Here is a 115,343-nt window from a genome sequence, read left to right as displayed (position 1 = left end):
CCCATCGCCTCGAACATATTTGCACCTGGCAAGGCATCGACTTTATCAATGACAGCAAAGCCACCAACTACGACGCAGCCCAAGTTGGGCTTGCGTCCGTCAAAAGCCCTGCGATCCTGATTGCAGGTGGTGAGGCAAAAGCCGGAGACGATCAGGCTTGGCTTGCTACAATCCAATCTAAAGCTGCTGCCGTATTGCTGATTGGCAGTGCCGCCCCCGCCTTTGCTCAACGCCTCAACCGAATTGGTTACTCATCGTATGAAACGGTTGAAACAATGGATCGTGCTGTAAAACGCAGTGCAGAACTCGCCAAACAGTACAGCGCTGAAGTCGTTCTCCTCTCTCCTGCTTGCGCCAGCTTTGACCAATACGAAAATTTTGAGCAGCGTGGCGATCACTTCCGTCAGCTCTGTCACGCGATGTGCAACTAAAAGTCGTTGCAACCTTTCTCCGAAACAAGTCCCAAAAATGCTGAATTGGCACGATGGGTTAATAGGGGCGACAGTCAATCGCATCTGTACAAACCCTAAAATTGCCTGGAAGGATTAATTTTCAAACGGTGCGACAGGAGAAAAACGGTGAAAATTTTGACTGTTTTTGGGACGTGTTTTATCATGCTCTTAGCTTTGTTGTGGGCCCGCACGGAGAGCTATTTCCCACTCTATCCATTTATTGATACAACACTGCCAGAAGGCTTTTCACAACAAAAATTCGAGCAGATCACGCAGGGCATGACCAGAACAGAGGTTGCAGCCATTTTGCCCGGTTCACCCGAAGCAGGAAGCTCCTACTGGCAAAACTCGTACTGGAATTACGGGTGCGATGGTAGATGTAATGGCTGGTGTGATCTGGCGTGGATTGGCTTTGGAATTTACTTCAATGAAGCAGGAGAAGTTATCAAAACTGAGCGTGTAGTGTACATGGATTAGCTCTGCTAAAGCTTACTCCCTTTCTAATTGAAGATTAGGTTCTAGAAGATCAGGGACGTATCTCCGCTTCGCAGGGGTACTCCCTGATCTTTCAGTGGAAAAGGAGTAACTTAGCGTCAAAAACTTCTCCAGCAGCTCAACTAGGGCAAGCAACCAGCAAAGGGTTATGGGCAACAACCTAATCCAGATTCTTATAACGTGAATCTAATCCAACAGCCGCAACGAATTGCCTTCAGCCTCGCCCTGCTGACCGTTGCTCTAGAACGCCGTTTTCGGTTTCACCAAGCTTTTCTGCAAAACCAATTGCAACAACTAATTCCAAAAAATTGCTGAATTAGCGCGACTACTTAATAGGGCGATCGCTGATTCAAGAAGTAATTGGTTTTTAAGTGGTGTGAAAAGGAGGAAGTTGTGAAAGTCCTAACCGTTTTTGGAACGTGTTTTTTGCTGCTGTTGGCTTTATTGTGGTCCCGTACAGAGAGCTATTTTCCGCTCTATCCCTTGATTGATACTCGACTACCGCAAGGCTTTTCAGAGCAGAAGTTTAAGCAAATTACACCCGGAATGAGCAAAGCAGAAGTTGCAGCCGTTTTGCCTGGCTCACCCGAATCTAGCAGTACCCAGTGGCAAGAATCATATTGGTTCTATGGAAACGATGGCGGATGCCACGGCATGTGTGATTTAGCCTGGGTCGGCTTCGAGGTTCAGTTTGATGAGGCAGGAAACGTCATCACAACTAAACGCTCGGTATTCGGGGATTAATTCCTGTTTAGACTTAGCTCAATGTCAAAAATTTCTCTAGTGCATCTACCAAGGCGGGCGACCAGCGGCGCGTATGAGCTACCCAGTCAAGGTTTTTGTAGCGCGAGTCCAAGCCAATGGTCGCGACCCAGTTGCTTTCGGCTTCGCCCTGCTGCCCGTTGACCCAGAGGGCCGCCGTGAGAGCCGCCCGCATGTCGGCAAAGCGGGGATATTTGCGAACCAGGTTTCGCATGGTGCGGATTGCTTCTTCGGTTTCGCCAACCTGGTAGAGGGCGATCGCATAATTCGCCCGCGCAAATGCATATTGAGGAGCCATGTCAGCCGCCGTTCTGTAGTCGGCGATCGCCTCTTCCCATTGCCCTAATCCGGCTTTGGCGTTGCCGCGATTGTTGTAAGCGGCTGGGTCTTGGGGTTCTAGTTCCAGAACGCGATTGTAGTCGGCGATCGCTTCTTCCCAGCGACCCAATCCTTCCAGGGCAGTACCGCGATTCAGATACGGGTCGGGTGCATTCGGTGCCAGTTCAATCGCTTTGTTGTAGTCGGCGATCGCTTCCTCTAGCTTGTTTTGGCTGACCCTGGAATTTCCTCGATTGCTCCAAAGAGCAGGGTTATCGGGTAGCTGTTTAATCAGCTTCGTCCAAGACTCTTCTGCGATCGCAAACTTTCCTTCATTAGTTGCGGTAAACGCCTGATCGCGGAGCGTTTCAACCGTTTCTATCTCAGCAGCAGACGGGGTTTCCATCGCCTGAGCTTGAGCAGGAAGAAGGCTTCCTGTCCAGGTCATAATCAGCAGCAGCAGTGCAAGCAAAAATTTCAGCATAATTCCTGATCATGGCAGGTCTTTCAAATCAGGACAACTGAGTTGGGCAGTGTTTTCTGATCCGGGTACATAGCGCTATGGCAGATGGTACTGATTCACCTGGCTTTCCCTCGCGTTGAAAGCCATTATTCTTGCACTGGCATCAATGTGATAAACCCAACGCTGTCCGCCGTCCGTGACAACGACGCGCCAGCCTGTAATTCCAATCAAAGCACATCCACCAGTCTCTTCTAGTTCATCAATGCCCATACAGCCATCCCATTCCTGTTCTTCGATTTGGGTAGCGCGCAGTTGCCCAACTGGAATGTTAGATTGTCGTGCAGTAGCGTGAAGGACTCGATCAAGAGCGGTTTGCAAAAAACGGCTAAACTCTGTTGTGGAGTATTCAAACTTCACTTGCGAGGCATCAGCGTTTGCGCGATATTCCCAAGTTTGATCGTTGGCTGATGCAGTAATGCGCCAGCCCTGAGTTAGCTCCTGAGTGCAAGATTCTCCTGAGACGGGTAGGCCAAGACAATCATCTGCCCACGTAGTTGGCTCAATTCTGACAATTCGCACCTCGCTGCGATCGATATTGAGCTGTTGTGATAATTCTTGCTGTACTCTTTGCAAAATTGATTGAGGTGCTGCATTAGGTTGTGGCAGTAGAATGGGCTGCGGTGTAGAATGCTGCACTACTGGTGAGGTGAATTCCGTTAGCAATAAAGCGCTTCTATTCAGTTCTTGAAGCAGGAGAGTGCCTACAATCAGAAGAACTGTACTGATGGGCTGGAGCAAACGAGGCGAGTTGTTGTTGTCTTTCATAGGGCACTCGTTCAATAGAAAAAACGGGTGAATGAACTACAGACGAGCTAACATTTCTCTGTTGCACTCACCTAAGAACACTCTATTTAGCTAACTCAGGTTCGGCAGCCTGAAAAAGTTAGCTTTGGTACTTTGAGAAAGTCAGAAGATATGTAGATTTGAGGCAATTAACGCTCAATCCACAACTGCTGCTCACCGCAGTTCAATTGCTCTCCACCTCAAAATTCTTGAGGAGCGCTGCGGAATTATTGAGAAGCGCTACAGAATCACGGAGGAGCAGTGCGGAATGGCAGAGAAGCAGTGCGGAACTATTCAGGAGCATTGCGCAATGACTGAGAAGCAGTGCGGAACTATCCAGGAGCATTGCGCAATGACTGAGGAGCACTATAGAATTACCGCGAATCGCTGCAAATCACTGCAAAGTTATGACTGATACGGAATTCATTTCGTAAAGAAGCACTCTTTGGTGTGCGGGCGAAGCATTCAGTCACAATTCCTGCCACTGAAGCACAGTTCTTTTGCCGAATGCTACGCCCATACCGATACCGCTACTCCACAGACGGATTTGGTATGAGTACTTTAGGGGCTGTTATTCAGCTATTGCAATTTGGCGATCGCTCCCTTATTGACCAACACCTTACCCGTCAGCAAATCTTCCACTGTTGCGACCAATACCCGCTGTTCATTCACTTCAAATTGAACTGATACGCGATCGATGCCCACTTGTCCGGGTGGGTTAAGGTGAGCAACGCAAACCTGGTCGTGCTGAGTGTCGAGCGAGCGATAGGTTTCCTGTTTACGGAGAGGAGCACTAGTCATTCTGCCTTGAGCATCGTAGGCAACTTCTGCTTGGGCGACTTCTGCCACTTCGCCAATATCCAGACGAATTTCTCGCTGTCCATCAATAGCCACCTGAAGCGTGAGAGGTTCTGGGCGCTGACAGGGATATTTTGCCCCCTGAGCAAACAGCGAAAAGTAGGAATAGGTTTTGCTGTAAGGTTCCCAGAGGCGAATGGCATAGCTGTGACGCAGATAGTCCTCTATGCTGGACAGTTGGCTGAGCGCCAAAGCGCCATGGGCAACGGCTTCAAAGGGTTTGTCCATTTTGACCCGCTGCCGCCCAAAGTAGGAAACGATCAGTTGCTGCACTGCCGGAATCAGGCAACTGCCGCCGACCAGCAGCACTTGCTCGATGTCTGATTTGGCAATACCTTTGCTAAGGGCGATCGCCAGCGTTTCGTCGAGTGCCTGCCGCAACTGTTCTAGAAACTGACGGACTTCTAAAATTTCCTCAAGCTGGCTGCGGCTAAGCTGTAGCTCGTAGGACGTAAAACTTTCCTCGTCGAGCCAGCTTTCTTTAGCGACTTCGGTTCCAGATAGGCGAATTTTTAGGCGTTCGGCGATCGCCAGCAAATTCTGCCAGCCAACTTCCCCGATTAATTGTCGCGACGAGCCAACTTGACGCAGGTAATCTTCCACAATCCACTGGTCAATGTCCTCACCACCCACATAAGCATCCGATTTTGCCAGCACCTCCGCCCGAATAGCTGCCTGTTCTTTGCCTGCGATCGCATCTCCCTGGGTTGCTGCCGTGCGAACTAAACTCAGGTCAAGCGTACCGCCCCCAAAGTCAATGACCAGCACCAGCGAACCGGGGCGCTGCACCGCATAACCTAGCGCCGCAGCGGTCGATTCATCTACTAGATGCACTTCAGCTGCACCCAAGCGTGACCCGACTTCACGAAACCAGCCCAGATAGCGCTCAAAGGCTCCAACCGGAACGGTAAAAATGACCTGATCAGGCTGAATTTGGTGCAGAATCTGCTGCCAGATCTGCTGTAAGAACTGCTCGGATACTGCGGTAGCTGAATAGCTTACCCCATCAATCTGGCGGGGTGGCGGCTGAAAGTCAGCGGCAAGATCGCGCTTAAAGGCTTTGAACAGGCGACCGGGTTGGGTCAGTCCCAAGCGTTGCGATCGCACCTGTTCGCCAACCACCCACTGTTCCTGAGATTTGACGAATACCAGCGTCGGCACAACCGGAATTTCTTGATCCCCTTTGGACGTTCTTAAGCGAAACAATCGGGAAATGCCGCTGAATCTAAGGGATTTAGGCGTTTGCGTATCTGGCTCTAGGATACTGACGACCGTATTGCTGGTACCAAAATCAACCGCGATCGCAATCACTGTGCCCCTCCTGGCAATGTACGGCTGACTTTTGCGGGACAGAGAATGCGATCGCCCTGCCGATAGCCCACAAATCGAACGTAAACCTGTTCCCCGACCGTAACGTCATCCTCATCGGGCTGGTGAATCTGGGGATCATAAGCAACCTGCTCCCAAGCAGAACCAATCAACTCAACACCCCAACCTTGCAGCAAATTTTCTAATGGTATGAACAGTGCAATCAAGTTTTTGGCAGGCAGATCGGGCTTTGCTTGAGCCATTTTTTGAGCGCTGGGGTAGTTCGTTAGCAGCGTTTGAATTTGCTCAAACGTCGCCTCCTGAAAGTCTGCTGTGAGTTGAGTTTTCTGCTGCTGAAGTTGTTCTCTCAGTCGCAAACATTGCTGCTGCAATGCAGCCATTTCATCTGCCATTTCCTGAGTGTGAGCAGGAGGAGCAGGGGTAGCAATTTCCTGTCTCTGAGCATTGTTCTTTGCAAGTTGTTTCCTCGACCCAACAAAGCCCAGAACCAACGCAATAGTACTTAACGTTAGGACATAGCCAAATCCTACAAGGCTAGAATCATCTCCCATAATGTGCTTCAAGCTCAATCGTGAAGTACTCAAACAAACTCTAAGGCTCAAAAGCTAACTAGTAGGTTGGGTGAAGCGCAGCGAAACCCAACACTTGCAATTGCCAAAGGCCTTTCGTTGGGTTGCACTTTGCTTCGCCCAACCTACATTTGAGTTAGAGATTGAGTTTCATCTGTTTCAAGATCGACTTCAGTCTCGTAGTACTGCGGCAAAAGTTCTTGAGATTCCACTTCGCCTAATGCTTGCTCTATCGCTGAAGTCGTCTCAGTGCAGCCTGCACCAGAGGCATTGAGTACAGTTTCAACAATCTTGCCGTCCTTGCCAATGCGGTACTCAATTTTGCGGTATTCAGCCATAGCAGTTTTGTTTAATTCGATTGGTTCAATTATGGCTGATGGGATGGAGAGGTTAGGGACTGGGGGCTAAGGGAAGTATCTCCTCATCCTGCATTCCCTTATCCCTCAACCTTCCCTCTCACTTCTGTCCAAAGGCGATGGTATTGAGCGATCGCCCCCTCTGACAGCGGTTCAAGAAACTCGCTGCGCTCCAGCACCTCGGTAGAGGGTAACAACACACTATTCTGCTGAATCGGAGCAGGCAGATCGGTGCGATTTAGTGCGGTCAACACTGGGGAAGCGGCTGTACCTAGCAGCGAGAGATTGACTGCATTTTGGCGCTGCCAGCAAAAGTTAATCCATTGCTCGACCAGCGTAAGTTCATCCCCTGTGCGGGTAACAGGTTTTGCTGCTGCGGGACGCACCCAGGCATCAGCAGTGAGAATGGTGCCCGATTCTGGCACGATGGCAGCAATACGGCGATCGCGCTCCAGCACAGGCAACACATCCGTAGACCAGCCCAGCGCTATCCAGGTGTCTCCTAGCAACAGCGGTTGTAGATAGTTGTCAGAACTGTAAAACTTGGTCTGCTGGTGGAGCGCTTGCAGTTCAGCTTGCAGTTCTTCACCCAAATCCGTTGGGTTGAAGGACTGTCCTAACTTCTTAGAGGTCACTCCGATCACGGCTGTAGGGCTATCCAGCAGTGACACATGTCCTTTTAGCTCTGGTCGCCACAGGTCTTGCCAGTCGGTAGGTGTCCAGCCCAGTTCCTCAAATTCCTCAATCCGATAGGCAATTACAGCACTGCCCCAGCGATAGGGAGCAGCCCAAAGTTCTCCTTCAGGGTTAAGCTGTCCCTGGCGATCGCGTCGAACGAGTGCCTGCCAGCGATCCGGCAGCTTTTCCCATTCCGGCAAAGTCTCCAACTCAAGCGGCTGAATTAGCTCCTGTCGAATTGCCGAAGCTAACCAGTAATCTCCCAAAGTCACTAGATCCGCCACGTTTTCAGGTTGGCGGTTTGAGTTGAGGAAAGGGATTCTTTCCCTCCAGCCTGAGCGAACGGGTTCGGCTTCAGCTTGCTTCCAGGTTTGCAGCAGATCGTATAAGTCAGAAAGTTGGGGCTGAGGCAAAAAATCTAGAGCAAGCTGTTGCTCCAGGTCACGCTGAAAGGCTCGCAACAGTTGCACCGGAACGGAGCCATCGAGCAACCGCACCCGCAGGGCCGCATTGCTGCGACTATTGCATCCTGCCAGGAGTTGAGCGAGTGCCAGTGCCCCTGCGCCTGCCAAAAGCGATCGCCGCTTGATCATGCCTTCCTGTTCCTACTGTTTTTTCTACTGTTTGCGTTCTACGCCAAAGCCAATCGGGTCAATCACCGTTAGCGTTGTTCAAAACGTCTGGCGATCGCCCCTGTTTCAGGATAGCCCTTGTCTCGCCAGTAATAGCCCTGAACCAGTTCACTGTCAGGCGCAACCTCGATCTAGGCGGCAAAAGGAACGGCAGTGGCACGGACTGCAAGTAGGTATTGGGCAAAAACAGTGCCTTCAGACTCACCGATACTTCTTCCTCTAGAAAGGATGACTCTGTTGGAATAATTTTGAGCGGCAATAAATTGTTGATGTAGATTGCTTTACGCGCGATTAACAACTTCATAGCAGATCGAAATAACTCGACTAAACGGTCAAAAATAGCAGTTTTACAGATATTTTCGACGGCTATTTTTAGAATCCAAGTATTTCAATTTAAAACTTTTATTTTCTATACTTAGCGATGACCTGAAACCAATATCTGGACGGCACTTCAGTATTTATGTTCTTTCGTAAAGAAGACGGATTTTAGCAATCATGCAGGTAAGATAGATGAGTAATCTGATGAAGATGAAATTTAGGGTTTTCAAGTTACTTCCTAGTTAGGAATACTTAGATTCTTTGCAACAGCTTTCTGAAAAACCCAAATGGTACTCCGACGGCTGACTTCTAATTTCTTCATCCCAAGCGTGGGCTAAACGTTAAATGATTCAGGAATAAACCTGGATATGCCCAATGCTTTTTTAGTATGGACTGTAAGCAATTCAAAAAATGGGGCATTGCATGGATTCCCTTCAGGAACAAGTTACGGGCTTAAGTTTGAAAGTTGACGCACTGCACCAGACTATTGAGCAGCTCGGCAACAAAATTTCAACAGCTCTGTCTGACACAAAAACGACATCAGATAGCAGCTTCCTGGCTGCATCTGGAATTAGCATAGGGCGCAGCTATTACCAACGTAGTCGGACGGTGGATAGCTCAATGGAACACAAAGATGTGCTGGTCGACTCTAATTACCCCGAATCTGACAGCCAAACAGGCGATCGCGCCCTCGCTCCAGAGATTCAAATTCAGCGTCTAACGGCTCAATTGACCGCAGCCTACAACCGGATTGCGGCATTAGAAGAGCAATTGCTGTCTCAGCGTATTCACTAACTCTGAATACTCAATCTGAATACTCACTCACTTTGAACGCATTCGAGACGTTCTGCTAAAGCCTCGATCGCTTGCATCAGCCTAACTTGATTCCATTGCTGGTAGAGGTGAGCGGCGATTGCACATCCGCCTGCGCCAACGCCTTCTTTGACATACCCCTGCTCATAGGCCCGCAGTTGAGCATACCGAGAATTCGCAAAATTAAGCTGTGTCGCCATCAGGGGTGCATTTAGAAGTTTTGCCAATTCCACGGTGTCGCCAGTTGGGTCTTCAGCCACCCAGCGTGTTGTACCCACTACAACTTGTTGAGGGTTCCAGGGATGAGTACGCGTTTGGCTAATGGCTTCTGCTAACGTGTAAACTGCCAGCATTTGAGTGCCGCCTGCCAGTAAAACGCCACAGGTGCGGCTGGCTGCAATTGCCATGCCTGCCACCACCACCTGCATCGGATCGCCCACTGCCGCTACGACAGCCAGGGGATCAGGAGAGTTATCTAACCGATGCGCCTCTCGAAGAAAACCTGATTGAGCTAGCCCAGCCGTGACAACTGCTAGCTTTTGGTCATGATTGCAGGTTGGGTGACTGCTGTTGACTTTACCCGCAGCATCCCAACCCAGAGCTGTCAGCACAGATAGAGCCGTGGTTGTTCCTCCAACCACACATTCTCCCAAGATTAGATATCCTTGGGGGTTTTGCGCTGCCAACTTTTCACCCCAAATTAGTCCTTGCTGCAGCAAGTGCTGCACGGTTGCGTGATCTAACGCTTTCCCTTGGGTTAAACAGCGAGCTGGAGTTCCTCCTAGATCAATACAGGGAACTGAAGGCAGGTGCGGCAACCCAGCATTAAACAGGTATAGGGGTACGTTTTGGGCTGCGACAACAGCACGAGAGATCAGAACGGGAGAAGCACCTGCATGTAGCGGTGGCAGTGGGTGTTGAGGAGCAGGTTGAGGACCGTTGTAGAGAAACTCAGCGTCTGCGATCGCCGTATATTCCCGATCTGCCGGAGTCGCCCCCGCTGCTGAAATCCCAGGGATCAATCCCGTTTCTGTAAAGCCCAGCACGCAAGCAAAGAGAGGCGATCGCCCCTCAAACTGTTGCAGCCACTCCCGCCCCCACTCAAGCTGGGAGTAAACCCGAATCATTCTTCATCCCTCATCCTTTATCCTTCCTCTTCCAGCAACACCTGCACCCAGCTTGGAGGCTCTGGAATTGGGTTGCCTAACCGCTCCAAGAGGAGCCATGCCGCCAAATGAACCGTGAACAGGTAAACCAGATCACTACAGATGATTGCCCCAATCGTCACAAGCTGAATCACCGTCAGATCTGGTTGCCCCAAGGCGCTAATTCCAAGCAGCCCCCAATCGACTAGCTTGGTTAAGATCCATTCAGTAAAATCTGTAATGCGGTTGGTTAAGTAGATCCAGAGGTCTTCACCCAAAAAGGTCGACAATAGCCAAATTCGGAAGAAAAAGCCAAAGGTAGAAATTAGCGTTCCAGTGCCGATTGACATCGTCCAGCCAGCCTGTCGTTTCCACAATGCCCCAAGTTGTACGCCCAACAGCCCATAAGGGACGAAAAATAACAGGCTCAGGTAGGGACCCATCAGCACGGATAACAGCAAACCTGTTACTAGCGCTGACATCCAAGCAGCTCGGTGACCCCAGCGCAGGTAGACTAAGGCAATTGGAGCGGGAAATAAAATCCGCATCCAGGCACCAATACTAAGGTAATAGCTGACGAGCCAGAGCAAGCTAGCCGTGCTAGCAAGAAACGCTGTCTCTACCATCGCAAGAGGCGGTAAAGCAGCCTTGACTTCGGGAACGACCAATTCAGGCTGTCCTGTCTGCTGATCTTTTGCTGAATCAGCCACCACTGCGAAGGGATCGTCTAAAAATTTTTCTTCAGCTTTAGCTTGAGCAGATTTGTCTGATTCAAAGGCGGGATCGCTTTTCGGATCAGAGGAAGATTCAGGTGAAGATCCCTGTTTCCGAATTGGGTCAGATCGATCGCCTTCAAATGAACCACTCATGCAAAATCCGAGAAGATAGCAGATCTACTCTATCGCTATATCTGCTCAATCAGCAGGGGTCAGATTTGAAACACTGTTATACGGTAGGTTGAAGGAATGAAGCATTGCTTGTCTTGTAACCTTCTATGACCCTCAACTGGTTTGCCCAAGCGTTCCGCTTGAAAGGCTCAGTAGCACTGACGGTGCTGCCGCGTTCGCTGCTATTTGGGATGTTTGGCTTACTTGTTTCACTTCTGCACTACTTCTACCCCCTGCTTTCACTGAAAGTACTGGGAGACTTGACCACCAATGTCGTTTTTAATCTAGTACTGGGTTTGCTGCTGGTCTTTCGCACCAATTCAGCCTACGACCGTTACTGGGAAGGACGCAAAGCTTGGGGACAGTTGGTTTTTAACATTCGGAACTTAGCTAGAGAAATTAAATTGGGGATCGCCGCCCCAGAGCCAGCCGACGAAACAGAAAAACAAATGGCACTGCGTCTATTAGCGACGTTTGCCCTGACGACGAAACATCATCTTCGGCAAGAGTCGGTCGGTCATGAAGTCTCCGACCTCATTGCTGAAATACAAAATCTAGTGCTAGAGGGCTCTAGCAATTCTCCATTAGAAATTACTCTGTGGCTGGGTGATTATCTTCAGAAGCAGTTTCAGCATAATCATCTGGATTCGATGCGGCTGGTGGCACTTAACGGAATGCTCAGCAATATGGTTGAAGGGCTGACCAGTTGCGAACGGATTCTACGAACCCCCATTCCGATCGCCTATGCAATTTATTTAAAGCGCTTAATTTTAATCTACTGTGTGGGTTTGCCGTTTCACTTGGTTGACGATATCGGCTGGCTAACTGGCATCAGTCTAGTGATTGTCAGCTTCATTCTATTTGGGGTAGATCAGATTGGCGATGACATTGAAAACCCGTTTGGGTGTGATGCAAATGATCTGCCGCTAGACTCGATTTGCGATACGGTCAAAACTAGCGTTGATCAGGTGATTGAATTTATGCCGGTTGGCGATCGCTCCCTTCCACTCGCATTTCAGTCAGAGAAGCTTGAGCAGTTGGAGCTTGAATGATCAGCACCGCACAGGGAGCATGGTGCAGCACGTAGTTACTGACGCTGCCTAAAATTGCCTCTGTCAGCCCTTTTCGTCCTCGTCGTCCAACTACTATCAGGTCAGCATTCCAGTTTTTTGCGATTTCGCACAGCCCCTGCCCCGGATCGGCGACTCGGTAGTTGATTTCAGTCGCAATGCCTTGGCGAGTAGCAGTTTCACCGTAGTGACTGAGTAACGCCTTTGCTGCCTCGATCTGTTGCTCTAGATACGTGTATTGTGCCTGATGAGTTTGGCTGACAAAATGAGCCGACAAACCCAATTCACCGGCCGCAAAAGTGGGGGATGTGGTCACAACATCTGCTGTCAGGCAATGACACAGCAGTAGCTTGGACCGATTAGTTTGAGCCAACTCCAGCGCTTGCTCAAATACTGGTTGGCTCAGTGCAGCGTGATCAACAGCAACCAAAATTCTTTTGAAGCTCATAACATCTCCTTGAGACAGCCCGTGGGTTGGAAGACGGCTCAAGCGATACGTAACTCAACCAAAGCGCTTTTAACTAATGGCGATCGCCCTCACCCACCCGTCTCACGTCCGCTTCAAGCCTCACCTAAAACTTATCTCAACTTTCAGGTAAAAATACGGTTTTGCAACATGGCTTCAAACATCTTAAAAGCGCAGCATTAGCACCGTGTTTGAGCAGAAAATTACTGCTTTGCACAAGCATCAGCAGCGGGCGCTTGGGTTTCAACAGAAGAGTTGGCATAGCCTGCGGTGGTCAGCAGTTGACTAACCGCTAATTCTGCTTTGACGTTGGCTTCTTCAAGAATGCCTTGAGCGCAAGCCGCTTCTATTACCTTTTGCAGCGTTTCCTGCTGGGCAAGCTGCTGAAGATCAGGGGCAGCATCCGGACCTAAACCCAAAAAGCCTCGGTCATAGTCATAGACTTTCGAGCGGTTTACATCAATTTTGCTGTCCAGAATTTCGGGTGATGGCAACTGCAGGCGAATAGCGTCACCCGTAACCTGAATATCATTTTCGTCTAGCTCAGCCAGGTCAACTCCAGCCCGAACTTCTCCGTAAGCGATGTAAAGCAGAGTCGTCTTGCCGATTGTGTAGCCACCAAGGGTGCGATCGCGACTCGCAGGTACAACCGCCTCCATCGCAAAAATTGCCGTGGTCAACTCGCTAACTCCGCGCACTTGTTGCACGACGAGCGATCGCACGTCTACTTGGGGAGGGGGTTGCGGTGCGGTAAACATTGCCTGCACATTCTCAAAAAATCGTTCGCCACTACGCCAAACGCCCACGACCGTAAATAACGCCAGCAAAACGGTGCCACCCGTCGCCATCAAGGACAGGTTTCTGAATACGGCACCCATATTAAGCCTCTGTCGCTTTTGAGACTCGTAGCTGCCCATGCGATCGCTCCCTCTGCTGGCAAACCGAACACGGCCGTTTCCAGTCTACTGTTAAAGGCGAGAGATAGGGATGGGGGGAGAAGAATGAAGGGGATGGGGATTGAAGGTTGCGGAGCAGAGGTTGGAGACTGGGGTAGGAATGAATGAAGGATGAAGGCTTCCCACCTGTCCGCCAGTCCCTAAACCCCAACTCCTAATCCCTAAGCTTCCTGCTGTTTGAGCATGAATTTTTTTAAGCTTATAGCCACGACTAGGCAACCGACCTGAATAGCTGTGGGGGCAATGATGATTCCTGCGACAAGGAAAGTGATTGCCAGCATTCCAACAACAAGGGCTGGAATTTCTTCGGTAGTTTGCATGAATAGGCGGCCAAAACCGAAGGCGATCGCAAACAGAAGCAGGCAGCTTAAAAACATGAGGTATTAATTTTCTGTAATTTTTGACCAGGGTTAGACACAGTGCGAATGACGAAGTTTCCGCAAAGGTTGACCCGTATTTTGATATTTTAAGTAGCTTTCTTTGCTTCGAGAAGGCGGATTCTACGGAGAAATCTGTTCGGTCTGCTCAGCAAAGTTTGCAAAATTTGCTGATTTTGATTGAAGAGTTCAGAAATGGTGATGAGAGAGATTGGGTTAAAGGGCTGCGATCGCCCCGTTGACGCTTTAGAATGAATCAGAATCCTGCCGCATCCGTGTGAACACCCTAATTTCTTATGCTGCTTAAGTCCACTACCCGGCACATCCGCATCTTTACGGCTGAAGTTGACACTGCTAACGATGAGCTTCTACCCAGCGAGGATAAGCTGACATTAGATGTTGACCCAGATAACGAATTGCTCTGGAATGATGAGGCAATCCAGGAGGTTTATCGCAAGTTTGATGAGTTAGTTGCTGCTTCTGCCGGGGCAGACCTGACTGATTACAATCTGCGTCGAATTGGCTCTGATCTAGAGCATTTTGTGCGATCGCTACTGCAAGCAGGCAAGATTTCCTATAACCTCAAAAGCCGCGTCCGCAACTACAGCATGGGCTTACCAAAAGTGTCTGTTGACGAGTCTATCTAGGGATGTAATTGATTTTTGATAGCACATCCTGCTCGCAAGAATTAAGCCAAACCTGGTTATACCCGTTTGTGTAACACGTGTAAGATGGTCTGTTGGCGGAAGTCTGAGATATCCTGAGAAGACCGCTGTATTCCTGGCTTCATGCAAAACGCCACAGCAACAATCTATTGCCCCAACTATAGTTGTCAGGCTCCCAATCCGGAGGGTCATCGGTTCTGCCAGAAATGCCGTACCTTTTTGCCGAGGCATTATCTCTGGGCAGTGGGACACGATGCCGATGCCTATCAACCTGGAGAGGTGCTGGCAAATCGTTATATCTGTAAGAGTCCTCGGATCTTCCTGGATGCAAAACCGGGCATAGTTTCCCAGGCTCCGACGGAAATTCCTCAATCGATATCGGCTTATCTGCGACTTTCCCCCTATCGGCTCCACGTTCCTCAGGTCTACGGGCTGGTGCAGGCAGATCAGTCTGGAGCAGACATTCTGCTGTTGGAACAGGCAGCCCTGTTTGTGCCGCCTCTCTCTACTCAGGCTGGTACTGAAGCAACCATTCCCTCCTTGTTACCTGCCCTGACCGAAGTGTGGCAACAGGCAACGGGGTTGCGCCAAATCAATTGGCTGTGGCAGATCGCTCAACTCTGGCAACCCTTAACGCTAGAGCAGGTTGGAACCAGTTTGCTGGAGCCTGATCTGCTGCGAATGGAAGGACCCCTAATTCGCTTGCTAGAGCTACACCCCGAGCATGGAAGCAATCCGCCAACGTTGCCTCAATTGGGTCATCTCTGGGCAGGATGGGCTGAGACGGCTCAAGCAGCGATCGCCCCTTTCCTCCAGCAGCTCTGCCAAGATCTAATTCAAGGAACTATTCGCAGCGGCGAACAGCTTGTTGATCGGCTAGATAAAGGCTTGTCACTGGCAGGACAGCATCAGTCGAGGCAAATTCAAGTTGCGACTCGCACAGACCAGGGACCAAGCCGCCAGCGCAACGAGGATGCCTGCTACCCGCCCGGTGGCACCTTCAAGACCATTACCCTAACTGTTGGAACAGCGGCTCCTGATTCTTCGTTGGTGATTGTCTGTGACGGCATCGGTGGACATCAGGGGGGAGACGTCGCCTCGAACCTGGCGATCGAGGCGATTTGGGAACGAATGCAGCCGCTGCGCCCAGAATCCCTATCGCCTGCTGCTCTGTCGGTTGAAATTGAAAAAGCTGCCTGTGCTGCGAATGACCTGATCAGCCAGCGCAACGACAGTGAAAAACGGCTCGATCGCCAGCGTATGGGTACAACGTTGGTCATGAGTTTGGTTAGAAACCACGAACTTTATACTGCTCACGTAGGTGACAGTCGCGCCTATCTGATTACTCGCTGGGGCTGTCACCAAATCACCTTGGACGATGACATTGCCTCACGGGAAGTGCGCCTGGGCTACGGATTTTATCGGGAAGCTTTGCAGCAGCCGAGTTCTGGTTCGCTGGTGCAGGCCTTGGGCATGGGGTCTTCTAATAGTCTGCATCCGACAGTGCAGCGGTTTGTGTTGGATGAAGACTGCATTTTCTTGCTCTGTTCTGATGGCTTAAGTGATGGCGATCGCGTTGAGGAATGCTGGGATACAACTATTTTGCCGGTGCTAGACGGTAAGTTTGACCTGGCTGCGGTGAGTCAGCAGTTGGTTGAGATTGCCAACACCCGCAACGGACACGACAACGTAACAATTGGGCTAGTGTACTGTCGGCTGAGCGAGCAGGGGTTAAACATTGCTCCGGGTGCATTGATGTCAGCGGTGCAGCCGCCACGCCAACCCATGCCTGCTAAAACCGTTCTGCAGACAGGTTGGGGAGCGCGGATTCAGCCAACTCAATCTGATGCAACCACTTCAACCCTGAAGACTCAAGTGTTGGAACCATCTAAGCGACGGCGTCCCAGCATCTTCCCGTTGCTGTTAGGGATCTTAGTGCTGTTAGGGTTGGGGGGAACGCTACTGGCGCTACTGGTGCCGTCGATTGGCAACCGCATCGCTCCTTTGGTTGGCCTAGGCCCAAATTCCGAACCTGCTCAGCCCTCGTCTGAACCCACAATTGTTTCAGATGAGTCTCCTGAGCAAACTACAGCAGCGATCGCCTCTCTGGAGGTTGGTTCTTACATTCGAGTGGAGCGATCGCCCTCACCGGGTTCTCTAAGTGGCAACGAGCCATTGGTGCTGCTGCCTCAGCTTGCATCTTCTACTGCTGACCCTGGGAGTGCCGCTCCGGGTGGCACCGCTGATGACTTTCCTGCCCCACCATCTACTGCAACCGGGGAGATTCCTTCAGGCAGTGTCCTTCAGGTTTTGAGCCGGCAAGGTGCGTCTGGACAAGAGCGATGGGTAAGGCTGCGGGTTTGTTCTGTCCCAACGGCTGAAGGCTCGATTGGGCAGCCCTCTGAAGAGGGTACTGCTGACAGTCCGACAGCAAGCCCAATATCTAGTTCGACAGTTAGCCCCGATGCAGGCAACCGATCGCCTGTCCCGATTGAACCAACGGCACCGGAACCGGAACCGGCTACACCGCTGCTTCAACCTGGGGCAGAAGGCTGGATTCAGGAAGCGGCGATTGCCTCCCATGTCCAACCGCAAAACGGACTAACTGCTGCTCAACGAGGAGAATGCGCCCCACCAACCGCATCGACTACACGCATCCCAGCTAGCCCTCCAGCCACCCCGATTCCTAGCCCTGCTGCACCAGCAGGTAGCTGACCTAGGTAGGCAAATCCGCCACTGCTAGTTCGGTTCCGCCCACTTCATGCCTGAGGGGGGGATTGGTAGATTAGGTGTAGGTGATAAATCCGATTGAGTGAGGTTCCTAACGTGAACAACGCATCAAATCAAGTCTCAGAGTTTTTTGGTAACGAAGCTGAATCTGGTAGCCAGTTTTGGCAGTATGTCCAGTCGATGAATCCAGAAACGATTGCTCAGCTTTCTAAGCCAGGTTCTTCTGAAGTCTTTCAGGTCATGGAACGGAACATCATGGGGCTGTTGGGAAACCTCCCACCGGAGCACTTTGGTGTTGCCATTACAACCAGTCGTGAGCATTTAGGACGTTTGCTGGCTTCGGCAATGGTCAGCGGCTACTTCCTCCGCAACGCAGAGCAGCGGATGGTGTTTGAGCGGTCTCTACAAGCGAGCGAAGCAGTTTCCGACGCTGAATAGTTAGCAGGTAATTTATTTAGCGGTGCGTCATTCTGGTGGCTTCGGTAAATCAAAATTCATCTGTAGATATTAACCCAGACTCGGCAGGCTTGAGTGCAGACCTGTCGAGTTCTGCTATGGAGACTTTGCAGCAGTTGCCGTTGATGAGTTTGCGACGATCGCTCCTTACCTGGTACGCCACCTCTGGACGCAGTCTGCCCTGGCGGGAAACCCGAGACCCCTACCAAATCTGGGTTTCCGAAATCATGCTGCAACAGACTCAGGTAAAAACTGTAATTCCCTACTATCAGCGATGGATAGAGCAGTTTCCTACAGTCGAGGCGCTAGCGCAGGCAGACCAGCAGCAGGTCTTGAAAGTTTGGCAGGGGCTTGGCTACTATGCTCGTGCGCGAAATTTGCACAAAGCAGCCCAGGAAGTCGTGGAAAAGTTTGGCGGACAGTTTCCCCCAAATTTAGAAGAGGCGATCGCCCTCCCAGGAATTGGACGCACCACTGCTGGAGGTATTCTCAGCGCAGCTTTCAACCAACCCGTTCCAATTTTGGATGGTAATGTCAAACGAGTTTTAGCTCGATTGATTGCACTAGACCGATCGCCCAGTAAAGCGCTTAAGCTACTATGGCAGCTATCTACAGATCTGCTGGATTTACAGCAGCCGCGTGACTTTAACCAGGCTTTGATGGATTTGGGAGCAACAGTTTGTACACCCAAAAATCCAGCCTGTTTGCTCTGTCCCTGGAAAGAACCCTGTTTGGCTCACAATCTGAACATGCAAAACGAATTGCCTCTCTCTGAAAGTCGCGCTCCCCTGCCCCACAAAAAGATTGGCGTCGCCGTCATTTGGGATGATCAGGGCAAAATTTTGATTGATCGCCGTCGTCAAGAAGGGCTGCTCGGCGGACTCTGGGAGTTTCCTGGTGGCAAAATTGAGCCAGAAGAAACGGTAGAAGCCTGCATTAAACGAGAAATTCAGGAAGAGCTGGGAATTGAGGTGGAAGTGGGCGATCGCCTCATTACTATCGACCACACCTACACTCACTTTCGCGTCACGTTGAATGTACATCACTGCCGCCACCTGAGCGGCGAACCCCAACCGATTGAGTGTGACGAAATCCGCTGGGTAACACTAGCCGAAATCGAACAATTTCCTTTTCCCAAAGCAAACGTACAGATTATTCAGGCACTACACGAATTCACTGCTGAATCGTGACGTTTAGAGCAAGGAATCGTGTAGGTTGGGCGGAGTAGGGAAACCCAACTTCTGTATGGGTTACACTGCGCTAACCCATTCTACGGTTATACAGCTAACATCAGCTAACTAAAATTACGCTTGAAAGAGGTAGCGATCGCCATCATCACTTCGCTTGAGTTTCAGCAAAACAGACAGTCTAGAACTGAGCCTCTGGCTCCATTCAGCGCTGCGGAGATCGTCTTTGTCGGATTGAATAGGGGCATTAGAGGAAAACTCACCGGGCAGTGGGCTACCCTTTGGCACGACGAGTAGAGTGATTCCCTGCCGTCCCACAATAGTTACAACTTCTTCAGGATTTGCAGACAGGTGAGAATCTGGATAATAAAACTGAGCGGGCCAATAGCTTCCTTGAAACTTCACCCGTCCCGACTCAGTAGAGGTGATGGTTTGCTCGACCTTACCTGCTTCTGGTTTGGAGAAAAGCGTAATAGTTTGGGAATCTTGCGAAGATTTCATGAATAACCTCTAAAAGTGCTAAAAACGGTTTTTCTCGACGAAACAGGACTCCGGGTTGTTGACTCTCACTATCGAGCATTCTTCTCAACGGTCGAGTGACGCAGCTACTCGATCGCCTGTGATTGTTCAGAGAGCTTTAGGTGATGGAGAATACCCTAAATGGGTGATGTCCTTCACGCAACCCACTGATTTTGGTCACTGCTCAGTCTGAAAGGCAGACTATCAGAGGACAGCAAATTAAAAATTAGGGTCAAAGATAGAAGGGTATCCCACTCCGTGGGGTGCCCTTCTATCTGTAGCTCCTTTTCAGAAGACCATTATTACTTTTGGCGTTCGTTGCGGTTATATTTGCCGTCTTGCCAGGCGGTGCCAACCCCTTTAAGAATGCCGCGACCGATCAGCCCGATGCCTCGACCAATTACTTCGGTCAGTACATAAATTAGCCCAGTGCCGACAAAAGAAATAGCGGAACGGAAGCGAGGGGCGATCGCATCACGGGTTTCTAGCGCTAACGTCACCGTAAACTGAAGTCCTGATAGTTGCTCTAGCTCTTGGGCGCGAGGCGCATAAACCGACACTCTTTGAATGCCGCGACCATAAAAAATGAACAGTGGATGCTGACTTTCAAAGATTGCTTTAGGTTCGTCAAGATATTTTTCCAGGCGATATTTCCAGGACAAGTTATTTCTAAATCGTTCTACTTCTCGAATTGAAAGTAAGCGATATTCATAAAAGTTTTGCTTAATTGTTTCTGCATTGGCAAAGCGGTTGAGTAGCGGCTGCACCACAGCATTGGCAACCTGAATAATCAGATTTTCAAGAATAGATTCCGCTCGTCGCATTGCTTCGGGTGAGCCAGGTACATAGGGAATCCCCTCAAGAATTAGTGGCGTTTGAAAGAGCAAATGAGACAACAAGCTGTCAAAGAATGGAATTTTATCCAGAATGGCGCTTTGCACAACTTCAACATCCTGAAGTAATGTGCTAGCTACTTCTATTTCAGCGTTGCCTATCGAAATGGTGTAATATTTGCCAAAAAAATCTGTAACAACCGCTCCCCAGAGATCTTGCAAAATCAGCGATCGCTTCTCCTCTAACTGTCCAGGTTGCACCTGTGAAAAGCGCAGTTCATCCAAAATTTCCTCTAACTGCCGCAAGATTAAATAGAGCAATTCCCGCTTTTTTTCTTCTCGCAAAATATCAATTTCTAGCGGTGTTTTGGTCTGGTTTTGCAGACTGCTTTGCAACTTTACGGCGATCGCATCAAACAGGGCTGATTGCAAACTACGGGCATTAGCTAACCCATTTTCTGATGGCGTTATCACCGCGAGTTCTGCGTCCTCAAAAGGCTGAGCTGCATTGGTTTGCTCAAGTTGGCGAGCAGTGCGACCCTCGTAGTATCGGCTTTGCTGCCCGCTGGACGGTGCTGCATCTGATTGCGGCGTTGGTGCGGCTGACGGTTCTAGTACGGTCGGAGTTGCTAATAACCGTCGCACCAGCCAACGAGAAGCCCGCAGTTCACGCTGTTGCCCTGCTAAAACTGCCCGATCCAGCAGCGACAGATCTAAGTTTTGCAGTTGATTGGTTACGTCAGACAGTGCTGACTCAATCTGCTGTAGCCCTGACAGACGTAAGTTTCGCCGAAAAATGGCAAATGGAGCCGGTAACTTTACTATCGGCTGAGATCTAATCGAGCCCGAAGTAGGGGGAGTGACAACCACCGCAAGTTCTTCTGCTGTAGGCTGAACCCAGCGAGGTCCACCTCTTGCAACTTGCCGAATGATTGCTGCCAGTTCTGTTGCTTCAGTATGTTTAGGGCAATATCCTCTCGCGCCCGATCGCCGCGCTGCTGCTAGCATCACAGGTTCCGTCATGGAACTGAGCAGGAGGATGGCGATCGCCGGATACTGTGAGGAAATCTGCCGACACAAATCTAGCCCTTGAATCTGCTCGGGATCAGCACTGCCCAATCCCAAATCCAGGATGACCAAATCAATTGCGATTGAGGATGCAGAAGCCGTGCTATGAGTTGCTAGCGCTTGCAGAGCAGCAGTTCCATCTCCTGCTTCAGCAATCACTTCCAGGTCTGAGAATTGCTCTAGCCAGATCCGTAGCCCCGCCCGAAAAGCCCGGTTGTCATCAACCAACATCAGCCTGAAGGGGCTATTGCTCCTGCCGCTATCTGTCATGTGCTTTACCTGAAGGGCAATCCCTTTGCTCCATCCATTCAGCTTAATGTATAACAGACAGCCTCATTTTTAACGGAATGACCACGGACTGCACGAGTTTAGCGATGGCTCAATTGTTCCAAATGTGACAGTATTTCGTTGAAAAATTTTTCTAATTCTCTATAAATCTGATCAGTCGTACTTTCGGGTCAGGTAACTTTGCATATTTTGTTGCCATTGTTTCAATCTGGCGCAGTTGCCCGATCGCCAAACTACACGAAAAGCCGTATTTTGCTTTGACGCGATCGCTAGCGATATTCAAAGCAGTGCGCGATCGCTCAACAAAATCTGTTAACGGATACTCACTTCCTTCCTCAAAATATTGACGCACAACTAGAGAAGGCGAGTAACAAACTTCCTGAGAACCGTCGGGTAGTTCAATTTGAAAGCGAATTTCTGGCATGGTGAGATTGAGGGTTAGAGACTGGAGAAGTTGAAAACTGTTGATAGTGAGTTAAGTGGAGCTTGGCAGACTGTTTCCAGGTGTAGCGCTTAGCCACCTGAATGCCTTGCTCCTTAAAAGACTGGGCTATCTGAGGTTGAACAGTAGTTTGCATGGCTTGGGCGATTGCCCCCTCACTCTCCGGATCAACCAAAAGTGCTTCTCGCTCAGACAAAAACTCAGTAAATGGAGCAATATTTGAAGTAATTACAGGAATACCAGAAGCCATTGCTTCCAGCACCACCAGTCCCCATCCCTCCTTGAGGGAAGGAAAAACAAAAGCATCGGCAATGCGATAAAGAGCAGGCAAGTCAGCGGTGGAGATGACTCCTGGTAGGATGAGTGACTTGGCGATCGCCACTCCTAACCTTTCAGCAAGTTGGAAAAACTCATCGCGATAAGGCTGATAGTCGAACAGCGTTGCCCCTCCTGCAATCACCAGTTGAGCATTGGGATAGTGGGTTAACACTTGAGCAAAGGCTCGCAGGAGAGTGATCGAGTTTTTGCGAGGCTCAATGCCACCGACGGTGAGGTAAATTGGCTGACCGCTCAGTCCCAGATTTTTCACATCGGCTTCAGAACCATCATAATCGGGGGAAAAGTAAGTCGTCTTCACACCATTAATTACTTTGGGGGCATGAATTTGGTATTGCTCTTGTAGGGCAGTTTGCCAGCGATCGCTTACACAAAGGCACAAATCAGGTTCCCGAATTGAGCGGTCCTGGCAGGTTTGTAGGTAAGGACTATTAAACGCATCAATGTGATGCACCGTTCGCACAAAGTGAGGAATGTGATGGCGCGATCGCAGCTCCGACAAAGCATTTGCACTTAAGCAATCCTGCGCGTGATAGTAGTCATAAACTGGTTTTTCCTGGCTCAGATAGTCTACAAACTCCTGAATTCTTTGTTTGATTAACTGATCGATTCCGCCTGTCACCTCTTTTGCAGGTACCAAAACGTGATCACACTGGAGCGATCGATAAAATCCTGTGCCGTCTTTATCCAAAGCATAAACACAAACAGAGTGCCCCAATTCCTGTAAAGCCTCTGCAACTTCCAACGTATGAACCACGCTACCCCGGGGTTTTGTCGAATAGGTAAAAAAAGCAATCCGAAGTGAGTTCACCATTGACTAATAGATAAATTTAGATTGGTGCAAACCCTGTCAAGTTCTCTTGTGTAAGATCCCAAAAGATCTCTGTTTCACTTTTGTAGGTCAAGATTAATTGTTGAGAATCTGTAATTTGGGCGATCGCCTCACAGCTTAATTCTTTTTCCCGAAAACAGGTTTGAACGGCTGCAACATGTTCGGGGCGAACGCTGAGCAGAAAGCCATAGCTGGGGAAACAGAGTAACCACTTTTCTAGGGTCAAGTCTGGGGGAGGAGCGATCGCTTCCAGGTCAACTACAGCACCACACCTAGAAGTTTCCAGCAGCATTAAAAGAGTGCCAATCATACCGCCCATACTGACATCTTTAGCTGCATCACAAAGTCCTGTCTCTGCTAATTTTGGCAATAGCTCCAAGTTTTCTCTAAGACGACTGGAAGCACCAGAGGTAGCAGCATTCCAAAACGGATATTTGGGGTGTGCCTTACCCCGGAGGTCGATCGCCAGCAGCAATGTATCTCCTGGCTTAGCATTAAAGCTGCTGAGCAAGTGAGTTGCTCGTCCTAAAATTGCCACTGACAGTGCATTGTAGGGGCTGTGATAGTTACTGTGCCCACCCACAATTGGCACGCTGTAAGCTTTTGAAGCAGCCGTCATCCCTGACCAGACTGCTTCTATAACTGTTGCAGATGTGCCCCATAGGGTATCTACAACGGCGATCGGGCGACCTCCCATTGCGTAAATATCGCTGACGTTTACCATCACGGCGCACCAACCCGCAAACCAAGGTTCTGACTCCACCAGTACATCCCACATCCCTTCTGCTGCTAGGAGAAGGTAGCCGTCCTGGTCGGGGATGGCAGCACAGTCATCACCAATAAGGGAGTTCGGGGATTGGGGATTAGGGATTGGGAGTGAAGGTGAGAATTGCTTTAGGTATTTAGCGGCAAGCTGGATATCTTGCTTTTGTAGCACTCCGATGGATTGACGTAGGGTTGTTACCAGTTCAATGAGTTTCACAATTGATTGTTATGAGGCTTCTAGTTCTATCATTCCTAATCTCCAATACCCAATGGCGGGACGAGGTTCGCTGCTGGGAGGATAGTATTCCAGGTCTGCTTGCATCATATGGTGGGGGCGATCGCAAATCACTATTTCTTCAAGTGAGTGCCAATGCTGCCGCCGAAAGAATTTCACGTTTTGAAGCTGCACAGTTGCTAGAAATTGACGACAGCCCCAAGTGTTTGCAGTGGTTACAGCTTTGTAAATCAAACCACGACCAATTTGCCCAACACGACGGTAATCAGGATGAACACCAAGCCTGCCGCCATACCAGACTTCTGGCTCTGTCTCATAAATTCGCACTACACCAACCACTTGTTTTGATGCGTTGAGAGCGACAATAGGATAGGCGATCGCGTCCCATTGATCCTCATCATTCCGTTCAAACAAGCCTTGTTCTTCTGCAAAAATCATTTGCCGCAATTCGCAATACGCCTCATATTCAGAGGCTGAAGCCGCTAATTTGTAAGTGTAGGATGAGGTAGTCATGAATGATATGGCAGTGTGTGGTTACAGATGACTAGGCGGACGTTTCAAAGGTTGAAAGAGCAGAACAAGCACCACATTTGGCGCAACCTGCTTTGACTTCCGTAGAAGCCAGTCCTGAGTGTTGCAGCATTGCTCCAATTTGCTGGTAGAGCGCAAACATAAACTCACTATTAGGCGGCTTATGATTTGCTAAAGGAGTACCGCTGATCGGCACAAATGGCACTACAAAAGGATAAACACCGACATCAATTAGCTTTTGCGAGATTTCTAACAATGTGTAAAGTGAGTCGCCCAATCCTGCTAATAGGTAAGTACTCACTTGTCCCCCACCAAATACTCTCACAGCCGCCTCAAATGCCTCAAAATAATACTCAAGCGGTACTTCTGCTTTACCTGGCATAATTTTGGCTCGAACCTGTGGGTCAGCCGCCTCCAAGTGCATTCCCAGGCTGTCTACCCCTGCTGCTTGCATTCGCTCGAACCAGATAAAGTCATCGGGTGGTTCACACTGTGCCTGAATTGGGAGATTCACCCTAGATTTAATCACTTTGGCGCACTCAGTTAGATAAGCAGCACCGCGATCGCTTGTATTTGGCGTTCCTGTCGTCATCACCATGTGTTTCACCCCATCCAGGCGCACAGCGGCTTCTGCCACTTCTGCCAACTGTTGAGGTGATTTACGGGCGATCGTGCGTTCTGCTGCCAAAGATTGACCAATGGCGCAAAACTGGCAGGCTGTGGCGCGATCGCCATAGCGCATACAAGTTTGCAGTACGGTGGTTGCCAGCACATTATGAGAATGGAGCAAAGCAATCTTCCAATAAGGAATGCCGTCAGCAGTAGTGAGACTGTAAAACTTTGGTTGTGTAGGAAATGAGATGGGGGCGATCGCCTCCCCGTCTAGCTTCAGCATTGGCAGCACTTGAGCATCCCCAACTTCAATCGCATAGGGCGATTCAGCCGCTCCATCGGTGAAAATGGGTACCATCACCGTCGTGTCATCAATAGTTATTGCTTTATGGTCTGAAGGCCCTGCACCACCCTTACGCCCTGATGCACCAACGGCTGGGTCAATCCATCGCAAACCGTGAGACTGTAACTCTGTAATCAAGTTTTGTTTGTTCATGCTCGTTAGCTGCTTCTCCATTCAGCAATTGTTCAGCAGGGATTGCCTGATGGTGCATCTCTGCGCTCATAAACGGTCTTGCATCGATATTGAGACGAAGCTGAAGTAAGTCAGGACGGGCATAGTGACCGACCGAATCCATCATTCGTTTACGCTTAGTGATAAGAGAGAAGTCTAGATCGGCGATCGCCATCCCCTCCCCTTCTGTCACAGGGGGGCAAAGGTGAGTTCCTTCTGGACTAATGATCGCAGTGTGGCAGCCACCTGTTAACACCCGCTGCATCTTTTCGTCTGGCGTGATTTGGGCAATCTGCTCAGGTGTGAGCCAACCTGTTGCATTCACCACAAAACAGCCCGACTCTAAAGCATGATGGCGAATGGTGACTTCCATCTGGTCAGCAAAGATTTGTCCAACCATTGAGCCAGGAAACTGAGCACAGTGAATTTGTTCATGTTGGGCCATCAAAGCATAGCGGGCAAGCGGATTGTAATGTTCCCAGCAGGCAAGAGCTCCAACCATTCCCACCGCAGTATTCACCACTTTTAGCCCCGACCCATCTCCTTGCCCCCATACCATCCGCTCATGATAAGTTGGCGTAATTTTACGCCGCTTCAACACAAGTGTTCCATCTGCATCAAAGATGAGTTGAGCGTTGTAGATGGAACCATTCTCCCGCTCATTTACCCCTAAAACTACAACGATGTTGGCGGTCCGAGCCGCCTGACTCACTGCCTCTGTCACGGCTCCCGGCACCTCTACAGCTTCCTCATAAAGCCGCATGTGTTCCTTACCCATCAACACGGGGGGTTGAATGAATGAGAAATAGGGATAGTAGGGAACAAAAGTTTCTGGAAATACAACCAGATTTGCCCCTGCTTTAGCAGCTTGGGCGATCGCCTCTAACACTTTCTCAACCGTTCCCTCACGGCTAAACAGCACCGGACTAATCTGCACCGCAGCCGCCCTAACAGTTCGTGAGTAATCCATAGATTTTCCTTAACGGGGGAGATAGTGAGTGATGTTAAGTCGGGTCATCGGTCACTTGTCATTAGTTATTTGCAAGTGTAGAAGCCAATGAAGAATGGCAAGTCACAAATGATAAACAAGCAATGACAAGTGATGAATAACTCATGACCGATGACCAAGAACTCTTCCCTACAGCGTCCAGGTGTCTAAAATAAAAGCTCCCTCCTTGCGGTGCATCAGCACCAAGTCCAACACATCCAGGGGGCTGATCGGACGAATTCCGGCGATCAGAGAGGGTTCACCATGACCATACAGCGCTTGCAGGGCAAAGCGGCACGCATAAACCTTTCCCCCTTCAGCCATAAACTTGCTGAGCTGATTGTTGAAGTTTTGGTGTCCAGGAAATGCTTCATCTCCAATTTTTGGGAAGCCTCGCTGAACGCCCAGGGTGACTCCGGGCCCATACAGCAAAATTGAAGTCTCAAACCCTTTACGCAGCAGACGCAGCGATTGCAGTAGATTGACCAGACCAATCGATCCTTCAAATGCAACAGTGTGGAATGTTACGAGAGCTTTTTCGCCCGGTTCTGCCTGCACATCGGGAAATACTTTCTCTTCGTAATCAACAAAAAAGTCACCTGCTTGATGCGCGGGAATTTCAACTGAAGGCATAGTTGTCTCCTGAAAAGTGGGTCAAGTCCAACAGTCTCTTAACTAACCTGAGTTAAGAGTCCAAATATCTGCTGAGATTGAGACAAATGCTTGATCCGAGATCCATTTCGTTGCGCTTGTCTGCAATCTAATTCGGCTGTTGATTGCAGGTTAAGAGCTTGACTCACTTATTCTTGTATAGTTAGTAACGAAAAGCAGAGTTCTGTTGGTAAGTACAGGCAATATTGAAGGGGTGTCGGAGTGGATTAAGAGCGATCGCCTCCAACAACCTGCCTAAAAAGACAGGTAACTACTTTCTACTAATTACTACTACTAATTACTAACGGCTATTAATAACCCAATCGTTCTCGTGCTTGCTGACGTAAAGGGCCAGCTTGTGGATGATCGGGCTGAATTTGTAAAGCTTTATCGAGAGATGCGATCGCCTGGTCAAAGCGACCCAAGTTCCACAGCGCTTCCCCTCTAGTAGCCCAAGCTTCTACAGAATTGCGGTCAACGGCGATCGCTCGGTCTAGCGCCGAAATTGCCTCCACCGATCGTCCAAAGCTTTGTAACGTGATGCCCATATCAACCCACGCCCCAACTAGGTCTGGCTTTAGTTGGGTTGCCCGTTCAAATAGCCTGAGCGACTGGAGCGATCGTCCCTGCTCTCGGTAAGCTCGTCCTTTACTCCAGTACGCTTCAGCATAATTGGGGTTGATCGCCAAGGCATCGTCACAGGCGACAGCAGCTTCGGCAGGTTGCTGCAAATAGGTAAGGCTGTGACAACGTCCCCAGTACGCCTTAGCATTCGCTGGCTCAAGGGCAAGTAGTCCGTTGTATGCCTCTAGCGCTTGTTGAAACTGCCCACTCTGTAGCAAGCGATCGGCACGGCTTTGCATTTTTGCTGCCCATTCTTCTGGTGCAGGCAGGTTTGGAGCCGCAAGTGAGCGAATCATCGGCATAGCGGGAGCGCCCGCATGAGAACCAACCGTTTCAATCGGAGGGCTAACAGGCTGCAAAAAAGCATCCGTCTGCATCGCGACAAACGTTGTACCTGCGGTGGCGAGCCCAGCCAGTCCTAACCCAAAGCCAAGCTTTGCCAATCGCCGCTTATAGCCGAACGACCGTTCCTCCTTCTGTGAAGCCTGGAGTGGAGTGGATGATGGCTCAGGGTTCTCAAGCCCATTTCCATTCAGTTCATCCGATTGAATCTGGCAGGGAGCCGTCTCTGACTCTAGAGATAGCATTGAAATTTGAACGGTCGTGTCGGAAGGATTAAACACGCTCGTGGAGGCGGACATCAGCTCTGACGCGGTCGTCTCTGTACCTGAAAAGGAAGATTCCAGTGGTGTGTCGACAAATTCAGGCAGGGGCGGTAAAAACTCGGTCGCCCCAACTGGGAGATCTTGAAAGGCTTCCAGGGCTTCTACGGCAGTCGGGTAGCGATCGCGGAAGTCATAGCGCACCATGCATTCCAAAATTTCTGCAAGTTCAGAACTGACTTCGGGGACGCGATCGCGCCAGTCTATTTCTCCAGTTTCAGGATGGTCTCCCAGCCGTTTCGGGTGAATGCCAGTTAAAGCCTGAATTCCAATCACTCCAACTGCGTAAACGTCACTGCTAAAGCGCGGCTTGCCGGCCAATTGTTCATTTGGGATGTAGCCCTGAGTCCCAATCGAAACCGTCAAATCAGTGATGCCTGTGTCAAGATTGGCGCTTTGAGTGCTGACCTGCTTCACTGCACCAAAGTCGATCAGCACAATTCGGCCGTCTTTGCGCCGCCGCATCAGGTTAGAGGGCTTGATATCCCGGTGAATCACCTGCTGCTCATGCACAAACACCAAAACCTGAAGAATATCTCGCAATAAGGCAATTACCTGATCTTCGGGCCAGGTTTTTCCTTTCCTCAGCGGGTGCGTGAGAGATTCACCTTCAATAAATTCTTGAGCCAGATAAAACTCTTGATTTTCCTCAAAGTGAGCAAACAAAGTCGGAATCTGGTTGTGGCTGCCCAACTGGTAGAGCGCTCGGGCTTCGGTGTCAAACAAGCGTCTCGCCATTTGCAGGCTTTTGTCGTCACTCGTCTGTGGCAGCAAGCGCTTAACGACGCAGCGAGGATGCCCTGGTAAATGGAGGTCTTGCGCCAAAAAAGTTTGACCAAACCCACCAGCACCCAGTTGGCTGATGACTTTGTAGCGTCCCCCTAAAGTGGTAGCAGGATGGGTCTGTGGAATTTGGCTCATCGTCGATGGGTGGCTGGTCGGTTGATGGAACCACTGATGGAACCACTTAGGTCAGGTAAAACTAACTCAGAGAAATACCTGTATTTAAAACCCTCAGTACTCGAAGAAGATGCATTCCCGTCAATTCTAACGACTTCACTAATCTAAATTGTGTTGCTAGAACGAGGACAAAATCTATAAAGTCTCTATGATGCATCTTTAAATATTTAACTTTTGGCAATTCAGATTAACCTGCCCAAACCTCCATTAACCCTTTGCTAGTCAGGCGATCGCCCAAACGACACTCCCTTTAAGTAGGCTCTAAAATTAAACTTTTGGACTGAGGCTATGCTGCCTATTTTTTATTCCGATGAATTTTTGGATCATGATACTGGCGTTTATCATCCTGAGAAACCAGGTCGCTTAACTGCCATCACAAAAGCTCTCAAAGCTGCACCGTGGGCTGATCAGTTGGATTGGCGATCGCCCACTCCTATCCACACTCAAAGCGATCGGCTCATGGCTGCTTTAGAGGCAATTCATCCCCAGCAGTACATCGCTGCGGTGCAACAGCTAGCTAACCGAGGCGGTGGCTATATCGATCAAGACACGATTGTTTCCCCCCGCAGCTATGATGTTGCTCTGCTTGCGGCTAGCGCTTGGCTGGACGGCATTGATCAAACACTGGCAACCGGAGAACCTGCCTTTGTGCTGGCGCGTCCACCCGGACATCACGCGATGCCCCAGCGAGGCATGGGGTTTTGCATCTTTGCAAATGCAGCGATCGCCGCTCACTACGCCCTTCAGCAACCGGGGGTAAATCGCGTCGCAATCCTTGACTGGGATGTGCATCACGGCAATGGCACTCAGGCGATCGCCGAAAACCATGCTCAGATAGCCTACTGCTCGCTGCACCAATCTCCCTTCTACCCCGGCACTGGCGCAGCGGACGAACAGGGCGCTTTCAACAATGTGCTGAATTTGCCGATGCGACGGGGTAGCACCCTGACAGACTACCAGCCCTTGTTTGAGCAAAAAGTAATTCCGTTTCTCAGTACCTTCCAACCTGACTTGCTGATTGTCAGTGCTGGGTATGATGCGACCCAAGCCGATCCGCTAGCAGAAATTGCACTCCAGCCAGAGGATTACGGCGTATTCACAAAACTCTGTCTGCAAGTTACCCGACGCACTGTCTTTGGCTTAGAGGGCGGCTATGACTTTAATTCTCTAGCACAATCCGTCGTAGTTACCGTTAGTCAATGCCTTTAGTCGATGTCTTTAACTAGGGGCGAACGGCTGTTCGCCCCACAGGAATGACTTTCTCCGGTATCTCTCAAGGCTAATTAGGGCACTGCCCGTCCTGGCATTCTGGGCCACGAGCAATGTGAGCGTTGTAAAACTCATCAACTACAGCAGCGTCATAAGCTTCTAGCTCTTGCAGGTAGCCCCAAGCAGTCAGGGCGATCGCCTTTGGCATTTCTGAGCGCGGTGTGACAATAATTCGAGGATTAATCGCGCTTAACTCCTCTGCCTGTTGTCTAATCTGCTCCAGATCTTCCGCCTCAACCAGGGCAGGGTTATAGCTGATGATGATGCCACCGTGTTCCAGGTTGTGAACAAGCTGTTCATCTGAAGGAGCTTCGTTATAAATTCCCCAGCGGGCCCACTCTTCATGGTGTGGGCCAGAGGTTGGTGGATTTGAGTTGTATTCAACCTGCTGGTCAGCCGGGACGTGTTCTTGTCCTAAATCGGGAATTGCGGTGCCTGGCAAGGTAATTCCTTCAGGCAGAGGCGGCAAAGTTGCACCAGGCGTATCCACCACAAATTCATCAACGAGTCCAGCTGGCTCTTCCTGGCTCTGCTGCATGTTTCGCCCTTGCATCAGAGCAAAAACGGCTACTAACCCGACGACTCCTAATGGGATAGCCAGCCAGATGTACTGAAGCAGTTGCCCCTTTAAGGTGTCCTGGTGTCGTCGCGATTTACTCATGTGTTTCAATACCTGCTGAATTGATTTGCAACTAGCCCATGAATGGCTAGCCGTATCACTACTTCCATCCTAATTCTCAAAAACATGAACAAATCAAGGCTCTGTTGCAGACAAAACACGATAATGGCTGGCAACATAGCTAAAAAATTTGTAGTAATCCTCAAATTGCTGACTGGGCGAGCGCCCCTGCCAGCGATAGATCACGCCTTCGTGCTCCAGGGTCAGATTGAGTGAACTAGTTTCTGCGGCAATTTGCACTTCCAGTTCTCCGGGCAATCCTTGCTCGGTGACAAAATTTTCCTTAATGGGATCAGGCAAAATCTTGTCTGGTTCCGTCGCTTCACCCTCTGTCACTTCACCTGAAGTAGCGGGAATCTGGCTGGCCCAGCCTGCAACCTTCACACCAGGGCGGTCAGGTGCACGAAAAACTTGCCCATCCTGGTTGTCGGGTGGCGGTTCAGCAATCCAGTCTTTGGGATAGAGAAACTCAAAACCGTAACGTGAATTTCGGTATGTTTCCCAAGCACTTTCAGGGGCAAGCAGGCGATCGCACCCTAAAAGCAATGCTGTTGAAACCACCCCAACCGATAGCAAAGCAAAGCGGTAGAACTTAAGAGACGCGATCGCTCCAAATAATTGCACCAGGGATAGATGCATCAGGGTAGGACCTCGCTTGCTTGTAAAGGAATGTAACAATAATGCCGTCATAGCGTCTTGCTGTCTTGACAGGACACGACTGCGGCAATTATTCTGACAACCATACCCGGGTATTAACCATGTAGTCGTTCTATGCAAGACAAGCACAAAGTTACGCTTTACCTTCCACCAGAGCTTCATCGTCAGCTCAAAATTCGTTCCGCAGTCGATGCAGAGCCGATGTCAGCAATTGCAGAACGAGCAATTGTTTTCTATCTGACACATTCAGATGTGGTGGATGAGGTAGAAATGTCTCACGGACAGGTCTATCAAGTCTATGACTGCCCTGAGTGCTCAAGCTCGGTCGTTCTGCAGGAAGGCAAAATGATCTCCCTAAAGGAGCAGCCCAGCATTCTAGTTGAAGAAGGGCTCTCACCAGCCATTCAAGGGCAACGTTCTGGTTCTAGCCAGCAGGGTGAGGAAGAGTTGGTTCCGTGCTAGCGAGTTTTACCTGAGCTTGAATGTTTGCTGCTTTAAGTAGCTAAACTCTCAGGTCTTCAACTCTAAGCTTAAGTTGATTGTCTGCTTACTATGTCCGCGCTGTCTCTACAAGGTCGATGATCATGAAAGAAGAGCTAAATATACTCATCCAGGCTCAATATCCTCTGATCTATCTCGTGACTTCTGAAGAAGAGCGGGCTGAACAGACGATTGCAGCGATCGCCCAACAGTCCAAACCTCAACAACGAGTGTTTGTCTGGACGATGACACGAGGACTGATTGAGTACGGGGCTGGAGCTAGAAACGCATCACAGCACAATACGCTCTCTCCTCAGATTGCTATCGAACACGCGATTCGGCAGCGAGAGCCAAGTATCTTCATCTTTAAAGATCTGCATCCTTTCTCTGATAGCGCCGAGGTAACCCGCTGCTTGAGGGATGCGATCGCAGAATTTAAGGGAACTCAGAAAACCATAATTCTGATGTCTCCCGTTCAGCAAATTCCAATCGAGTTGGAAAAAGAGGTTGCAGTATTAGATTTTCCGCTGCCCGACATGGCAGAGCTAAATCAAGTTTTGTCTCAGCAGTTAGAGCAGCTTCGCGCCCGTCGCACCACTACGGAAACTCGGGAGAAATTGCTGAAGGCGGCCTTGGGTCTAACTCGCGATGAAGCTGAAAAAGTCTACCGTAAGGCTCAGGTCACAGCGGGCCGTTTAACGGAAGCTGAAGTAGATGTAGTTCTTTCTGAAAAGAAGCAGCTCATTCGGCGCAACGGCATTCTGGAGTACATCGAAGAAGACGAAACCCTCGATTCTGTCGGTGGCTTGGAGGAACTCAAGCACTGGCTCAAGCAGCGCTCTAACGCCTTCACTGAACGCGCCAGAGAATATGGTCTTCCCCAACCAAAAGGGATGCTAATTCTAGGTGTTCCAGGTTGCGGTAAATCTCTCATCGCCAAAACGACCTCCCGCCTTTGGGGTTTGCCTCTACTGCGGTTAGACATGGGACGAGTCTATGACGGTTCTATGGTGGGTCGCTCCGAAGCGAACCTCCGCAATGCCCTCAAAACGGCAGAATCAATCTCTCCCACTATCCTGTTTATCGATGAGATTGATAAAGCCTTTGCGGGTAGTACAGGATCTGCTGATTCAGATGGTGGTACTTCCAGCCGGATCTTCGGCTCCTTCCTCACCTGGATGCAGGAAAAATCGTCTCCGGTGTTTGTCATGGCAACCGCCAATCGCGTTGAGCGTCTGCCTGGTGAGTTCCTTAGAAAAGGGCGATTCGACGAAATCTTCTTTGTCGATCTACCTAATGCCGAAGAACGCAAAGAAATTTTCAGAATCCATCTCTCTAAGCGTCGTCGGGAAATTGCCCGGTTTGATCTAGACCAGCTCGTGATGACGTGCGATGGATTTTCTGGAGCAGAAATTGAGCAAGCTCTCATTGCTGCGATGTACGAAGCGTTTGCCCAAGAACGGGAATTTACCCAATTGGACATTATTGCTGCAATTCGAGCTACTCTACCGCTTTCTAAGACGATGAGTGAGCAGGTCACAGCCCTGAGAGATTGGGCTAGGCAGCGCGCGCGACCTGCTGCGTCCTCAGTTGCTGAATATCAGCGACTTGAGTTCTAACAGGCTTTCACTCCTGCTCCCAACAGGAGGAAAGGCTAGCGATAAGCTAGCAGTTTGACAAAACAGCCGTAACAGTTTGCCTTCCAAACGCTAAGCCGTGCGGCGCTTTCTATACCCAAACGTTGTCGTTTCTCTCAATTTCTCTACAGGAGGAAATCCAAATGTCTCACTTTAGCACTCTGCGCACCAAGATCACCGATGCAGAAATCCTCAAGGCTTCTCTGCGTGACCTGGGTATCTCAGTTAAGACCGAAGCTGATGTGCGTGGCTACAATGGTCAGCGCGTTCGTTCTGACATCGTAGCTGTTCTCGAAGGTGAGTATGACTTGGGCTGGTCTCGCAATGCTGATGGTTCCTTTGACCTGATCGCTGACCTCTGGGGCGTTGCTAAAAAGCACAACCAGACCGAGCTGATCAACTCAATCAACCAGAAGTACGCTGTGAACAAGACCCTGGCAGAAGTCAAGCGCCCCGGTCTGCAAAATGCCAACGTCAAATTGGTGCTGCAAAAGTAGTTTCCTTAAGCGTTCCCAAATAGGCGGGTTAATCCAAGGCGGGTTAACCCGTTTTTTCATGTGTTTTTTGTGGGACTGTTAGGCTTGAAGTTTGTAGATAAGTTTAGTTAACCGATGACTACCGCAAATCGCTCAAACCTCCTATTGAGGCGTACACTATTCGCGGTGATGGGTTTGGTTATCTTGTGCGTTTTCCTTTTCCTTTGGCGACTTGGCAGCTACAGCTTATTCAATGTTACAGAGGCCAGGCAGGCAGAAGTTGCCCGCCAAATTTGGGTCCGTCAAGATTGGGTTACGCCTGTTTACAATGGTAAGTTTTACTTTGACAAACCTATTCTGCTGCACTGGCTGATTGCACTTGGCTTCCCTATTTTTGGGGTAGGGGAATGGGCGGTTCGGCTACCTTCTGCGATTTCGGCGATCGCCCTAGTCCTCAGCACTTGGCTGTTTACAGTTCGCTTTGCTACTCAGCGAATGGCGCTTTTAGCAGCCACTATGATCGCGGCCAATCCTTTTACCTTTGCGTTGGGGCGAACTGGGCAGCACGATATGTTGCTGGTTTTTTTCATGACGGCTGCGCTCTACTGCTGGTACTGGGCCTATAGCACCCGTCAAAAGGTTGGCTATTTGCTTTTTTTTGGGCTGCTTGCCTTTGCGGTCTTAGCAAAAGGGCCGCTGGCTCTGATTTTAAGCGGTTTGATTATCGGAATTTTTCTAGTTTGGGTTAACCGTTGGCAAAAACAGCTAACTAGTGTGCCTTGGGGCTGGGGAATCTTAATTTTTGCTGGAATTACGCTGCCCTGGCACCTATTAGCATTTCAGGCAAACGGATGGTATTTCATCAACAGCTTCTTTGTGTTCAGCAATGTGACTCGGTTTGTCAGCGTCAATCAAAATCAGGCAGGTCCGTGGTACTACTACTTACTCTGTGTAGCAATTGGCTTTTTCCCCTGGCTAGTTCTTATTCCTAGTGCAATTAATTGGCAATCTTTGCGGCAGTGGCTGCGGTTAGACTACTGGCGACAACAGGACTCCAACCAACAGGTTAGTTTATTTATGGGGATCTGGTTTGTGACGGTGCTGGTGTTTATGAGTGCCGCTGCAACGAAACTGCTGTGGTACGTCTATCCTGGCATTCCAGCGCTGGCTTATCTGTGCGCTCAAGCCTGGGAACAGCAGATCTCGGAACCGAAGCGATCGCTTAAATTCTGTTTAGGATTTATCAGTCTGGTCTATGCTCTGCTAGCTGTCGGGTTCACGCTCGTTCCGCATCTGGTCGATCAGCCCTTCCTACAAACTGCTGAGATTACTCAAATCATTTGGCAATGGTTTTTGCTTTACTCATTAGCGACAGTGGCGATCGCTATTAGCCTAATCCGAGTGCAGCCCCTTTGGGCGTGGTTGGTTGGCGTTGGAACTTTTAGCCTGTTTGCACTAACGGTAGTTGATCCGCTGCTACCAACGCTAGACGGGCAGGTTTTAGGGGGACGGCTGATTCCAGTTGCTCAGGCCTTGCAGCAAGAAATCTGTGAGGAGTGCGATCGCGATTTGCCTGCGGCCCTTGGTGTCACCTGGCCCAGCCTCAATTTTTATAGCCAAATTAATCGAATTGAACGGTTTAAGAAACCCTGTGAGACACAGATGCAGCTTAAGCGTGACCAACGGTTGCTGCTGGTGACAACGGATGAGGAGATGCAACGGGCAAATCTTGATTTAAGCGACTATCAGCCTACTTACGTTTCTGATGTGTTTAAGCTCTTTATCATTCCTCCTGATGACGACTTGGCACAGCGACAGTGTCTCTTTAATCAGTCAAAGAGTTTGCTCAAACCGAAGTCAGACAACACTTTAATGCAGTCATTGGACTAGAGCCTAGATGTTTCATCGTCGGTCAAAGGTAGATCGCTCGGATTATCGGGATGTTTCTGATGACAAGTTTGGAGTGAGCGTTAGTGCCAGCGGTCGGGCGATCGCACTCAGCAGCTTAGTCTTTTTTATCGGTAGCAGCATTCAACCTGCCCTGTTTTAGTCCAACGCCTTTGACCTGGATATCTTTGACCAGGGGATTTACCTGAGCAGCCAAGGTTAAGCCGCCGATTTGTACGCTAATCGGGTTTCACATTCTAGGCGATCATGCAGCCTGGGTTTTGTACCCGTTGGCGTTGTCCTACTGGATCTATGCGGACAGCGATCGCTCAGGTGCAGCCAACTGGAGGGGTACTGACGACAGCGGCGATCGCCCCTCACCTTACCCACCGTGTCTTAATTGAGCGAATTAACATCCCTACCATTACAGCGGATCTGACAGAGTTCAAGTCCATCTTGCTAAACTTGCGCCACCCTGGAGGTAGGCGCAAGCGAGAAAATCGAGAATTTTCTGCTAGCCTGCTAAGCCAGCTCAAAAGTTTAGAATTGTTTCAGCTTAGCTACCAGCAAGATGATGTTTACCTGTTCACCAGACTGGATCAACCGTGACTATAACGATGGATGCTGAGCGACTTCTCAAAATTCACCACTTGGTGCAAGGTTGTGGACAGCAAGCAAAACAAATGGCGACTCAACCCCTGCAGGTGTTTGAGAAAAGTCGCCACGACTACGTAACCAACGTCGATCGCCTGCTAGACCAGCAGCTTTCTGAAGGAATTGCCAACTTATTTCCCCAAGATGGCATCATCACAGAGGAAAACGCTCACTCCAGACAATCCTTTCGGTCAGAATATTCTCGGTTTTGGTTTATTGATCCAATCGACGGAACCAGCGACTTCATTCACGGCAAGCCTCACTATGCCGTTATGGTAGGACTTTTAGAAGCAAACCAACCTACAGCCGGTTGGATTTACGCTCCCGCTTTAGACCAGATGTATTGGGGTGGATTGGGTTTGGGGCTGTTTCAGAGTACGGGGCGTACTCCGACTGATGCAGTTACTTCAATTGATCAAATCACTCAAAACCCTTTAATTCTCAAGGAGCCAACTCCTCCTTCTCAAACGTTTTGTCCGGTACTGATTGGCAGCACCGATCGCCGACGCTATGAGGAAGCGATGACTCACCTGATTCCAGAAGCCCAGTTTACCTCCATTGGCAGTTTTGGACTGAAGGTGATGGAAGTTGTCTGTGGCAGAGCAGGGCTTTATGTCTATCTAAGTGGGCGAGTCAAGCTTTGGGATACCGTTGGACCGATTGCTCTAGCAAGAGCCGCAGGCTTAGTTTGCTGCGACTTAGCAGGTAATCCACTGCATTTTACTCCTGATGCAATTGAGCCAGAAACACTGACGCATTGCCAGTCAATCGTCGTGGGTTGGGCTTCTTATGTAGAAGCGCTGCGATCGCGGCTACAAAAAGCCGTCTTGCTGAGCCAACCGTAAAGGTGGCGACACATCAACCCCGTGATATTCTAGTGGTGCAGGCAATCTGTAACATCTAGTTGACAGCTTACGGGTATCTATGATCCTCAAGAGCTAGAAGTTTTTAGATGTTTTTGGGTAGCATAGTCAGATAATCAATGTCCGGTCAGTTTTACCTAAGCGCCTTTCATGCAGACCGAAGCTTTTAGTGAGCTTTTCCCGCTCTTTAACGCCGCTAGCCCAGAAACTTTAGAATGGCTGCTGTCTATTGCTGTTGAGCACGACTACCCAGCAGACAGAGCCGTTCTCATGGAAGATGCCTGGGGAAATGCAGTTTATTTTGTTGAGTCGGGCTGGGTTAAGGTTCGTCGTCATGCAGGTGAAGAGGTCGTAACGCTGGCAATTTTGGGTCAGGGCGATTTTTTTGGCGAAATGGCAATTTTAGACGAGTCGCCTCGCTCAACCGATGTTGTGGCGCTTTCTCAAGTCAAGTTGCTGAGTATTTCCGCTCAACGGTTTATCCAAACTCTTTTCAAAGATTCGCAGCTCCATCATCGAATGCTGCAACTGATGGTGAAGCGGCTGCGGCAAAACAATCTTCGGTTTCAGCTACGGCATCAGCCACCCGCTATTAAGCTGGCCAATACGTTGGTTGCATTCGGCGAAGACTATGGTCATCCTTCTGAGCAGGGCACCGAGATCTTCAACGTTCCGCTTAAAGATTTGGCGGAGGTAACAGATGTCAGCGTTGAAGAAGCAACCAAAATCATGGAAAAGCTGGAAAGTAAGGGGTGGATTGCGACTGATCCGCATCGTGATGCGCTTCATCTAGTCAACATGAAGCAGCTTGCTCACCTAGCCGGAAAAGGCTAATTTTTGGGTTGATTTTAACGATACCGAAGCTGCCAACCGCGCAATCATCAACGGTACTCTAGTGAGTCTTTGATAGATTCGCGATCGCCTGATCAACTAGCCCTGACAGCACTTGGCACTCTGTTTCAGACATTCCTTCCAAAGTTTCTTCTCGAATGTCTTGGGCGATCGGCAGTAGCTCTTGCTTGAGTTGATCTCCGGCTTCAGTTAGCCAGATTCGCCAGATTCGACGGTCTTGGCGATCGCGCTCTCGTCGTACCAGACCTCGTTCTTCCATGCGGTCTAGAACGCCTGTCAGAGTTCCACCAACCTGCTGCAATTTTTCACCAATGCTAGAGGTCGCTAGACCATTCTCCTCCCATAGGCAACACAACACTACCCAGTGGAATGGAGTCAGCCCGAATGGATCTAGCCGCTCTTGAAATTTTCGTGCCATCAGTTGGGAGAGCAGCTTGATGCGGTAGCCTAAACCATAAGGAGCCATTACATGCTGCCACTGCCTCAAAGATTTTTGGCTAATCTCTGGGTTGGTTGACTGAGGAACCATAGCTGACTAGTAATAATTTTTACTAGCTTATAACAATTTGATCTGAGCTTGCACTAGGACAAAGTTTCCCTAAAAAGAGATTGAGTCCCCCTTTTTTGTAGAGCTCTGCAGAAAAAGGGGACTTAATGCTTCTCAAATCAGGAACTTCAAACCAAGTAAAATTGAAGTTGCAGCAGGTTCCCATGCTGACCTAGCAATGCTGCCCTCGTTGTAAAGTTCGATTTGTCGCAAATTTTGCTTAAATCGGCATTAAAACTTGTTGGTTAGGCTAGATCAAGAAATATTGAATTGAAACTAACTCCCTACCGCTCTTTACAAGTTACAGACAGACAAATTTTGAAATGGGCACTAGAGGAGTAGCTAGTACGATTGAATTAATACACAGCTAGCCACGCTTTACCTAAGTAACTCCTGCCTTCTCGATCTTTTGTAGAACGGGTTGAGTCGAGACGATATGACGATCTAACCCAAGTTGCTTAGGGCTGATTCCCAAAGCAAGCGCAACGAGCTGCGGCAAATGCAAAATGGGTAAACCTAACTTCTTGCCAATGACTTGCTCAACTTCGGGTTGGCGAGAGTCTAGATTGAGATGACAGAGGGGACAGGGTGTCACGATGCAGTCAGCACCCGCAGCGATCGCCTCTTGAATATGTCCTCCCGCCATTTCAAAAGCTTGAGTTGTAGCGTAGCTAGAGAGCGGCCAACCGCAGCATTGAGTCCGCCCTCGATAGTAGATTGGCGTTGCCCCAACTGCCCGAAACACATTCTCCATTGACTCCGGGCTATAGGGATCGTCGTAGGGTAAGTGCTTCTGCGTTCTCAATAAATAGCAGCCGTAAAAGGCAGCACACTTCAGACCCGATAGTTTACGGGTGACTCGCTGCTGAAGCGCCTCTAGTCCATAGTCACCGACCAATGCCCAGAGTAAATGTCTGACTTCTGTGCTGCCTTTATAAGGAGAACATCCCTCATGCTCAAGCAGTCCATTGACCTGATGGATGTAACTAGGATCATGCTGCTGGGCCGCTTTGAGCCGTTCATCGACCCGCCCAATTACGCCCTGACAGGTGCTGCAATGAGTCAAGAGCGGTAGGTCTAATTCTTCTGCCAAAGCAATGTTGCGGGCATTGACCGTATCTTCTAAAAGCTGAGAATCTTCTTTGAAGGTGCCAGAACCGCAGCAGGCGGCCTTTTTCAGCTCCACCAACTCAATTCCTAAAGCTTGAGTCAGCGCCGCAGTTGAAAGGTATAGTTCGCGGCAGGCACCTTGAGCCACGCAACCCGGAAAGTAAGCGTATTTAAGCGTCATGGATAACGGACAGGGGTTAAATTGACACACTCGATGGATTTGAGTGTCGCCCTAAATTTATCATCGCTTATTTACCTGGCACTGGGGGGCTGACTTTGTATCAAAGCTTTTCTTAAAAGCGATGGGCAGGTTTAGGCAGGTTTCAGACCTGTCTATATAAACTGCTCGCCTTGAGATAAAAGTAAGGGGGTAGAGAGCGATCGCCAACAATCATCTGTTGCATGCCGCTAACCCGGTGACGCTTTCAGATAAGATGAAGAGATGCTCAAAAATCTGGTGAATCTGTAGATCAGGTCACGATAGTTTCGTACCCGCTTCTACTAGAAACTGTTTGCTGCTAAGTAATGACCCTGTAGGCTGGCTTGGAGTGAGTAAAAGTTTGCTTGCAGCACCAGAGGATTTGGGTCAACAATCTGTGTGTGTTCGCCATACTTAACTAGGAACAAGTAGGAAATTGTTATGAGTCAAGAAGAAATCTTTCAGAAAGTTAAGAAGATCGTGTCTGAGCAGCTTGGTGTTGAAGAAACCGAAGTCAAGCCAGAAGCTAGCTTTGCAAATGACCTGGGTGCCGATTCTTTAGACACCGTTGAGTTGGTAATGGCGCTGGAAGAAGAGTTTGATATTGAAATTCCTGATGAAGCCGCAGAAGGAATTGCGACGGTTCAGGCTGCGGTAGACTACATCAACAGCAAGGCTGCAGCATAGATCTATGTTTATTAAGTAGCAGGGTGAACGCTCCAAGCCCCCTACTTCCAATCTTTATTCGTCATTTTGTGCCTGGGTACTTGAACCCTTGAAGCTGGTGTCATGAGTAGTTCTGATTCTGAGTTTAAGCGTGTTGTCGTAACGGGTTTAGGTGCAGTTACGCCAATTGGCAATACCCTAGCCGAGTACTGGGAGGGGTTGCTAAGCGGACGCAACGGCATCGGTCCGATTACCCTGTTTGACCCCTCGCGGCATGATTGCCGAATTGCAGGAGAAGTTAGGGGCTTCGATCCGCATGACTACATGGATCGTAAAGATGCAAAGCGGATGGATCGGTTTTCCCAGTTTGGTCTAGCTGCCAGCAAGCAGGCGATCGCCGATGCCAAATTTGCAATCAACGATCTCAATGCCGAGCAGGTTGGCGTCATTATCGGCACTGGAATTGGCGGTCTAAAAGTCTTGGAAGACCAGCAGGAGGTCTACCTGACTCGCGGACCTGACCGCTGTAGCCCGTTCATGATCCCGATGATGATCGCGAACATGGCAGCTGGGCTGACTGCTATTCATGTAGGTGCAAAAGGGCCAAACTCCTGCCCAGTGACAGCCTGTGCTTCTGGCTCTAATGCTGTCGGTGATGCCTTTCGTTTAGTGCAGCGAGGCTATGCTCAGGCTATGATCTGCGGCGGCACTGAGGCGGCGGTTACGCCCCTATCGTTAGCAGGGTTTGCTGCAGCTAGGGCCCTCTCGACCCGAAATGATGATCCGGCTCACGCTTGCCGTCCCTTTGATCGCGATCGCGATGGCTTTGTCATGGGTGAAGGTTCAGGCATCCTTCTGATTGAAGAACTCGAACACGCGCTTAGCCGCAATGCCCGCATCTACGCCGAGATTGTTGGCTATGGTATGACTTGCGATGCTTACCACATGACCAACATTGCCCCAGAAGGAGAAGGAGCCGCCAGAGCAATTTCCCTCTGTTTGAAAGATGCAGGCTTGACTCCTGACCAGGTGAGCTACATCAATGCTCACGGCACCAGTACACCTGTCAACGATCCGAATGAAACGTCTGCGATTAAAACTGTGCTGGGCGAACACGCATACAAAATTGCTGTTAGCTCAACCAAATCCATGACCGGACACCTACTGGGTGGCTCCGGTGGAATCGAATCTGTTGCGGCCGTTCTGGCAGTTGCCAATGACCAACTTCCTCCCACTATCAACCTGGAAAACCCTGATCCTAAGTGCGATTTGGACTATGTGCCAAACCACAGTCGGGCGCAGGCAGTGGAAGTTGCTCTTTCTAACTCTTTTGGGTTCGGTGGACACAATGTAACGCTAGCATTTAAGAAATTCAGACAGTAGCAAAAAGCTGCAAGCTTTGGAGTTAGGGCTTCGACAAATCCCTAGATCAATTGCCCAGTAAGCTATAGACTTGAGATTATGAGCAGTAAGTAGAATTGCTTATTGCTCATAACTGTTTATATTGCTTCGTATTTGCCTTGCCCTGTACATTGCTTCTATTCTGAGAGATTCTTGCCCGTCGATCCGGCTAGTGGGATGATGGACATACAGCTTTAAGGCGATCCAGAGTACCCAGTTTTAGCTCATTCTGATCCAAGTGATAACCCGTCGTTGAGTAAAAGAGATCATGGCTGTCGCAACTCAATCCCTCCAAGAACTTTGCATTAATTCAATTCGCTTTTTGGCAATTGACGCTGTAGAAAAAGCTAAATCTGGTCATCCAGGGCTACCTATGGGCGCTGCGCCAATGGCCTTTGTGCTGTGGGATCAATTCCTGCGGTTCAATCCTAAAAATCCATATTGGTTTAACCGCGATCGCTTTGTCTTGTCTGCTGGTCATGGCTGCATGTTGCAGTATGCCTTGCTCTATTTGACGGGTTATGACAGTGTCACCATTGACGACATTCAGCAATTCCGCCAGTGGGAATCTCGCACGCCAGGGCACCCCGAAAACTTCATGACTCCTGGGGTAGAAGTGACCACTGGTCCACTTGGTCAGGGAATCTCTAACGCAGTCGGTTTGGCAATGGCAGAAGCTCACTTAGCTGCCCGTTTCAACAAGCCCGATGCCACCATCGTTGACCACTACACCTACGCGATCTTAGGTGATGGCTGCAACATGGAAGGAGTTTCCGGCGAAGCTTGCTCCCTGGCAGGGCACCTTGGCTTAGGTAAACTGATTGCGCTCTACGACGACAACCATATCTCTATTGACGGTTCCACAAACCTCTCGTTTACAGAAGATGTAGCCAAGCGGTTTGAAGCATACGGTTGGCATGTGCAGCACGTCGAGGGTGGAAACACCGATTTAGATGCAGTGAAAACGGCGATCGAAGCGGCAAAAGCGGTTACAGATAAGCCTTCCTTCATCAAAGTTACGACCACCATTGGCTACGGTTCACCCAACAAAGCCAACAGCCACGATGTTCACGGTTCTGCATTAGGCAGCGCAGAAGTGCAGGCCACCCGTGAAAATTTGGGCTGGGAATACGAACCTTTCGTGATTCCAGAAGATGCCTTGAATCATTTCCGCAAAGCGGTACAGCGAGGTGCAGATCTGGAAGCCGAGTGGAATCAACTCTTCACCCACTACAAGTCCGAGTATCCAGAAGAAGCGGCTGAACTAGAGCGGATGCTTAGTGGCAAGCTACCCGAAGATTGGGCAAAGAGCTTACCCACCTACACTCCCGATGACAAAGCGGATGCGACCCGTAACCAATCGGGTAAAACCTTAAATGCGATCGCAGGCGCTTTACCTGAGCTAATTGGCGGTTCTGCTGACCTGGCTCCTTCTAACAAAACATTGTTGAAGTCATCCGGCGACTTCCAGGCAGGACAATATGCAAATCGCAACTTGCGCTTTGGGGTCCGTGAGCATGGCATGGGCGCAATCTGCAACGGCATCGCGCTGCACAATTCAGGCTTAATTCCTTACTGTGCAACCTTCCTGGTCTTCACCGACTATATGCGCGCAGCAATCCGACTTTCCGCTCTGTCGCGTGCTGGCGTGATTTACGTCATGACCCACGACTCTGTTGCGCTGGGCGAGGATGGGCCAACTCATCAACCCGTCGAACACGTTGCGGCTCTGCGGGTGATTCCTAACCTAAACGTGATGCGTCCTGCGGACGGCAACGAAACCTCTGGTGCTTACAAAGTTGCGGTAGAAAGCCGTGAAACGCCTACCCTCATTGCTTTATCTCGTCAAAATCTACCTAACTTGGCGGGTAGTTCAATAGAAAACACTGCTAAAGGGGCTTACATCCTCTCAGACAGTGAAGGTATGCCTGACCTGATCTTGATTGGTACGGGCGGCGAACTGCACCTGTGTGTTGATGCAGCAGAGCAGCTTCGTGGCGAAGGTAAGAAAGTGCGAGTTGTTTCCATGCCTTGTTGGGAACTGTTTGATGCTCAAGATGAAGCTTATCGCGAGTCTGTTCTACCCAAGGCTGTAACGAAGCGATTGGCAGTAGAAGCAGGTTCCAGTTTTGGCTGGTGCCGCTACCTGGGCAATGAGGGCCGATCGATTAGCATCGATCGCTTTGGTGCGTCGGCTCCCGGAGAAGTTTGTCTTGAGAAGTTTGGCTACACAGTTGAAAACGTAGTGGCTCAAGCTAAGTCTGTGCTGGGCTAGTTTTTCGGAATGAAAAAGCGCACCTCTATTCAGAGGTGCGCTTTTTTGTTGAAAGGTTCTCGGTCAGGTCACCTAAGATGGTTGCTTCGAAAACAGCAAGCTGATTTTAGGCGTACAGCGATTTAATCCACTGCCATTCTTGAGTCAGACCTTCCTTCAGAGAAATCTGGGGCTGGTAGCCCAGGATTCTCTTTGCTTTGGAAACGTCAGCGGCTGTATGGCGGGCATCTCCCATTGCTAAACCGATGTGGTTACGGCGAATGGGTTGACCGGCGATCGCCTCCATCGTATCAATCACTTCGGTCAGCACAACTCGGCTACCACCGCCGACATTGAATACCTCACCGATCGCCTCTGGAACTGTAGCTGCAGCAAGGTTAGCGGCGACAGCATCGCTGACAAAGGTAAAATCTCGCGTTTGCTGCCCGTCACCGTAAATTGGAATCGACTGATCTTCCAGTACAGCTTTAAAGAATTTGTGAAATGCCATATCTGGACGCTGCCGAGGACCATAAACCGTAAAGTAGCGCAGAGCCGTTACAGGCAAATCAAAATTTTGATGATAGAGCCAGCACAACCGCTCAGCCGCTAGCTTAGTAATTCCATAGGGCGAGACAGGCTGGGGACAAATCGTTTCTGCGGTAGGGAGGGTTTCAGCATTACCATAGACCGAAGAGGTAGAAGCAAATACTAATCGCTTCAAATGCTTGGCTTCTTTGGCGGCTTCCAGAAGAATTTGCGTTGCGTTAATGTTGCGTTCGGTGTAAGCGCGAAATCCACCTCCCCAACTCGCTCTCACGCCAGCCTGAGCCGCTTGGTGATAGACAAACTCAACATCTGTCAGCAGTGTTGACCAATCGATTAACTGAATGTCGTCCTCAATCAACTGGAAGTTAGGATTAGCTGCGAAAGAGTGGACATTCTTCCGCTTCAAGGCTGGGTCGTAATAATCGTTAAATTGGTCAATTCCTATCACCTTCTCCCCCCGATTTAGCAGGGCTTCTGTAAGGTGAGAACCGATAAATCCTGCAACACCTGTCACAATACTAGTTGTCATAATTTTTGCGATTTACAAGTACGACAAAAGCACAAACCTTGAAACAATCGGGTAGATGCACTAGAGAGCACGCTTAACTTGATTGACAACCTTCCGCCAGAGCGGGTTCTCAGGCTTCCTGACAAACGGTTGGGCTGGTTCAGGCCCATCCAAGTGGCGGTAATGTTCCCAAATATCCCAGTAGGGGCAGCCTGGTTCCATTCGAATGCCCGCCCAATGCAAATATTGCAACGGCTGGTTCAAATTTGGATCAACTAAAATATCTCCCTGACGGACAAAGTGATGGCTTCCTGCCCAATTGCCTGGACCTTTACCAGGTTTGCGAACGATATTAAAGCGCCGAGGCAAGCGCTTCAGAATCATGTAGTTGATGATTGGCTGATCTGACGTTTTTTGAGAAAAATCAAAGTATTCGGGATGAGCCGCACACTCTGCGAAAGTTTTATACAAATCTTCCTCAGAAATTAGATTCTTCTTCGATCCCCAAAATCCACCATTAAAAATGCCCTTTAGCTCATCTTCAGTAAAAATCTGATCTTCGATTACCCTAGACGTAAAGACATTAGTAATGCCACCAGCGTGCTGATAATCAGAGCAAATGAAGTCGTACTCAGCTAGATAGTTGGTGTTGTCAATAATCTTTTCAAAGACAACGACATCAGTATCGATATAGACAAATTCATCAAAGGGGCCAAACCAGCAAGCCTGTTTACGAAACTGATTGGGACGAGCAAAAAACTTCTCGCCAAAACACTGATGCAGTTTCTTAGACAGCCGATCTATGAATTCTAGATCTTCATAGACTTGTACCCCATAAAACTGATTTAAAGTATTAGCAACAGCATGATACTGATCGTCATAAGGGATCAGCACAACGGGTGTTTCAGGATCGTAAAATCGAATGCTGTTGAGCAGGGCGATCGCCTGTTCGGTCACTCGGTCATTAGCCGTGATATATATGCCGCGACTCATTAGGCAATCCTCAGTAAGATAGTCCAAGCTTGCGTAAAACTCGTTGCTTTAAGTTGGGAGAAGACTTTTGAGGTCTGGGGACATCAACCAACACAGGTTTTTTCTCCGGCTCGTGCAGAAAACGATAGTGAAGAAAAAGATCTTGATAAGGAAAATTGACATTTTCACCCTGACACAATCGAGCAAAATGTTTGGATTTAAGCCCAATGTAGTGAATATAAGTTAATCGATTTCCCCGATCATAAAGGAGATGATCTTGCTCACTAAAATTTTGTGAGGTTACACAGCAACCTGTTCTAGCCTCAGCAGGTAAACGGAGTGAAAAGTTGTAGCTTGAAATGCCTGAACGCATCACCATATAGTTAAGAATGGTTTGGTCAGGAGCCATATCATAGAGAATTTCTGCTTCTCCATCGCGTAATTTTGTGAGTAGCCAGCTCTGCATCTCTGGACTAAAAACGTTTCTTTTAGAAGCATAAAATCCAGAACAAAAAATTTCAGACTTGATACGCTCTTGTGGAAATATCTGCTTCAGTTTCTTTGAGGACAGATCGTAGACATGGCTTGGATCTTTGTGTTGGAAGTCGTAAACAACCCAATCAGCATTGTCTAGTTGCTCAAAAATTGGCTTGACCGGACTCATTAGCAGCGTGTCTGCATCCATGTACAAGAATCGGTCAAACGGTCCGTCAAAAGCACAAAAGCGACGATGAGTACCGACACGATGGTAGGGTTCATAACCCGCTTTTTGCCAGCGATCGCGAGCCGTAGGGTGAGCATCCCAAATCTTGCAGACGTACTGGTCCCAATGCTGGATTGAATCTTGATCATCATAAAGCTGCACATTAGGACGACGAGCAATTTCTGCCGCTATTCGTTCAGTCTTATTGTCATAAGGGTAAACACAGACGGGCATCTCTGAACCTGCAATTGCCTCAATGCTATTTAGCAAAGCGACTAACTGGTCATACACATAATCATTAGCGAGAGTACAAATTCCGTCCATGGTGTTAGGCTCTCAATTTCTTTTGAACGAGAATAATTTGAACGAGAATTAACAAGAACAACTCATTGCAGTTAGTCAAATTTTTCGACGAATTCAGATAGCCAGTTCAGCAGATTCAGCTTGTGTAGAATGATCTGCCGGGCTTCTGCGATCGCTGGTTTGGCGGCATACCAAGCATCTGGAGTAGAGGTAACTTCTTGGATATAAGCTATTCCTTTTTCGTCCAAACTCGGCAATCGTAGAAAACTTCCTTCTGGTAAAAGCCGATCAGCCGCAGGCCCACCATAGTAAATTGGCAGACACCAGGCTAGAAGAGAGTCCCACAGTTTTTCACTGACGTACCAATCGTTATCAGCATAGTTTTCGATCGCCAGGTTGTAATAGTAGGGTGCCATTCCGTACCATTTGTTCTTTAGCTCCCCCGAGCTATTACTTGTCTCTGGCAAATTACGCCCATAGAGATCAAAGTCAATCTCATTGGAGCGCAAATTCTGTAAGAAATCTAAGCGCTTTCGGTGATTAGCAGTGCGGTTGATTCCCGAAGTAATCCAACTACAAGAGCTGACCTTGACCGGAGGAGGCATTTCATTCAGGTCACGAAAGGAGTTGGAGTGGTACCAGATAGCTGGCATATAATCGGGCACAGGAGCAAAATCATCTGGTCCTGAAATATACCCACAATAGTTTTGAGCTGCTTTGTAATTTTTCTGGTTGCTCTTGACCACCTCTTCTAAGGGTGGTTCTCGCATCAAATAAATGACTCTTTCTTTTGGGACACCTCTAAGATCCGGTTCAACATTTACCGTTTTAACCTGCTTATTTTGAAATCTAGATAACCAGGATTGTTTAGCAGAAACTCTACGTTTAAAGTCAAACTGATACATCAGCAAAAAATCAGGCTGCGGCTCTTTCGCGAGCATTTGGATATTGCCCCAAATTCCAAAGGGGTTTGGAGTCTGCTGCCACAGCCAATCACTCTGAGTGACGCTTTGGTATCCAGTAATCATGCCTACGGTTCTGATGCTCATATCCTGTCTAATAGCTAGCCTTTGTGATTCTAAAAACCTTCAACGAATTCACATAACTCTGACGAAAATTTGAGCATTCTGTTGCAGAATCCAAGACTGCATTTAGAGAGAGCAAGAGAGAAGGAGCCGTGAATGCCACCTGAAATGCTATCCTCAAACAGAGTAAAAGGACAACCGCTAAACGCTCTAGAAGCTTGGATCTTAAAGCTTTCTTTTTAGAAGCACCTACGTGGCTTCACCTACTTTTTACATTGCTTACCTTCAGAGAAAAGTAAAACTCTAGTCGCCCTAGTTCCTGATCTGTGCAGCGAGAATTTTGAATATATAGTGCTGGCTACTTAGAACTGCGTTAAGAGCGATGTAAATACGATGTAAATACTCAGCTTTATATTTCCTTCGTTGCAATCCTTATAAAGCGGTGAACACTTCCTGGTTCGGCAAAAATGTAGCTTTTCCACGCTTGGGGTAAAAGGGCGAAGGAACTTTGCGCCTCTATGCTCTTCTTGCCGCAGAGGATTCAGACAGATTGGTCAATAGGATGTCTTCTAGAAGAATGGATTCCTCGGTAAGGCAGATACAATGATTAGCAAAGGTCTGACTTACGTTAATCTATGACTGCCCCTTCAGAACTAGAGACTTCATCCTCAGAAGAGTTGAACACGAACGGTTCTACCGCTAAAACGGCTCAAGCTCGTAAAGCTATGGCTGCTTCGGACGATGACGATTTCTCCGACGAAGTTCCAGACGATGTTGAGATGTCGCTATTTGACCATCTGGAAGAACTGCGGCAGCGGATTTTCTACGCTCTGGTTGCAGTAGTGTTGGGTGTCATCGGCTGCTTTACAGTGGTGAACAAAATTGTTCAACTACTGGAGGTTCCCGCGCAAGGCGCTAAATTCTTGCAGCTTTCCCCAGGCGAATATTTCTTTGTCTCGATCAAGGTAGCCGGATACAGCGGTTTGCTGGTCGCCAGTCCGTTTGTGCTTTACCAGATTGTCCAGTTTGTGCTGCCAGGGTTAACTCGACGAGAGCGACGGTTTATCGGACCGATCGTCTTCGGCTCCACAATTTTGTTTGTAGCAGGTTTGGCATTTGCCTATCTAGCCCTGATTCCAGCTGCGCTGAATTTCTTCATTAATTATGGGGAGGGGGTGGTCGAACAGCTTTGGTCAATCGATCGCTACTTTGAATTTGTGCTGCTGTTGCTATTCAGTACGGGGCTAGCCTTTCAAATTCCGGTGATTCAGCTACTGTTGGGTTTGGTTGGAGTGGTTTCGTCCAAGCAGATGCTATCGGGCTGGCGCTATGTGCTGTTGGGAGCGGTTGTTCTCGGCGCAGTGCTGACTCCATCAACCGACCCAGTTACGCAGAGTCTGCTGGCAGGCGCAGTGCTAGGGCTATATTTTGGCGGTGCTGGAATGGTGATGCTGACTGGACGTTGACCGACAGGATATTAACCCGTTTAGAATTCTTCCAGAATCCACTCGGAGGCGCGATCGCCCAAGTCAACTGGGATATTCACCGCTTTTCCCAGGCGAGGGCGATCGCGGGTTTGCTCAATAAAATCCTGCACTTGTTCAGTGCTACCCCAGGCATTTAGATAATCTGCCACCGTGTTCAGGTGCGCCAGGTAGTCGGGCTCCGTCATTGGGAAAGAAGCCTGCTCCAGGTACTTCCACATGACCTGGACAAAAATTTTGCCTTGCGTCCGCCGCAGTTGAATGTCGTAAGAGCGTCCCCATTTGCTCAGCAATAGCTGGTGTAGGTCTTGTCCGGTCATAGCTCCCTTCAGGTTAAATGCTTCACAATTCGTTGCAAAAGCGACGCTTTTAGGACCATCTATTTACCTTTCTTTACAAAGAAACGGCTCCTTTGCTTAAAGCTATGATACTGATTCTAGAGATGTAATAATACTTTTAGAAAAACGTGAACTGCCGTTGTTGCGCCACTCATAGCAATTCGTCATCGACTTGCTGGACGTGTTGCATTGACGGGCGGCGATTTGATTCGCAATCATGCTATCCTCTGCAATGCTTTAGCTTAAAAAGCAGGCTTAAAAAGTTACAATTTCACGCCTAGATCACGTATAGAACCGTTCACTTAAGCTCATTCCTGACGCATAACTTCAGATCAACTCATGGCTCAACTCTCTGGAAACCCGGACGTACCCGATATGGGTCGTCGTCAATTCATGAATTTGCTCACGTTTGGGACGATCACAGGCACCGCCTTGGGCGCTCTCTACCCAGTCGTGAAGTATTTTCTTCCTCCTTCTAGCAGCGCAGGTGGCGGTGGAGTAACTGCCAAAGACGCACTCGGCAATGATGTGATTGTCAGCGATTTCTTGAATAGTCATGCGGTGGGCGATCGCGTCTTAACCCAGGGTTTGAAGGGCGATCCGACCTATGTGGTTGTCGAAAGTGATAGCGAGATTGCAAGTTTTGGGCTAAACGCAGTTTGCACCCACTTGGGTTGCGTCGTTCCCTGGAACGCGGCTGAAAACAAGTTCATGTGCCCTTGCCACGGCTCTCAATACAACAACGAAGGCAAAGTTGTGCGTGGACCTGCGCCCCTGTCGCTGGCGCTCGTTCATGCTGACGTGAGTGAAGATGGCAAAATTGCTCTGACTCCCTGGACGGAGACTGACTTCCGTACCGGAGAAGACCCCTGGTGGGCTTAAGCCAATCCCCCTCCCGATCCTTTGACATTTACTGATGCCCTTTAACCCATGAAATCCATTTTCTGGTCGATCTTGCCGCAGAGCGGCAGAGCAATTGCTAAAAGTATGCTGGTGGCGATCGCCACGCTAGCTCTTCTAGTCACGAGTGACTTTGCTTTCCCTCAAACTGCTGCTGCTTATCCCTTCTGGGCACAGCAAAACTACGACAACCCTCGCGAAGCAACAGGGCGAATTGTCTGTGCCAACTGTCACCTGGGAGCGAAACCTACCGAGGTTGAGGTACCGCAATCTGTTCTACCCGATTCGGTTTTCAAAGCCGTCGTAAAGATCCCCTACGACACCAGCGTCCAGCAAGTTCAGGGCAATGGTGAGAAAGGTCCGTTAAACGTCGGCGCAGTTCTAATGCTGCCAGAAGGCTTCAAGATTGCTCCACCTGAAAGAATTCCTGAAGAGATGAAGGAAGAGGTTGGAGAGAGCTATCTGTTCCAGCCTTACAGTGAGACTCAAGAGAATATTGTTTTGGTAGGGCCACTTCCGGGTGAGCAATATCAGGAAATTGTTTTCCCTGTCCTTGCCCCTGATCCTGGTTCTGACAAGTCCGTTTACTTTGGTAAATATCAAATCCATGTAGGCGGCAACCGTGGTCGAGGACAAGTTTACCCAACGGGTGAAAAGAGCAACAATGCGGTCTACAACGCTTCTGTTGCTGGCACAATCGCTCAGGTCACCAAAGCTGAAGATGGTGGATACCAGGTCAAGATTCAACCAGATCAGGGCGAAGCAGTGGTGGATACGATTCCTGCTGGTCCAGAGCTAGTTGTCTCTGAGGGTGAAACCGTAGCAGCGGGCAGTGCCTTAACTTCTAATCCTAATGTGGGTGGTTTCGGACAAAAAGACGTTGAAATCGTGCTGCAAAGCCCTAACCGGATTAAAGGATTGCTAGCCTTTATGGGAGCTGTAACGCTGTCACAAATTCTGCTAGTTCTAAAGAAGAAGCAGGTTGAAAAAGTTCAGGCAGCCGAAATGAACTTCTAGTTTCTTCTGACGTTAACTCTTAATTTGTAGAGGGCATCTCCAACCGAGATACCCTCTATTTTTTTCTTTTTGGAGGAATTTTAGCTGCTTGAAATAACGATAAAACATAGCTTTTTTCGATCATCTTTCATTATTTTATGTTCAGGTTGAATTTGTCTTAAATCAATCAAAGTTGATATATTAATGGGGAACTTTTGAGTTGGCGTAATAATCATTATTCTGGATAGTTAAGTAAAACTAAGTTTAGTGCAAAAGCAGGTGACTGAATGGTGAAGTCAGAGGTAAAGGATATCTGCTTTGGTACGTTAGCTTTAGGACAGAAATATCGCTCTCTTGCATTAGATTTAGCAGCCGATATTCAGCAATATTCTCCCGGCACTACTTTTGTTGTGCTGACGGACAAACCCAGCGACTTTGCACATTGTTCTCACGTTTTGGCAATAAAACATCAGCAACAGGGAGTTTACCCTTATCACGATAAGAGGTTTGTAATTGCAGAGGCGATCGCCCGATTTGAGACCTGCATTTTTATCGATGCAGATATGCGAATCTTAGGACAAGTACCAGATGAAATTAACTGGTGTAGCGGCATCACAGCCAGATCAGGTTCTGGCATTATTAAGCATAACCAAGAGAAAAAGCGAGACTTTGAGGTTATTGCAAAAGTTGCAGAAAAGCTAAAGTTAAATCTAGAAAACGTCAAGTTTGTCCACGAGTTCTTATTCACAGTTAAAAGATCTGCTGGACGCGAAATTGAATTCCTCAAACATTGGGACGCGATCGCCGCTTTTTTTGAATTAAACGGCGTTTATTTAGGGGAAGGAAACGCAATAGGGCTTGCTGCTGCAAAAGTTGAACTCTCCGTTCAGTTTGATTCGGAGGATCGGTTTCCCTTCTTTAAAGATCGAATTGAAAAAATCAGAATCTCTAAAGGGCAAGCTGATCCAACCGAAAAGCTTGCCTATTTTAATCGGCAAAAAGCACTCGAACATCCTAAACTCTCAAAATCAGAAAAACGTGTGCTATTTGTGCGCAGAAACTTGGAGAAGGTTTATCGCCTACTGCGTCTCAGGTTAACGACGCTGGAAAATTTCAAATTTTATTACTGGTAAACCTAACCGATGAAGCTTTGCTACTACAAGTTGCCTAACGGAGCGCAAAATTTTGGTGACAACTTAAACCCCTGGCTCTGGGAAAAGTTGCTTCCTGGGGTGTTGGATGACGACTCAACCACTGCGTTTGTAGGAATTGGCACTTTATTTAATAATACTTTGCCTGACCGAACTCGTCACGCCCGCAAAAGAGCTGTATTTGGAACAGGGGTAGGCTATGCCAAAGGCGTTCCGGCGGTTGACGATTCCTACAAAATTTATTGTCTACGTGGGCCGCTTTCAACCAAAGCTTTAGGTCTGGCAGACGAGTTGGCTGTGACAGACGGAGCAGTGCTGCTCAGACGATTGGTTAAACCTGGCGATCGCAAACGCTATAAATTTGCCTTCATGCCTCACTATGAACTGGCAGGAGAAGGCTGGAAATCGGTCTGTGAGGCAATCGGGTTTGGCTATATTGACCCACGTTGGACAACCGAAGCCGTGATTACTGCAATTGGGCAAACCGAAGTTGTGCTAGCAGAGGCAATGCATGGGGCGATCGTAGCGGATGCTTTGCGGGTTCCCTGGGTGCCAGTTGTCACCAGCCCAACTATTTTGTCTTTCAAGTGGCAAGACTGGTGTGCGTCAGTCGGCGTTGAATATCAGCCCGTGCAAACCCAGCGTGTCTTTGATCCTCGTAAGAAGACAGACTTGCTAACACCTATATCCACTGTTCGACACTGGCTAAGAGTTAAATCTGCGGCATCACGGCTGAAGCAGCTAGCGCTGCGATCGCGCCCCATCCTTAGTACTGACAACCTGATTGAACAACGAACTGTCCAATTGGAAGAAAGACTGCAACAGTTTAAAGATGATGTTGCCGCAGGCTATTTTACTAGTCCTCAAACATAGCTCCATTGAAAAACCGTAGATCTCTCTAAGTTCAACTGATTGTCTGGGTCAGCAGCTTGAGAGAATCTACGGGAAGGAGTTAGAGATGTTCGCCTGATGAAGTATGAGAAACGATTCCGTAGGAATACATAAAATATCACATACTCCTTTAGGAGGATGCCAACTTTTCTTCGCGAGTTCACGGGACTTTTATAGTCTTCAAAGTTCTTCTAAAGTTCTAGCCTTACACCAATTCTCTCTAGAGCGGTCGATAAACTCGATAGTTGATTTGGGGGAAGATATTGTCGATTTTTTCGACTTTTTCTAGCCAGCCAGAGTCAATCTTTTCCTGAAGAATGTCGTCGCGCAGTTTGTTGAAGCGCATCAGGTGCGATCGCGTCCGACGTACCGCGTAAGGAACCATTGTTCCAGTACGCATGATAAAGGCCCAGTCTGACGACTGCGCCAATAGCAATTCCCTAGCTGCCTGATTGAGCGCCCGCCACTCTAGCTCATCAACAGGTTCACGCTTTGATAAGTCGATCATTCGCTCTGCTGCTTTGTGCAGGTGCGGATAAATCCAGGCGTTGGTTTCGTTCAGCCAATATTCATGGAAACCACGGAACCCCCAACTTGACTGAGAAGGGCGACACACCTGCTGCGTCGGATGCATTCGCAGATAGTCTGCCAGGTGCGTCATCTCAAACGTGCCCTGATCAAACCAGGCTTTGCGGAACAGGTAGTCGATAAACCAGGGACCTTCGTACCACCAGTGCCCAAACAGTTCTGCATCGTAGGGTGAAACAATAATTGGCGGACGCTGCATGATCCCATAAAGATGCTCAACCTGACGCTCCCGGTTAAAGACGAAGTTGCTGGCATGTTCCGCAGCTTTTTCTCGCGCCCAGTAAGGGTCATACCAGGTCTTATCACCCAGCCCTAAGCCTTTGCCCGTAATCTTATGGTATTTGATGCCCGTATTTTTACGTTGACCATTGGGCATGATGTAGGGCTTAATGTATTCGTATTCGGCATCCCAGCCCAAATCTCGGTAAAATTCTCGGTACTCGGCTGCGCCTGGGTAGCCAACTTCAGAAGACCACACTTGCTGAGAAGATTCGTGGTCCCGTCCAAAGGCTGCAACACCTGTTTCAGTAAAGATAGGTGCATAGGTGCCAAATCGAGGGCGAGGACGGGCATAGAGAATTCCATGGCCGTCAGTGAGGAAGTAGCGCAGACCCGCGTCTGCCAGCATTCGCTCTAACCCTTCAAAGTAAGCACATTCGGGCAACCAAATGCCTTTAGGCGGGCGACCAAAGTTCTGTTCGTAGTGTTCACAGGCAACCTCAATCTGCGCCCAGACCGCCTGCGGATACATTTTCATCAGGGGCAAATAGCCATGAGTTGCCCCACAGGTGATAATCTCCAGGTTATTACTATCTAGAAACTGTTTAAAGGCAGTAACTAGGTCATGGTCGTAACGCTCCCATACCTCTCGCACCTTGTTAAACTCACTGGCATAATGTTCTGCCAGATAGCGGAGATGTCCGTTATGAACATTGCGCTCAACTTCCATCTCTGCCAGCTCTTCCAGTTGAGTCAGATGCGCGTCATAACGTTCTTGCAGCAGGGGATCGCGGAGCATGGAAATCAGTGGCGGAGTCATGCTCATGGTCATTTTGAAATCGACCCCGTCTCGTTTCAGCCCTTCAAATGCCAGGAGTAAGGGAATATAGGTTTCGGTAATGGCTTCAAACAGCCATTCTTCTTCTAAAACATAGTCACTTTCAGGATGGCGAACAAAAGGCAAATGGGCGTGGAGGACGAGGGCAAGATATCCAATACTCATATGGCTGAAAGATACGGGAAAATGACAAGCTGGAGACGGAACTAGGCAAGCTGGACGGGTTGAGCCGTTGCCAAGATTGTAGAGCAAAAGATAAACAAAACGATTGATAGATTGGATCAGTTATGACACAGTCGAATCTTCTAGAACTGGCAAAGCAGGGTGATCCCCAGGCGATCGCCACCCTGATGAATCGCTCACTTCAGCCGAAAGGGATGACTGCTTCGGTGGGTTTGCAGGGCGATCGCTTAAAGGTTTTGCTGGAGTCTGCTCAAATTCCGAATCGACAAGCCATGATTGCGTTTGTCCGAAACGGGATCACCAGTCTGGGACTCCAATCTATTCAATCGATTGAAATTGCCAGTCGGCAGGTTGGTAACCTTTCCCCCGTCTGGACTGAAGAAATTTTTCTGAAGCCACCCACTACACCCGTTCCACCAGACCTGGAGTCTGCTTCTGTCCCTACGACTTCAATTCAGCCTCCTGTCTCCAGGCGGCCTGCGGCACCCCCACCTCCACCCCCACCCCGCCGCGTGCCACCAGCGGAACCTGTATCCCCACTTCCGGTTGCGGCTGACCGCATTGGCAACGGAGCAGCCCCTGTAGAACCCCGTGCAACCGTTGAGCCTGTAGTTGTAGAAGACCTTGCGGACTTAGAGGAATCTCCGCTTGTAAATGAGCCTGCAGTTATTAATGAACCTGCAGTTGTTAATGAACCTGCGGTAGTAGAGGAAGAAACTTTAGCTCCCGATCCGGTAATTTATTCAGGATCTGGGACTGGCGATCGCCTGGATGACCAACCTGCATCTGTAGTCACTCCAGCCCATGATGAGGTTAACTTCACCCCAGACGAATCGTTGGAATATGTTGCCTACGAAGAACCTAATATTCCACTTGTTGAAGCTGAACCTACCGCTCCTGCAGAACAACTGACCTGGACGGATGCAGATGGGGTGGAACACGCGGTAGACGCACCTGTACCAGAGCGTCCGACGAGGACGGGGCGATCGCCCTGGTTTTACCTAATTTTGTTGGTCGTAGCAAGCTGGATTGCTGCGATTGTCGGCTTCTCGATTTGGTATTCGCGCCAGGAAAGGTCCTTGCAGCCTTCGGCATCTGAGATTGCGCCTGATCCCGCAACCGAACTGGATGCCGACGAAGATGAAATTGAGCAACCCCTCTCAGAAAATCCGTTAGAAGATGCAGCCAGTCGCGCGGAGCAGGCAGAAACGCTGGCAGAAACAGCCCGATCTGCCGATGATTGGGGTTTGGTTGTTAGCCAGTGGGAGCAGGCGATCGCCCTCTTGCAAGCAGTACCCGCCGATAGCCCAGACTATGCCACAGCCCGAAACCGCTTGCCTGCCTATCAACAGAGTCTAGCCGCTGCTCAACAGCAAGCCGCCAATCTTCCTGCTAACACTAACGCGTCGGCACCCACATCAAGCATCACCGTCTCCAATCAGGTGACTTGCCGTGAGGTGGAGTCTACTCCTGAGTCTGACCCCGTTCAGTTGACGAATGTGCAGTTTGATCCTGAAGCGTCTGAAAACGGCGGTAATTTTGTAGTCGGATGCGTTACCAATCATAGCGACCAGACCGTTAGTGACGTGTCGGTTTCCTACCGAGGTGGCTCCGCTGAAAATCCCAACTTGTTTCAAGGTGGTTATAGTAGTCTGGGCGTTGCTGCCCTAGAGCCAGGAGAAACGGTACCCTTTAGAAGCTCGTTTACTATTAACCCAGACGTTACAACCGTCAATGTGGAAGCCGTATTTTGGACACCAGAAGGAGCTTCAGAACCTCAGCGGATCGAAGCCCCTGTCACGCTAGATCGTCCAAGCTCAGGAACTCGCCCAGCCCGCCCGCAAGCTAGCCCTACTCGCCCAGCAGCCAGTCCAACCACCAGCCCCCAAGCTAGTCCTACTCGCCCGACAGGCAGTCCAACCACTAGCCCCCAAGCTAGTCCCACTCGCCCGGCAGCCAGTCCGCCCGCTAGCCCCAACTCAGCTGGCTCTAATTAGAATGGCTTTGTGTCCCTACCAGCTCTACCAGGCATGAGATATTTTGAATTAACCCCCCTTTGACCCAGCGGACTCGTCGGTCATGACCCAATTTAGTCTTGTCGAACTTGCCCAGCAGGGTGATCCTGGGGCGATCGCCACGCTGCTCAATCAAGCCTTACAGCCCAGAGGGGTGATGGCAAAAGTCTTGTTGATGGATAGCTGTCTGCAAGTCTTGCTTTCATCAACTCGTCCGCTTGCGCAGCAAACTTTTGTCTCCTTCCTCAACCGTCAGATTAGCGACTATGGAGCCAAGTCGATTCAATTAGTCAAAGTTTATGGGCAGCAGATCGGCGAAGATGTACCTACTTGGTACGCAGAATTTGTACCCCTGTTTGATGATTCATCCGAACTTTTGTCAGAACTAGAGCTAGCAGAGCTAGAAAAACCCCGCCCCGAAACCAACGATTTTTTGGCAACGCTAAGAACGTTTCAATTTGCGGCCGTTTTTCCCTATCGAGACGTGATCAGTCTAGGGCTGTACCAAAACCACTTAGTCAAAATTTTGTTGTTTTTTGGCTTATTTCCTCTAGTTGTGGATCTGGTGACACCCGACAAAGCCAGCCTTCAGCAAACAGCCTGGATGCTAGGAATCTACTACGCCTCAATCTGGGGCGTGGTGCTCTACAACTTGATCAAGCCACCTCAATTTTCCTGGCGCGATACATTGAAGTGTGTTTTGTTTACTGCCTTTGTCGGCATTCCAATGTTGCTGTTTTTTCAGCAGGTGCCGCCGTTTAACGCCTTCTACGCCGTGATTGGGGCAGGGATGATTCCCCGGATGATTGGTTTCGTGTTAGGTGTAGGGGTTTTAGAAGAATTGTGCAAAGCCTTACCCGTATACCTGTTTTTGCTGCGTCCAGGAAAGCTGCAAGACCCGCTTACCTCTGCCTTCTATGGGGCAGCATCAGGATTAGGGTTTGCGATGGCTGAAGGAGCAACCTACTCGTTGCTCTATCGCTTTAGCTTGACCAGAGGAGATCTAGACTTTGGCTCCTACGTCATCGCAAATACGATTCGCTTTGTTTCCCTGCCGCTCTTTCATGCTATTCTCGCCGGAATTGTCGGCTATTTTATGGGACTGGCAGCAATCAACCCTTCACGGCGCAGCGCCATTATTTTCATTGGCGTGGCGATCGCTGCTGCCCTGCATGGCTTTTACAACACGTTTGCGGGCAACGTTTTGGGGCTGCTCGTCATTGGCTTCTCGATTCTGCTGTTCGTCACCTATATTCGCCGCAGCAAACAAATGGTGGAAGAAATGCAAAAAGCAGAGATGGGCTATCGAGGAGTAAAAATAAATCTATGACGGTGTCGCAACACGACTAGCTATAACGTTATCTCTCAGATGGAAGGGCACCTCGCTCCGCGAGGTGCCCTTCCATCTGTAGCCCTAATTTGTGGAATTGGTATTAGATTGCTACACCGTTATAGATTTATTGGAATAGCTTCAAGGAACCTCATGTTCCACTTGAGGCTTCGGTTTGTGACCGTGAAAGCGAATTCCCAAGAAAATGTCGTAAAGGAAGCTAAGAAAGTCTTTGCCCTGGAGCAGCCCTAACGACTGGTGACAGCCCTTTTCATCGAGCAAAGGCTGAGTTGCGCGGTAGGCAGGCTGATAGTTGTACCAGGGAATTGAGGGCCAAAGATGGTGAATCAGATGATAGTTTTGCCCCATGATCAGCAGATTGAGAATGGAACTGGGATAGACTCGGGCATTCTTCCAGCGATCGCGTTCTTGAAACGGGCGATGGGGCAAGTAGTCAAAAAATAGCCCTAACGCCAGCCCTACCACTGCTGCTGGGGAGAACCAAAAATTGAGAACGTAGCCCAGGAAATGGTGTTGAACAGAGACATAAACAATTGAAATAACAACCAAACGCGCCAAAAACCACTCCAGCAGCTCATATTTGCGCCAGAGCTTGCGTTTAAAGAAGAAAATTTCGTGGTAAAAAAACCGGGCTGCAATTAGCCATAGCGGACCGCCCGTTGAAACGAAATGATCGGGGTCATTATCGGGATCGTTTACGTTCGCATGATGCTGCATGTGAACTCGCGTAAACACCGGGAAGGAAAACCCCAACATTAAAGCGCTACCGTGTCCCAGCACAGCGTTGACGATGCGATCGCGATGCGCCACATGATGCGAGGCATCGTGAATCACCGTCCCTACCATGTGTAAGGCAATCACGTTAATCACAAAACAGCACCAGTCCACCCAATGCCAGCGCCAATATCCCAACGTTGAGATCACAACCATCACAACTGCTGCTAGAAACATCAGCAGCGTGGGGTTAAAGTCACCTGGCGCACCTAGCAATTCTTTAGGCACTGTCAGGGGCTTTTCTGCCTCCGACATCGTAACCTCACTCTCTTCAACTTCTATACTGCTTTCACGTAACGCTGTTTTCATGTAACGCTTTTTTATAACACTTTCCCCTAATGTTTCGTTTTGCGTACACGCTCTACGAAACCAAGTCCTTCCGCCTTAAAAATTTATCACCTTTACATTCTGTTAGATCCCTCTAATAAGCGAATCAAAAGCTACAAGCACCCAGCACTCCATTATCGCTGATTAGAATTTTGTACCGATATTAAATGGATTTTGCGATTTATCAACTTCTGTAAGGGCACATCGCGACGCGCCCCTACCCACATTTGCAACATCTTCAAATTAAATTGGTATCAGAAATTGATTCGGATGGTCTAGCGGAGGCGATCGCCCTTCCCTAGATACCGCAACTTCACCTACGCCCCCCATAAGCAGATCCTAGAATAAGGGTAAGCCATCAGTAAGGACTTCTTGTAGCTATGGATTTTGGAAACCTGGAGCGACGGCAAGAAGCGGCGAGAACAGAGACAGACTCTAAAGTTCACAGAGTAGCCAACAAAATAGAAAATTTGGCTGACGAGATGCATTCTCTACAGCAGAAGGTTGAGAAACTTTCTTTGAGCTGTCAGGCAATGTGGGAGTTAATTAGAGACAATACAGAGCTGACGGAAGAAGAACTATTTGTAAAGATGACCGAGATTGACCTGCGGGACGGCAAGCTAGACGGCAGACTTGGGCGACAGGTTTTGGTTTGTTCTAACTGTGGCAGGAAAGTCAGTTCAAAACGCAGTACCTGTTTCTATTGTGGGTATGCGTTAGCCAAAAACTCCGCGTTTGAATAGTCAGCAGGAGCAGCCTACAGTCTGTCCTACAACAATCTGTCTTGTAATAAGTAAACCTGCATTTTGCCTTTTCCTTTGATCTCCAAGATGCCGCGCTCTTCAAACAAGAATTTGTCTTGCAGCCGCTCATAGACGGGTTTTGTCACCTGAATGCAGCCCGGTAATCCTTGAGATTCCATACGACTGGCAATATTTACGGTATCGCCCCAAAGGTCATAGATAAATTTCTTTCTGCCAATTACGCCTGCTACAACGGGGCCAGTGTTGATTCCAATGCGAATGCGGAAAGGCTGGTCTTGCCGGGTTTTAAACTGGGCGATCGCCGCTTGCATATCTAGTGCCATGCTAGCAATCGACTCCACATGGTCGCCTCGCTCAATGGGCAACCCTCCAACCACCATGTATGCGTCCCCAATCGTCTTAATTTTTTCTAAATTGTGTTGTTCCGCCAGTTGATCAAAAGTGGAAAAAATTTGGTTGAGCAGCGTCACCAGTTCACGGGGCGGAATTCCGGCTGAAATCTGGGTAAAGCCAACGATATCAGCAAACAAAACCGTTGCTTCGGCAAAGCTTTCTGCGATCGTGCGATGGTCTTGTTTAAGCTGTTGGGCGATCGCTTCTGGCAAAATGTTGAGCAACAGCCGCTCTGACTTCTCCTGTTCAGCCTCTAACTCACGTCGCGTCTGAAACTCAGTTCTTTGCAGTCGCTCATACAAAAAAACAGCCAGATCACAGATGCCACAAAACCAGAGCAAGTAAAGCACCTGAATCGGGTCCCAAAGAGGCTGACCGTCGTTGGGGTAAAGATTCAGAATGGTGTTTACACCGAAGTAGTAGGTCAGTAAGCCAACCTGAGAGATCAGGTGTAAATACCAGCGGACAGGCACCAGAGTCGCCTGGGTCAACAACACCAAAGTCCAGGCAAAAAGCCCCGGAAAGGCAAATCCGTTAAGCGTTGCCCAAACCTGCTCCACTAGCGTGATTGACCAGGAACCCCCCAAAAAGAGTAGTCCCAATCGGTGCTTGCCTTGAGGCGATCGCACTCCCACTAAACAGGTGATCAGTCCTAGCTCCGCGACACTTGCCATAACTAGCCAGCCCGGGTCCCACACTTTGATCTGAGCGGCAGTCAGCACCAGTTCTAGCAAAATGAAACTCAGGTAAGCCGCAACAGCAAGCTGTAACCCTAGCTGTAAGCGCTGTTGCAGAAACCGTTTTCGCCATGCCTTATATGCCGGGTCAGTCGACTGTTCCCGGCTAAGTTGGTCGAGCCACGTCCTGAGTACAGCCAGTTTTGCTTTGCTGATCACCACACCTCTTGTAGCGCGAGGAGGAGAGGAAAAAGGCCGGGAAAAGGGCGATCGCCCCACCCATTTCCTTAAAATTCAAGGCTGTCTCAACTATATCTTTAGAGGGGTCAGACCCTTCACTGCAAGCAAATTTACCAGAATTTAAGCAGAATTTGTACGGCTTGAGCTAAAAGACTCTACATTCAGCCCATATTTAGCTTTCCTCTAAAGGTTTCAAATTCAGGCTTCGCTGTAACTCTGCTAGTTCGTCTCGATGGGCTGTGACCGTCACCAGGTTTTGCACGGACTCATCTCCTTGCAGCTTTGCGACCTGTAGCCGAACCTGCTCAGGACGGGCAGACTTACGCCAGTAAAAGATGCCTGCGATCGGCGAAAACACGACCAAAATCGGCAAGATGTTTGCCCAATCGGGCAATAGCAGCGCCAAAACCAACGCCAAGCAAAGCAAACCAACCGCCGCCAATAGCGTCAGGAAAACAGCTAGAAACACACTGGGGCGAACAAATCCTTCAAACGTTACCTGATTCTTAGCTGCGTCTACTGCTGCAATTCGATAAGCCCGCTGTGTAAAGTACGCCTGTAGCTGCTCTAGCAAAGACTCTTCGGGTTGCTCTGTAACTAGTTTGGCAACTTGGATTCGGTCTTTAGTCGAAGCCCGAATAAAGAAAAACAGCCCAACCGAAAGCAACAGCGTCAGCAAAACAGTAGAGGAGAGAACGGGAATATCCATTGTTAGCGAATTAGTGGCTAGTTCAGGCGCAAAGTACGATCCTATCTCTACTTTACGCAAGTTTACGAAGCAACAAGCTTGTGAACCCAAGGGGCAGCCAGTGCAGATACGCAAAAAGGGTGGGCATTGCCCACCCTATAGGTCTAGCTAGTTACCAATTAGTTGTTGCTGTTCTCTGCAACGGAGTTAGTGCTAGCTTCTAGCGTTGGGTTTGATGCACCTGACAGTTCACCCAGATTGACTTTAACGACTCGGTTACGCGCTTCTGTCACCTTGGGTAAGGTCAGCGTCAAAATGCCGTTGGTAAAGTTTGCGCTCACCTGATCGTTTTGTACGGCTACGGGTAGATTGACTACACGCTGAAACTTGCCATAGCGGAACTCAGAGTGGAGATAATTTGCCTCTTGGGGTTGTGGGCGATCGCCTGCAATGGCGACTGCATCACGAGTCACCTGAACATCTAAATCCTTGCCTTCAATACCGGGTAGCTGCACTCTGAGAATCAGATTGTCGCTATGATCCTGCATCTCGATTGCAGGTCCCCAAGCGGCAGGTGAATCGCTCTGAGAGCTAGCGAGTTCATCAAACACTTGATCAAGCTGACGACGCAGAGTTTCGATCTCACGAAAAGGTTGCCAGTAGCGAATCATCATAGTGTCACCTCTACAACAATCCTTCAACAATTCTTGGATCTTGAACAGTTTTTAGAGCAGTGCGGTTCGTAACCGCTTTTGCTTATAGATTTATATTCACCCAATTCCCTGCTCAATGCGAGTCAGGAGAACCTCACCCCGAAGTCGTAGTTTCTCGCCCATCTTGCCGCTGCTGAAACTCTTCCTGGAGAAGGATCTTGGGATTTGCGGGCAATCGCCTTACATGTCTTACCAGGCAACGTTCCTGTATCAATTGACGCGCTCAAAAAGTGTGGATTTCCCGCATATATGAGGGTAGGTATACCCATTGTCAAAAAACTTAAATCATTCATACACTTCAGACACTTCGTCACAAGTTTTAGGTTTTATTAAAACTTGCTTAACGATTTGTAATGTATAAGCTCTCAAGCAAATGGTCGCTTGAAAGCACTCCGTGGACGAAGGGCTGGTCACTTTAGCTCAAGTCTTATATTCCTTAAGGAGGTTTGTAATGCGGATTGCTCAAATTGCCCCGTTATGGGAGAGAGTTCCCCCCCCGGCTTATGGCGGCGTTGAACTAGTTGTTGGACTGCTGACCGATGAACTGGTTCGGCGGGGACATGAGGTGACGCTATTTGCATCGGGAGATTCCATTAGTCTGGCTAAGCTTGAATCTGTTTGCCCTCAAGCATTGCGTCTGGCTCCTAACGTGAAGGAGTACGGCATCTATGAAATGCTGCAACTGAGTCAGGTATACGAACGGGCGCAGGAATTTGACATCATTCACTCTCACATGGGCTGCTCTGCACTGCCCTTTGCAAATCTGGTCAAAACTCCAACGATTCACACACTTCATGGCATCTTTACGCCTGACAATGAAAAGATGTTTGGCTACGCCAAAAACCAACCCTACGTCAGCATCTCTGACGCTCAACGGGAGCCACGGTTAGACCTAAACTGCGTCGCAACAGTTTACAACGGCATTGATCCCGACAGCCACCAGTTTTATCCTCAGCCAGATGAGGAGCCTTATTTGGCATTCCTAGGGCGTATATCACCTGAGAAGGGAGCGCACTTGGCGATCGCCATTGCCAAGCAAACAGGCTGGAAGCTGAAGATGGCAGGCAAGGTCGATGTAGTGGATGTGGACTACTTTGAACAGGAAATCAAGCCGTTGGTCGACGGTGAGCAAATCCAGTATTTGGGTGAGGCAAACCATTTCCAGAAAAACGCACTTCTGGGTAATGCGGTTGGAATGCTGTTTCCCATTACCTGGCGCGAACCGTTTGGGCTAGTGATGATCGAGTCGATGGCGGCTGGCACTCCTGTGATCGCAATGGAACTAGGGTCTACCTCTGAAGTGATCGTTCACGGTAAGACGGGCTTTTTGTGCCACAACACCGAAGAATGTGTGGAGGCGATCGCCCGCCTCCCCGAAATTGATCGTCACGCCTGCCGAGAACATGTTTTGACTCACTTTAGTGTGCAGTGCATGACTGATGGTTATGAAGCGGTTTATCGTCAGGTGCTATCCGAACGCTTTATCAACAATGGGCGTGTCCTTTCAATGATGAAGTCGGGCAACAGCCAAAACTAGTTTCCTTGGGCGTACAGTATTCAGCAAATCGTCTGAGACAAAAACACAACAGGATTTTGGGTAGCAGAGATTGTTTCTCTCCAACCCAAAATCCTTATTCAAATTCCACGCTCAACTCAGCAATGCCCCCTGGGTTCGAGATAGGATAACAGGTAAACAAAAATGCTGAATCATGGTAGAACGTCCTGTTAAGAAGTCTGAGCGTCAGGCAGTCGAGTCTCAGACTGTTGAATCGAGTGAAGTGGCGATCGAAGCTGCAGTCGAGTCTCCGCCTGAGGCGGCTCCGGCAAAACGCGCTCCCGCTCCAGTGAAGCGATCGCCCGAAGAACGGAATGCCTTGCGTTCATCCGAAGGCAACGAAGGTCGGAGTAGAGACAGAGACAAAGATCGCTCCAAGGGCAAAGGGAAGGGGAAGGGCGATCGCAACAGAGACGAACGTCCTGCACCCGCAAATCTTGCTTTGATGCGTGGGCCTAGACCCACCCAACCCAAGCCACCCGTCGAAGAAGTTCCAGAAGAAACTCCAGAAGAAACCTTGGAGGTATCAGCGGAAACAACGGAAGTAGCGGCTGAAGAATCGACGGAAGCCACTTCTGTGGCTGAAGTAGCTCCTGAAACCCCAGAACCAACTGAGCCAGTGGCCGAGGCGGCAACTGAATCGGCTGAAGCAGTTACCGTAGAAACAGAACCAGTCACCGAAGCGGCATCAGAACCGACTGAAGTAGCGACTGAAGAAACCCCTGAACCTGCTTCTACATCTGAATCTTCTTCCGAAGCACCAACGCAAACTTCGGAAGAAGCCAGCGAAGAAGTCGTCGCCGAAAAGTCCAGTTCCTAAACTTAGGAAAATTCAATAGCGCTGTTTCAACCACACAACATGTAGTTGAAACAGCGCAAAGAAGTATCGCCCGCAATGCGGGCGATACTTCTTTGCATGTTCACCAAATTTTAGTTCCGCCGTACTCTATCCAACCTGAAAACAGACATTACAGAATAGATGCCTAGAATTTCACGCGAGTTATCAGCCGCTGAGGACTGCTAACCGACAGACGCAACTGGTCAGCATAGAAAACCAACCGAGGTTGATCAAGGCAGAGATGGTGAAAAGGGCTGCCACTTGGCACCTGTAAGTCAGCGCCCACCAAACTAAAGTTGGCTGATGCCTCTGCTTCAAATGAGAGTAAATCGGCATCCAGCGTACTAAAGCTTGTCGCCTTGAGAGGCTGTCGCCATGCTGGGATCTGCCAACTGTATTCAAACCGACAGAGCAACTGATTTTCCTGATAGACCGACACCCGTTTTTGGGAGCCCTGCTCCCAGGTGAATTGAGCCAGTTGCTTGGGTAGTCCCCAAATTTCTCGCCCCCCGGCAACAGAATCAGGATTGTCTACATAAATGTGCGACACCCAACTGCCAACCTGGTTCTCATAGCGAGTCAACGCACCTACCACAATTAGCTCGTTGTAGAGCAATGTTGAGCCTGTGCCATAGGAGGCAACGTAAACACCGCCCAAAGTTTTACCCGGAAAGACTGAAACAATTTCTAGCTCAGACGGAATTAGCGGACGAACTTGCTCAACATCGATAGGTTGAAGGCTTTGGATAGAATAGCCCTGAAGCGTCCAAGGTGCTTGAGGATAAGTCACTTTACAGTTCTCCTGCAGATGGTCCGCCCGTAAATGCCTGAGTTGCTAGTAGGGCTAAGGCTGCAGCGCTGGCGATCGCCCCCCACTTCACAGTCGGATTGCGGTCAAACCAATCGCTGACACTAGGAATCGTGAGATTACCAAAATCGCCCTCTACGCGGTCATAACCTGCTGCTGGATCAGCCGGAGCAAACAGGTTGTTGGGATCATTTTCAGACTTTGGTTCATCGGTTCGCTGGAGTGGGAAAGCGATCGCTAACAGCAGCGCATCCACCAACTGTGGCGACAACCGTTGCAGCACGTCCACAATCTTGCCCACATCCCCTACGATAAAGTCGCGAGTTGGATGCTCCGCGGTATGCAAAATCGCATCCGCAACCAAACTCGGTTCGTAGTAAGGCGGAATTCCAGTTGGCTTCACGCCTAACTTGGTCATCGCCTTGTTGTAATAGGGCGTATTAATTACTGCTGGCAAGATATTGGTCACGCTAATGGGAATGTTTTCGTGCTGTAGCTCTACCCGCAGCGCTTCCAGAAACCCTTCTACTCCATGCTTTGAAGCAGAATAGGGGCTTTGTAGCGGTATACCTCGCCGCGCCTCTACCGAAGAAATGTGAATCATTGCCCCTCTGCCTTCGCGCTTGAGGTGGGGCAGTGCTGCCATCGCGCCATGCACTTGTCCCATTAGGGTGACATCGACGACACGCTTAAATTCCTCTGGCGTAATTTTTTCAAACGGTGCTAAAACGCCAGTCGCCGCTGCATGAACCCAAGTATCGAGTCGCCCGTAGGTTTCAACGGTTTTGTCAGCGATCGCCTTCACCTGCTCAAATTCGGCTACATCCGCAACGATCGCCAGTGCATCTCCGCCTGCACTCTTGATTTGATCAACTAGGGTTTGTAGCCCGACCTCACTGCGGGCCGCAACCGTGACTTTTGCCCCCCGTTGGGCAAACCGTAGCGCTGTCTCACGACCGATGCCGCTTGAAGCCCCCACAACGGCAACCACCTGCTGATGAATTGGCTTTAATTGCATCTCTTATTTCCCTTCAAAAAAGTTAATTGAATCTCTTTTCTCAGTAGGCAAAATTAGACCGCTAACAACATCCTTCTTTTGGCTGAGGAAGTCCTACGAAAAACCAGAGAAATTCAAAATCTTCAAATGGGCTGAAAAGCAATTGAGAGAAAAAGCTTGTCCCCTGATCTATCCCTTTAGAATGAAGAATTTCTTTCGCTCACATTCCTAAGCTGAAGTCACCAGCAATGAGTTAGGAATTGCCTAAAAAGCACTCTAAAAAGCATCTGACGGTAGGTTAACAGCCATAAATAGCCGCAAATAGCTATTGCAAAATAGCTGTTACACATAGCTATGCTATTTCAATCATTCATTTCGCCAGGAATTGAGGCTCAAGTTTAATCTCTGAGTATTTGGGTTGGTCTATTGAAATGTGAAATGAAAATACTTTAGAGAGAGTGATTTTGATCAATTTGGGGCATTTCTAATCACTTTAATCATCAAGGAATCCAAAGCGGAAAACCTAAACAAACACTATGGAAGAAGTAACAAATCAGTCGAATCTGCAAAGCCAATCAGCATCGGACAGCAAAGGTGAGAACGAGCGCTGGGCTTCGATTATTGGTGGCAGCGCAATGGTGTTAATGGGTCTGCAACAGCGCTCTTTGCGGGGCGCACTGATGGCAGTTGCAGGCGGCAGCTTAGCATTGCACGGGGCAAAGAGTGAAAAGAGCCTACCTGCCACCATCGCAGATGCTACCGGCATCAACAAGAGCATTCGCGTTGAAAAGACCGTCACCATCAATCGCTCAGCCTCTGACCTGTACAACTTTTGGCACGACCTTGAGAATCTGCCGACCTTCATGCAGCATCTCAAGTCCGTCAAAGTGCACGACGACAAACGCTCTCACTGGATCGCAACCGCGCCTCTGGGAGCATCAGTGGAATGGGATGCAGAAATCGTCAGCGACCAGCCCGATCGCCTAATTGCTTGGGCTTCAGTAGAAGGCGCTGATGTAGACAACTCTGGCTTTGTTCGCTTTCAACCTGCTCCTCAAGGACGCGGCACTGAAGTCAAAGTCGTGCTGGAATACAACCCACCGGGTGGAGCCTTGACCGGAGCCTTAGCGAAGCTATTTGGCGAAGAACCAGAACAACAAATCGGGGCAGAACTGAGCCGCTTCAAGCAACTCATGGAAGCGGGCGAGATTGCAACGACTGAAGGGCAACCCAGCGGTCGCAGTTAAGAGGACCCTGGAAAAGGTTAATCGAAGTTTGAAATTTGAAAACAAGAAGGAACGAGAACATGAAACAGATGTTGAACGGATTGAAACAAGTTGTCTTTGTTTTTCTAACTGGAATTCTATTTCTGACCGCTAGCTTTGGTGCATTTGGTGGAAGTGAAGCGATCGCCAACCCCGTCGAAAAACCACAGGCGACCACCTACGACCGGGGCAATTACAACAACGAAATTAGCGAACCGGGTACCAGAAGACAGGCTGACTATAGTGGCAGAAACAATAGTCCGGGTGCTGCCATCGAAAATAGCCCCCAGGTGGAAACGCAAGAAGGGTTGAAGGGTGTTGCCGATAATGTCCGTGAAAAACTCAACCTTGATCAGCCAATTTATCCAGGCACAAAAGAGTTTATCAACGACGTAAAAGACAAGGTTGAAGACACAGTCGAAGGCGCAGAAAGAGCCGTAGGAAGATAAGGAGAATTGAATGAAAGCTGTTTGCTGGCATGGCGCAACAGATGTTCGAGTAGATAACGTACCCGACCCCAAAATTATCAATCCGCATGATGCCATTATCAAAATTACGCTAACTGCAATTTGTGGCTCAGATTTGCACCTCTACGATGGATTTATTCCGTCAATGCAATCAGGTGACATTCTCGGTCATGAATTTATGGGCGAGGTGGTTGAAGTTGGTAGTGACGTTAAACGGGTTAAGATTGGCGATCGCGTCGTTGTTCCGTTCACCATCTCTTGCGGCAATTGCTTCTTCTGTCAGCGAGATCTGTGGTCGCTGTGCGATAACTCGAATCCGAATGCGGCGATCGCTGAGAAACTCTACGGACATTCAGCCGCTGGGTTATTTGGCTACTCTCACATCTTTGGTGGATATGCTGGAGGGCAGGCACAGTATGCCCGCGTTCCCTTTGCAGATGTCGGTTTGTTCAAAATCCCAGATGGTCTAACTGATGAGCAAGTCCTGTTTCTCACAGACATCTTCCCCACGGGCTACATGGCTGCTGAGAACTGCAACATTCAACCTGGCGACACCGTAGCCGTTTGGGGCTGTGGTCCAGTTGGAATATTTGCGATTAAGAGTGCCTACATGTTGGGAGCGGATCGAGTCATTGGCATCGATCGGGTTCCAGAACGCTTGCAATTGGCAAAAGAGTTTGGCAAAGCTGAGGTTATAAACTACGAAGAAGTAGACGCAGGCGAAGCGGTGAAAGAAATGACGGGTGGACGCGGCCCCGATGCCTGCATTGACGCAGTCGGCATGGAAGCACACGGCACCGATGCTGTCGCCATCTATGACCGAGTGAAACAAGCGGTGCGTTTGGAAACCGATCGCCCTACAGCCCTACGCCAGGTCATCGTTGCCTGTCGCAAAGGTGGCACCGTCTCGATCCCTGGAGTTTATGGCGGACTGCTCGACAAGATTCCCTTTGGAGCCGCTTTCAACAAAGGGTTGAATTTCAAAATGGGGCAAACCCACGTTCACCGTTATCTCAGTCCTTTACTGGAACATATCCAAAACGGTGACATTGACCCCTCATACATCATCACTCACCGGATGAAGCTAGAAGACGCACCTAAGGCCTACGAAATTTTCAAGCAGAAGAAAGATAACTGCATCAAAGTTGTGCTTGATCCGCTCTAAAATTTCTCTGAAATTTGAAAGCAAACTCTTTGACCTAACATCATTAATTTCATCCTCAGGCAAAACCTGAGGATGTTTTTTTAAGCGAAACCTTGCTTAGCTGATCCTATTCTCAGAACAATTTGCAACAGCTTAAACAGCCAAAGAAAAAGCATTTGACAAATCAAATAACTCTACCTTTGGCTATAGTTAACCCCCAAAAGGAGTAGAGTCCATACTTATAACCGCAGGGAGAAGAATGTATTCTCTATTAAAACTACCTTGGGGAAATCAGCCGTTTGACAACCCGACCATAACAACGAGGTAATTATGGATAGAAAGAACCACGATCCAATGGATAAAAGAAACCACGATCCAGCGAACGCAGATGCAAACCGTGACCCGATTACGGGTGAGCCAGGGGCACATCCGGTTGGAACTGGAATTGGAGCAGCAAGTGCAGGTGCAGTTGGAGCTGCGGTCGGTGCAGTCGGCGGACCAGTCGGATCAGTTATTGGAGCTGCGATCGGCAGTGTGGTCGGTGGCTTGGTGGGTAAGAGTGCTGCTGAAGCAGTCAATCCAACGGTCGAAGATGACTATTGGCGTGAGAACTACACTTCCCGGCCTTATGCCAAGTCTGACCACACCTACAATGACTATCATCCTGCCTACCGGACGGGTTATGAAGGATACACTCGCTATCGCGATCGCAACACTACCTTTGATCAGGTCGAGCCAGATCTGCGACGCGACTACGAAACCAACTACAGCAACTCACGTTTGCGTTGGGATGATGCTCGTCATGCAACCCGCGATGCCTGGGATCGGGCAGACCGCAACACACGGTACGTAGGTGAAGACGATTACTGGCGGAGCAACTACACCTCCCGCCCTTACTACAGCCAGGGAACAACCTACGAAACCTATCAGCCTGCTTACCAGATGGGCTATGACAGCTACGGTCGCTATTCCACGAGTGGTAGAACGTTTGACCAGGTTGAACCCGAATTGCGACGCGACTATGAGCAGCGGCACGGCGGTGCTGGCTTAGCCTGGGACAAAGCAAAATATGCCGTTCAGGATGCCTGGAATCGCGCATCTAATACAGTAAGAAGAGATCGATAGAGCCAAACGGTTCTAATCTGCGCTTTATCTCACGGAAATAATTGAACTGGCGGTGTGGCTTTGCTGCGCCGCCATTCTCATGTGGTGAACTTATTTCAAGCCGAAAAGCTCAAATCACCATTTCCTTCGATCACCTCACCGATCGCCCATGCAGGCAAATTCTCAGCTTCAAACCATTGAATCGTTTGCTCAACCTGAGCCGGGGGAACCAGCAGCACGAAGCCAATCCCCATATTAAAGGTGTTAAACATCTCAGCCCGATCAACGGAACCTGTAGCAGCTAGCCATTCAAAAATGGGGGGAATTGTCCAACTTTGCGAATTAATTTGGATCGCCTGATTTTCTCCTAAACAGCGAGGCAAGTTTTCGGGTAAACCACCCCCCGTAATATGTGCCATTCCATGAATCGCGAGTTCAGACTGACGGGCGGTCAAAATCGGTTTGACGTAGATACGGGTTGGGGTCAGCAATTCTTCAAGCAGAGTCTTATCAAGCAGGGAGGGGCGATCGCCCACGTCTACACCTGCCGTCTCAATAATCTTCCGCACCAAACTAAACCCATTGCTGTGAACGCCCTGACTCGCTAGCCCGATCGCCACATCCCCAACTTCAACCTGAGAACCATCCAAAATCTGGCTCTTCTCCACAATACCCACACAAAAGCCTGCTAAATCATATTCTCCTGGCTGGTAGAATCCTGGCATTTCAGCCGTTTCTCCGCCCAGCAAGGCACAACCTGACTGCCGACATCCTTCAGTAATTCCGGCAACGACTTGAGTCAGTTGGTCAGGCTCTAGCTTGCCTGTCGCCAGATAATCGAGAAAAAACAGCGGCTCTGCCCCACAGGTGAGAACGTCGTTGACGCACATTGCAACCAGGTCAATTCCGACGGTGTCATGGCGATCGCCATTCTGCGCCAGTTTCAGCTTAGTCCCCACCCCATCGGTGCCCGACACCAACACAGGTTCTCGATACCCCGTCGGAAGCTGAAACAGCCCACTAAAGCCACCTAACCCACCCAAAACCTCCGGGCGACGGGTGCTATTTACCAGGCTGCGAATCTGCTGCACAAATGCCCGACCCGCCTCAACGTCTACCCCTGCCGCTCGATAATCCATACCATCCCTAACCCCATGTCGTGCAGGATGTATTTTATAGCAATCTTGGAGTTTGTTTTGGGAAAGTATGGGAGGAGCGATCGCTACCCTCTTAGCTTTACAACCAGTCGCTAATAGTGCTCAACTTCCCATGCTGCCTGAAAAAAGTCGCGTTCACACTGCATGGCGTAGCGATAAGTTGACCGTACTATTTCAGTCATCGCAGCATATCGGTTAGCGAGTTGAGCAAGCTGATCTGCTAAAGGCTCAAATTCAGAACTGCTGTAAGTGCGAATCCAGTCTGAATAGGCATGATCTGGAATTTGTGGCTGGGCTAGCTTTTGACCGATAAAAGCATACAGCCGCATACAGGGCAGCATTGCCGCTGTAGTCACACCCGCTTCCTGGCTCCAGGCGGTAGCTAGCAGAAAATCGGTATAGCGACGAGTTGCCGCCCCAGGCTCAACAGCTTGAAGGTTGACTCCCCACTGAGCCGCATAGCTTTGATGGAGCTGGAGTTCTTGTAAGACCCCGGCTGCCAGATTGTGAAAAGTACCGAACCCTTCCCAATCAGGAGCTTTAGCGGCAGCAATGCTGTAGGCACGGGCAAAGGCTTCCAGAAAAAAGGCATCTTGACCGACGTAGTAGGCAAATTTAGACTTAGCTAGCGTCCCATTACTAATGCCTTGGACGAAAGGATTGGTGAGAGAAGCGATCGCCAAATCTTGATTTGCCTGCCACAGGTCTTCTGCAAGAGTCATAACAATCTCTAAAGCAACAAATATCAATAAAATTAGGAGCCAGAATTCAGCAGAAGCATCATATCACTGCTAAATTCTGACTCCTGAATTTTGAATCTAACCTGAGTGCGACTAGTTTGCAGCCGCTTTCGCTGCCACAGGTGCCTCAGTAGCGGAAATCAGACGTTCGTAGGTTGCGCGCATCTTCAAGCCAACCAGCACCTGGAACAAACCTGTACCATTGGTTGAACCAGGATATTCGCGGTGCTTGAGCAGCAGCTCGGTCATTTCACCATAGAACTTGGTGGATGTGTTGCTGAGGTGGCTTTCAAGGTAAATCACCTCTTCCAACCGATCAAACTGACCATCGACTTCCAGCACAGAGACGCTGTTGCCGTAGTACTCATCCGGCCCGTAGAACATCCGAATGCCAGGATAAGAGCAGGTCAGCTTACGACCGCAAGGAATCCAATCGATCGTGGAACCCTCGTCAAACAAGTAGACTGGCTCCATTCCTTCCACGTCATCTTTTTGAATCAGGCGGACGCGCAGCACTTTACGCTCCGTGTCGTCTTTGATCAGGCGCGTTGGCAGGATTTGAATGACTACATCAGCGTGCTGCTTTTGCGGATCGATGTAGGCATCAAAGTCAGGGCGGCGAGAGTTAATTGAAGCCAAGATGTCTTCATAGCGATGTCCGCGTTCTGCCATGTCTCGCTGAATCTTCCAGGCAATCTTCACCTCGTCATCTAGATCGAGATAAACGCTGAAGTCAAGCAGCGATCGCACCCGCTCGTCATACATCGGATGCAACCCTTCAATTACCACAATCCGGTTTGGATTCACCCGTTCGGGGGGGTCAATCATCCCCGTTTCGTGGTTATAAATAGGCTTGTCAATGGGATGACCTTCTTTGAGCGCTTTGATTTGCTCATACATTAGGTCAAAGTCGTTTGCCTCTGGATTTAGCGCCGTTACCCCAGCCTCTTTCCGTTGCTTCCGGTCCAGACGGTGGTAGTCATCCAGGCAAATGACAGTCATCAGCTCTTCCCCAAACAGGTCTGCCAATCGGCGCAGGAAAGTCGATTTACCGCATCCGGAGTCTCCGGCTACGCCAATTAGAACCACACGGTCTGGCTTAATGGTCATAGGTACCCTCTAACGAAGTTAAAACAATTCAATAAACTGAAACCCGAGCCGACTAAACCCACAAGTTAGGGCCGTCCCGCCAATTTCTCGCCAATTTGAAGTGAGACTCTCCCTATAGACCGTCAAGCGTTTCCTTGCTGCCTTAAACCTTCAGTCAAAGTACGAAGACAACGACGAAGGGGCGCACGAACTCAGGTACCGCCTAGCGGAAGAAGACCCATGCTTTATTTTGGTAAGTATTTAGTACTACCGGATACACTAGATCCTACCAGAATGCGATCCTCCCTACAAGGTTCGCCTGAATTGAATCTTGCTGCTCAATAGCACCGTTAATATCACCATGCTAAATGCAATTGTGCATTTAGAAATAATGAAATTGCTCGACCTTGACATTCTCTCAAAGAATTGCTCGTTATCGTAGAACAGTGGCAAGTGCAGGATTTTATGCCAAACTTGCTGCCTTTGATGAGTGAGTGTCGTCTTGCAATGCTACGCTAATACAGACTAGCTCTAACCTTCGGACTAAAATCCGTAGTTTGGCTGGGGCGTGATCAATGGCACGCGACTTCTGTGTGTCTCAGTTGGGTTCAGGATTTATTGATTAGCGATGTATAATCCAAGCGCAGCGGGTGGCGCTGCCAACACAGCCTACGGTAGCCGCCTCTTTGTCTATGAAGTTGAAGGGCTTCGTCAAAACGAAGAAACCGACAAGACTGACTATCCAATTCGTCGAAGTGGCACTGTGTCTATCATAGTGCCCTATAGCCGGATGAATCAGGAAATGCAGCGAATCACCCGACTGGGTGGCAAAATCGTCAGCATCCGCCCTGCAACCATCAACGGCGTAGCAAACGGCAAGACCTCCTCATCGGGTACTGTATCTCAGACATCAGCAGAGGAGAGTAAACCCGTGACCCAAGCAGAACAAGCTCAACCAAAGCCTAAGAAAGAAAAAAAGGACGTTCCCGTCAACACTTACCGCCCCAATGCTCCGTTTGTGGGTAAGTGCCTCTCTAACGAGGAACTGGTTGGCGAGGGCGGCATTGGCACCGTTCGTCATCTCATTTTCGACCTTTCTGAGGGTGATCTACGTTACGTGGAAGGTCAAAGTATCGGCATCATTCCTGACGGCACTGACAAGAATGGTAAGCCTCATAAGCTCAGGCTGTACTCTATTGCCTCTACCCGGCATGGTGACAATCTGGACGACAAGACCGTTTCACTTTGCGTCCGGCAGCTAGAGTACAAGCATCCTGAAACGGGTGAAATGGTTTATGGTGTGTGCTCTACCTTCCTGTGCCATCTGGACCCAGGAGCAGATGTTAAGATTACTGGTCCTGTGGGCAAGGAAATGCTGCTTCCTGACGACCCCGAAGCAAACATTATTATGCTAGCGACGGGTACTGGAATTGCGCCTTTCCGGGCTTACCTATGGCGAATGTTCCAGGAAGGTGAGCAAAAGCTCAATACTGATTATCCGTTTAAGGGCTTTGCCTGGCTGATCTTTGGAATTCCAACTACGCCTAACATTCTTTATAAAGAGGAGTTGGAAGCGATCCAGGAGAAATATCCTGATAACTTCCGCCTCACCTACGCAATCAGTCGTGAGCAGAAGAACTCTGAAGGCGGCAGAATGTACATTCAGCACCGAGTTGCTGAATATGCTGACGAACTCTGGAAGCTTGTCCAAAATGAGAAGACCCATACTTACATTTGCGGTCTGAAGGGCATGGAAGGCGGCATTGATGAAGCAATGACTGCTGCTGCTGCTAAAGACGGCGTGGAATGGAAGGCTTACCAGAAATCCATCAAGGAACGCTGGCACGTAGAAACTTACTAGGGAAATTCCTTAATTTCAATCTTCAAGACGGAAGTGTGGCGATGCTGCGCTTCCGATTTTTTTATCAGGCTATCGCGATACGAAGCGATCGCCCGCTAAACTACAGACCGTATTACACAGGAGTTCTATGGTTAAGAAATGGAGCATGGTAGCACTGCTGGCAGCAGGCAGTTTCTGGTTTTCAGGCAGTGCCAGGGCACAGTTTACAGGTAATCTGACTGTAGAAGTAAGCGGTTTGCAGAGCCAGGAAGGAAATGTTTGCTTCAAAGTTTTTTCTGGCAGTCCGGGTTTCCCCAACGATAACGATAGTGCGGTGACGCGGGCGTGTGTGGCGATCGCCGACAACTTACCCGAAGACCCTGAAGCCCCATTTGCCCACACCTTTGAAGATCTAGAAGCGGGTAGCTATGGGGTTGCTATCTACCATGACAGCAACGGGGACGAACAGCTCAATCGGGGTGCATTGGGAATCCCTGTAGAGGGCTATGGATTTTCCAATGATGCACCTGCTGTGACGGGGCCTGCTCGGTTTGAAGATGCTGTCTTTTTCTTAGGAAATAACACCACTGTTCCCATTCAAATGAGATATCCCCAGTAGGGTGTAGCACTAAGCACATACTCTAGGATGCATTTTTGTGTAGGAGCACCCGCTGTGCTGGTTGACTGACAAAACTCCTAAAACCACTGATATCTCGTAGGTTGGGTGAAGCAATCGCGGAACCCAACAGAACCGAGGCAGGAGTTGGGTTTCGCCTTGCTCCACCCAACCTACATCTACTCCAAGCATTAAAGCAAGCGCAGTAGTTAACCTCCTGCGTGAATCGTTGCGCGGCTCCGCCGCGCAACGATTCACGTTTTCAGAACAGTATTCATGCAGGAAGTCTAGTGTGTAAAAAAGCTGTGAATTCCGGGGGATGCGTCCTGTCTTTTCAAGCAAGTGACTGAATAACTGCAGTGTTGATGGGTGTTTGAGTCCTATCCCTGATCACAGTCCACAGCGGTCAAAGCTGAACTTGCCAATGCCAGTATCTGAGCAAAAGAAACGACAGCAAAAAATAGGCAAAGTGCTTCAGAGCTTTTTGCAGGAGAGCCTGAAAACAACTCACGGTCGGATCGTCTTGTCTGGTCTGCTGGTGGGGCTGTGCTATTTCCCAATGTGGTTAGGTGTTTTGATTGAGAGAGCCTTTCAGGGTTCACCAGGTTTGCCGCTGATGCTGGGAGTCGTGGGTCTGGCGCTGCATGAGCTTTGGAAGAAACGGACTCAGCTTGCGAAGGAAACGGTTGCTGATGAAGATCGACTGTTGGGACACATTTTGATTGTCAGCGGAGTAATTTTCTTCCCGTTTTACCGCACCGCCATCTGGTCACAGTCTCTAATCTGGCTGATCGTTCTAATCGGCATTGCGTGTAGCTCTTGGGGAATTGGTTTCTTTCGCAAGTACACGATTCCTACTCTGCTCATGGCGTTGAGCGTCTATCCTAGACCGGGGGAAACCACCCGTTTGCTGTGGGAACTGGTGACTCCTTATCGAGCGCTAGATCATTTCATGGCTTGGGCAGGTAGCCTGACGTTAAAAGCAATCGGTCAAACCGTTGAAGTGCAAGGGGCGTTCGTCTCTTTGCCGCAGGGAGCTGTAGAAGTGGGCTGGGGCTGTAACGGCTTCAGCATGGCGGTGAATATTGCAATGGCTGGTTTGGTGATGGGGTTGTTGCTCAAGCAAAGTTGGCAAAAGGTACTCCTGATCATGGCGTTTGGCGCGGGTTTAGCGCTGATTCTCAACATTCCACGCATTACGCTGGTTACCCTCGCGTCTGTTTATTGGGGACAATACTGGTTTGACTTCTGGCACGGTTCCTGGGGCAGCCAAATCTTCATGAGTGTAGTTTTCACGATTTACTACTACATCATCATGGGCGTGACAAAGAAGCGATCGCCCAAAGCCCGCACTTGATAACCTAAACTGCGCCAGAGGGCTGAGCTTACAATATCTGTATCTGTAAGCGGTGTCTTTTGCTGGGAGTGCTGATTTGTGGCTGATGGCGATCGCCTAAAACCTGCTCTGGAATGGTTTGAGCAACAGGGATGGCAGCCGCTGCCCTTTCAGCTAGAAACATGGCAAGCTTACCTTGACGGTAAAAGCGGCATGATTCAGGTGCCGACGGGTTCCGGCAAAACCTATGCCGCCGTCATGGGAGCCATTCTAGAAATGCTGCAAGCTCCCAACCCTGGGCTAAAGTTGCTCTACATTACGCCACTGCGGGCACTATCACGAGACATTCAGCAGTCCGTTTTGCGTCCGATTCAGGAAATGGGCTGGAATTTGCGGGTAGAGTCGCGCACGGGAGACACCAGTTCTTCCAAAAAGAGCAAACAGCTCAAGAACATGCCCGACATTCTGATCACAACGCCCGAATCTCTGGCAGTGATGCTGTCCTACAAAGGCGCGAAGGAGCGGTTTCAGTCATTACGGGCAATCATTTTAGATGAATGGCATGAGTTGCTCAGTTCCAAGCGTGGCACTCAGACAGAACTGTGCCTGTCTCATCTGCGGCAGCTTCAGCCTCAGCTTAAAACCTGGGCTGTTTCAGCGACATTGGGCAATGTTCGAGAAGCGGCGCAAGCTGCTGTAGGACTGGGCTGTGAGCCTGTAGTTATTCAATCAAATTTGCAGCGGCAAACGATCATCAAAAGCATTTTGCCTGACTCTGTGGATAGTTTTCCTTGGGCGGGACATCTGGGATTACGAATGTTTCAAGAGTTGATGGATGCGTTGGACATTAATCGTTCGACGCTAATTTTTACCAACACTCGCGCTCAGGCAGAGCGATGGTTTCAGGCACTTTTGTTTGCAGTTCCAGAATATGTTGACCGGATTGCGCTGCATCACGGCTCGATCGATGTGCAGGAACGGGAGGCGATCGAGGCAGGTGTTAAAGCGGGACACATCAAATGGGTGGTGTGTACGTCGTCGCTGGACTTGGGCGTAGATTTTCAGCCTGTCGAGCGAGTGGTGCAGATTGGAAGTGCAAAAAATCTGGCAAGGTTATTGCAAAGAGCGGGGCGATCGGCTCATGTCCCTGAAGGCACTTCTGAAATTTTGTTTCTTCCCACCAATGCTTTAGAACTACTTGAGATTTCAGCCTTTCGTAGCGGTTTAACAGCGGGAGATATCGAAACAAGACGACCTTTAGAAAAGCCTTACGATGTGCTAGCTCAACATTTGGTGACGTTAGCCTGTGGAGATGGATTTAAGGCTGACGAATGCTTAGAAACGATTCGACAAACGGTGACTTATTCACAGTTGACCGATGAGGAATTTGATTGGACACTCAACTTTATTGAGAAAGGTGGGAAATGTTTGGGTGCCTATCCTCGCTATCAGAAGGTAGTTCAAACGGAAGGGCTTTATCAGGTAGCCGATCAAAAGATCGCTCGAATGCATCGGATGAGTATTGGCACGATTACATCGAATCAGGCAGTGCAAATTGTCTATACGAATCGGAGGAGAATTGGCACAGTTGAAGAAAATTTTGTATCGAGATTGAAGAAGGGTGATGTGTTTTTCTTTGCGGGTCGGCAGCTAGAGTTTTTCATGATGAAAGACATGGTGGTTTATGTCAAAAACACTACTCAAAAATCTACTGTTACGCCAACCTGGGGAGGAGGAAATTTAGCCATATCCGATTCGTTGAGTATGCATCTTCGATCTGAAATTGAGAAATTTCAACCGGATGCAAGCTCAAAGCAGAAGTTGAATCAAGAGTTGGAGTGTATGTTGCCGATCGCCTCTACTCAACAGAGAATTTCCCATCTACCTGCATCGAATGAACTATTGATTGAAGTTTGTAAGACAAGAGAAGGACAGCATCTCTATGTCTTTCCGTTTGAAGGGCGATTTGTGCATGAGGGTTTAGGTTTTCTGTGGGGCTATCGCTTTGCCAGTCAGCAGAAAGCGACTTTTACTATTTCAGTGAATGATTATGGGTTTGAGATTTTAGCGCCCAAAGATTATCCGTTTAAACAGTTATTTGGCGATCGCTTCTTTGATCTAGAAAATCTCTACGAAAATATCAGGTCAGGCTTAAATATTTCTGAATTAACCCAACGCAAATTTCGCGGCATTGCTCAAGTTGCAGGCTTAGTTTTTAAGGGATATCCTTCGGCTCGAAAAGACGCAAATCAATTGCAGGTTAGTTCTTCATTGCTCTATGACGTTTTCTCAAAATATGAGCCAGATAACCTGCTGCTGAAACAGGCTGAACAGGAAGTGTTACGCGATCAGCTAGAAACCCATCGATTAACTAAAACGCTCGATCGCCTGAGTCAATTAAACGTAGTTTGGAAAGAAACAAAGCGCCCTTCGCCCTTTGCCTTCCCTTTATTAGTAGAACGGCTCAACTCGCGTATGTCTAACGAAAGTTTGTTAGATAGAATTGAGCGCTTGAAGCAGCAGTGGATGAATAAATGAAAGAAATTAACGTGCTGGGGGTGCGGCTTCAGCTCCTTGCAGAAAAGGCAGTTTACCTGGAAAGAGATCAAATTCTTTTAGTTGCTGATATTCATTTAGGCAAATCAGAAACTTTTCAATCCCTGGGAATCCCAATTCCGAATCAAGTGAATCAAACAACTCTGGATCGGCTGCAACAGCTTTGCTTTAAATTTAAACCTCAAAAGCTGTTTATCTTAGGCGATCTGTTTCATTCCAGATATGCGCTGGTAAATGAAGTTTTAGATAGCTGGTCACGATTTCAAGCCGCTGTAGATGCAGAGGTTGTATTGATTGTTGGCAACCACGATCGCCGCTTGATTCAAACCTTAAAGAACACTTCAATTCAATATTTAACTCATGCTATTGAAGTCGGTAACTTGCTGTTGAGCCATGAGCCTTCTCCTCAGCCTAGATTCCTAAATATCTGTGGTCATATCCATCCTTGTGTCAATCTCAAGGAGAAATTAGACCAATTACGGCTGCCCTGTTTTTATCTCGATCGCACTCAAAATCTTTTAGTTCTGCCCTCTTTTGGAGAATTTACAGGCGCTTACGAGGTTGCACTTAAACGCAATTCAACCGCTTATGTCATTGCTGATGATTGCGTTGTCTCTTTAGAACGATGATGGCAAGAGTCGTAGTGGTTTGGCGAACTCAAGGCTTGGGTTCGCCAAACCACCCAACCTACGGTTCTACTTTTACTGACCTGTAACCCGAAGGTCTTGTAGGGGCGTAGCATTCGGGCAATAATTTTGGGTCTATTTCAGGGACTTCCTGCCGAATGCTACGCCCTTACAGGGACATCTGCTACATTTCAGCTACTAGTGTGAATGCCGCGTTGGCGAAGCTGATTGACAAAAAATTCTTCTAGCGAAGGGCGAGACAGGTTCATCGAAACCAGTTGAGCATTCATCAGGCGAAGGCTTGCCATGAAGTCTTGGGGATGTCCTTTGAGGTGCCCTTGCCAGTAGCCATCCTGAAGCTCCAGGTCAGAAATCCATTGCTTCAACACTTCTGAACTGCCGCCATTGACTTTGACGTAATAGATTTCGGGATTGCCCAACAATTCGGTGAGTGAGCCAATGCAGATCAGTTCGCCTTGGGCCAAAATTGCGACGCGATCGCAAATCTTTTCGACATCTGACAAGACGTGGCTGTTAAAGAAAATTGTTTTGCCCTGCGCCTTGAGCGACAGAATGATTTCGCGAATTTGATAACGTCCCAGCGGGTCAAGTCCAGACATTGGCTCGTCTAAAAACACCAGTTCTGGATCGTTGATTAGTGCCTGAGCCAGTCCAATTCGCTGCAACATGCCTTTGGAATATTGCCGCAGTTGTTTTTTGCGGGCGGCAGACTGCGCTAACCCAACTAGTTCCAAGAGTTCTGGGATTCGCTTTCGTTGAACTGAGGCAGGAATTTGAAACAATCCGGCAGCGTACTGCAAGAATTCCCAACCCGTCAGGTAGTCGTAGAAGTAGGGATTTTCGGGCAGGTAGCCAACTCGCTGTTTGACGGTGCGATCGCCTAATGGTTTTCCCAACAGAGAGGCTTTCCCCTGAGTCGGTCGGACAATTCCTAGCAAAATTTTGAGTATCGTCGTCTTGCCTGCTCCATTCGGTCCAAGTAAGCCAAACGTTTCGCCTTGAAAGACTTCAAGTGAACAGCTTTTCAACGGCACCACTTTCTGGTTAAGCCAAAAACCAGTGCGATAGACCTTTCGCAATTCGGCAATCTGCACCACAGCCAGACGTTTGGCGATCGCAGATTCGGCTGTAGGTTGAGAGGCAGTATCCATGAGATGCAAAGCTATTGAATCGTCGCAGTCACGTTGATAGTAACTAACTGAGTATAGTAGTCCCCATTTCGCAAATCACTACCAGTCAGCAACACCAGCGCAGTCAATGTTAGGTTAAAGATTGAGGCAAAAGTTTACAAAGTCTCACTAGCAGCTTGAAATTGAAGGAATTAGCAGAGCTATCATGCGTAAACCGCGTAAACTATTCGGAATTGCCATCATAACGATGTTTTTGGTGTTGCTATGGGCGCTGTTTAATCCCCTTAGCGATCGCCTTTCAGTTGCCCAAGAGTCAAACCGGGATTACGCTAGCCGGCTGATGGAGTCTCACCGGGCTGACTTACCCATTGCTTCGGATGCTGTGGCTCAAGCTCCCGCGACCACCGTTGAAACTGAAGAAGTCACCTATGCCACCATTAATGGCACCCCTGTAACGGGCTATCTGGCTCGTCCGGCTGATGCAACCGAGCCGCTGCCTGCACTGATTGTGATCCACGAATGGTGGGGGCTAAACGACAACATTAAAATGATGACCGAGCGTTTGGCTGGTGAAGGCTACACAGCGCTGGCAGTCGATCTATACAACGGGGAATTTGCAGAAGATCCTCAGACCGCACGCCGTTTGGTAGATGCAGTTGCCCAAAATCCTCAACTGGCTCAGGAAAATCTGCGTCAGGCTTACCAGTATTTGGATGAACAGTCAGCAACAGCGATCGCCAGCCTTGGCTGGTGTTTTGGGGGAAGTTGGTCGCTCAACACAGCACTGCTTCTGCCTGATCAACTCGATGCCGCAGTCATTTACTATGGTGGACAGCTAGAAACTGATCCGGCTCGTCTCAGCAGCCTACAAATGCCTATTTTGGGAGTTTTTGGCGCACTCGATGACAACCCACCCATTGAAACCGTGCGTGAGTTTGAGTCTGCTCTCAAGTCTCTGGACAAGTCGGTTGAGATTTATGTCTATCCCGGTGCAGACCATGCTTTTGCTAACCCCTCTGGCATGAACTATGACCCAGAAGCGGCTGAAGACGCTTGGGAGCGCACGACTGCCTTCCTGGAACAACATCTCAAATAGCGTTTGAAATCACCCGTTGAGGATGTCAGGACTATGGATCGCTCAAAGATTGTGGCTGTGATTACGGGGGCGATCGCCCTCCTCCTGGGCATCGCCTACCTAGTCATGGTGCAACTCCTTGACTTTCGCGGCGAAATGTTGCCTGCTCCGGTTGATCTGTCTGAGGTTGATGGCTCTCAACCTGCGTTAGTTCAACCAGCTTCAAGCTCCTCACCCCTCTCGCCCTGAGAGACAGAGGCATCGTCCGCTGTAGGTTGGGTGGAACAACGTGAAACCCAACATTTGCAAAGATCCTGCTGGGTTCCGCTTTGCTTCACCCAACCTACGAGTTAGCTTCATTCCTTATTCCCCATCCTTTCCCCTTGTCTAATCATCACATCTACCAAATTGCTGTTCTGGGCGCGGGTGCCTGGGGTTCCATACTGGCAAAGCTAGCCAGTCAGAAGGGACATCAGGTGAATCTGTGGACGCGTCAAGGTGAGGTATCTTTGGCAGATTGTCTAACAGAAGCAGACATCGTAATTTCTGCGATTTCCATGAAAGGTGTGTCAGAAGTTGCGAAGCAGGTCAAGGCTAGTCAGCTTCCTGCTCACACAATTTTGGTGACTGCAACAAAAGGGTTGGACGCTACCACCAGTCGCACCCCTTCGCAAATCTGGCAGGAAGGTTTTCCACAAAACTCAGTAGTGGTGCTGTCTGGGCCAAATCTATCCAAAGAAATTGGGCAAGGGCTTCCTGCCGCCACAGTAGTATCCAGCGCAAACAAAGCTGCTGCCGAAACGGTGCAAACTGCTTTCTCGTCTGATCGCTTTCGGGTCTACACAAACACCGATCCGATTGGAACTGAGCTGGGCGGAACGCTAAAGAATGTAATCGCGATCGCCGTTGGAGTATGTGATGGGCTTCAGCTTGGCACCAACGCCAAATCTGCCCTAATCACCCGCGCCTTAACTGAAATTATTCGCGTCGGCACTCACCTTGGTGGACAAACCGAAACATTTTTTGGCTTATCAGGTTTGGGCGATTTATTAGCAACCTGTAGCAGTCCGCTCAGCCGAAACTACCAAGTGGGTTTCAGGCTGTCTCAAGGCAATTCTCTAGAGCAAATTTTGGCAGAACTGCAAGGCACGGCCGAAGGCGTGAATACTGCTAATGTTCTAATTGATATTGCTAGACGAGAAAATATTCCAGTTCCCGTTTCGCTGCAAGTTTATCGCTTACTCAACGGCAAAATTACACCTCGGCAAGCAGTAGAAGCTCTGATGGAACGGGATTTGAAGTCTGAGGCGTAGTGAGGGAGGGGGCGATCGCCAGTCCGACTAGATTAGGAAATTTAGAGAATGCAGGAAAGCCCTAACTTGTTGCTCAATACCTGTCTGCATCAGGCAAAAAATCAAATAGGATTTCGTCAGGCTCATCCTCAATCTCGTCTTCCTCTAAATCAACAGAATTTAAAGGAATAACAGAACTGGCTATAGAACGTGTTACAGACAAATACTTGACTGATTGATTAATCGCAGTAACCTGCTCCGCTAGATTCTTCACCCAGTTTTCTAATGCTTCAACCTGTTTAACAGAGGCATAGGTTGGAATGTTGGACTTCCCTTCAAAAAACTTTTGAAGCACATCCCTGATTGCGTCCGAAGTAGATTCAATTCTGTTTTCCTGCCGATATTTCTCTAAAGCCTGCTGCAATTCGTCAGGAATAGAGAGAGAGACAGAAGATTCATTAGTTGTCATTGTTGCCCTACATCGAAGCCTTTTACTTAAAGTACTGGATCACAACGAATTTCAACTAGCAAACCGTCTGGGTCGTAAAAGTAAATTCCTCGTCCTGTAGGGCGGGTAACTGGTCCGTGATCAATCGGAATCTGGTTTTGGCGAATTACTTCAACTGCCTGGTCAAATAGATGTGGCTCAATGTCGAACGCTAGATGTCCAGTGCGAGTAAAGGTTTTGTCGGGGTCAGGGTGAGGAGGTTCTAGGTGAGGCTTCCAAAAGAGGTCTATCACTGTGCCGTCAGGCGTGACGAAGTTCGCTGCTTCACCTGCTTCAAACAAAGCCTTTAGCGTTTCTGGAACTTCCTCTCCCTGGAGTTCACGAAGTCCCAAGATGGTGCCATAAAAGTAGCGAGACGCCTGCATGTCTTTGACATTCAAGGCAATGTGGTGAACTCGACGCAACATTCCCTGCTGCAGCGATGGTGAGGATTGGGAGGTAGATAGCATGGCGGGAGGTGGGGGTTGGGGGAAGGGAAGTCTGCTTTTAGCTTAGGAGTTTTGACGGGAGGTTTTGGAGAAGGGTTTTATCCTGGTGAGGGCGATCGCCCCAACTTCCCCCTCAAACGAGAATGAAATCGGGTACTTCATTATCTATCATTCAATCTTCAACCCCCAATCCCTAACCCCCTAATCCCCATCACCCATTACTCATGACCAATACTTTCTCTGGAGGAGTCGTAACCAGAGGGTCATAGCCTAGCTGTTGCACAATTCGCTGGCGGGCAATGGTGCGGTATTCCAAAAAATGTTCACCAGCGGCACACAAGCCAAGGTACATGTTGAGGAATTGAGGTTTTGTTCTAAAAATTGTCCAGAGTTGCTGCCAAAACTGAACTCGATTTCCAGCCCGCTTGATGCCTTGTAGCCAGAGTAGACGCGCTACCAGCTTGAAGCTTTTGCCAGGGGGGAAGTATACGTTTTGCTGGAGTTGAGGGTTAGGGGTGATGCTCAAACAGTGCTGGAAGCAGCGTTTGAGGTAATTTGAGGGTTCGTACATTGTCCACAGTGCTTGGACATATTCTTTGGCGACTTCTGCTAAGGGTCGAGTTGGCGTAAAGTTCATCAGACAGTTTTGGTCGCCTACTTCGGTGACGCCTTGATTTTGGAATAGCCGCTGTTCTTGCTTGAGTCGATCCCAGAGGGCAGTGTTAGGAAGTGCCTGGAGGATGCCTAGCATTGGCTGAGGAATGCTGGTGGCTTCGACAAATGCCTGGATGCGATCGCCCGCCCCTGTCCGTTCCCCATCGAACCCAAGAATAAATCCGGCATAAATCATCAGTCCTGCCTGGTTAATCGTGCGACAGGCTTCAACCAATGGATTGCGCGTGTTTTGTACTTTGCGAGTCACCTGGAGGCTGTCTTGATCAGGCGTTTCAATTCCCAGGAACACGCCATAAAAGCCTGCTTTTGCCATCAGGTCCAACAGTTCGGTATCTTCGGCTAAATTGACAGAGGCTTCGGTGAGGAAAGTGAAGGGATATTGCCGCTGCTGCATCCAGGGAATCAGTTCCCGCAACATGAGCTTGACGTTACGCTGATTACCAATGAAGTTGTCATCTACAACGAAGATGGAGCCGCGCCAGCCCAGGTCATAAAGGGTTTGTAGCTCTGCCAGGGTTTGCTCTGGGGATTTGGTGCGGGGCTTGCGACCGTAGAGGCTGATGATGTCGCAGAATTCGCAGTTAAACGGACAGCCGCGCGAAAACTGGATTGCCATCATCAGGTATTGATCGCGCTGGAGTAAGTCAAACCGGGGAATGGGACTGAGGGTGACATCGGGTTTCTCTGTGGCGCGAAAAACTCCGTGGGACTGGTTTTGGGCGATCGCCTCCAAAAACATCGGCACCGTAATTTCGCCCTCATCCAAAATCAGATAATCGGCTCCGGAGTCCAGCGCGTCCTGCGGCACGGAGGTTGGGTATGGGCCGCCCACCGCAACCTTTTTGCCCAACTGCACCGCTTTGCAAATCATCGCGTGAAAGTCTGGCTTTTGCGCCAGCATGGCCGACAGAATGACGATGTCGCACCATTCCCAATCAGCATCCGTTTCGGGAGTAACATTGCGATCGCGAAACCGAATTTCCCAGTCTTGAGGCAGCAGCGCAGCGACGGTAAGAATGCCTAGAGGAGGAATGGTCGCCTTCAGGCTGGCCATTTCCATGAAGCGATCGTATGACCAAAAAGTTTTTGGGAACTGGGGATAGAGCAGCAGGGCTTTCATCTTCTAGGCTCCAGTAGCGAGAGAATAGGGGGCATAATCCTCCCAGTCTTATTTCTGCTCTACTACTTCCGACATCTACCCGTAGATGGATGCCCTGCTTGCCAGTTCTTAAGTTTTTCTGCGACGTTACATTACGCAATCATGGCTTTTTGATATCACGCGCCATGTTGCGGAAAATATCCATGCTGGTGTCAGCACTACGGCGATCGCTAGAACCGGTTTGGCTGCTGGGTGCCTGACCGTTTTGAGAAGCGTTGTCTTGCTTGATGGCTTCGATTTGAGCATCAATTTTGGCGATCGCTTCTGGTGCAACAGAGGCAGCAACTTCCTTCATTGCTTCTAGTTGTGCAATAGAGGAAATCTGGTTGATCTTCTCAAACCCTTTTGGATTAGCCAATGTCTTAGGAAACGTGCGTCTCACAGCTTTAGCAGTCCGCATATACTCCAGATCGCCAAATGTCTTTGCTGAGTCCGCATCCAAAAAATACGCTTGCGCCTTAGCAGCCTTTTCTGATGGAGTTAAATCCACCTGTTCCTCACTTTGCTTCTTTTTCTTAGAACCGAAAAACCCTTTGATGAAACCTACCATCGCGCTTGCTACCTACAGATACGGTGATGTTATGTAATGTAAAGCATTGTGAATAAACGTGTCACTACTCGGACTCGAATTTGCTCATCTGCCCGAAGGTGAGTTCTCCATCCATTCCCAACAAAGGTCTTGCTAAAGATGGCAAGATCGTTCATGAATACAGGTGAGTAAACGCTACAAATGCTGAACAGGTTAAGAATTGGCACCAAGATAGGCATCAGTTTTGCAACAGGTGTAGCGATTTTTGCAGCATTGGGCTGGCTTTCCTATCGAGGTGCGCTTCAGGTTAGAACAGCCTCTCGTATGGAAAGCCATACTTACCAGGTTCTCAATGAGCTTGAGGGGTTAATTTCTACTATCAAAGATGCTGAAACGGGACAGCGAGGCTACATCATCACAGGGCAGGAGAGTTATCTGGAGCCTTACACTGCGGCAATCAGCACGCTGGATGGAAGAATTGAGCAAATTCGAGACTTAACGCAGGACAATCCAGTTCAGCAGCAACAGCTTGATCGGCTTGTGCCACTGGTGGCAAATCGTCTTGAAGTAATGCAGCGGGTCATTGATATTCGGCGTACCCAGGGATTTGATACCGCTTTGGAAGTGGTTCAGGTTGACCAGGGCAGGCAGGTTATGAATGAGATTCGAGACCTGATTGAAGAGATGGAAGCCACAGAGACAGAACTGCTGGACCAGCGCACCGCCCAGGCAGATTTAGCCACCCGGCAAATGCTCTATGGTGTAGCTTTTGGCATTCCGCTCTATTCCCTTTTGTTAGCGTTACTGGGTTTTTTCCTGGCGAAAAACATTTCTCGACCGCTGAAGCAAATTTCAGATGCAGCAGAGGACTTAACCGATGGAAATTTAGCGGTTAGTTTGCCAGAGAGCGATCGCCACGATGAAATCGGCGTGCTGACCCAGACCTTTAACCAGATGATCGCCAACCTGCGAGACACCACTCGCGAAAACGAGGAACAGGGTTGGCTCAAATCTAACCTGACAGAGTTCACCCGCATGTTGCAGGGTCAGCGCAGCATGGAGATGGTTTCCAGAATGATTTTGTCTGATCTGGCACCGCTGGTTGGGGCAAGTCAAGCGCTGTTTTATTTAATGCAGGTCGAAGATGAGCAGCCGACCCTAAAGCTATTGGGCACCTATGCCTATCAGGAACGAAAACATCTGGCGAATCGGTTTCGACTGGGTGAAGGGCTGGTCGGGCAATGTGCCTTGGAAAAGCAAAAAATTCTGCTGACGGAGGTTCCCAGTGACTACATTCGCATTAGCTCTGGACTGGGGCAAGCGCCGCCGCTGAATATTTTGGTGCAGCCCGTTCTGTTTGAGCAGGAAGTGATCGCAGTAATTGAGCTAGCGTCTTTTCAGCAATTTAGGTCGATTCACCTGACGTTGCTCGACCAGGTGACAGAAGGCTTGGGAATTGTATTAAACACGATCGCCGCTGATATGCGAACGGCTAAACTGCTGCAACAATCACAAACCCTGACCGAAGAGCTACAGAACCAGCAAGAGGAGCTTAAAACCAGCAACCAGCAGCTTGAAGAACAGGCTGAGACCTTGCGCGAATCAGAGATAATGCTGAAGCAACAGCAGGAAGAATTGCAGCAAACCAACGAGGAATTGCAGCAACTCAATGAGGAACTGGAAGAAAAAGCTAAGCTTTTGTCCTCTCAGAATCGTGAGGTAGAGCGCAAAAATCAGGAAATTGAATACGCCCGTCAAGAATTAGAGGAGAAGGCAGAGCAACTGGCTTTAAGTTCGCGCTACAAGTCCGAGTTTTTGGCCAATATGTCGCACGAATTGCGAACGCCGCTCAACAGTTTGCTAATTTTGGCGCGGCTGCTAACGGACAACATCAATGGCAACCTCACCAGCAAACAAGTTGAGTACGCCAAAACAATTCACTCTGCCGGAACGGACTTGCTGGAGTTAATCAACGACATTCTTGACTTGGCAAAAATCGAGTCGGGCACGATTTCGCTAGAGTTTGAGCCCGTTCAGTTTGATGATTTGAAAGGCTACATTGAACGAACTTTCCAACAAATTGCTGAGAGTAAAGGACTGGGCTTTACCGTTGAACTGGATGAATCGCTGCCAGGAGCGATCGCCACCGATTCAAAGCGCCTGCAACAAGTGCTCAAAAACCTACTCTCTAATGCGTTGAAGTTCACTGAGCATGGACGGGTGACACTGCGAATCACGTCGATTGCCCAGGGACTAAAGCAGGAGGATGGCAAAACAGTGGATGCGATCGCCTTTGCCGTCAGCGACACAGGCATTGGCGTCTCACCCGAAAAACAGCAAATCATTTTTGAAGCCTTCCAGCAAGCAGACGGTACCACTAGCCGCAAATATGGCGGCACTGGCTTAGGGCTCTCGATCAGCCGCGAACTCGCTCGACTGCTAGGCGGCAAAATTCACCTGACCAGCCAAGTCGAGCAAGGCAGCACCTTCACCCTCTACCTGCCCCAAACTGCTCCCGCTCCAGTCGCCCAAACTACAATCTCCAAGACCCAAACTCCAAAACCCACTCTCCCATCCCATTCCACTTCTGAACCCCTAGCCCCCAGCCCCCAGCCCCTAGCCCCTTCTCCAGCCCCCAACCCCCTCCTCCCCGACGATCGCCACAACCTTCAACCGGGCGATCGCACCCTGCTAATCATCGAAGACGACATCAACTTTGCTCGAATCCTGCTAGAAATGGCGCGAGAACAAGGCTTTAAGGGATTAGTGGCGCTACGCAGCAATCCAGGGTTGGCAATGGCGCGCGAGTTTAAGCCTGACGCGATTATGCTAGACATTCACCTGCCCGATATGGATGGGTTGACGCTGCTTGACCGACTGAAACATGACCCAACCACTCGCCACATTCCGGTTCACCTGCTCTCGGTGGAGGAGTCTCAGCAGCGTGGGCTGCAACTGGGAGCGATCGCCTATCTGCAAAAGCCCGTTTCCCCCGAAACGCTGACTCGGGCGCTCACCGACATCAAAGGCTTTGTCGAACGACAGGTAAGAAACCTGCTCGTTGTTGAAGATGACATCACTCAGGCTGAAAGCATTCGAGAGCTAATCGGCAATGGTGACGTTCAAACCACAACGGTTGCCACCGGAGCCGCAGCACTGGAAACTTTGCGTCAAGGGCACTTTGAATGCGTCGTGCTAGACCTGGGACTACCTGACATGAGTGGCTTTGAGCTAATTGAGCAGATCAAACAGCAAGACAGCCTGGCAAACTTGCCAATCATTGTCTACACCGGCAAGGAGTTGACCAAGCAGGAAGAGACTCAGCTCAAGCGAATGGCAGAAACAATCATCATTAAAGATGTGCGATCGCCAGAACGCCTGCTCGACGAAACCGCCCTTTTCTTACATCGCGTTCAGGCAAACCTGCCACAGCCCAAGCAGCAAATACTAGAACAGCTTCACCAAAGTGACCCAATTTTGGCAGGCAAAAAGGTGCTGATTGTAGATGACGACGTGCGAAATATCTTTGCCCTCACCGGACTACTAGAGCGCTACGACATAGAAGTGCTATATGCCGAAAACGGTCGAGAAGGACTTGAGGTTCTGCAAACCCATTCTGATGTTGATGTCGTCTTAATGGACGTGATGATGCCTGAAATGGATGGGTACGATGCAACCCGTGCAGTTCGAGAACAGGATGCCTTTCGTGATTTGCCGATCATCGCCCTCACCGCAAAAGCAATGCAGGGCGATCGCGATCGCTGCATCGAAGCCGGAGCTTCTGACTACATCAGCAAACCGATTGATACCGAGCAATTGCTTTCCCTGCTGCGGGTTTGGCTATATCAATAGGGGATGAGGGAGGATGGGCACGTTTGGCTTTGCCTGTCCTACTGGCATGTCAAGCTTGGGGTGTTGGGTTCCGTTGCACTTCACCCAACCTACTGTTCTGCTATCTGTAGGTTGGGTGGAGCAGAGCGGAACCCAACGCTTTAGACCTGCCGCGCCACCGCGATTAGAGTTTTCTAGGTTGGAGTAGGAGCGATCGCCCCTAAACCTGAAATGTTGCTGTTTGAACTCGGAACGTTGCTGTTTCAACCTGGAACATTGCCATTTCGGATCGGAACTGTGTCGTTTCAAACTGGAACGTTGCTGTTTGAACCTAGAATTTTGCTGTTTCAAACTAGAACGTTGTCGTTTGAACCTACAACGTTGCCGTTTCAGATCGGAACTTTGGTGTTTCAACGCACAACGTTGCTGTTTCAACCCACAACTGTGTCATTTCAACCTGAAACTTTGCCTTTTAAACTTGAAATCTGGGGAACTGGAACAAAAGCGATCGCTTTTAACTTCAAGAGATCTAACCCTACAGCTGCATCTTCCCCTTCATCTCCAACCCTTTGTCTATCCTGAGGTCTACTCCTAGCCTAAGACTGAGGACTAATGACTCGTCGTACGGCATCATGTAAACAAGTGTATAGGTTGAGTTTGCAACCCTTAGCGCTTGTAGGGGTGCGATCGCGACCTCATTTATGAACGACGATTCAATTTGTTTAAAAAACTTGCTCCAGCTCTGAAGCTCTCAGTTCTGTCTCAGTCCTCAGTTCTGTAGCGATTGACCGATTATGACTTTAGCAAGACCCAAACTAGAGGATGTTGAAGTTCAGTTACTCCTTGAAGGGGTATATCGCTATTACGGCTTTGATTTTCGTAACTATGCGCCCTCTTCCCTCAAACGACGTATCTGGAACATCCTTTGCTCTGAAAAATTGCCCAACGTTTCGGCACTCCAAGAGAAAGTGCTGCACGATCCGGCTTGCCTCGATCGCTTTTTACTGGGGCTTTCGGTCAACGTCACCGCGATGTTTCGCAACCCCAACTTTTTCCTGGCGTTTCGAGAAAAAGTCGTACCAATTTTACGGACCTATCCCTTTATTCGGATTTGGCACGCAGGCTGCTCAACCGGGCAAGAGGTCTATTCAATGGCAATCTTGTTAGAAGAAGAGGGGCTTTACCCGCGCTGCCGCATCTACGCGACCGACATGAACGAGATGGTATTGAAACAGGCAAAAGGCGGAATTTTTTCGCTGCAATTGATGCAAGAATACACGCAACTCTATCTCAAGGCAGGGGGAAAACGCTCGTTTTCCGAATACTATACAGCAGCTTACGATAGTGCAATCTTTCGCACTTCCCTAAAAGAGAATATTGTCTTCTCGCAGCACAACTTGGCAACAGATAGCTCCTTTAACGAATTCAACGTAATTCTCTGCCGCAACGTTTTAATCTATTTCAATAAAACTCTTCAAAAGCGAGTTTATGAGCTATTTCACGCCAGCCTGTGTCCGTTTGGCATCCTGGGGTTGGGGCGACAGGAAACGCTGAAATTTACACCCTACGAAGCCTACTATGAAGAGCTAGCAGGAAGTGAAAAGCTTTTTCGGAGGATTCACTAGCGGTGTTCAAGCTGGTTGTCATCGGTACCTCGCTGGGCGGGCTATCAGCTCTAAAGGTGTTGCTATCTGGGCTACCCGCCAATTTTCCCGTAGCGATCGCTGTCGTACAGCACCGACACAAAGACTCCGAAGATATGATGAGTTCGTTCTTACAACCTCACGTCACCCTACCCATTAGAGAAGTAGTGGACAAAGACGACTTACTGCCCGGAACAGTGTATGTCGCCCCAGCAGATTATCACATGCTGGTTGATGTAGGCTATTTCACGCTCTCTATTGACGAACCCGTATCCTATGCTCGTCCGTCTATTGATGTATTGTTTGAATCGGCGGCAGATGTATATGGCGAGTTTGTCATCGGGGTAATTTTGACGGGCGCTAACCAGGATGGGGCAAAAGGGTTAGCCGCAATCAAGGCTCAGGGTGGGTCAACGATCGTTCAAGAACCAGCAACGGCCGAAAGTGCGACCATGCCAGCAGCAGCGATCGCCACTGCTGTCGTAGACTGGATTTTACCGCTTCCAAAAATTGCCCCACATCTGATCAACCTTTGCCAGCCCATGTGGAAGTAAACTCATGCTGTCTGAACTCACCGTCAACATTCTCCTAGTGGATGACCATCCAGAAAATCTTCTGGCTCTGGAAGCCATCTTAGATCCATTGGGAGGAAACCTGGTCAAGGCTCATTCTGGTGAAGAAGCTTTGCGTTCCCTTCTGCATCAGGATTTCGCGGTGATTTTGCTAGACGTGCAGATGCCAGGGATGGATGGGTTTGAAACCGCAACGTTGATTCGCAGTCGAGAGCGATCGCGCCACACCCCGATCATTTTTCTGACTGCTTTTAACACCAATGACAATTTAGTATTTCGAGGCTACTCCCTCGGTGCAGTAGACTATCTGCTTAAACCCATTGAAGCCGACATTCTCACCTCAAAAGTCGGCGTATTTGTCGAGCTATTCAAGAAAACCGAAGAGGTAAAGCGACAGGCCAGGCAGCTTGCTAGCATCAACACCGAATTGCGAGAAAGTGAAGAACGGTTTCGGTTGCTCAGCGCTTGCTCTCCGGTCGGCATTTTTTTGACCGATGTGAATGGTTCTTGCACTTACACTAACCCTCGATTTCAGGCAATCTGTGACTTGACGCTACCTGACGCACTAGGGGACGGATGGCTACAAGCCGTTTATCCTGAAGATCGGCAGCAGGTCATAGCCGACTGGTTCGCCTACACGCGAGAAATTCAAGAATATTCTAATGAATTTCGCTTTCAAACTCGGTCAGGTGAAGTCCGCTGGACTCACGTTCGCTCATCACCCATGTTTTCTAACACCGGTGAATTGATGGGGCACGTTGGCACCGTTGAAGACATCACCGGACGCAAAAACGCCGAAGCCGCCCGCGTCCAAATCATTCATGAACAGGCAGCCCGCCAGCAAGCCGAAGCTGCCAACCGAATGAAAGATGAGTTTTTGGCAGTGCTCTCACACGAATTGAGAACGCCGCTCAACTCGATGATGGGCTGGGCACGGCTATTGCGAACCAAAAAGTTTGACGAAGAAACCACCGCTCGTGCCCTAGAAACAATTGAACGCAATGCCCGCTCTCAGGCCCAACTGATCGAAGACATTCTTGACGTTTCGCTGATTGTGCGAGGCAAGCTGCGGCTCAACCTGTGCCCCATTAATTTTGCTTCAGTTGTGGAGCAGGCGGTCGAATCAGTGCGTCCCCTGATTGAAGCCAAGGCACTTCAGCTAGAAATGAGCGTGGCGAACTCTGCAATCCTAGTCTGTGGCGATCCAACTCGACTTCAGCAGATCGTCTGGAATCTGCTAACCAACGCGATTAAATTTACTCCAGAGCAAGGACGCATCGTGGTGGAGTTGACCCAGCAGGAGGAGCAAGCCCAACTGCGCGTAACAGATTCTGGAATTGGCATCCAGCCTGAATTTTTGCCTCACGTGTTTGATCGCTTTCGCCAGGCAGACGGAACTACAACCCGTCCCCATAGCGGTTTGGGACTGGGGCTGGCGATCGTCCGTCACCTCATTGAGCTACACAGCGGTACCGTGCAGGCAGCAAGTGAGGGTGAAGGGCGAGGAGCTTCCTTTACCGTTCAGATTCCCCTATTGCGCCAGAGCGAAGGGCAAGAGGACCACGCAAAACCACTCAACTCAGCTCATGCCCTAGCTTCAGACCCCTTAGAAGAAAACCTTCATCCTTCATCCTTCATTCTTCATGCCTCATCCTTGCCTGATGCCTTTGACGGCATCAAAGTATTGGTCGTTGATGATGAAGCCGACACGCGGGAAGTGCTCGCGGTGACGTTAGCAGAATCTGGAATTGAGGTGACGACGGCTGCTTCAGCCCAGGAAGCCCTAAAATTACTGAAATCTTGGCAGCCTAAGCTGTTGGTCAGTGATATTGGAATGCCCGGAGAAGATGGTTATAGTCTCATTCGGCAGGTGAGGCGGCTGTCGCCAGCGGAAGGTGGGTCTATTCCAGCGGTAGCGCTGACGGCCTATTCTCGTGAAGAAGACCGCAAGCAAGTATTATCCGCAGGCTTTCAGATGCATGTCTCTAAACCCGTTGAGGCAACAGAACTGCTGCAAGCGATCGCCACTCTCAGCGAACAGGCGATCGCTCCTTCATCCGTTTGAAAAGTTTAGTTTGCGATGGCCTACCTATCGAGAGATGAATTAACTCCAAGATGCTGTGAAGATGTACCCACACTGACAGCACTCAGCACGACACCCGGCACTCGCTGCCGGGTTTTATTATTGGAGCCCAGAGTTGCAATAACACTAGCAGTTCGTCATCCCCCTAGAGGAAGAGTTTAAGTAATAAATTTATAAGTAGAAAATCCTCACCTGGAAGGGGGATTCCCATTCGATTTTAGAAGTAGTATTCTCTTGGTCAAATATTTATATTTTTTCAAATTCTTTAAGATTTGTTGATAATTAGACAGTAGTTCCGTTGCTCTACTAGAGGTGCTGATATGACTTCTATTCGTGAAATTGTCCACTGTGCCTTAGAGACGGGATATCTGAGCGTGTCGGCAGAAGACCAGCTAAGACACCTTCTCCAAAAGACTCAATACGACTGGGAAGACCTAAACGCCTTCATTCATCTGCAGCAGGCCGCCATGAGAGGACACATCCAACAAGAATCTAGAGAAGTGCAAAGATCGGCAGAATATCAGTATTTCTAGCAGTTAGAAACCAGTAGCTAGAAGTGATTGTTTGAGCTAGCAAGCCACTGGAAGAGGAATTTCTCAAGCCAGGTGGCGATCGCAGGAGTATAAACAGGATATTTTTCAAGCTGCTGCTGTCGGGTTTGGGCACCTACCAGAGTTAACTGTTCGGCTCCCAAGGTCGTCCACTTATCAATCATTTCCGGAGTCATTTCTGGGTGAAACTGTAGCCCGTAGGCGTTTCCATAACGGAATGCTTGATTAGTAAACGTCTCTCCCTGAGCTAGCAAAGTTGCCCCTTGAGGCAATTCAAATCCCTCTCGATGCCAGTGATAAACGTAGTTGGGTAGAGGCAATTCAGTTTGCTCAACTGATGTTGGTCGCACCGGGAAATAACCAATTTCAGCAATGCCATCAGGATGGGGAGCAACTGTAGCACCCAACACTCGGGCTAAAAGCTGTGCCCCTAAACAAATTCCTAAAAATGGTTTTCCTGCATTAAGAATGACGGAAATCCAATCCATCTCAGTCCGAATGAACGGCAAAATGTTGTCATCGTTTGCACTCATAGGTCCACCAAAAATTATGGTGCCCTGATGCCCATCGGTTCCGGTTGGGAGGCGATCGCCCCCAGCTAGACAGCGAATATCTAGTTCATAGCCTCTAGCCTGCAATATCTGCCCAACCAGACCCGGCTCAGACGTTTCCTGATGCACAATCAAAAGAATTTTGCTCACAAGCACCAACTACAGGGTGAAGTCTCATTTATCTCTACCTAATGTATCGCCTTGGAGTAGGGTAATGTTGCGCGCCTTGTTACTGCTAGTGCCGGTTACCGCCAGTCCAAAACGCATTCCCGTTGCCGCTGTGTGAAACGATCTGCCATCAGCAACAATAGTTCTTCAGGAAACACTTGCTTAGAGAGCTTAAGGCGCTTAGGGTGCCTGGAAGTGTAGGTAAAGAACAAAGCCGAACGAGCAGGATGGTTGGGTTGAGGCACTTTACCCCGATGAAACACGTTTGCCGTATCGGTGAGCACGACTGTGCCCTGCATACCTGTGCAAGGTATCCAATGTTTACTTGGTACCATATTCTGCATGTCTGCATCGCTGATTTTGCGGTAGATGCGATCGAACTTTTCCTGATCAAAAATTTGGCAATAAAGGCGATGCAAAGGAGCTTGAGTAGGACGAATAGAGCGAGGAATGTACTCAAAAGGGCCACCTTCTATCCCAACATCAGTTAAGTAGACAATGGCTCGAATCATGCAGTGATCTTCACCATCTAAGTGCCATAGTCTTGTCCCAGTTTGCTGCCCGTCTGGCACTTCTACCCGATGTGATACCCCCAAAAAGGCTGCGGGGTAGCCAAAGTAACTCTCAATAATGCATAGGAGCCGCTCTTCTAATCCCCATAGAAATATCTCAGGATATTCAGTCACAATTTGGCGTTTACCTACTCGTAAAGGAAAAGTTTTACCATTCTCTGACTTGGTTTTAGTCAGAATGCGATTAGTTGCGTTTAGTAAGCGTGAGTTAGCAGGAAACGACAGATCATTCAAAGACGTAATACAAGTTCCCTCATGGCGAAGGGTATCGACAATTTGGCTGTCTTTTTCGGAGAGGGAGTTTACTTCTTGCCTTCGCCTGGAAAGGATTGCGGCGTAAACTCGCTCAACTGAGGAGTTAGGAAAAATTGTGTGGATTTTTTGCAGCATAAAGTACCAACAAAGTTATCGTGTGAGAGGTTGTTGGAAAAGTATGAAACCGAAGTTTGAATCCCCTTCACTTTGGTTATCTTCGAGTGCAAAGGAAACCAGGAACTAGCCTCCCTTCACTGGAAAGATAGGAAATGAAGGTGATAAATTTTCTTACTTCTCAGGCATCCCCTGAGAACTATGAACGTGACAAAATCTCAAAGTCGGATCGCAACACTACCTGTAGATCCTTTCCTGACAAAAGCTGCGGATGATAGGAATAACGCGCTAGCCCAGCTTCAAAATCAGGGAAAAGGAACAGTTCCTCATTGCCCCTTACTTTAGTAATAGTCGCGATAAGTCACTAATAATACGACTAGGGTCGAGACTTTACGGTTTCTTTTTGCTCAATTAAAATGCATGTTGCTTAATTAAAGAAAGCTTTGAAGAAAAATCTATAAATGTGATTGGTTAGTGTTTAGGATTACAGAATAGAAGTTGCTACTTTCTGGCGATCGCTGCAATTACAAACCCACTTCTACCCAAGCAATTTGAGGAATTAGTTAGCGTATAAAAGTTGGGCAATGAGATGAGTACAGTAGTCAACCGGTCTACCGATTCAGAAATAGTTTATCTGCTTAGTAAGGGTCTTCAACCCCCAACTTTTTCTAGCAAATCTTGTGGCTGAGACAAAATTTAGTTGAAGAGTTTTGTCAGCCTGTAAGCTACGAAAAATATCAAAACTCGGTAGAACATACGATTTGTATTTCTCTTAATCCGCGTCCGGGTCGGTTGCTGCAAGTGATAGGTGATTGCCGTCACACTAGTCTTTCTAGCAAAGGTGACCTGTCCATTGCCCGGCAGCTGTATGTCGAGTCGCTCACCAATTTATTAGAGAAGAAAGCTTATACGTACTTGGCATCTTTCATAAGACCGTGTTCCTTCGCGGAATTTAAACAAATATCCGGAAGATTGCGATGCATTTCATCCCACTTAGTTTGGGCTTGCAGCGCTTCTATCACAACTTGCAGCGGTTCAGCAAAAATGGTCTGAAAATCTGCCTCTTCGGGGAGCCGTACCTCGTATGCTAACTGTTCCTGAGGCGGAGTGAATTGAGCATTGATTCCGGTTTTGTTGCCCCTGGCATCAACCCTATACCAACCCATTTTAGATAAATGAATGGCATTGAAACCATGCAAGCTATAGGGCGCACCTTGATCATCAATACTCAATCGTTGGTAACAGAACCCTGTTGGAATCTGATTTGCTCGTAGCAATGCTGCCAGCAAATGGCTCTTAGCGTAGCAATAACCTGTTTTGTATTTGAGAACATCAGAAGCGCGACAAGTGACAGGATTCATCTGATAGTCAACGCTATGACAAATTTGATCTCGCACCCACTCAAAACACGCCTTTGCGATCGCCGTTGATGTTGGATGATCTGATGCAATTTGTTTAGCAAGCTCGATGACTTCAGGATGTTGCCAATCAATTACTTTAGTTGCTTTCAAATATTCTTTCATATCAGCCAAGTACTCTTAAAAATCTCTAGGACTCCCTTGTTAAGGAAGACTTTGAGTAGATTAGCTTCCTCTTTTCCAAGAAGAGCAAGGAGGATCAGAAGACTTTGAAGCATAGCTTAGTGGTAGTAGCGCTGCTCTAACCAAAATCGAACTTCTAACTCAGAATTAAAGCGAGCAGATTCACCAGTGGTAGGGTCGTAAACCCGCCAGAAGACTTCACCAGAACGATCGCGCTTTTGGCTAATTTGTGGTTCTTCATTGCCAGCCAATATACTTAGAATGGACGATAAAATCTGACCTAAACCAGCTAGAAATTTAGATTCACGTCTGTTTTTTTGTGCTAAACCACGATCAAGATTAGATATCTTCGAAGTGGAGAAATTAAGTGTAGATTTCATGGCTTATTGCTTCCTGGTAGGGTGACGATGGATAAAGAGAAAAACTTCTTTCGTCGATGGATTCAATCTACGGTTTTCTCACTTGATATTCAAAAGGTAGTTTGAATAGCTTCTATCAATAAAATTCATGCAACATCCTCTGACTCTTCAGACATTCTCGAGACCAGTCAATATCCTTCAAATTCTGGGAACAGGAGGATTTTGCAAGCTGTCCTTGAGTCAGAACTAGCAACTTAATGGTTAAACCTATCCGGATCACCCTTCCCAGTTTGGAATGTATGTCCAGGATGACTAATTTGTAATCAAAAAAAATTCGAAATTATCCAACTGCATCAGTCTTCAGGGGGTGCAGAGGCTGAACTTGGGTGTCTAGGGCTGGCAACTATTGAGGAGTATCCAGGATAGTGAAACAGATTTATCACTTTGAATCGGTGACTGTCTCAGCAAGCAAAACTACTAATGCTAATCTGGCTGTTGCATAGATGGCTGTTTTGCTGATTGTTACTCTTTTCGGTGCAGTTACCTTATGTCAAACCTTTTTGAGAAAGCAGGTCTGTTGCTCGTCTCTGTTTCGATCGCTGGCTTACTCGGTGAGGAACAGACGCAGGCTTATGTGCCGACGTTAGAGGCTGCGGGAGAGGCGATCGCCGATGTGGGAAGCGATCGCACTGCTGCTGTTGACTTACCTGCTGGTTTAGCTACCCCGACTCCCCCAGAGACGTTTGCAGTTCAGTTTGCAGGGGACTCTGATAGGGCGATCGCTTCCTCCCCAGCACCTACCTCAACAAGTCCGCAACTTGTCGCGCAAAACATTACTCCCGCAGCCGACGGTACCAACACACGGGTTACTGAGCAGGGACGACGCACAAATATTAGCGGCGGGACTCTTTCTGAAGATGGAGCCAACCTGTTTCACAGCTTTGAAGAATTTGGCTTAGGTACAGGCGAAATCGCCAACTTCCTCTCAAATGACCAGATCCGCAATATCATCAGCCGCGTAGTCGGGGGTGATGCGTCTTACATTGACGGACTGCTGCGCGTTAGCGGAGGCGACTCTAATCTATTTCTACTCAACCCAGCCGGAATTTTGTTGGGTACAAATGCCCGATTAGATTTGCCGGGTTCTTTTACGGCAACGACTGCCAGCGGAGTTGGGTTTGGCGATCGCTGGCTGAATGCGATCGGCAGAAACGATTATTCCTCCCTGGTCGGCAATCCGGATGCCTTTGCTTTCAGCAACAGCCAGCCTGGTTCTGTCTTCAATGCCGGAAATCTAGCAGTTTCAGAAGGGCAAGATCTCTTCCTGCTCGGCGGCACAGTTATTAATACAGGCACCCTAACTGCACCAGGCGGCAACATTACAATTGCTGCTGTTCCAGGAGAAAGCTGGGTACGAATTAGCCAGGAGGGACGGCTGCTAAGCCTTGATCTGGAAGCGATTGGGAGACGGGGACTAGGAAATGGGAATCGAGGATTGGTGCCGTTTACGCCGCTGTCCTTGCCAGCTCTTTTGACTGGAGGAAATATTACCAGCGCAACGGGGGTAACGGTTGAGTCAGATGGCTCTGTGCAACTGACGGGCTCCGGGATTGCTATTTCTCCTCAACCTGGAACGGCGATCGCTTCCGGCACCCTTAACACCTCCCGCCGATCCCCAACCTCTAACCCCCAGTTCCCAACCTCCCAAATCAACATCCTGGGCGATCGCGTTGCTATCCTTAACGCCAACCTGAATGCTTCAGGCAATGGTGGCGGTGGTACCGTGCGAATTGGCGGAGATATTGGAGGACGAGATACATTGCCTGCTGCGTCTCGAACGCTGGTCGATGAAAATTCGACTTTTCGAGCAGACGCACTGGGTGGAGGTAATGGGGGCAGGGTAATCGTTTGGGCAGACGATACGACCGCATTTTATGGGGAAATCAGCGCTAGGGGGGGCGATCGCATCGGCAACGGCGGTTTCGCAGAAGTATCAGGTCGTCAATCTTTAATTTTTGACGGAACGGCTGACCTTACAGCAGCCGATGGTCGCTTGGGTACCTTGCTGCTTGATCCCAGGGACATCTTGATCAATGACCTTGGACCAAACTCTCCTGGAGTCGATGCAACGCTGCCCGACATTTTTGATGACGAATTTGTTGGGGAACCCATCACCATTTCACGAACGGCACTGGAAGGGCTACCCGCAACTGCCAACGTCGTGCTAGAGGCGACCAATAACATTAACATCAATGTTTTTGGTGATTTTGTGTTTGCCGACGGTCCTGGCGGCTCAATTCGACTGGAGGCAGACTCTGACGGGAATGGTACTGGTCAATTTAGTGCGGCAAACAACATCATTGCTAGAGGGCGGGACATTACCATTTCAGGTGCTGGCGTCGGATTGAATGATATTGAAACCAACAGCTTAACGAGTGGGGACAGCGGCTCAATTAGCATTACCGCAACCGCAGGGAACATTGTTGGCGCGAACCTAACCACCTCTGGAACTACCGCAGGGGGAGCGATCACCCTCAATGCCGCAAACACCATCCAAATTGGGGATTTGAACACTTCCTCAACCGGAAATGCAGGGGCAGTCAGCCTAACCACAGCCAATACTCTAGAAACAGGCAGCATTACCAGCACGGGATTAGCAGGTAGTGGCAACCAAACCCTCACAGCTGGCGAGATCGACTTCAACGGAGTCATTCAGGGATCAGGAGAACTGGTACTACAGCCCACTGATCCGGCTCAGGATGTGGCGATCGCAGGCACGGCTAACTCTACTGCGCTGGACTTGACCGCAGCTGAACTAGATCTTTTGCAGCCAGGATTTAGCAGCATCACGATTGGCAGAACTAATGGCAACGGCACGGTAAGCCTGAATCCATTTACGTTTAACGCTCCGGTGGCGATCGCTGGAGGCTCAACACTCATCGGCGCTAACCAAAATACGACCTGGCAACTGAGCGGAGCCGATCAGGGGACAATCAGCGGATATGCTAATGGGCTTAGCTTCAGCAATATCGAAAATCTGCAAGGCGGCAGCGGCAACGATATTTTCCAATTTCCCGATACCAGCTTTGAAGGGGCGATCGATGGCGGCGGCGGCACGAATCGGTTGGATTACTCGGCGATCGCCACTTCCCTCACCCTCGACCTGGAAGCAATCCAACCTGAAAACATCCAGGAAATCGTGGCGGGCAGCGGTACGAACACATTGGTCGGTCAAAACCTAGCAAACACTTGGACAGTCACAGGCACCAATAGCGGCACATTGAACGGTGCCACGTTTTCTGGATTTCAAATTTTACGTGGCGGCACTCTCAGTGACAGTTTCCGGCTTAGCGGCGGCCGCGTTGACCAGATTGATGGTGCAGCAGGAAGCAATACCTTAATTGGCGACAACACAATCAACACCTGGCAGCTTATAGGCGCAGATACCGGGTCGGTCAATGACATAGTTGAGTTCTCCAACATTGGCAACCTGACAGGCGGCGATGCAGCCGATACTTTCGTCTTTAGCGATGGGGCAACGCTCAGCGGCATCATTGACGGTGCAGCAGGATTTGACACCCTCGATTACTCCGACTACACCGCACCCGTTACGGTCAATTTTGACCAAAACCAGGCAACTGGAACCGCTGGAGTGTTCAACACAGAAGGAGCAATTCTGCCGCCAGAACCTCCAGAGCCACCTGGAGAACCACCTGTTATTCCTGATATTGACCCGTTGCCTCTGCCGCCTGATGTCAATGTTGCTGAAAATGTAGAACCACCTGGAGTCTATCCGACGAATCCCGTTTTGACTGACATCCTACGTCAAGACATTGCTGATGCGCTCGATAGTGGCAATCTCTCTGATGCAGTCACTCTAATCGAGCAACTATATAGTCAGGAATTTCAGCAATATCTAGGTTTACAGGAAACACCGAGTCTGACCCTGTCAGAAATTCAGTCTCGTTTAGCTGAGCTTGCCGTCCAAACCGGCAGAACACCTGCTCTGGTTTATCTATTTAGCCGGGCCGAGCAGCTTGATGTCATCTTAGTGACGGCGGCAGACGCACCCATTTATCGCAGCGTCGCGGCTGCCGATCGCGACTCTCTACTTCAAGTCACTACTGCTCTCAGACGAGAACTCACCGATCGCACCAAACTTCGCTCTACCAGCTATCTTCCTGCTGCCCAGCAGCTTCAGACCTGGACAATGGCTCCCATCCAATCCAATCTGCAAGTGGCAGAAGTCGATACGCTGCTATTTTCTGTTGATGCTGGCTTGCGCTCAACGCCGCTAGCAGTGCTTCAGGATGGAGAGCAGTTTTTGATTGAACAGTACAGCCTCTCGCTGATTCCCAGCTTCAGCCTGACCGATACCCGCTACTCCAGCATTGTCCAAGCGCAAGTTCTGGCAATGGGGGCTTCTGAGTTTACTGACTTTCCACCGCTGCCCGCCGTACCCGTTGAACTAGCGGCGATCGCTGGACGACCTACCCTGATTCCCAATCCGCCTGAAGATTCCAACAACAGCGACAGCAACCGCGAACCCACTCAAGGCACTGTAATCTACGACAACAACATTATTACTGGAACGGTAGTGCCCTCTAGCGCATCTTCGCCTGCTCCTGTAGGTTTAGCCGTTCCCCTAAATGGACTCTGGCAGGGGCGATCGTTTCTAAATCAAGCTTTTACTTTAGATACCCTGAGCAGACAGCAACAGCAGCAACCCTTTGAGATTATTCACCTGGCAACCCACGCCGAGTTTCGTCCTGGCGCACCCAGCAATTCCTTTATTCAACTTTGGGATACTCAACTGCGACTCGATCAGTTGAGCCAATTAGGTTGGAGAAACCCAACGGTTGAGTTAGTCGTCTTAAGTGCTTGTCGCACTGCATTAGGAGATGTAGAAGCAGAACTAGGCTTTGCTGGATTCGCCGTACAGACGGGTGCAAAATCAGCAATGGCAAGCCTCTGGTCAGTTAGCGATGAAGGCACACTGGCTCTAATGCAGGAATTTTATCGACAGTTAAGAACGACTCCCATCAAAGCAGAGGCACTCCAGCAAGCACAACTTGCCATGCTGCGAGGAGAGGTCCGCATCGTTAACGGGCAAATTCAGTACCCTGAAGGCGTTTTGCCGCTGCCACCCGAACTGGCAGAGAGCAATAACGTCAACCTGACTCATCCTTACTTCTGGTCTGGCTTCACACTAGTCGGGAGTCCCTGGTAAACGTTTTATCTCAACCTTGTGCATCGCCAATTTATCTTTAGTCTGTTTATTCCTGATTCGGGAGCGTCACTATGAATTGGAAATGCTTTTATCACCCTTTCTTCTCTCTCTCTTTTATAGTGGGGGCGATCGCGATTTGGTCATTCCCCCTTCCAACCCTGGCTCAGACGACTTCCAACCCATCTGCTAATCGTCCTGTAGCTCAGCAGTCCCGTTCTAGAACTGGCAGAATTACCTTTCGCCCGCCCAACCGAGGCGCACCTCCCGTCACTTCTGGAGCAGCAAGTCGCGGCGATTGGGGCGACTGCACCTCTAGCAGCGATGCCCTGACTGCATTGATTCCTTCCAGCACCATAGGACTTTCCATTTCTCAAGAGCCAGTTCTAATGGTGTACGTCCCTGAAACCTCCGCCGCATCGTTAGAACTGACTTTAGAAAACGAAGACGGCACAGAAGTTCTCTACCGACAAACCCTAGAAACTCCGAGCGCTGCTGGCATTGTGCAATTCAATCTGGCTGACTACACATCCACCCCATTAGCTCAGGAAACTCTTTATCGCTGGTATGTTTCCCTCGTTTGCGACAACGACGATCGCTCCAGAAATGCAGTCATAGCAGGTTGGGTTGAACCCGTTGCACCCAGTGCGGCTTTACTCAACAGCTTGCAGCAGGCTAATCCGCAAGATCGACCCCGGCTCTACGCCGAAGCCGGAATTTGGTATGATGCGCTACAAGCCTTGGCAGATTTACACCAGTCCCAGCCTCAAGATGCTATGTTGACCGCAGACTGGCAAGCACTATTGCAATCTGTTGGACTAGACGCAGCGATCGCCCAAGCCCCCCTAATCAACTGCTGCACCTCGACAAACTAAGCCAGGTCTAGCCCCCTAATTCCACAGCATCAAGGCAAACGCTCCTTCAAGAAGCGTCTACCTTGCCCAACTTACTACTGACCTGACTATGTGGACGAAGCTGAAGCCAATCCTCTGGCATTGGCGGGGTGTGGCGATCGCAGCCCCTTGTACTGCTGCTGCTGTCATCTTGCTTCGGCTGACTGGTCTACTACAAACGTTGGAATGGGCGGCTTACGACCAGTTTTTTCGGCTGCGTCCGTCAGAACCCCATACCTCTCGCATCATCATTGTTGGCATTACAGAACCAGACCTACAGGAATATGGCTGGCCGCTTTCGGATGCCACCTTGACCCAGCTCTTAAACCAGATCAAGCAACAGCAGCCCCGAGCAATTGGGTTAGACCTTTATCGCGATGTGCCAGTCGATTCAGGATATGCCGACCTGGTCGAAGTTTTTAGGACAACGCCTAACCTGATCGGGGTTGAAAAAGTAGTCGGGACAGCCAACGCTGGAGCTGTTGCGCCTCCGCCTGTGTTAGCCGAATTAGGACAGATTAGCGCCAGTGACGTGATTCTGGATGCCGATGGCAAGATTCGACGAGGATTACTTTCCCTCTCCAACAGCAATAATGAACTCGTACTAGGATTTGCCTTCACCCTAGCCGCTCTTTATCTAGAACCAGAAGAAATTTATCCTGAACTCACCGATGAAGAATACATCCGTTTAGGACAAGCCATATTTCCACCACTGGAACCCAATGACGGTGGCTACGTTCACACGGCAGCGGACGGATATCAAATTTTGGTAGATTTTCGAGGCGGCACGGGCAGTTTTGAAGTGGTGTCTGTGCAGGACGTGCTAGAAAACCGCGTTCCAGCAGATTTAATGAGCGATCGCATCGTCATGATCGGCGCAGTCGCAGAAAGCCTGCGCGACTTTTACTACACTCCCTACAACAATGAACTGCTACAGATCCTACCGCCTACGCCAGGGGTTGAAATCCATGCCAACCTGACGAACCAGTTGCTCACCTCTGCTCTAACCGGACGCACTCCCCTACAAACCTGGTCTGAGCCGCTGGAATGGCTATGGATTCTAAGCTGGTCAGTCGTGGGAGCGTTTTTAGTCTGGCAGCAACGACACCCCTCAGTTGCGGCTTCGGCGAGTGACAGAGGCATGACTTCAAACAACACAACCCTGATTCAAAGCCTCAAAATTAGTCTCAGCTTGGGATTAGCAGGCGGTGGAATATGGGGTATTAGCTACCTCTTATTTTTGGCAAATTGGTGGGTTCCTATCGTTCCTGCATTTCTAGCATTAGGTGGGGCAGCGATCGCCACTACGACCTACATCGCTCAATCTGCTGAAGTCATCCGCAATACCTTTAGCCGCTATTTAACTGAAGAGATAGTAGCGAATTTACTAGAAACTCCAGAAGGTCTAAGATTAGGCGGCGAACGCCGTAAAATCACAATTTTGATTTCTGATTTGAGAGGCTTTACTGCCATCTCTGAACAGCTTTCGCCAGAGCAAGTCGTCACACTGCTCAACCTCTACTTAGAACGAATGACTCACGTCATTAGTCAATATAACGGCAACATTAATGAGGTGATTGGCGACGGCATTGTTGTCCTGTTTGGTGCACCCACTCAAAGATCAGATGATGCAGCAAGAGCGATCGCCTGTGCAGTAGCAATGCAGTTGGCCATAACAGAGATCAACCAGCAAAACCAACAGCTCAATCTGCCAACCCTAGAAATGGGAATAGGAATCAATTCAGGAGAAGCAATTGTCGGCAATATTGGCTCCCAAAGACGGGCAAAGTACACCGCAATCGGCAGTCAGGTCAATTTAGCATCTCGGATTGAGTCTTCCAGCATAGGTGGGCAAGTGCTAATCTCTGAAGCAACTTTTACTGAAGTTGAACCCTTGCTCAGCATCTTCAGCCAAACCGAGGTTGAGGTGAAGGGATTTCATACACCCGTTAAGCTGTACGAAGTTGGCGGCATTGGGGGTGCCTATCGCCTGTCGCTTCCCGATCCCCACACTGTTCTCGTCCCCTTAGTTCCAGAAGTACCCATTCGATACGCCCTAATTGACGGCAGAAACCTGGTTGGGCAAATGGTTGCGGGCACTTTAGTCAAGTTTTCAGGAAAGCGGGCAGAGGTGCGATCGCCTCATCCAATGCCATTCTTCAGAGACATCAAGCTCAGTTTGCTCAACCCTCACGAAGGTACAACTATTCCCGGCGATCTCTACGCCAAAGTCATAGGACAGTCTAACGACGTTGAACCCGGCTTCTATATTCATTTCACTAACCTTTCTCCTAGCGCCTCCACCCTTCTACAAAATCTGACAAAAGCTTAGAAGTGTATCCTTTATGACATTTTTACAACATTGTCATCGCCTCACAGGATGAATTCATCAAAAACGTCCGGATGAAGAATCAAGGAGCAGTAGTATGGCTTATTACTACTTAACATGAACGACCGATTAGCTGATTGGAATTCTTCCAAGGCACACCATATTTCATCTGTTCCGAAGCTGTGATCCTGTGTTCTCTCTAGAAATTGCAGAAAGATGAAGGAAAGTTCCAGAGTGTTGGTGATTGCTGCCGAAGAACTGCGTTCTAGAGGCATTGGTTATGGTTCCGCTGCTGAATTAACGTTTGAAGAAAAGCAGTTTAAAAGAGTCTTGTCTCTGCGAAAACTTTTTCACAAAGTAGCAACTGACTACTGTGAAAGAGAATCTAAAGCTGGCAGATTTTGTTTGCTAGTTGAAGATGAAACTTTATTTACGGTCTGGCAAACTGAAAAGCTACTGGAGCCTATTCGTAATCAGCCAAGTAAGTTAGATGCTCAGGTTACAGAAACCTCATTTCACGACCAACTTAACCAAAGTTTGGGAACGAAGAGGCTCAACCTACCCTTACCTTCAAGCCAACCTCCAGTTAGAAACCTGACTGATATTGAGCCTTGGATTGTAGAACGTTGTCAGCAAGCTTTGTCCTACTACGTAGGAGCGATCGCCAGCGTGTACGTTCAGGAAACCCTCGATAAGTTCCCTCAAATTACCTACCATCGCTTAATTAACGAACTCGCCACTAAAATTCCTGATCCTCAACAAGCAGAAGAATTTTGGCAACAGGTACTAACGTTAATTACTGCTCCAGCCAAACAGAAAGATTCGCGCCCTCAACGCGATCGCCCCCTTCCAACTCAATCTCTGCCCAAACAACTTCCTGCTCAAGAGACCAAAGCTTTGCCAAATGCCCCCTACCAACGAACCTACCGAGGGATAGCCTACTAGAGCAAATCCCGTGGCAGTGAGATTCCTTTCATTAGGGTGACGATAAACTAGGAATAGTCTGCGAGCGGTCTGCATTACCCAAATTAAGCAGCACCATCTAAGCAGACAAACTAGAGCAGCCTGACTGGTCTACCTTGAAAAGGCAACTTAGATGACAGATATCTACGAGCAAGAGGAAGCACAAGAAATCCTCAAAATTGCGTTTACTCGTCAAATTGAGCGCGGAGAAATTTCCAAAATGCAACTCCTGGAAATTGCAGCAGAACTGGGAATCTCGCCAGAGGAATTTCAATCCGCAGAGCAAGAATGGTTGACGCAACAAGGAGAAGCACGAGAGCAACGTGCCTTCGCTATGTATCGGCAAAGCAGGTTGCGTAGAAGCGTAGCCAGGTACGGCATTGTCAATACATTTTTGGTGATGCTCGATTTGCTCACCAGTAGTCCACTTAACTGGTCGCTCTACATTGCTTTGATTTGGGGACTGTTCATTGCTCTCAATGCTTGGAAGACTTACCAGACTGATGGAGAGGACTACGAAAAGGCATTTCAACGCTGGCGCTTAAAGCAGCAGGTGGGGCGATCGCTCAAAAACCTCTCTAACCGTTGGCTCAAAGGCTTATCTAACATTAGCTAGAGCTAGGAAACCCCTAAGCTAAGACGAATACGCCCTACGACATATCAACCTGCTTCATAAATTGAACTAGTTAGCAGCAATCCCTTTCGCAAGGGTGACGCTTCTGACCCGTTTGTGCTGGTTACATTGACTTTTGATAGTTAAGTTGCCTAGCCATCCAAAATAATATACTTTTGTAAAGTTAAAAATTGGTATGTATCCAGCGGGGGATAAGAAATGTACATTGTGCAGATTGCCTCTGAGTGCGCTCCAGTTATCAAAGCTGGCGGTCTAGGAGACGTAGTCTATGGTCTTAGTCGCGAACTAGAGGCTCGGGGCAACACAGTAGAAATCATTCTGCCCAAGTACGACTGCATGAGGTACGACCATATCTGGGGGCTTCACGAGTCCTACCGTGATCTGTGGGTACCCTGGTACGATGCTGCTGTCCACTGCTCTGTATACTGCGGTTGGGTTCACGGCCGGCTCTGCTTCTTCATCGAGCCGCATGACAACGCCAACTTCTTCAACCGAGGCTGCTATTACGGTTGCTCCGACGACAATATGCGGTTTGCATTCTTTAGCAAAGCCGCATTAGAGTTTCTGCTACAAAGCAACAAACGCCCTGACATACTTCACTGCCATGACTGGCAAACTGGACTTGTTCCAGTCATGCTTTTCGAGATGTACAAGCATCACGGAATGGCAAACCAGCGTGCTTGCTATACCATCCATAATTTCAAGCACCAAGGTATGGGCGGCGTTGAAACCCTTCAGGCAACAGGACTAAACCAGGAAGCCTACTACTTCCAATACGATCGCCTCCAAGACAATTTCAATCCTTTTGCCCTCAACTTCATGAAAGGGGGCATCACTTACTCAAACTTTGTCACAACTGTTTCTCCCCACCACGCTTGGGAAGCTCGCTTTACTGATACCGGCTACGGTTTAGGTCACACCCTACACGTTTTTCAGGACAAATTTAGAGGAGTCCTCAACGGCATTGACTACAATGTCTGGAACCCAGAAGTTGATCGCTACATTCCTCACTATTTCAACCAAGAGAATCTGGAGGGCAAAGCAGAGAATAAAAAGGCGTTGCGCGATCGCCTCCTCCTGCGCCAAGAAAACAAACCCATCATCTGTTACATCGGTCGCCTAGACGACCAAAAAGGCGTTCACCTCGTACACCACGCCATTTACCATGCCTTGTACCGCGGTGCACAATTCGTGCTTCTAGGCTCTGCAACTGAAGCCAGCATCAACACCCACTTTCAACACGAAAAGCGCTTCCTAAACGACAACCCAGACGTTCACCTCGAACTGGGCTTCAACGAAGAACTGTCCCATCTCATCTACGCCGGAGCAGACATGATCGTAGTCCCAAGCAACTACGAACCCTGCGGCTTAACCCAAATGATCGGACTGAAATACGGCACCGTACCCATCGTCCGAGGTGTAGGAGGGCTGGTAAACACGGTCTTTGACCAGGACTTTGATCAAGACCACCTACCCGAACAGCGTAACGGTTACGTATTCCATCAATCAGACTTTCCTGCCTTAGAATCCGCTATGGATCGGGCCATAGATTTGTGGCACCAAGAACCCAAAGAGTTTCAAGATCTGATCCAACAGGGCATGAGCTACGACTACTCATGGAACTACCCTGGCAAGGATTATATAGAAATCTACGACTACATTCGTCATAAAGAATAGCCAACATTTCCCTCTCCTCACATGAAGGAGAAAACTAAAGTTCGTAAGGCGTGAAAGCAGTACTTTCACGCCAAAAGTCATCCTGATTTGACAACTCTGACCGAAATTTCCAAGTTAAGCTACTTCCGCTCTATCAGCTTTCAACAACGGAAAATCTAGCTCCTCTCGCTGCTTCAAATATAGATGAGCAACCTGCCGTGCCAAACCACGAATTCTGCCAATGTAGCGCGTCCGCTCAGTAACCGAAATCACACCTCTAGCATCTAGCAAGTTGAAACTGTGTGAACACTTCAACACATAGTCAAGTGCTGGCAAAACTAGCCCTTTCTCAATAAGCTGTCCAGCCTCTTGTTCGTACAGTCCAAACAGAGTAAACAACAATTCAGGATTAGATGCTTCAAAGTTGTAAGTTGAATGCTCGATTTCTCCCTGAAAATGCACATCTCCATAAGTTACCGCTTCATTCCACTGAATCTCAGTGAAAGCATTGACTTCCTGGAGATACATCGTTAGCCGCTCCAACCCATAGGTAATCTCGATCGAAACTGGACGGCAATCAATTCCCCCACACTGTTGAAAATAGGTAAATTGAGTGACCTCCATTCCATCCAGCCAAACTTCCCAACCAACTCCCCAGGCTCCTAATGTAGGAGATTCCCAGTTATCCTCCACAAACCGAATATCGTGATCCTCTGCACGAATGCCTAAAGCTCGCAGAGAATCCAAATAGAGCTCTTGAATGTTGTCTGGCGAAGGTTTGATCAGCACTTGATATTGATAGTAATGCTGATAACGATTTGGGTTCTCCCCATATCGCCCATCTGTCGGACGACGGCAAGGTTCAACGTAAGCAACCGACCAGGGTTCAGGACCAATTGCCCGTAGGAAAGTGTGAGGACTCATTGTACCCGCCCCCTTCTCCGTATCGTAGGGCTGGACAATCAAACAGCCGCGATCGCCCCAAAACTCGCTCAGCTTAGCGATGACCGATTGAAAATTCACAAAGTTTAGCTTCCCTAGCGTCTCAAGGTTTTCTCTAACCCAATGTACCGTCGTCTAACGCCAAGTAACTCAGAAAAAATTACAGTCCCATCTCAAAATCAACGTCCTTGAACCAATTCAATCCCCTCCAAGGGTCTAAAACCCTTGTGGTATCAGCACTTTCAGCGTTTCCCAAAAAACTTTCCAGAAATGCTTGACAGTTTCTTGGATGTCTCGTTATATTGGTTAAGCGGTCGAGAGAGAGCCGAACGGAAACGGAAGGCACTGGCTTCGACCCCGAACCTTGAAAATCTAATAGTTTGAAAGCCAGAATAACACTTACACCCCGTTAAATCAATCAGTTTGCTTTAGAGTTTCGATTCTAAGGTAGACAAAATTAGAAAACTGGGACTAAGTCAAGTTCCGGGAGCCTAACAAATCTCGAATTTGTTTAATTACAATGGAGAGTTTGATCCTGGCTCAGGATGAACGCTGGCGGTATGCTTAACACATGCAAGTCGAACGGAAGTCTTCGGAC

General features: G+C 49.1%; 108 protein-coding genes and 1 rRNA gene (1 of these 109 running past the window's edge). 57 read left to right on the top strand and 52 right to left on the bottom strand.

Going from position 1 to position 115,343, the window contains the following annotated elements:
- The 3 genes from murD to H6F93_RS04740 form a co-directional block, all read left to right on the top strand.
- On the top strand, window positions 1-431 hold the 3' end of the coding sequence (murD, locus tag H6F93_RS04750; RefSeq protein ID WP_190679519.1) for a UDP-N-acetylmuramoyl-L-alanine--D-glutamate ligase. Its footprint begins 952 nt before the window's first position; only the last 431 of its 1,383 coding nucleotides appear in the window; its start codon lies beyond the left edge, outside the window; it ends in the stop codon at window positions 429-431.
- A 147-nt stretch (window positions 432-578) separates the two neighbouring features.
- A complete protein-coding gene (locus H6F93_RS04745) occupies window positions 579-929 on the top strand; it encodes a hypothetical protein (protein ID WP_190646463.1) in 351 nt (116 codons plus the stop codon).
- A gap of 411 nt (window positions 930-1,340) precedes the next feature.
- Window positions 1,341-1,691 carry a hypothetical protein gene (locus H6F93_RS04740; RefSeq protein WP_190679518.1) on the top strand — a complete coding sequence of 117 codons (351 nt, stop codon included), beginning with the start codon at window positions 1,341-1,343 and terminating at the stop codon, window positions 1,689-1,691.
- Window positions 1,692-1,704: 13 nt separating this feature from the next.
- Here H6F93_RS04740 and H6F93_RS04735 read toward each other — a convergent pair whose 3' ends face one another.
- The 7 genes from H6F93_RS04735 to H6F93_RS04705 form a co-directional block, all read right to left on the bottom strand.
- On the bottom strand, window positions 1,705-2,511 hold the full coding sequence (locus H6F93_RS04735) for a tetratricopeptide repeat protein (protein WP_190679517.1): 807 nt from the start codon (window positions 2,509-2,511) through the stop codon (window positions 1,705-1,707).
- A 75-nt stretch (window positions 2,512-2,586) separates the two neighbouring features.
- Window positions 2,587-3,315 carry a DUF8738 domain-containing protein gene (locus H6F93_RS04730; RefSeq protein ID WP_190679516.1) on the bottom strand — a complete coding sequence of 243 codons (729 nt, stop codon included), beginning with the start codon at window positions 3,313-3,315 and terminating at the stop codon, window positions 2,587-2,589.
- A 597-nt stretch (window positions 3,316-3,912) separates the two neighbouring features.
- Window positions 3,913-5,502 carry an Hsp70 family protein gene (locus H6F93_RS04725; RefSeq protein ID WP_190679515.1) on the bottom strand — a complete coding sequence of 530 codons (1,590 nt, stop codon included), beginning with the start codon at window positions 5,500-5,502 and terminating at the stop codon, window positions 3,913-3,915.
- Complete coding sequence (locus tag H6F93_RS04720; RefSeq protein ID WP_190679514.1) at window positions 5,499-6,071, bottom strand: nucleotide exchange factor GrpE; 573 nt, start codon at window positions 6,069-6,071, stop codon at window positions 5,499-5,501. The genes H6F93_RS04725 and H6F93_RS04720 overlap by 4 nt, the downstream gene beginning before the upstream one ends.
- Before the next feature lie 143 nt (window positions 6,072-6,214).
- A complete protein-coding gene (locus H6F93_RS04715) occupies window positions 6,215-6,427 on the bottom strand; it encodes a DUF2997 domain-containing protein (protein ID WP_190679513.1) in 213 nt (70 codons plus the stop codon).
- Window positions 6,428-6,525: 98 nt separating this feature from the next.
- On the bottom strand, window positions 6,526-7,716 hold the full coding sequence (locus tag H6F93_RS04710; protein ID WP_199313477.1) for an extracellular solute-binding protein: 1,191 nt from the start codon (window positions 7,714-7,716) through the stop codon (window positions 6,526-6,528).
- 58 nt (window positions 7,717-7,774) lie between these two features.
- Window positions 7,775-8,059 carry a hypothetical protein gene (locus tag H6F93_RS04705; protein WP_190679512.1) on the bottom strand — a complete coding sequence of 95 codons (285 nt, stop codon included), beginning with the start codon at window positions 8,057-8,059 and terminating at the stop codon, window positions 7,775-7,777.
- A 437-nt stretch (window positions 8,060-8,496) separates the two neighbouring features.
- Between H6F93_RS04705 and H6F93_RS04700 the strand changes: the two genes are divergently transcribed.
- A complete protein-coding gene (locus H6F93_RS04700; protein WP_190646454.1) occupies window positions 8,497-8,868 on the top strand; it encodes a hypothetical protein in 372 nt (123 codons plus the stop codon).
- 23 nt (window positions 8,869-8,891) lie between these two features.
- Here H6F93_RS04700 and cobT read toward each other — a convergent pair whose 3' ends face one another.
- Both cobT and H6F93_RS04690 read right to left on the bottom strand, forming a co-directional pair.
- Complete coding sequence (gene cobT, locus H6F93_RS04695) at window positions 8,892-10,013, bottom strand: nicotinate mononucleotide-dependent phosphoribosyltransferase CobT (RefSeq protein ID WP_190679511.1); 1,122 nt, start codon at window positions 10,011-10,013, stop codon at window positions 8,892-8,894.
- 17 nt (window positions 10,014-10,030) lie between these two features.
- A complete protein-coding gene (locus tag H6F93_RS04690; protein WP_190679510.1) occupies window positions 10,031-10,900 on the bottom strand; it encodes a DUF2232 domain-containing protein in 870 nt (289 codons plus the stop codon).
- A gap of 125 nt (window positions 10,901-11,025) precedes the next feature.
- Here H6F93_RS04690 and H6F93_RS04685 point away from each other — a divergent pair, with 125 nt between their 5' ends.
- A complete protein-coding gene (locus H6F93_RS04685; RefSeq protein ID WP_190679509.1) occupies window positions 11,026-11,970 on the top strand; it encodes a bestrophin family protein in 945 nt (314 codons plus the stop codon).
- Here H6F93_RS04685 and H6F93_RS04680 read toward each other — a convergent pair.
- The gene (locus H6F93_RS04680) at window positions 11,897-12,436 is read right to left on the bottom strand and encodes a universal stress protein (protein ID WP_190679508.1); all 540 of its coding nucleotides are present in this window, start codon (window positions 12,434-12,436) and stop codon (window positions 11,897-11,899) included. The two genes, H6F93_RS04685 and H6F93_RS04680, sit on opposite strands and share 74 nt — an antisense overlap.
- A gap of 21 nt (window positions 12,437-12,457) precedes the next feature.
- Between H6F93_RS04680 and H6F93_RS04675 the strand changes: the two genes are divergently transcribed.
- Window positions 12,458-12,637 (top strand): hypothetical protein, encoded by a 180-nt coding sequence (locus H6F93_RS04675; protein WP_190646449.1) that lies wholly within the window; start codon window positions 12,458-12,460, stop codon window positions 12,635-12,637.
- 20 nt (window positions 12,638-12,657) lie between these two features.
- Here the strand turns inward: H6F93_RS04675 and H6F93_RS04670 are convergent, their stop codons facing one another.
- Both H6F93_RS04670 and H6F93_RS04665 read right to left on the bottom strand, forming a co-directional pair.
- Window positions 12,658-13,371, bottom strand: a complete 714-nt coding sequence (locus tag H6F93_RS04670) for a DUF4230 domain-containing protein (protein ID WP_190646448.1) — start codon at window positions 13,369-13,371, stop codon at window positions 12,658-12,660.
- A 200-nt stretch (window positions 13,372-13,571) separates the two neighbouring features.
- Window positions 13,572-13,787 carry a hypothetical protein gene (locus tag H6F93_RS04665; protein WP_190679507.1) on the bottom strand — a complete coding sequence of 72 codons (216 nt, stop codon included), beginning with the start codon at window positions 13,785-13,787 and terminating at the stop codon, window positions 13,572-13,574.
- A gap of 296 nt (window positions 13,788-14,083) precedes the next feature.
- On the opposite strand from H6F93_RS04665, the gene ndhM reads away from it, so the two are divergent.
- From ndhM to mutY, 4 genes are all read left to right on the top strand, one after another.
- Window positions 14,084-14,434, top strand: coding sequence for an NAD(P)H-quinone oxidoreductase subunit M (gene ndhM, locus H6F93_RS04660; protein WP_190679506.1), 351 nt, complete (start codon window positions 14,084-14,086; stop codon window positions 14,432-14,434).
- Between the two features lie 141 nt (window positions 14,435-14,575).
- Window positions 14,576-17,167, top strand: coding sequence for a protein phosphatase 2C domain-containing protein (locus tag H6F93_RS04655; RefSeq protein WP_190679505.1), 2,592 nt, complete (start codon window positions 14,576-14,578; stop codon window positions 17,165-17,167).
- Window positions 17,168-17,278: 111 nt separating this feature from the next.
- Window positions 17,279-17,620 (top strand): DUF760 domain-containing protein, encoded by a 342-nt coding sequence (locus tag H6F93_RS04650; protein ID WP_190679504.1) that lies wholly within the window; start codon window positions 17,279-17,281, stop codon window positions 17,618-17,620.
- A gap of 35 nt (window positions 17,621-17,655) precedes the next feature.
- Window positions 17,656-18,828, top strand: coding sequence for an A/G-specific adenine glycosylase (mutY, locus tag H6F93_RS04645; protein ID WP_524537894.1), 1,173 nt, complete (start codon window positions 17,656-17,658; stop codon window positions 18,826-18,828).
- Between the two features lie 114 nt (window positions 18,829-18,942).
- On the opposite strand, the gene H6F93_RS04640 is transcribed toward mutY, so the two are convergent.
- Window positions 18,943-19,326 carry an NfeD family protein gene (locus tag H6F93_RS04640; protein WP_190679503.1) on the bottom strand — a complete coding sequence of 128 codons (384 nt, stop codon included), beginning with the start codon at window positions 19,324-19,326 and terminating at the stop codon, window positions 18,943-18,945.
- 55 nt (window positions 19,327-19,381) lie between these two features.
- Between H6F93_RS04640 and H6F93_RS04635 the strand changes: the two genes are divergently transcribed.
- A complete protein-coding gene (locus H6F93_RS04635) occupies window positions 19,382-19,537 on the top strand; it encodes a hypothetical protein (protein ID WP_190679502.1) in 156 nt (51 codons plus the stop codon).
- 109 nt (window positions 19,538-19,646) lie between these two features.
- Here the strand turns inward: H6F93_RS04635 and H6F93_RS04630 are convergent, their stop codons facing one another.
- The 9 genes from H6F93_RS04630 to H6F93_RS04590 form a co-directional block, all read right to left on the bottom strand.
- On the bottom strand, window positions 19,647-21,515 hold the full coding sequence (locus H6F93_RS04630) for a DUF3685 domain-containing protein (RefSeq protein ID WP_190679501.1): 1,869 nt from the start codon (window positions 21,513-21,515) through the stop codon (window positions 19,647-19,649).
- A gap of 151 nt (window positions 21,516-21,666) precedes the next feature.
- Window positions 21,667-21,957: an MSMEG_0570 family nitrogen starvation response protein gene (locus H6F93_RS04625; RefSeq protein ID WP_190679500.1), complete on the bottom strand. Its 291-nt coding sequence runs from the start codon at window positions 21,955-21,957 to the stop codon at window positions 21,667-21,669.
- Complete coding sequence (locus tag H6F93_RS04620; RefSeq protein WP_190679499.1) at window positions 21,932-23,125, bottom strand: MSMEG_0565 family glycosyltransferase; 1,194 nt, start codon at window positions 23,123-23,125, stop codon at window positions 21,932-21,934. Before H6F93_RS04620 ends, H6F93_RS04625 begins: the two co-directional genes overlap by 26 nt.
- Window positions 23,126-23,141: 16 nt before the next feature.
- Window positions 23,142-24,125: a sll0787 family AIR synthase-like protein gene (locus H6F93_RS04615; protein WP_190679498.1), complete on the bottom strand. Its 984-nt coding sequence runs from the start codon at window positions 24,123-24,125 to the stop codon at window positions 23,142-23,144.
- Window positions 24,126-24,134: 9 nt separating this feature from the next.
- On the bottom strand, window positions 24,135-24,656 hold the full coding sequence (locus H6F93_RS04610; protein WP_190679497.1) for an MSMEG_0567/Sll0786 family nitrogen starvation N-acetyltransferase: 522 nt from the start codon (window positions 24,654-24,656) through the stop codon (window positions 24,135-24,137).
- 31 nt (window positions 24,657-24,687) lie between these two features.
- The gene (locus H6F93_RS04605; RefSeq protein ID WP_190679496.1) at window positions 24,688-25,782 is read right to left on the bottom strand and encodes an MSMEG_0568 family radical SAM protein; all 1,095 of its coding nucleotides are present in this window, start codon (window positions 25,780-25,782) and stop codon (window positions 24,688-24,690) included.
- Window positions 25,727-26,770 (bottom strand): Nit6803 family nitrilase, encoded by a 1,044-nt coding sequence (locus tag H6F93_RS04600; RefSeq protein ID WP_190679495.1) that lies wholly within the window; start codon window positions 26,768-26,770, stop codon window positions 25,727-25,729. Before H6F93_RS04600 ends, H6F93_RS04605 begins: the two co-directional genes overlap by 56 nt.
- Window positions 26,771-26,938: 168 nt before the next feature.
- Window positions 26,939-27,421 (bottom strand): MSMEG_0572/Sll0783 family nitrogen starvation response protein, encoded by a 483-nt coding sequence (locus tag H6F93_RS04595; RefSeq protein WP_190646435.1) that lies wholly within the window; start codon window positions 27,419-27,421, stop codon window positions 26,939-26,941.
- Between the two features lie 329 nt (window positions 27,422-27,750).
- Complete coding sequence (locus tag H6F93_RS04590) at window positions 27,751-29,646, bottom strand: serine/threonine-protein kinase (protein ID WP_190679494.1); 1,896 nt, start codon at window positions 29,644-29,646, stop codon at window positions 27,751-27,753.
- Between the two features lie 327 nt (window positions 29,647-29,973).
- Here H6F93_RS04590 and H6F93_RS04585 point away from each other — a divergent pair, with 327 nt between their 5' ends.
- The gene (locus H6F93_RS04585) at window positions 29,974-30,894 is read left to right on the top strand and encodes a histone deacetylase family protein (protein ID WP_190679493.1); all 921 of its coding nucleotides are present in this window, start codon (window positions 29,974-29,976) and stop codon (window positions 30,892-30,894) included.
- Window positions 30,895-30,964: 70 nt separating this feature from the next.
- Here the strand turns inward: H6F93_RS04585 and H6F93_RS04580 are convergent, their stop codons facing one another.
- Together H6F93_RS04580 and H6F93_RS04575 are read right to left on the bottom strand one after the other, a co-directional pair.
- Window positions 30,965-31,615, bottom strand: coding sequence for a thioredoxin-like domain-containing protein (locus H6F93_RS04580; protein WP_190679492.1), 651 nt, complete (start codon window positions 31,613-31,615; stop codon window positions 30,965-30,967).
- A gap of 93 nt (window positions 31,616-31,708) precedes the next feature.
- Window positions 31,709-32,323 carry a hypothetical protein gene (locus H6F93_RS04575; protein WP_199313475.1) on the bottom strand — a complete coding sequence of 205 codons (615 nt, stop codon included), beginning with the start codon at window positions 32,321-32,323 and terminating at the stop codon, window positions 31,709-31,711.
- 81 nt (window positions 32,324-32,404) lie between these two features.
- Between H6F93_RS04575 and H6F93_RS04570 the strand changes: the two genes are divergently transcribed.
- The 8 genes from H6F93_RS04570 to H6F93_RS04535 all read left to right on the top strand — a co-directional run bounded on the left by H6F93_RS04570 (window position 32,405) and on the right by H6F93_RS04535 (window position 39,121).
- On the top strand, window positions 32,405-32,752 hold the full coding sequence (locus tag H6F93_RS04570; RefSeq protein ID WP_190646431.1) for a slr0373 family blue light stress response protein: 348 nt from the start codon (window positions 32,405-32,407) through the stop codon (window positions 32,750-32,752).
- Between the two features lie 122 nt (window positions 32,753-32,874).
- Window positions 32,875-34,389 (top strand): stress-responsive protein Ycf46, encoded by a 1,515-nt coding sequence (gene ycf46 / locus H6F93_RS04565; RefSeq protein ID WP_190646430.1) that lies wholly within the window; start codon window positions 32,875-32,877, stop codon window positions 34,387-34,389.
- A 161-nt stretch (window positions 34,390-34,550) separates the two neighbouring features.
- A complete protein-coding gene (locus H6F93_RS04560) occupies window positions 34,551-34,904 on the top strand; it encodes a DUF1257 domain-containing protein (protein WP_190646429.1) in 354 nt (117 codons plus the stop codon).
- 114 nt (window positions 34,905-35,018) lie between these two features.
- Window positions 35,019-36,773, top strand: coding sequence for an ArnT family glycosyltransferase (locus H6F93_RS04555; protein ID WP_190679491.1), 1,755 nt, complete (start codon window positions 35,019-35,021; stop codon window positions 36,771-36,773).
- A gap of 7 nt (window positions 36,774-36,780) precedes the next feature.
- The gene (locus H6F93_RS04550; protein WP_190679490.1) at window positions 36,781-36,933 is read left to right on the top strand and encodes a hypothetical protein; all 153 of its coding nucleotides are present in this window, start codon (window positions 36,781-36,783) and stop codon (window positions 36,931-36,933) included.
- Window positions 36,934-37,037: 104 nt separating this feature from the next.
- Window positions 37,038-37,379: a DUF2079 domain-containing protein gene (locus tag H6F93_RS04545; RefSeq protein ID WP_190679489.1), complete on the top strand. Its 342-nt coding sequence runs from the start codon at window positions 37,038-37,040 to the stop codon at window positions 37,377-37,379.
- Window positions 37,376-38,269 (top strand): 3'(2'),5'-bisphosphate nucleotidase CysQ family protein, encoded by an 894-nt coding sequence (locus tag H6F93_RS04540; protein ID WP_347277243.1) that lies wholly within the window; start codon window positions 37,376-37,378, stop codon window positions 38,267-38,269. The genes H6F93_RS04545 and H6F93_RS04540 overlap by 4 nt, the downstream gene beginning before the upstream one ends.
- Before the next feature lie 168 nt (window positions 38,270-38,437).
- Complete coding sequence (locus tag H6F93_RS04535; protein WP_190646426.1) at window positions 38,438-39,121, top strand: Crp/Fnr family transcriptional regulator; 684 nt, start codon at window positions 38,438-38,440, stop codon at window positions 39,119-39,121.
- Window positions 39,122-39,179: 58 nt separating this feature from the next.
- On the opposite strand, the gene H6F93_RS04530 is transcribed toward H6F93_RS04535, so the two are convergent.
- Both H6F93_RS04530 and H6F93_RS04525 read right to left on the bottom strand, forming a co-directional pair.
- Complete coding sequence (locus H6F93_RS04530; protein ID WP_190679488.1) at window positions 39,180-39,668, bottom strand: MarR family winged helix-turn-helix transcriptional regulator; 489 nt, start codon at window positions 39,666-39,668, stop codon at window positions 39,180-39,182.
- A 400-nt stretch (window positions 39,669-40,068) separates the two neighbouring features.
- On the bottom strand, window positions 40,069-40,977 hold the full coding sequence (locus H6F93_RS04525) for a CoB--CoM heterodisulfide reductase iron-sulfur subunit B family protein (RefSeq protein ID WP_190679487.1): 909 nt from the start codon (window positions 40,975-40,977) through the stop codon (window positions 40,069-40,071).
- Between the two features lie 459 nt (window positions 40,978-41,436).
- On the opposite strand from H6F93_RS04525, the gene acpP reads away from it, so the two are divergent.
- The 3 genes from acpP (at window position 41,437) to tkt (ending at window position 45,337) form a co-directional block, all read left to right on the top strand.
- A complete protein-coding gene (acpP, locus tag H6F93_RS04520) occupies window positions 41,437-41,682 on the top strand; it encodes an acyl carrier protein (protein WP_190646423.1) in 246 nt (81 codons plus the stop codon).
- A gap of 102 nt (window positions 41,683-41,784) precedes the next feature.
- Window positions 41,785-43,044 carry a beta-ketoacyl-ACP synthase II gene (fabF, locus tag H6F93_RS04515; RefSeq protein ID WP_190646422.1) on the top strand — a complete coding sequence of 420 codons (1,260 nt, stop codon included), beginning with the start codon at window positions 41,785-41,787 and terminating at the stop codon, window positions 43,042-43,044.
- A gap of 286 nt (window positions 43,045-43,330) precedes the next feature.
- Window positions 43,331-45,337 carry a transketolase gene (tkt, locus tag H6F93_RS04510; RefSeq protein ID WP_190679486.1) on the top strand — a complete coding sequence of 669 codons (2,007 nt, stop codon included), beginning with the start codon at window positions 43,331-43,333 and terminating at the stop codon, window positions 45,335-45,337.
- 106 nt (window positions 45,338-45,443) lie between these two features.
- On the opposite strand, the gene H6F93_RS04505 is transcribed toward tkt, so the two are convergent.
- The 4 genes from H6F93_RS04505 to H6F93_RS04490 all read right to left on the bottom strand — a co-directional run bounded on the left by H6F93_RS04505 (window position 45,444) and on the right by H6F93_RS04490 (window position 49,400).
- Window positions 45,444-46,394, bottom strand: a complete 951-nt coding sequence (locus H6F93_RS04505; protein WP_190679485.1) for an NAD-dependent epimerase/dehydratase family protein — start codon at window positions 46,392-46,394, stop codon at window positions 45,444-45,446.
- Window positions 46,395-46,454: 60 nt separating this feature from the next.
- Window positions 46,455-47,366 (bottom strand): Npun_R2821/Npun_R2822 family protein, encoded by a 912-nt coding sequence (locus H6F93_RS04500; protein WP_190679484.1) that lies wholly within the window; start codon window positions 47,364-47,366, stop codon window positions 46,455-46,457.
- A 10-nt stretch (window positions 47,367-47,376) separates the two neighbouring features.
- On the bottom strand, window positions 47,377-48,372 hold the full coding sequence (locus tag H6F93_RS04495; protein WP_190679483.1) for an Npun_R2821/Npun_R2822 family protein: 996 nt from the start codon (window positions 48,370-48,372) through the stop codon (window positions 47,377-47,379).
- 71 nt (window positions 48,373-48,443) lie between these two features.
- On the bottom strand, window positions 48,444-49,400 hold the full coding sequence (locus H6F93_RS04490) for a glycosyltransferase family 10 domain-containing protein (RefSeq protein WP_190679482.1): 957 nt from the start codon (window positions 49,398-49,400) through the stop codon (window positions 48,444-48,446).
- 611 nt (window positions 49,401-50,011) lie between these two features.
- Here H6F93_RS04490 and tatC point away from each other — a divergent pair.
- Window positions 50,012-50,842, top strand: a complete 831-nt coding sequence (gene tatC, locus H6F93_RS04485) for a twin-arginine translocase subunit TatC (protein ID WP_190646416.1) — start codon at window positions 50,012-50,014, stop codon at window positions 50,840-50,842.
- A gap of 20 nt (window positions 50,843-50,862) precedes the next feature.
- On the opposite strand, the gene H6F93_RS04480 is transcribed toward tatC, so the two are convergent.
- Complete coding sequence (locus H6F93_RS04480; RefSeq protein ID WP_190679481.1) at window positions 50,863-51,180, bottom strand: DUF3067 family protein; 318 nt, start codon at window positions 51,178-51,180, stop codon at window positions 50,863-50,865.
- Window positions 51,181-51,537: 357 nt separating this feature from the next.
- Between H6F93_RS04480 and petC the strand changes: the two genes are divergently transcribed.
- The 4 genes from petC to H6F93_RS04460 all read left to right on the top strand — a co-directional run bounded on the left by petC (window position 51,538) and on the right by H6F93_RS04460 (window position 55,118).
- The gene (petC, locus tag H6F93_RS04475; RefSeq protein WP_190646414.1) at window positions 51,538-52,080 is read left to right on the top strand and encodes a cytochrome b6-f complex iron-sulfur subunit; all 543 of its coding nucleotides are present in this window, start codon (window positions 51,538-51,540) and stop codon (window positions 52,078-52,080) included.
- Between the two features lie 48 nt (window positions 52,081-52,128).
- Window positions 52,129-53,115: a cytochrome f gene (petA, locus tag H6F93_RS04470; RefSeq protein WP_190646413.1), complete on the top strand. Its 987-nt coding sequence runs from the start codon at window positions 52,129-52,131 to the stop codon at window positions 53,113-53,115.
- 266 nt (window positions 53,116-53,381) lie between these two features.
- Window positions 53,382-54,227: a hypothetical protein gene (locus tag H6F93_RS04465; protein ID WP_190679480.1), complete on the top strand. Its 846-nt coding sequence runs from the start codon at window positions 53,382-53,384 to the stop codon at window positions 54,225-54,227.
- A gap of 9 nt (window positions 54,228-54,236) precedes the next feature.
- Entirely contained in the window at window positions 54,237-55,118 is an 882-nt protein-coding gene (locus tag H6F93_RS04460) for a glycosyltransferase family protein (RefSeq protein ID WP_190679479.1), read from the top strand.
- Window positions 55,119-55,356: 238 nt separating this feature from the next.
- On the opposite strand, the gene H6F93_RS04455 is transcribed toward H6F93_RS04460, so the two are convergent.
- A complete protein-coding gene (locus H6F93_RS04455) occupies window positions 55,357-56,946 on the bottom strand; it encodes a glycoside hydrolase family 57 protein (RefSeq protein ID WP_190679478.1) in 1,590 nt (529 codons plus the stop codon).
- A gap of 122 nt (window positions 56,947-57,068) precedes the next feature.
- Here H6F93_RS04455 and H6F93_RS04450 point away from each other — a divergent pair, with 122 nt between their 5' ends.
- Both H6F93_RS04450 and H6F93_RS04445 read left to right on the top strand, forming a co-directional pair.
- Entirely contained in the window at window positions 57,069-58,961 is a 1,893-nt protein-coding gene (locus H6F93_RS04450) for a hypothetical protein (RefSeq protein WP_190679477.1), read from the top strand.
- Window positions 58,962-59,043: 82 nt separating this feature from the next.
- Window positions 59,044-60,309 (top strand): PrsW family intramembrane metalloprotease, encoded by a 1,266-nt coding sequence (locus H6F93_RS04445; protein ID WP_190646408.1) that lies wholly within the window; start codon window positions 59,044-59,046, stop codon window positions 60,307-60,309.
- A 141-nt stretch (window positions 60,310-60,450) separates the two neighbouring features.
- Here H6F93_RS04445 and crtR read toward each other — a convergent pair whose 3' ends face one another.
- On the bottom strand, window positions 60,451-61,413 hold the full coding sequence (crtR, locus tag H6F93_RS04440) for a beta-carotene hydroxylase (RefSeq protein WP_524537893.1): 963 nt from the start codon (window positions 61,411-61,413) through the stop codon (window positions 60,451-60,453).
- A gap of 398 nt (window positions 61,414-61,811) precedes the next feature.
- On the opposite strand from crtR, the gene H6F93_RS04435 reads away from it, so the two are divergent.
- A complete protein-coding gene (locus tag H6F93_RS04435; protein WP_190679476.1) occupies window positions 61,812-62,174 on the top strand; it encodes a zinc-ribbon domain-containing protein in 363 nt (120 codons plus the stop codon).
- A gap of 26 nt (window positions 62,175-62,200) precedes the next feature.
- Here H6F93_RS04435 and H6F93_RS04430 read toward each other — a convergent pair whose 3' ends face one another.
- From H6F93_RS04430 to H6F93_RS04420, 3 genes are all read right to left on the bottom strand, one after another.
- Window positions 62,201-63,487 carry an adenylate/guanylate cyclase domain-containing protein gene (locus H6F93_RS04430; protein ID WP_190679475.1) on the bottom strand — a complete coding sequence of 429 codons (1,287 nt, stop codon included), beginning with the start codon at window positions 63,485-63,487 and terminating at the stop codon, window positions 62,201-62,203.
- Window positions 63,488-63,677: 190 nt separating this feature from the next.
- Window positions 63,678-64,214, bottom strand: a complete 537-nt coding sequence (locus tag H6F93_RS04425) for a cofactor assembly of complex C subunit B (protein WP_190679474.1) — start codon at window positions 64,212-64,214, stop codon at window positions 63,678-63,680.
- Between the two features lie 158 nt (window positions 64,215-64,372).
- A complete protein-coding gene (locus H6F93_RS04420) occupies window positions 64,373-64,867 on the bottom strand; it encodes an Hsp20/alpha crystallin family protein (protein WP_190679473.1) in 495 nt (164 codons plus the stop codon).
- A 490-nt stretch (window positions 64,868-65,357) separates the two neighbouring features.
- Between H6F93_RS04420 and H6F93_RS04415 the strand changes: the two genes are divergently transcribed.
- Both H6F93_RS04415 and H6F93_RS04410 read left to right on the top strand, forming a co-directional pair.
- On the top strand, window positions 65,358-66,443 hold the full coding sequence (locus H6F93_RS04415; protein WP_190679472.1) for a glycosyltransferase family 4 protein: 1,086 nt from the start codon (window positions 65,358-65,360) through the stop codon (window positions 66,441-66,443).
- Between the two features lie 172 nt (window positions 66,444-66,615).
- Window positions 66,616-67,281, top strand: coding sequence for a hypothetical protein (locus H6F93_RS04410; RefSeq protein WP_190679471.1), 666 nt, complete (start codon window positions 66,616-66,618; stop codon window positions 67,279-67,281).
- Between the two features lie 163 nt (window positions 67,282-67,444).
- Here H6F93_RS04410 and H6F93_RS04405 read toward each other — a convergent pair whose 3' ends face one another.
- Complete coding sequence (locus tag H6F93_RS04405; RefSeq protein WP_190679470.1) at window positions 67,445-68,089, bottom strand: acetoacetate decarboxylase family protein; 645 nt, start codon at window positions 68,087-68,089, stop codon at window positions 67,445-67,447.
- 1 nt (window position 68,090) lies between these two features.
- Entirely contained in the window at window positions 68,091-69,125 is a 1,035-nt protein-coding gene (locus H6F93_RS04400; RefSeq protein WP_190679469.1) for an SDR family oxidoreductase, read from the bottom strand.
- Window positions 69,126-69,640: 515 nt separating this feature from the next.
- Between H6F93_RS04400 and H6F93_RS04395 the strand changes: the two genes are divergently transcribed.
- The 4 genes from H6F93_RS04395 to H6F93_RS04380 all read left to right on the top strand — a co-directional run bounded on the left by H6F93_RS04395 (window position 69,641) and on the right by H6F93_RS04380 (window position 73,105).
- On the top strand, window positions 69,641-70,351 hold the full coding sequence (locus tag H6F93_RS04395) for an SRPBCC family protein (RefSeq protein WP_190646399.1): 711 nt from the start codon (window positions 69,641-69,643) through the stop codon (window positions 70,349-70,351).
- Between the two features lie 59 nt (window positions 70,352-70,410).
- Window positions 70,411-70,818, top strand: a complete 408-nt coding sequence (locus H6F93_RS04390; RefSeq protein WP_190679468.1) for a hypothetical protein — start codon at window positions 70,411-70,413, stop codon at window positions 70,816-70,818.
- Between the two features lie 10 nt (window positions 70,819-70,828).
- Entirely contained in the window at window positions 70,829-72,001 is a 1,173-nt protein-coding gene (locus H6F93_RS04385; protein ID WP_190679467.1) for a zinc-dependent alcohol dehydrogenase, read from the top strand.
- A 309-nt stretch (window positions 72,002-72,310) separates the two neighbouring features.
- Window positions 72,311-73,105 (top strand): glycine zipper family protein, encoded by a 795-nt coding sequence (locus tag H6F93_RS04380; RefSeq protein WP_199313474.1) that lies wholly within the window; start codon window positions 72,311-72,313, stop codon window positions 73,103-73,105.
- 95 nt (window positions 73,106-73,200) lie between these two features.
- Here the strand turns inward: H6F93_RS04380 and purM are convergent, their stop codons facing one another.
- The 3 genes from purM to H6F93_RS04365 all read right to left on the bottom strand — a co-directional run bounded on the left by purM (window position 73,201) and on the right by H6F93_RS04365 (window position 76,091).
- A complete protein-coding gene (gene purM / locus H6F93_RS04375) occupies window positions 73,201-74,223 on the bottom strand; it encodes a phosphoribosylformylglycinamidine cyclo-ligase (protein ID WP_190679466.1) in 1,023 nt (340 codons plus the stop codon).
- Window positions 74,224-74,333: 110 nt separating this feature from the next.
- Window positions 74,334-74,963, bottom strand: a complete 630-nt coding sequence (locus H6F93_RS04370; protein ID WP_190679465.1) for a TenA family protein — start codon at window positions 74,961-74,963, stop codon at window positions 74,334-74,336.
- 111 nt (window positions 74,964-75,074) lie between these two features.
- Entirely contained in the window at window positions 75,075-76,091 is a 1,017-nt protein-coding gene (locus H6F93_RS04365; protein WP_190679464.1) for a phosphoribulokinase, read from the bottom strand.
- Between the two features lie 607 nt (window positions 76,092-76,698).
- Between H6F93_RS04365 and cpcD/petH the strand changes: the two genes are divergently transcribed.
- The 5 genes from cpcD/petH (at window position 76,699) to pdeM (ending at window position 83,047) form a co-directional block, all read left to right on the top strand.
- A complete protein-coding gene (cpcD/petH, locus tag H6F93_RS04360) occupies window positions 76,699-77,931 on the top strand; it encodes a bifunctional rod-capping linker CpcD/ferredoxin--NADP reductase PetH (RefSeq protein WP_190646393.1) in 1,233 nt (410 codons plus the stop codon).
- A gap of 127 nt (window positions 77,932-78,058) precedes the next feature.
- The gene (locus H6F93_RS04355; protein ID WP_190679463.1) at window positions 78,059-78,529 is read left to right on the top strand and encodes a DUF2141 domain-containing protein; all 471 of its coding nucleotides are present in this window, start codon (window positions 78,059-78,061) and stop codon (window positions 78,527-78,529) included.
- A 421-nt stretch (window positions 78,530-78,950) separates the two neighbouring features.
- The gene (gene crtC / locus H6F93_RS04350; protein WP_190679462.1) at window positions 78,951-79,883 is read left to right on the top strand and encodes a cyanoexosortase C; all 933 of its coding nucleotides are present in this window, start codon (window positions 78,951-78,953) and stop codon (window positions 79,881-79,883) included.
- Window positions 79,884-79,961: 78 nt separating this feature from the next.
- Window positions 79,962-82,400 (top strand): ligase-associated DNA damage response DEXH box helicase, encoded by a 2,439-nt coding sequence (locus H6F93_RS04345; RefSeq protein ID WP_190679461.1) that lies wholly within the window; start codon window positions 79,962-79,964, stop codon window positions 82,398-82,400.
- On the top strand, window positions 82,397-83,047 hold the full coding sequence (gene pdeM / locus H6F93_RS04340; RefSeq protein WP_190679460.1) for a ligase-associated DNA damage response endonuclease PdeM: 651 nt from the start codon (window positions 82,397-82,399) through the stop codon (window positions 83,045-83,047). The genes H6F93_RS04345 and pdeM overlap by 4 nt, the downstream gene beginning before the upstream one ends.
- A gap of 188 nt (window positions 83,048-83,235) precedes the next feature.
- On the opposite strand, the gene H6F93_RS04335 is transcribed toward pdeM, so the two are convergent.
- A complete protein-coding gene (locus H6F93_RS04335; protein ID WP_190679459.1) occupies window positions 83,236-84,216 on the bottom strand; it encodes an ABC transporter ATP-binding protein in 981 nt (326 codons plus the stop codon).
- Between the two features lie 184 nt (window positions 84,217-84,400).
- On the opposite strand from H6F93_RS04335, the gene H6F93_RS04330 reads away from it, so the two are divergent.
- The 3 genes from H6F93_RS04330 (at window position 84,401) to H6F93_RS04320 (ending at window position 86,583) form a co-directional block, all read left to right on the top strand.
- Window positions 84,401-85,291: a dienelactone hydrolase family protein gene (locus tag H6F93_RS04330; RefSeq protein ID WP_190679458.1), complete on the top strand. Its 891-nt coding sequence runs from the start codon at window positions 84,401-84,403 to the stop codon at window positions 85,289-85,291.
- Window positions 85,292-85,324: 33 nt separating this feature from the next.
- A complete protein-coding gene (locus tag H6F93_RS04325) occupies window positions 85,325-85,519 on the top strand; it encodes a hypothetical protein (protein WP_190646386.1) in 195 nt (64 codons plus the stop codon).
- Window positions 85,520-85,653: 134 nt separating this feature from the next.
- Window positions 85,654-86,583, top strand: a complete 930-nt coding sequence (locus H6F93_RS04320) for an NAD(P)H-dependent glycerol-3-phosphate dehydrogenase (RefSeq protein ID WP_199313473.1) — start codon at window positions 85,654-85,656, stop codon at window positions 86,581-86,583.
- Window positions 86,584-86,656: 73 nt separating this feature from the next.
- Here the strand turns inward: H6F93_RS04320 and H6F93_RS04315 are convergent, their stop codons facing one another.
- From H6F93_RS04315 to H6F93_RS04300, 4 genes are all read right to left on the bottom strand, one after another.
- On the bottom strand, window positions 86,657-87,031 hold the full coding sequence (locus H6F93_RS04315; protein ID WP_190646385.1) for a ribbon-helix-helix domain-containing protein: 375 nt from the start codon (window positions 87,029-87,031) through the stop codon (window positions 86,657-86,659).
- Between the two features lie 26 nt (window positions 87,032-87,057).
- Window positions 87,058-87,519 (bottom strand): VOC family protein, encoded by a 462-nt coding sequence (locus tag H6F93_RS04310; RefSeq protein ID WP_190679457.1) that lies wholly within the window; start codon window positions 87,517-87,519, stop codon window positions 87,058-87,060.
- 190 nt (window positions 87,520-87,709) lie between these two features.
- Complete coding sequence (locus H6F93_RS04305; RefSeq protein ID WP_190679456.1) at window positions 87,710-89,293, bottom strand: B12-binding domain-containing radical SAM protein; 1,584 nt, start codon at window positions 89,291-89,293, stop codon at window positions 87,710-87,712.
- A gap of 139 nt (window positions 89,294-89,432) precedes the next feature.
- Entirely contained in the window at window positions 89,433-89,882 is a 450-nt protein-coding gene (locus H6F93_RS04300; protein ID WP_190679455.1) for a hypothetical protein, read from the bottom strand.
- A gap of 180 nt (window positions 89,883-90,062) precedes the next feature.
- On the opposite strand from H6F93_RS04300, the gene H6F93_RS04295 reads away from it, so the two are divergent.
- Window positions 90,063-93,713 carry a response regulator gene (locus H6F93_RS04295; protein ID WP_190679454.1) on the top strand — a complete coding sequence of 1,217 codons (3,651 nt, stop codon included), beginning with the start codon at window positions 90,063-90,065 and terminating at the stop codon, window positions 93,711-93,713.
- On the opposite strand, the gene H6F93_RS33630 is transcribed toward H6F93_RS04295, so the two are convergent.
- Window positions 93,702-93,959 carry a hypothetical protein gene (locus tag H6F93_RS33630; RefSeq protein ID WP_206755703.1) on the bottom strand — a complete coding sequence of 86 codons (258 nt, stop codon included), beginning with the start codon at window positions 93,957-93,959 and terminating at the stop codon, window positions 93,702-93,704. The genes H6F93_RS04295 and H6F93_RS33630 overlap by 12 nt on opposite strands.
- Window positions 93,960-94,486: 527 nt before the next feature.
- Between H6F93_RS33630 and H6F93_RS04285 the strand changes: the two genes are divergently transcribed.
- The 4 genes from H6F93_RS04285 to H6F93_RS04270 all read left to right on the top strand — a co-directional run bounded on the left by H6F93_RS04285 (window position 94,487) and on the right by H6F93_RS04270 (window position 98,523).
- Window positions 94,487-95,317, top strand: coding sequence for a CheR family methyltransferase (locus H6F93_RS04285; RefSeq protein WP_190679452.1), 831 nt, complete (start codon window positions 94,487-94,489; stop codon window positions 95,315-95,317).
- A 2-nt stretch (window positions 95,318-95,319) separates the two neighbouring features.
- Complete coding sequence (locus tag H6F93_RS04280; RefSeq protein ID WP_190679451.1) at window positions 95,320-95,889, top strand: chemotaxis protein CheB; 570 nt, start codon at window positions 95,320-95,322, stop codon at window positions 95,887-95,889.
- A gap of 4 nt (window positions 95,890-95,893) precedes the next feature.
- Window positions 95,894-97,972 (top strand): hybrid sensor histidine kinase/response regulator, encoded by a 2,079-nt coding sequence (locus H6F93_RS04275; RefSeq protein ID WP_190679450.1) that lies wholly within the window; start codon window positions 95,894-95,896, stop codon window positions 97,970-97,972.
- A gap of 338 nt (window positions 97,973-98,310) precedes the next feature.
- Window positions 98,311-98,523 (top strand): hypothetical protein, encoded by a 213-nt coding sequence (locus tag H6F93_RS04270; RefSeq protein ID WP_190679449.1) that lies wholly within the window; start codon window positions 98,311-98,313, stop codon window positions 98,521-98,523.
- A 17-nt stretch (window positions 98,524-98,540) separates the two neighbouring features.
- Here H6F93_RS04270 and H6F93_RS04265 read toward each other — a convergent pair whose 3' ends face one another.
- The 4 genes from H6F93_RS04265 to H6F93_RS04250 form a co-directional block, all read right to left on the bottom strand.
- Window positions 98,541-99,242, bottom strand: coding sequence for a glutamine amidotransferase-related protein (locus H6F93_RS04265; protein WP_190679448.1), 702 nt, complete (start codon window positions 99,240-99,242; stop codon window positions 98,541-98,543).
- Window positions 99,243-99,337: 95 nt separating this feature from the next.
- On the bottom strand, window positions 99,338-100,222 hold the full coding sequence (locus tag H6F93_RS04260) for a phytanoyl-CoA dioxygenase family protein (RefSeq protein ID WP_190679447.1): 885 nt from the start codon (window positions 100,220-100,222) through the stop codon (window positions 99,338-99,340).
- 884 nt (window positions 100,223-101,106) lie between these two features.
- Entirely contained in the window at window positions 101,107-101,724 is a 618-nt protein-coding gene (locus H6F93_RS04255; protein ID WP_190679446.1) for a transglutaminase-like domain-containing protein, read from the bottom strand.
- Between the two features lie 116 nt (window positions 101,725-101,840).
- Window positions 101,841-102,122: a hypothetical protein gene (locus tag H6F93_RS04250; RefSeq protein WP_190679445.1), complete on the bottom strand. Its 282-nt coding sequence runs from the start codon at window positions 102,120-102,122 to the stop codon at window positions 101,841-101,843.
- A 526-nt stretch (window positions 102,123-102,648) separates the two neighbouring features.
- On the opposite strand from H6F93_RS04250, the gene H6F93_RS04245 reads away from it, so the two are divergent.
- From H6F93_RS04245 to glgA, 6 genes are all read left to right on the top strand, one after another.
- Window positions 102,649-107,331 carry a CHAT domain-containing protein gene (locus H6F93_RS04245; protein ID WP_190679444.1) on the top strand — a complete coding sequence of 1,561 codons (4,683 nt, stop codon included), beginning with the start codon at window positions 102,649-102,651 and terminating at the stop codon, window positions 107,329-107,331.
- Window positions 107,332-107,402: 71 nt separating this feature from the next.
- On the top strand, window positions 107,403-108,203 hold the full coding sequence (locus H6F93_RS04240; protein WP_190679443.1) for a DUF928 domain-containing protein: 801 nt from the start codon (window positions 107,403-107,405) through the stop codon (window positions 108,201-108,203).
- Between the two features lie 88 nt (window positions 108,204-108,291).
- Window positions 108,292-110,553: a CHASE2 domain-containing protein gene (locus H6F93_RS04235; protein WP_190679442.1), complete on the top strand. Its 2,262-nt coding sequence runs from the start codon at window positions 108,292-108,294 to the stop codon at window positions 110,551-110,553.
- 213 nt (window positions 110,554-110,766) lie between these two features.
- Window positions 110,767-111,495 carry a DUF8082 domain-containing protein gene (locus H6F93_RS04230; protein ID WP_190679441.1) on the top strand — a complete coding sequence of 243 codons (729 nt, stop codon included), beginning with the start codon at window positions 110,767-110,769 and terminating at the stop codon, window positions 111,493-111,495.
- Between the two features lie 151 nt (window positions 111,496-111,646).
- Window positions 111,647-112,129: a 2TM domain-containing protein gene (locus tag H6F93_RS04225; RefSeq protein ID WP_190679440.1), complete on the top strand. Its 483-nt coding sequence runs from the start codon at window positions 111,647-111,649 to the stop codon at window positions 112,127-112,129.
- Between the two features lie 216 nt (window positions 112,130-112,345).
- Window positions 112,346-113,824, top strand: coding sequence for a glycogen synthase GlgA (glgA, locus tag H6F93_RS04220; RefSeq protein ID WP_190679439.1), 1,479 nt, complete (start codon window positions 112,346-112,348; stop codon window positions 113,822-113,824).
- A gap of 114 nt (window positions 113,825-113,938) precedes the next feature.
- Here the strand turns inward: glgA and glyQ are convergent, their stop codons facing one another.
- Window positions 113,939-114,826: a glycine--tRNA ligase subunit alpha gene (gene glyQ, locus H6F93_RS04215; protein ID WP_190679438.1), complete on the bottom strand. Its 888-nt coding sequence runs from the start codon at window positions 114,824-114,826 to the stop codon at window positions 113,939-113,941.
- Between the two features lie 436 nt (window positions 114,827-115,262).
- On the opposite strand from glyQ, the gene H6F93_RS04210 reads away from it, so the two are divergent.
- Window positions 115,263-115,343, top strand: a 16S ribosomal RNA gene (locus H6F93_RS04210); the annotation flags it as partial.

The organism is Leptolyngbya sp. FACHB-671 (assembly GCF_014695745.1).
Lineage (GTDB): Bacteria > Cyanobacteriota > Cyanobacteriia > Elainellales > Elainellaceae > JAAUTN01.
This window is presented reverse-complemented; position numbering and strand designations above follow the sequence as displayed.

Excerpts from the sequence above, each read along its gene's own strand:
- H6F93_RS04300 (WP_190679455.1), bottom strand. The coding sequence starts at position 89,882 with ATGGTAGGTTTCATCAAAGGGTTTTTCGGTTCTAAGAAAAAGAAGCAA.
- H6F93_RS04400 (WP_190679469.1), bottom strand. The coding sequence starts at position 69,125 with ATGCAATTAAAGCCAATTCATCAGCAGGTGGTTGCCGTTGTGGGGGCT.
- H6F93_RS04295 (WP_190679454.1), top strand. The coding sequence starts at position 90,063 with ATGCTGAACAGGTTAAGAATTGGCACCAAGATAGGCATCAGTTTTGCA.
- H6F93_RS04590 (WP_190679494.1), bottom strand. The coding sequence starts at position 29,646 with ATGAGCCAAATTCCACAGACCCATCCTGCTACCACTTTAGGGGGACGC.
- H6F93_RS04465 (WP_190679480.1), top strand. The coding sequence starts at position 53,382 with ATGGTGAAGTCAGAGGTAAAGGATATCTGCTTTGGTACGTTAGCTTTA.
- H6F93_RS04575 (WP_199313475.1), bottom strand. The coding sequence starts at position 32,323 with ATGACGGCATTATTGTTACATTCCTTTACAAGCAAGCGAGGTCCTACC.
- H6F93_RS04445 (WP_190646408.1), top strand. The coding sequence starts at position 59,044 with ATGACCCAATTTAGTCTTGTCGAACTTGCCCAGCAGGGTGATCCTGGG.
- H6F93_RS04245 (WP_190679444.1), top strand. The coding sequence starts at position 102,649 with ATGTCAAACCTTTTTGAGAAAGCAGGTCTGTTGCTCGTCTCTGTTTCG.
- H6F93_RS04525 (WP_190679487.1), bottom strand. The coding sequence starts at position 40,977 with ATGACGCTTAAATACGCTTACTTTCCGGGTTGCGTGGCTCAAGGTGCC.
- H6F93_RS04655 (WP_190679505.1), top strand. The coding sequence starts at position 14,576 with ATGCAAAACGCCACAGCAACAATCTATTGCCCCAACTATAGTTGTCAG.
- H6F93_RS04380 (WP_199313474.1), top strand. The coding sequence starts at position 72,311 with ATGGATAGAAAGAACCACGATCCAATGGATAAAAGAAACCACGATCCA.
- H6F93_RS04395 (WP_190646399.1), top strand. The coding sequence starts at position 69,641 with ATGGAAGAAGTAACAAATCAGTCGAATCTGCAAAGCCAATCAGCATCG.
- H6F93_RS04260 (WP_190679447.1), bottom strand. The coding sequence starts at position 100,222 with ATGCTGCAAAAAATCCACACAATTTTTCCTAACTCCTCAGTTGAGCGA.
- acpP (WP_190646423.1), top strand. The coding sequence starts at position 41,437 with ATGAGTCAAGAAGAAATCTTTCAGAAAGTTAAGAAGATCGTGTCTGAG.
- H6F93_RS04700 (WP_190646454.1), top strand. The coding sequence starts at position 8,497 with ATGGATTCCCTTCAGGAACAAGTTACGGGCTTAAGTTTGAAAGTTGAC.
- pdeM (WP_190679460.1), top strand. The coding sequence starts at position 82,397 with ATGAAAGAAATTAACGTGCTGGGGGTGCGGCTTCAGCTCCTTGCAGAA.
- H6F93_RS04545 (WP_190679489.1), top strand. The coding sequence starts at position 37,038 with ATGCAGCCTGGGTTTTGTACCCGTTGGCGTTGTCCTACTGGATCTATG.
- H6F93_RS04480 (WP_190679481.1), bottom strand. The coding sequence starts at position 51,180 with ATGACCGGACAAGACCTACACCAGCTATTGCTGAGCAAATGGGGACGC.
- H6F93_RS04705 (WP_190679512.1), bottom strand. The coding sequence starts at position 8,059 with ATGAAGTTGTTAATCGCGCGTAAAGCAATCTACATCAACAATTTATTG.
- H6F93_RS04570 (WP_190646431.1), top strand. The coding sequence starts at position 32,405 with ATGCAAGACAAGCACAAAGTTACGCTTTACCTTCCACCAGAGCTTCAT.
- fabF (WP_190646422.1), top strand. The coding sequence starts at position 41,785 with ATGAGTAGTTCTGATTCTGAGTTTAAGCGTGTTGTCGTAACGGGTTTA.
- cobT (WP_190679511.1), bottom strand. The coding sequence starts at position 10,013 with ATGATTCGGGTTTACTCCCAGCTTGAGTGGGGGCGGGAGTGGCTGCAA.
- H6F93_RS04225 (WP_190679440.1), top strand. The coding sequence starts at position 111,647 with ATGACAGATATCTACGAGCAAGAGGAAGCACAAGAAATCCTCAAAATT.
- tkt (WP_190679486.1), top strand. The coding sequence starts at position 43,331 with ATGGCTGTCGCAACTCAATCCCTCCAAGAACTTTGCATTAATTCAATT.
- H6F93_RS04620 (WP_190679499.1), bottom strand. The coding sequence starts at position 23,125 with ATGGTGAACTCACTTCGGATTGCTTTTTTTACCTATTCGACAAAACCC.
- petA (WP_190646413.1), top strand. The coding sequence starts at position 52,129 with ATGAAATCCATTTTCTGGTCGATCTTGCCGCAGAGCGGCAGAGCAATT.
- H6F93_RS04610 (WP_190679497.1), bottom strand. The coding sequence starts at position 24,656 with ATGACTACCTCATCCTACACTTACAAATTAGCGGCTTCAGCCTCTGAA.
- crtC (WP_190679462.1), top strand. The coding sequence starts at position 78,951 with ATGCCAGTATCTGAGCAAAAGAAACGACAGCAAAAAATAGGCAAAGTG.
- H6F93_RS04585 (WP_190679493.1), top strand. The coding sequence starts at position 29,974 with ATGCTGCCTATTTTTTATTCCGATGAATTTTTGGATCATGATACTGGC.
- H6F93_RS04495 (WP_190679483.1), bottom strand. The coding sequence starts at position 48,372 with ATGGACGGAATTTGTACTCTCGCTAATGATTATGTGTATGACCAGTTA.
- H6F93_RS04230 (WP_190679441.1), top strand. The coding sequence starts at position 110,767 with ATGAAGGAAAGTTCCAGAGTGTTGGTGATTGCTGCCGAAGAACTGCGT.
- H6F93_RS04560 (WP_190646429.1), top strand. The coding sequence starts at position 34,551 with ATGTCTCACTTTAGCACTCTGCGCACCAAGATCACCGATGCAGAAATC.
- H6F93_RS04460 (WP_190679479.1), top strand. The coding sequence starts at position 54,237 with ATGAAGCTTTGCTACTACAAGTTGCCTAACGGAGCGCAAAATTTTGGT.
- H6F93_RS04690 (WP_190679510.1), bottom strand. The coding sequence starts at position 10,900 with ATGAGTGGTTCATTTGAAGGCGATCGATCTGACCCAATTCGGAAACAG.
- H6F93_RS04685 (WP_190679509.1), top strand. The coding sequence starts at position 11,026 with ATGACCCTCAACTGGTTTGCCCAAGCGTTCCGCTTGAAAGGCTCAGTA.
- H6F93_RS04605 (WP_190679496.1), bottom strand. The coding sequence starts at position 25,782 with ATGAACAAACAAAACTTGATTACAGAGTTACAGTCTCACGGTTTGCGA.
- H6F93_RS04420 (WP_190679473.1), bottom strand. The coding sequence starts at position 64,867 with ATGATGATTCGCTACTGGCAACCTTTTCGTGAGATCGAAACTCTGCGT.
- H6F93_RS04550 (WP_190679490.1), top strand. The coding sequence starts at position 36,781 with ATGTTTCATCGTCGGTCAAAGGTAGATCGCTCGGATTATCGGGATGTT.
- H6F93_RS04630 (WP_190679501.1), bottom strand. The coding sequence starts at position 21,515 with ATGACAGATAGCGGCAGGAGCAATAGCCCCTTCAGGCTGATGTTGGTT.
- H6F93_RS04595 (WP_190646435.1), bottom strand. The coding sequence starts at position 27,421 with ATGCCTTCAGTTGAAATTCCCGCGCATCAAGCAGGTGACTTTTTTGTT.
- crtR (WP_524537893.1), bottom strand. The coding sequence starts at position 61,413 with ATGAAAACAGCGTTACGTGAAAGCAGTATAGAAGTTGAAGAGAGTGAG.
- glgA (WP_190679439.1), top strand. The coding sequence starts at position 112,346 with ATGTACATTGTGCAGATTGCCTCTGAGTGCGCTCCAGTTATCAAAGCT.
- purM (WP_190679466.1), bottom strand. The coding sequence starts at position 74,223 with ATGGATTATCGAGCGGCAGGGGTAGACGTTGAGGCGGGTCGGGCATTT.
- H6F93_RS04335 (WP_190679459.1), bottom strand. The coding sequence starts at position 84,216 with ATGGATACTGCCTCTCAACCTACAGCCGAATCTGCGATCGCCAAACGT.
- ycf46 (WP_190646430.1), top strand. The coding sequence starts at position 32,875 with ATGAAAGAAGAGCTAAATATACTCATCCAGGCTCAATATCCTCTGATC.
- H6F93_RS04385 (WP_190679467.1), top strand. The coding sequence starts at position 70,829 with ATGAAAGCTGTTTGCTGGCATGGCGCAACAGATGTTCGAGTAGATAAC.
- tatC (WP_190646416.1), top strand. The coding sequence starts at position 50,012 with ATGACTGCCCCTTCAGAACTAGAGACTTCATCCTCAGAAGAGTTGAAC.
- H6F93_RS04315 (WP_190646385.1), bottom strand. The coding sequence starts at position 87,031 with ATGACAACTAATGAATCTTCTGTCTCTCTCTCTATTCCTGACGAATTG.
- H6F93_RS04500 (WP_190679484.1), bottom strand. The coding sequence starts at position 47,366 with ATGAGTCGCGGCATATATATCACGGCTAATGACCGAGTGACCGAACAG.
- H6F93_RS04730 (WP_190679516.1), bottom strand. The coding sequence starts at position 3,315 with ATGAAAGACAACAACAACTCGCCTCGTTTGCTCCAGCCCATCAGTACA.
- H6F93_RS04680 (WP_190679508.1), bottom strand. The coding sequence starts at position 12,436 with ATGAGCTTCAAAAGAATTTTGGTTGCTGTTGATCACGCTGCACTGAGC.
- H6F93_RS04390 (WP_190679468.1), top strand. The coding sequence starts at position 70,411 with ATGAAACAGATGTTGAACGGATTGAAACAAGTTGTCTTTGTTTTTCTA.
- H6F93_RS04370 (WP_190679465.1), bottom strand. The coding sequence starts at position 74,963 with ATGACTCTTGCAGAAGACCTGTGGCAGGCAAATCAAGATTTGGCGATC.
- H6F93_RS04355 (WP_190679463.1), top strand. The coding sequence starts at position 78,059 with ATGGTTAAGAAATGGAGCATGGTAGCACTGCTGGCAGCAGGCAGTTTC.
- H6F93_RS04505 (WP_190679485.1), bottom strand. The coding sequence starts at position 46,394 with ATGACAACTAGTATTGTGACAGGTGTTGCAGGATTTATCGGTTCTCAC.
- H6F93_RS04435 (WP_190679476.1), top strand. The coding sequence starts at position 61,812 with ATGGATTTTGGAAACCTGGAGCGACGGCAAGAAGCGGCGAGAACAGAG.
- H6F93_RS04555 (WP_190679491.1), top strand. The coding sequence starts at position 35,019 with ATGACTACCGCAAATCGCTCAAACCTCCTATTGAGGCGTACACTATTC.
- H6F93_RS04305 (WP_190679456.1), bottom strand. The coding sequence starts at position 89,293 with ATGAAAGCCCTGCTGCTCTATCCCCAGTTCCCAAAAACTTTTTGGTCA.
- H6F93_RS04235 (WP_190679442.1), top strand. The coding sequence starts at position 108,292 with ATGTGGACGAAGCTGAAGCCAATCCTCTGGCATTGGCGGGGTGTGGCG.
- H6F93_RS04530 (WP_190679488.1), bottom strand. The coding sequence starts at position 39,668 with ATGGTTCCTCAGTCAACCAACCCAGAGATTAGCCAAAAATCTTTGAGG.
- petC (WP_190646414.1), top strand. The coding sequence starts at position 51,538 with ATGGCTCAACTCTCTGGAAACCCGGACGTACCCGATATGGGTCGTCGT.
- H6F93_RS04410 (WP_190679471.1), top strand. The coding sequence starts at position 66,616 with ATGGTAGAACGTCCTGTTAAGAAGTCTGAGCGTCAGGCAGTCGAGTCT.
- H6F93_RS04275 (WP_190679450.1), top strand. The coding sequence starts at position 95,894 with ATGCTGTCTGAACTCACCGTCAACATTCTCCTAGTGGATGACCATCCA.
- H6F93_RS04580 (WP_190679492.1), bottom strand. The coding sequence starts at position 31,615 with ATGAGTAAATCGCGACGACACCAGGACACCTTAAAGGGGCAACTGCTT.
- H6F93_RS04240 (WP_190679443.1), top strand. The coding sequence starts at position 107,403 with ATGAATTGGAAATGCTTTTATCACCCTTTCTTCTCTCTCTCTTTTATA.
- H6F93_RS04600 (WP_190679495.1), bottom strand. The coding sequence starts at position 26,770 with ATGGATTACTCACGAACTGTTAGGGCGGCTGCGGTGCAGATTAGTCCG.
- ndhM (WP_190679506.1), top strand. The coding sequence starts at position 14,084 with ATGCTGCTTAAGTCCACTACCCGGCACATCCGCATCTTTACGGCTGAA.
- H6F93_RS04625 (WP_190679500.1), bottom strand. The coding sequence starts at position 21,957 with ATGCCAGAAATTCGCTTTCAAATTGAACTACCCGACGGTTCTCAGGAA.
- H6F93_RS04330 (WP_190679458.1), top strand. The coding sequence starts at position 84,401 with ATGCGTAAACCGCGTAAACTATTCGGAATTGCCATCATAACGATGTTT.
- H6F93_RS04285 (WP_190679452.1), top strand. The coding sequence starts at position 94,487 with ATGACTTTAGCAAGACCCAAACTAGAGGATGTTGAAGTTCAGTTACTC.
- cpcD/petH (WP_190646393.1), top strand. The coding sequence starts at position 76,699 with ATGTATAATCCAAGCGCAGCGGGTGGCGCTGCCAACACAGCCTACGGT.
- H6F93_RS04450 (WP_190679477.1), top strand. The coding sequence starts at position 57,069 with ATGACACAGTCGAATCTTCTAGAACTGGCAAAGCAGGGTGATCCCCAG.
- H6F93_RS04365 (WP_190679464.1), bottom strand. The coding sequence starts at position 76,091 with ATGACCATTAAGCCAGACCGTGTGGTTCTAATTGGCGTAGCCGGAGAC.
- H6F93_RS04535 (WP_190646426.1), top strand. The coding sequence starts at position 38,438 with ATGCAGACCGAAGCTTTTAGTGAGCTTTTCCCGCTCTTTAACGCCGCT.
- H6F93_RS04710 (WP_199313477.1), bottom strand. The coding sequence starts at position 7,716 with ATGATCAAGCGGCGATCGCTTTTGGCAGGCGCAGGGGCACTGGCACTC.
- H6F93_RS04665 (WP_190679507.1), bottom strand. The coding sequence starts at position 13,787 with ATGTTTTTAAGCTGCCTGCTTCTGTTTGCGATCGCCTTCGGTTTTGGC.
- H6F93_RS04455 (WP_190679478.1), bottom strand. The coding sequence starts at position 56,946 with ATGAGTATTGGATATCTTGCCCTCGTCCTCCACGCCCATTTGCCTTTT.
- H6F93_RS04270 (WP_190679449.1), top strand. The coding sequence starts at position 98,311 with ATGACTTCTATTCGTGAAATTGTCCACTGTGCCTTAGAGACGGGATAT.
- H6F93_RS04735 (WP_190679517.1), bottom strand. The coding sequence starts at position 2,511 with ATGCTGAAATTTTTGCTTGCACTGCTGCTGCTGATTATGACCTGGACA.
- H6F93_RS04720 (WP_190679514.1), bottom strand. The coding sequence starts at position 6,071 with ATGGGAGATGATTCTAGCCTTGTAGGATTTGGCTATGTCCTAACGTTA.
- H6F93_RS04250 (WP_190679445.1), bottom strand. The coding sequence starts at position 102,122 with ATGAAATCTACACTTAATTTCTCCACTTCGAAGATATCTAATCTTGAT.
- H6F93_RS04640 (WP_190679503.1), bottom strand. The coding sequence starts at position 19,326 with ATGAAATCTTCGCAAGATTCCCAAACTATTACGCTTTTCTCCAAACCA.
- H6F93_RS04325 (WP_190646386.1), top strand. The coding sequence starts at position 85,325 with ATGGATCGCTCAAAGATTGTGGCTGTGATTACGGGGGCGATCGCCCTC.
- H6F93_RS04425 (WP_190679474.1), bottom strand. The coding sequence starts at position 64,214 with ATGGATATTCCCGTTCTCTCCTCTACTGTTTTGCTGACGCTGTTGCTT.
- H6F93_RS04670 (WP_190646448.1), bottom strand. The coding sequence starts at position 13,371 with ATGGGCAGCTACGAGTCTCAAAAGCGACAGAGGCTTAATATGGGTGCC.
- H6F93_RS04490 (WP_190679482.1), bottom strand. The coding sequence starts at position 49,400 with ATGAGCATCAGAACCGTAGGCATGATTACTGGATACCAAAGCGTCACT.
- H6F93_RS04255 (WP_190679446.1), bottom strand. The coding sequence starts at position 101,724 with ATGAAAGAATATTTGAAAGCAACTAAAGTAATTGATTGGCAACATCCT.
- H6F93_RS04415 (WP_190679472.1), top strand. The coding sequence starts at position 65,358 with ATGCGGATTGCTCAAATTGCCCCGTTATGGGAGAGAGTTCCCCCCCCG.
- H6F93_RS04310 (WP_190679457.1), bottom strand. The coding sequence starts at position 87,519 with ATGCTATCTACCTCCCAATCCTCACCATCGCTGCAGCAGGGAATGTTG.
- H6F93_RS04715 (WP_190679513.1), bottom strand. The coding sequence starts at position 6,427 with ATGGCTGAATACCGCAAAATTGAGTACCGCATTGGCAAGGACGGCAAG.